Source organism: Nocardioides bruguierae, from assembly GCF_023656415.1.
GTDB classification, from domain to species: Bacteria; Actinomycetota; Actinomycetes; order Propionibacteriales; family Nocardioidaceae; genus Nocardioides; species Nocardioides bruguierae.
Genome location: NZ_JAMOIL010000003.1, coordinates 1 through 114,979 on the forward strand (window position 1 = coordinate 1; position 114,979 = coordinate 114,979).

General features: G+C 73.9%; 100 protein-coding genes, 1 tRNA gene, 1 rRNA gene and 1 other RNA gene. 61 read left to right on the top strand and 42 right to left on the bottom strand.

Annotated elements, in window-relative coordinates:
- Positions 1-258 precede the first annotated feature (258 nt).
- The 4 genes from rrf (at position 259) to M8330_RS03695 (ending at position 3,254) form a co-directional block, all read left to right on the top strand.
- A 5S ribosomal RNA gene (gene rrf / locus M8330_RS03680) occupies positions 259-375 on the top strand.
- A gap of 148 nt (positions 376-523) precedes the next feature.
- Entirely contained in the window at positions 524-1,594 is a 1,071-nt protein-coding gene (locus tag M8330_RS03685; RefSeq protein WP_250826236.1) for a tetratricopeptide repeat protein, read from the top strand.
- 143 nt (positions 1,595-1,737) lie between these two features.
- Positions 1,738-2,541 carry a PP2C family protein-serine/threonine phosphatase gene (locus tag M8330_RS03690; protein ID WP_250826237.1) on the top strand — a complete coding sequence of 268 codons (804 nt, stop codon included), beginning with the start codon at positions 1,738-1,740 and terminating at the stop codon, positions 2,539-2,541.
- A gap of 233 nt (positions 2,542-2,774) precedes the next feature.
- Positions 2,775-3,254, top strand: coding sequence for a DUF3145 domain-containing protein (locus M8330_RS03695; RefSeq protein ID WP_250055135.1), 480 nt, complete (start codon positions 2,775-2,777; stop codon positions 3,252-3,254).
- A gap of 72 nt (positions 3,255-3,326) precedes the next feature.
- Here the strand turns inward: M8330_RS03695 and M8330_RS03700 are convergent, their stop codons facing one another.
- From M8330_RS03700 to M8330_RS03730, 7 genes are all read right to left on the bottom strand, one after another.
- Complete coding sequence (locus M8330_RS03700) at positions 3,327-3,779, bottom strand: hypothetical protein (protein ID WP_250826238.1); 453 nt, start codon at positions 3,777-3,779, stop codon at positions 3,327-3,329.
- Between the two features lie 126 nt (positions 3,780-3,905).
- Positions 3,906-5,366 (bottom strand): acyl-CoA carboxylase subunit beta, encoded by a 1,461-nt coding sequence (locus M8330_RS03705; RefSeq protein WP_250826239.1) that lies wholly within the window; start codon positions 5,364-5,366, stop codon positions 3,906-3,908.
- A complete protein-coding gene (locus M8330_RS03710; RefSeq protein ID WP_250826240.1) occupies positions 5,366-6,616 on the bottom strand; it encodes a beta-ketoacyl-[acyl-carrier-protein] synthase family protein in 1,251 nt (416 codons plus the stop codon). The genes M8330_RS03705 and M8330_RS03710 overlap by 1 nt, the downstream gene beginning before the upstream one ends.
- 105 nt (positions 6,617-6,721) lie before the next feature.
- Positions 6,722-6,967, bottom strand: a complete 246-nt coding sequence (locus M8330_RS03715) for an acyl carrier protein (protein WP_250055143.1) — start codon at positions 6,965-6,967, stop codon at positions 6,722-6,724.
- Between the two features lie 122 nt (positions 6,968-7,089).
- Complete coding sequence (locus M8330_RS03720) at positions 7,090-8,088, bottom strand: beta-ketoacyl-ACP synthase III (protein WP_250826241.1); 999 nt, start codon at positions 8,086-8,088, stop codon at positions 7,090-7,092.
- Positions 8,088-9,272, bottom strand: a complete 1,185-nt coding sequence (locus tag M8330_RS03725; RefSeq protein WP_250826242.1) for an acyltransferase domain-containing protein — start codon at positions 9,270-9,272, stop codon at positions 8,088-8,090. The genes M8330_RS03720 and M8330_RS03725 overlap by 1 nt, the downstream gene beginning before the upstream one ends.
- A 126-nt stretch (positions 9,273-9,398) precedes the next feature.
- Positions 9,399-10,598, bottom strand: coding sequence for a PucR family transcriptional regulator (locus M8330_RS03730; protein WP_250826243.1), 1,200 nt, complete (start codon positions 10,596-10,598; stop codon positions 9,399-9,401).
- Between the two features lie 170 nt (positions 10,599-10,768).
- Here M8330_RS03730 and M8330_RS03735 point away from each other — a divergent pair, with 170 nt between their 5' ends.
- Positions 10,769-11,755, top strand: a complete 987-nt coding sequence (locus M8330_RS03735) for an alpha/beta fold hydrolase (RefSeq protein WP_250826244.1) — start codon at positions 10,769-10,771, stop codon at positions 11,753-11,755.
- 28 nt (positions 11,756-11,783) lie between these two features.
- Here the strand turns inward: M8330_RS03735 and M8330_RS03740 are convergent, their stop codons facing one another.
- Positions 11,784-12,167, bottom strand: a complete 384-nt coding sequence (locus M8330_RS03740; protein WP_250826245.1) for a VOC family protein — start codon at positions 12,165-12,167, stop codon at positions 11,784-11,786.
- 78 nt (positions 12,168-12,245) lie between these two features.
- On the opposite strand from M8330_RS03740, the gene M8330_RS03745 reads away from it, so the two are divergent.
- The gene (locus M8330_RS03745) at positions 12,246-13,103 is read left to right on the top strand and encodes a helix-turn-helix domain-containing protein (protein WP_250826246.1); all 858 of its coding nucleotides are present in this window, start codon (positions 12,246-12,248) and stop codon (positions 13,101-13,103) included.
- Between the two features lie 73 nt (positions 13,104-13,176).
- Here M8330_RS03745 and aceE read toward each other — a convergent pair whose 3' ends face one another.
- On the bottom strand, positions 13,177-15,969 hold the full coding sequence (gene aceE, locus M8330_RS03750; protein ID WP_250055157.1) for a pyruvate dehydrogenase (acetyl-transferring), homodimeric type: 2,793 nt from the start codon (positions 15,967-15,969) through the stop codon (positions 13,177-13,179).
- A gap of 386 nt (positions 15,970-16,355) precedes the next feature.
- Between aceE and M8330_RS03755 the strand changes: the two genes are divergently transcribed.
- The 8 genes from M8330_RS03755 (at position 16,356) to M8330_RS03790 (ending at position 22,943) form a co-directional block, all read left to right on the top strand.
- Positions 16,356-16,796, top strand: coding sequence for a DUF3052 domain-containing protein (locus M8330_RS03755; RefSeq protein ID WP_308196235.1), 441 nt, complete (start codon positions 16,356-16,358; stop codon positions 16,794-16,796).
- Between the two features lie 179 nt (positions 16,797-16,975).
- Positions 16,976-18,691: an AMP-binding protein gene (locus M8330_RS03760; protein ID WP_250826247.1), complete on the top strand. Its 1,716-nt coding sequence runs from the start codon at positions 16,976-16,978 to the stop codon at positions 18,689-18,691.
- 37 nt (positions 18,692-18,728) lie between these two features.
- A complete protein-coding gene (locus tag M8330_RS03765) occupies positions 18,729-19,229 on the top strand; it encodes a peroxiredoxin (protein ID WP_250826248.1) in 501 nt (166 codons plus the stop codon).
- Positions 19,230-19,388: 159 nt separating this feature from the next.
- Positions 19,389-19,463, top strand: a tRNA-Val gene (locus M8330_RS03770).
- A gap of 70 nt (positions 19,464-19,533) precedes the next feature.
- Positions 19,534-20,115, top strand: a complete 582-nt coding sequence (locus M8330_RS03775) for a dihydrofolate reductase family protein (protein WP_250826249.1) — start codon at positions 19,534-19,536, stop codon at positions 20,113-20,115.
- 152 nt (positions 20,116-20,267) lie between these two features.
- A complete protein-coding gene (locus tag M8330_RS03780; RefSeq protein WP_250826250.1) occupies positions 20,268-21,494 on the top strand; it encodes an MCP four helix bundle domain-containing protein in 1,227 nt (408 codons plus the stop codon).
- Positions 21,446-21,829: a methyl-accepting chemotaxis protein gene (locus M8330_RS03785; RefSeq protein ID WP_250826251.1), complete on the top strand. Its 384-nt coding sequence runs from the start codon at positions 21,446-21,448 to the stop codon at positions 21,827-21,829. The genes M8330_RS03780 and M8330_RS03785 overlap by 49 nt, the downstream gene beginning before the upstream one ends.
- A 64-nt stretch (positions 21,830-21,893) precedes the next feature.
- Complete coding sequence (locus M8330_RS03790) at positions 21,894-22,943, top strand: sugar ABC transporter substrate-binding protein (RefSeq protein ID WP_250826252.1); 1,050 nt, start codon at positions 21,894-21,896, stop codon at positions 22,941-22,943.
- Between the two features lie 6 nt (positions 22,944-22,949).
- Here the strand turns inward: M8330_RS03790 and M8330_RS03795 are convergent, their stop codons facing one another.
- Entirely contained in the window at positions 22,950-23,510 is a 561-nt protein-coding gene (locus M8330_RS03795; protein WP_250826253.1) for an RBBP9/YdeN family alpha/beta hydrolase, read from the bottom strand.
- A gap of 57 nt (positions 23,511-23,567) precedes the next feature.
- Between M8330_RS03795 and M8330_RS03800 the strand changes: the two genes are divergently transcribed.
- The 6 genes from M8330_RS03800 to M8330_RS03825 all read left to right on the top strand — a co-directional run bounded on the left by M8330_RS03800 (position 23,568) and on the right by M8330_RS03825 (position 31,700).
- Positions 23,568-24,386, top strand: a complete 819-nt coding sequence (locus M8330_RS03800) for a shikimate 5-dehydrogenase (RefSeq protein WP_250826254.1) — start codon at positions 23,568-23,570, stop codon at positions 24,384-24,386.
- Between the two features lie 297 nt (positions 24,387-24,683).
- Positions 24,684-25,265 carry a TMEM165/GDT1 family protein gene (locus M8330_RS03805; protein WP_250055260.1) on the top strand — a complete coding sequence of 194 codons (582 nt, stop codon included), beginning with the start codon at positions 24,684-24,686 and terminating at the stop codon, positions 25,263-25,265.
- Between the two features lie 148 nt (positions 25,266-25,413).
- On the top strand, positions 25,414-27,780 hold the full coding sequence (locus M8330_RS03810) for an HAD-IB family hydrolase (RefSeq protein ID WP_250826255.1): 2,367 nt from the start codon (positions 25,414-25,416) through the stop codon (positions 27,778-27,780).
- Entirely contained in the window at positions 27,777-29,003 is a 1,227-nt protein-coding gene (locus M8330_RS03815) for a zinc-dependent alcohol dehydrogenase (protein WP_250826256.1), read from the top strand. The genes M8330_RS03810 and M8330_RS03815 overlap by 4 nt, the downstream gene beginning before the upstream one ends.
- A 118-nt stretch (positions 29,004-29,121) precedes the next feature.
- A complete protein-coding gene (gene larAH / locus M8330_RS03820; RefSeq protein WP_250055266.1) occupies positions 29,122-30,705 on the top strand; it encodes an NPN-dependent hydroxyacid isomerase, LarAH14/15/16 family in 1,584 nt (527 codons plus the stop codon).
- A gap of 2 nt (positions 30,706-30,707) precedes the next feature.
- Positions 30,708-31,700: a lysophospholipid acyltransferase family protein gene (locus M8330_RS03825; RefSeq protein ID WP_250826257.1), complete on the top strand. Its 993-nt coding sequence runs from the start codon at positions 30,708-30,710 to the stop codon at positions 31,698-31,700.
- 64 nt (positions 31,701-31,764) lie between these two features.
- Here the strand turns inward: M8330_RS03825 and M8330_RS03830 are convergent, their stop codons facing one another.
- The 3 genes from M8330_RS03830 to M8330_RS03840 are packed head-to-tail and all read right to left on the bottom strand — an operon-like array spanning position 31,765 to position 34,363.
- Positions 31,765-32,439, bottom strand: a complete 675-nt coding sequence (locus tag M8330_RS03830) for a response regulator transcription factor (protein WP_250826258.1) — start codon at positions 32,437-32,439, stop codon at positions 31,765-31,767.
- Positions 32,424-33,935: a sensor histidine kinase gene (locus M8330_RS22305; protein WP_250826259.1), complete on the bottom strand. Its 1,512-nt coding sequence runs from the start codon at positions 33,933-33,935 to the stop codon at positions 32,424-32,426. Before M8330_RS22305 ends, M8330_RS03830 begins: the two co-directional genes overlap by 16 nt.
- A gap of 2 nt (positions 33,936-33,937) precedes the next feature.
- Positions 33,938-34,363 carry a hypothetical protein gene (locus tag M8330_RS03840; protein ID WP_250826260.1) on the bottom strand — a complete coding sequence of 142 codons (426 nt, stop codon included), beginning with the start codon at positions 34,361-34,363 and terminating at the stop codon, positions 33,938-33,940.
- A gap of 274 nt (positions 34,364-34,637) precedes the next feature.
- On the opposite strand from M8330_RS03840, the gene M8330_RS03845 reads away from it, so the two are divergent.
- The gene (locus tag M8330_RS03845; RefSeq protein WP_250826261.1) at positions 34,638-36,209 is read left to right on the top strand and encodes an AMP-binding protein; all 1,572 of its coding nucleotides are present in this window, start codon (positions 34,638-34,640) and stop codon (positions 36,207-36,209) included.
- A 126-nt stretch (positions 36,210-36,335) separates the two neighbouring features.
- On the opposite strand, the gene M8330_RS03850 is transcribed toward M8330_RS03845, so the two are convergent.
- On the bottom strand, positions 36,336-36,650 hold the full coding sequence (locus M8330_RS03850) for an antibiotic biosynthesis monooxygenase family protein (protein WP_250826262.1): 315 nt from the start codon (positions 36,648-36,650) through the stop codon (positions 36,336-36,338).
- A 41-nt stretch (positions 36,651-36,691) separates the two neighbouring features.
- On the opposite strand from M8330_RS03850, the gene M8330_RS03855 reads away from it, so the two are divergent.
- The 3 genes from M8330_RS03855 (at position 36,692) to M8330_RS03865 (ending at position 39,848) form a co-directional block, all read left to right on the top strand.
- Positions 36,692-37,870, top strand: coding sequence for a Nif3-like dinuclear metal center hexameric protein (locus M8330_RS03855; protein WP_250826263.1), 1,179 nt, complete (start codon positions 36,692-36,694; stop codon positions 37,868-37,870).
- A gap of 80 nt (positions 37,871-37,950) precedes the next feature.
- On the top strand, positions 37,951-38,655 hold the full coding sequence (locus tag M8330_RS03860) for a zinc ribbon domain-containing protein (RefSeq protein WP_250055283.1): 705 nt from the start codon (positions 37,951-37,953) through the stop codon (positions 38,653-38,655).
- Entirely contained in the window at positions 38,652-39,848 is a 1,197-nt protein-coding gene (locus tag M8330_RS03865; RefSeq protein ID WP_250826264.1) for a bifunctional RNase H/acid phosphatase, read from the top strand. The genes M8330_RS03860 and M8330_RS03865 overlap by 4 nt, the downstream gene beginning before the upstream one ends.
- 11 nt (positions 39,849-39,859) lie before the next feature.
- On the opposite strand, the gene yaaA is transcribed toward M8330_RS03865, so the two are convergent.
- The gene (gene yaaA / locus M8330_RS03870) at positions 39,860-40,654 is read right to left on the bottom strand and encodes a peroxide stress protein YaaA (RefSeq protein ID WP_250826265.1); all 795 of its coding nucleotides are present in this window, start codon (positions 40,652-40,654) and stop codon (positions 39,860-39,862) included.
- Between the two features lie 22 nt (positions 40,655-40,676).
- Here yaaA and M8330_RS03875 point away from each other — a divergent pair, with 22 nt between their 5' ends.
- The 3 genes from M8330_RS03875 (at position 40,677) to M8330_RS03885 (ending at position 45,357) form a co-directional block, all read left to right on the top strand.
- The gene (locus M8330_RS03875) at positions 40,677-42,128 is read left to right on the top strand and encodes an RNB domain-containing ribonuclease (protein ID WP_250826266.1); all 1,452 of its coding nucleotides are present in this window, start codon (positions 40,677-40,679) and stop codon (positions 42,126-42,128) included.
- Between the two features lie 429 nt (positions 42,129-42,557).
- Entirely contained in the window at positions 42,558-44,999 is a 2,442-nt protein-coding gene (locus tag M8330_RS03880) for an ATP-binding cassette domain-containing protein (RefSeq protein WP_372490170.1), read from the top strand.
- Between the two features lie 91 nt (positions 45,000-45,090).
- The gene (locus M8330_RS03885; RefSeq protein ID WP_250826268.1) at positions 45,091-45,357 is read left to right on the top strand and encodes a hypothetical protein; all 267 of its coding nucleotides are present in this window, start codon (positions 45,091-45,093) and stop codon (positions 45,355-45,357) included.
- On the opposite strand, the gene M8330_RS03890 is transcribed toward M8330_RS03885, so the two are convergent.
- Positions 45,330-46,742: a flavin monoamine oxidase family protein gene (locus tag M8330_RS03890; protein ID WP_284704229.1), complete on the bottom strand. Its 1,413-nt coding sequence runs from the start codon at positions 46,740-46,742 to the stop codon at positions 45,330-45,332. The two genes, M8330_RS03885 and M8330_RS03890, sit on opposite strands and share 28 nt — an antisense overlap.
- A 52-nt stretch (positions 46,743-46,794) precedes the next feature.
- Here M8330_RS03890 and M8330_RS03895 point away from each other — a divergent pair, with 52 nt between their 5' ends.
- Complete coding sequence (locus M8330_RS03895; protein WP_250826391.1) at positions 46,795-47,478, top strand: Type 1 glutamine amidotransferase-like domain-containing protein; 684 nt, start codon at positions 46,795-46,797, stop codon at positions 47,476-47,478.
- Between the two features lie 33 nt (positions 47,479-47,511).
- Here M8330_RS03895 and arr read toward each other — a convergent pair whose 3' ends face one another.
- From arr to rnpB, 6 genes are all read right to left on the bottom strand, one after another.
- Complete coding sequence (gene arr, locus M8330_RS03900) at positions 47,512-47,970, bottom strand: NAD(+)--rifampin ADP-ribosyltransferase (RefSeq protein ID WP_250826269.1); 459 nt, start codon at positions 47,968-47,970, stop codon at positions 47,512-47,514.
- 69 nt (positions 47,971-48,039) lie between these two features.
- On the bottom strand, positions 48,040-48,681 hold the full coding sequence (locus tag M8330_RS03905; RefSeq protein WP_250826270.1) for an endonuclease/exonuclease/phosphatase family protein: 642 nt from the start codon (positions 48,679-48,681) through the stop codon (positions 48,040-48,042).
- Positions 48,682-48,790: 109 nt separating this feature from the next.
- Positions 48,791-49,654, bottom strand: a complete 864-nt coding sequence (locus M8330_RS03910) for a nuclease-related domain-containing protein (RefSeq protein ID WP_250826271.1) — start codon at positions 49,652-49,654, stop codon at positions 48,791-48,793.
- Between the two features lie 284 nt (positions 49,655-49,938).
- Complete coding sequence (locus tag M8330_RS03915; protein ID WP_250826272.1) at positions 49,939-50,421, bottom strand: type II toxin-antitoxin system VapC family toxin; 483 nt, start codon at positions 50,419-50,421, stop codon at positions 49,939-49,941.
- Complete coding sequence (locus M8330_RS03920) at positions 50,408-51,205, bottom strand: hypothetical protein (protein WP_250826273.1); 798 nt, start codon at positions 51,203-51,205, stop codon at positions 50,408-50,410. The genes M8330_RS03915 and M8330_RS03920 overlap by 14 nt, the downstream gene beginning before the upstream one ends.
- A 273-nt stretch (positions 51,206-51,478) precedes the next feature.
- Positions 51,479-51,862: RNase P RNA component class A (gene rnpB, locus M8330_RS03925), an RNA gene on the bottom strand.
- 30 nt (positions 51,863-51,892) lie between these two features.
- On the opposite strand from rnpB, the gene M8330_RS03930 reads away from it, so the two are divergent.
- Positions 51,893-52,459, top strand: a complete 567-nt coding sequence (locus M8330_RS03930) for a GNAT family N-acetyltransferase (RefSeq protein WP_250826274.1) — start codon at positions 51,893-51,895, stop codon at positions 52,457-52,459.
- Between the two features lie 55 nt (positions 52,460-52,514).
- Here M8330_RS03930 and M8330_RS03935 read toward each other — a convergent pair whose 3' ends face one another.
- The 4 genes from M8330_RS03935 to map all read right to left on the bottom strand — a co-directional run bounded on the left by M8330_RS03935 (position 52,515) and on the right by map (position 57,030).
- Positions 52,515-53,354 (bottom strand): transglutaminase family protein, encoded by an 840-nt coding sequence (locus M8330_RS03935; protein ID WP_250826275.1) that lies wholly within the window; start codon positions 53,352-53,354, stop codon positions 52,515-52,517.
- Complete coding sequence (locus M8330_RS03940; RefSeq protein ID WP_250055301.1) at positions 53,354-54,289, bottom strand: alpha-E domain-containing protein; 936 nt, start codon at positions 54,287-54,289, stop codon at positions 53,354-53,356. Before M8330_RS03940 ends, M8330_RS03935 begins: the two co-directional genes overlap by 1 nt.
- The gene (locus M8330_RS03945; RefSeq protein WP_250055302.1) at positions 54,289-55,953 is read right to left on the bottom strand and encodes a circularly permuted type 2 ATP-grasp protein; all 1,665 of its coding nucleotides are present in this window, start codon (positions 55,951-55,953) and stop codon (positions 54,289-54,291) included. Before M8330_RS03945 ends, M8330_RS03940 begins: the two co-directional genes overlap by 1 nt.
- Positions 55,954-56,175: 222 nt before the next feature.
- Entirely contained in the window at positions 56,176-57,030 is an 855-nt protein-coding gene (gene map, locus M8330_RS03950) for a type I methionyl aminopeptidase (RefSeq protein ID WP_250826276.1), read from the bottom strand.
- A 59-nt stretch (positions 57,031-57,089) separates the two neighbouring features.
- On the opposite strand from map, the gene M8330_RS03955 reads away from it, so the two are divergent.
- Together M8330_RS03955 and M8330_RS03960 are read left to right on the top strand one after the other, a co-directional pair.
- Positions 57,090-57,275, top strand: coding sequence for a hypothetical protein (locus M8330_RS03955; RefSeq protein WP_250826277.1), 186 nt, complete (start codon positions 57,090-57,092; stop codon positions 57,273-57,275).
- 72 nt (positions 57,276-57,347) lie between these two features.
- Entirely contained in the window at positions 57,348-57,548 is a 201-nt protein-coding gene (locus M8330_RS03960; protein WP_250055306.1) for a hypothetical protein, read from the top strand.
- Here the strand turns inward: M8330_RS03960 and M8330_RS03965 are convergent.
- The 4 genes from M8330_RS03965 to M8330_RS03980 all read right to left on the bottom strand — a co-directional run bounded on the left by M8330_RS03965 (position 57,455) and on the right by M8330_RS03980 (position 61,983).
- Entirely contained in the window at positions 57,455-59,014 is a 1,560-nt protein-coding gene (locus M8330_RS03965) for a hemolysin family protein (protein ID WP_250826278.1), read from the bottom strand. The two genes, M8330_RS03960 and M8330_RS03965, sit on opposite strands and share 94 nt — an antisense overlap.
- Before the next feature lie 85 nt (positions 59,015-59,099).
- Positions 59,100-60,401 (bottom strand): PQQ-dependent sugar dehydrogenase, encoded by a 1,302-nt coding sequence (locus M8330_RS03970; protein ID WP_250826279.1) that lies wholly within the window; start codon positions 60,399-60,401, stop codon positions 59,100-59,102.
- Between the two features lie 59 nt (positions 60,402-60,460).
- On the bottom strand, positions 60,461-61,342 hold the full coding sequence (gene panB / locus M8330_RS03975) for a 3-methyl-2-oxobutanoate hydroxymethyltransferase (protein ID WP_284704230.1): 882 nt from the start codon (positions 61,340-61,342) through the stop codon (positions 60,461-60,463).
- 128 nt (positions 61,343-61,470) lie between these two features.
- Complete coding sequence (locus M8330_RS03980; RefSeq protein WP_250826280.1) at positions 61,471-61,983, bottom strand: VOC family protein; 513 nt, start codon at positions 61,981-61,983, stop codon at positions 61,471-61,473.
- Between the two features lie 70 nt (positions 61,984-62,053).
- Here M8330_RS03980 and galE point away from each other — a divergent pair, with 70 nt between their 5' ends.
- The 14 genes from galE (at position 62,054) to M8330_RS04050 (ending at position 80,724) form a co-directional block, all read left to right on the top strand.
- Entirely contained in the window at positions 62,054-63,091 is a 1,038-nt protein-coding gene (galE, locus tag M8330_RS03985) for a UDP-glucose 4-epimerase GalE (protein WP_250826281.1), read from the top strand.
- A 135-nt stretch (positions 63,092-63,226) separates the two neighbouring features.
- Entirely contained in the window at positions 63,227-65,305 is a 2,079-nt protein-coding gene (locus M8330_RS03990; protein ID WP_250826282.1) for an NAD(+) synthase, read from the top strand.
- Between the two features lie 110 nt (positions 65,306-65,415).
- Complete coding sequence (locus M8330_RS03995) at positions 65,416-66,090, top strand: hypothetical protein (protein WP_250826283.1); 675 nt, start codon at positions 65,416-65,418, stop codon at positions 66,088-66,090.
- A 118-nt stretch (positions 66,091-66,208) separates the two neighbouring features.
- Positions 66,209-66,841 carry a hypothetical protein gene (locus M8330_RS04000; RefSeq protein ID WP_250826284.1) on the top strand — a complete coding sequence of 211 codons (633 nt, stop codon included), beginning with the start codon at positions 66,209-66,211 and terminating at the stop codon, positions 66,839-66,841.
- 81 nt (positions 66,842-66,922) lie between these two features.
- Positions 66,923-68,263: a glutamine synthetase family protein gene (locus M8330_RS04005; RefSeq protein WP_250055325.1), complete on the top strand. Its 1,341-nt coding sequence runs from the start codon at positions 66,923-66,925 to the stop codon at positions 68,261-68,263.
- The gene (locus tag M8330_RS04010) at positions 68,263-69,051 is read left to right on the top strand and encodes a type 1 glutamine amidotransferase (protein ID WP_250826285.1); all 789 of its coding nucleotides are present in this window, start codon (positions 68,263-68,265) and stop codon (positions 69,049-69,051) included. The genes M8330_RS04005 and M8330_RS04010 overlap by 1 nt, the downstream gene beginning before the upstream one ends.
- A 2-nt stretch (positions 69,052-69,053) precedes the next feature.
- Positions 69,054-72,074 carry a bifunctional [glutamine synthetase] adenylyltransferase/[glutamine synthetase]-adenylyl-L-tyrosine phosphorylase gene (locus M8330_RS04015; RefSeq protein ID WP_250055329.1) on the top strand — a complete coding sequence of 1,007 codons (3,021 nt, stop codon included), beginning with the start codon at positions 69,054-69,056 and terminating at the stop codon, positions 72,072-72,074.
- A 4-nt stretch (positions 72,075-72,078) separates the two neighbouring features.
- On the top strand, positions 72,079-74,991 hold the full coding sequence (locus M8330_RS04020; RefSeq protein ID WP_250826286.1) for a DEAD/DEAH box helicase family protein: 2,913 nt from the start codon (positions 72,079-72,081) through the stop codon (positions 74,989-74,991).
- A gap of 41 nt (positions 74,992-75,032) precedes the next feature.
- Positions 75,033-76,148 carry a threonine aldolase family protein gene (locus M8330_RS04025; RefSeq protein ID WP_250826287.1) on the top strand — a complete coding sequence of 372 codons (1,116 nt, stop codon included), beginning with the start codon at positions 75,033-75,035 and terminating at the stop codon, positions 76,146-76,148.
- A gap of 548 nt (positions 76,149-76,696) precedes the next feature.
- Positions 76,697-77,347, top strand: coding sequence for a hypothetical protein (locus M8330_RS04030; protein WP_250055335.1), 651 nt, complete (start codon positions 76,697-76,699; stop codon positions 77,345-77,347).
- Positions 77,344-78,771, top strand: coding sequence for a ferredoxin reductase family protein (locus tag M8330_RS04035; protein ID WP_250826288.1), 1,428 nt, complete (start codon positions 77,344-77,346; stop codon positions 78,769-78,771). The genes M8330_RS04030 and M8330_RS04035 overlap by 4 nt, the downstream gene beginning before the upstream one ends.
- A 5-nt stretch (positions 78,772-78,776) precedes the next feature.
- Positions 78,777-79,340: an FMN-binding protein gene (locus M8330_RS04040; RefSeq protein ID WP_250826393.1), complete on the top strand. Its 564-nt coding sequence runs from the start codon at positions 78,777-78,779 to the stop codon at positions 79,338-79,340.
- Positions 79,337-80,146: an FAD:protein FMN transferase gene (locus M8330_RS04045; RefSeq protein WP_250826289.1), complete on the top strand. Its 810-nt coding sequence runs from the start codon at positions 79,337-79,339 to the stop codon at positions 80,144-80,146. The genes M8330_RS04040 and M8330_RS04045 overlap by 4 nt, the downstream gene beginning before the upstream one ends.
- A 176-nt stretch (positions 80,147-80,322) precedes the next feature.
- On the top strand, positions 80,323-80,724 hold the full coding sequence (locus tag M8330_RS04050) for a pyridoxamine 5'-phosphate oxidase family protein (RefSeq protein ID WP_250055337.1): 402 nt from the start codon (positions 80,323-80,325) through the stop codon (positions 80,722-80,724).
- 118 nt (positions 80,725-80,842) lie between these two features.
- Here M8330_RS04050 and ilvD read toward each other — a convergent pair whose 3' ends face one another.
- Entirely contained in the window at positions 80,843-82,693 is a 1,851-nt protein-coding gene (gene ilvD / locus M8330_RS04055; protein WP_250055339.1) for a dihydroxy-acid dehydratase, read from the bottom strand.
- Positions 82,694-82,893: 200 nt separating this feature from the next.
- On the opposite strand from ilvD, the gene M8330_RS04060 reads away from it, so the two are divergent.
- Positions 82,894-83,163, top strand: coding sequence for a metal-sensitive transcriptional regulator (locus tag M8330_RS04060; RefSeq protein WP_250055341.1), 270 nt, complete (start codon positions 82,894-82,896; stop codon positions 83,161-83,163).
- Positions 83,164-83,253: 90 nt separating this feature from the next.
- A complete protein-coding gene (locus M8330_RS04065) occupies positions 83,254-83,802 on the top strand; it encodes a type 1 glutamine amidotransferase domain-containing protein (RefSeq protein ID WP_250826290.1) in 549 nt (182 codons plus the stop codon).
- A gap of 60 nt (positions 83,803-83,862) precedes the next feature.
- Here the strand turns inward: M8330_RS04065 and M8330_RS04070 are convergent, their stop codons facing one another.
- The 4 genes from M8330_RS04070 to M8330_RS04085 all read right to left on the bottom strand — a co-directional run bounded on the left by M8330_RS04070 (position 83,863) and on the right by M8330_RS04085 (position 86,796).
- The gene (locus M8330_RS04070) at positions 83,863-84,555 is read right to left on the bottom strand and encodes a DUF4396 domain-containing protein (RefSeq protein WP_250826291.1); all 693 of its coding nucleotides are present in this window, start codon (positions 84,553-84,555) and stop codon (positions 83,863-83,865) included.
- Between the two features lies 1 nt (position 84,556).
- Positions 84,557-85,525 (bottom strand): aldo/keto reductase, encoded by a 969-nt coding sequence (locus M8330_RS04075; protein ID WP_250826292.1) that lies wholly within the window; start codon positions 85,523-85,525, stop codon positions 84,557-84,559.
- An 80-nt stretch (positions 85,526-85,605) separates the two neighbouring features.
- Positions 85,606-86,412 (bottom strand): SDR family NAD(P)-dependent oxidoreductase, encoded by an 807-nt coding sequence (locus M8330_RS04080; RefSeq protein WP_250826293.1) that lies wholly within the window; start codon positions 86,410-86,412, stop codon positions 85,606-85,608.
- 63 nt (positions 86,413-86,475) lie between these two features.
- Positions 86,476-86,796 (bottom strand): hypothetical protein, encoded by a 321-nt coding sequence (locus M8330_RS04085; protein WP_250826294.1) that lies wholly within the window; start codon positions 86,794-86,796, stop codon positions 86,476-86,478.
- 313 nt (positions 86,797-87,109) lie between these two features.
- Here M8330_RS04085 and M8330_RS04090 point away from each other — a divergent pair, with 313 nt between their 5' ends.
- The 5 genes from M8330_RS04090 (at position 87,110) to M8330_RS04110 (ending at position 96,486) form a co-directional block, all read left to right on the top strand.
- A complete protein-coding gene (locus M8330_RS04090) occupies positions 87,110-88,720 on the top strand; it encodes a DUF3375 domain-containing protein (protein WP_250826295.1) in 1,611 nt (536 codons plus the stop codon).
- The gene (locus tag M8330_RS04095) at positions 88,717-89,514 is read left to right on the top strand and encodes a DUF4194 domain-containing protein (RefSeq protein ID WP_250826296.1); all 798 of its coding nucleotides are present in this window, start codon (positions 88,717-88,719) and stop codon (positions 89,512-89,514) included. Before M8330_RS04090 ends, M8330_RS04095 begins: the two co-directional genes overlap by 4 nt.
- Complete coding sequence (locus M8330_RS04100; RefSeq protein WP_250826297.1) at positions 89,511-93,053, top strand: ATP-binding protein; 3,543 nt, start codon at positions 89,511-89,513, stop codon at positions 93,051-93,053. Before M8330_RS04095 ends, M8330_RS04100 begins: the two co-directional genes overlap by 4 nt.
- Positions 93,054-93,294: 241 nt before the next feature.
- Positions 93,295-95,994 (top strand): LuxR C-terminal-related transcriptional regulator, encoded by a 2,700-nt coding sequence (locus M8330_RS04105; RefSeq protein WP_250826298.1) that lies wholly within the window; start codon positions 93,295-93,297, stop codon positions 95,992-95,994.
- 111 nt (positions 95,995-96,105) lie between these two features.
- A complete protein-coding gene (locus tag M8330_RS04110; RefSeq protein ID WP_250826299.1) occupies positions 96,106-96,486 on the top strand; it encodes an SHOCT domain-containing protein in 381 nt (126 codons plus the stop codon).
- A gap of 184 nt (positions 96,487-96,670) precedes the next feature.
- Here M8330_RS04110 and M8330_RS04115 read toward each other — a convergent pair whose 3' ends face one another.
- From M8330_RS04115 to M8330_RS04130, 4 genes are all read right to left on the bottom strand, one after another.
- On the bottom strand, positions 96,671-98,293 hold the full coding sequence (locus M8330_RS04115) for a SulP family inorganic anion transporter (protein ID WP_250826300.1): 1,623 nt from the start codon (positions 98,291-98,293) through the stop codon (positions 96,671-96,673).
- A 53-nt stretch (positions 98,294-98,346) separates the two neighbouring features.
- Entirely contained in the window at positions 98,347-99,084 is a 738-nt protein-coding gene (locus tag M8330_RS04120; protein ID WP_250826301.1) for a GAP family protein, read from the bottom strand.
- Positions 99,081-101,453, bottom strand: a complete 2,373-nt coding sequence (locus tag M8330_RS04125; RefSeq protein ID WP_250826302.1) for an arylsulfatase — start codon at positions 101,451-101,453, stop codon at positions 99,081-99,083. Before M8330_RS04125 ends, M8330_RS04120 begins: the two co-directional genes overlap by 4 nt.
- A 174-nt stretch (positions 101,454-101,627) precedes the next feature.
- Positions 101,628-102,218 carry a DUF308 domain-containing protein gene (locus M8330_RS04130; RefSeq protein WP_250055359.1) on the bottom strand — a complete coding sequence of 197 codons (591 nt, stop codon included), beginning with the start codon at positions 102,216-102,218 and terminating at the stop codon, positions 101,628-101,630.
- A gap of 174 nt (positions 102,219-102,392) precedes the next feature.
- Between M8330_RS04130 and M8330_RS04135 the strand changes: the two genes are divergently transcribed.
- From M8330_RS04135 to M8330_RS04165, 7 genes are all read left to right on the top strand, one after another.
- Complete coding sequence (locus M8330_RS04135; protein WP_250826303.1) at positions 102,393-103,568, top strand: AI-2E family transporter; 1,176 nt, start codon at positions 102,393-102,395, stop codon at positions 103,566-103,568.
- 3 nt (positions 103,569-103,571) lie between these two features.
- Positions 103,572-104,573 carry a DUF389 domain-containing protein gene (locus M8330_RS04140; protein ID WP_250826304.1) on the top strand — a complete coding sequence of 334 codons (1,002 nt, stop codon included), beginning with the start codon at positions 103,572-103,574 and terminating at the stop codon, positions 104,571-104,573.
- A 145-nt stretch (positions 104,574-104,718) separates the two neighbouring features.
- Complete coding sequence (locus M8330_RS04145) at positions 104,719-105,117, top strand: DUF7144 family membrane protein (RefSeq protein WP_250826305.1); 399 nt, start codon at positions 104,719-104,721, stop codon at positions 105,115-105,117.
- A gap of 86 nt (positions 105,118-105,203) precedes the next feature.
- Positions 105,204-105,674, top strand: a complete 471-nt coding sequence (locus M8330_RS04150) for a hypothetical protein (RefSeq protein ID WP_250826306.1) — start codon at positions 105,204-105,206, stop codon at positions 105,672-105,674.
- Between the two features lie 130 nt (positions 105,675-105,804).
- Positions 105,805-106,728, top strand: a complete 924-nt coding sequence (locus M8330_RS04155) for an SUMF1/EgtB/PvdO family nonheme iron enzyme (RefSeq protein WP_308196236.1) — start codon at positions 105,805-105,807, stop codon at positions 106,726-106,728.
- A 69-nt stretch (positions 106,729-106,797) separates the two neighbouring features.
- The gene (locus tag M8330_RS04160) at positions 106,798-108,717 is read left to right on the top strand and encodes a helix-turn-helix domain-containing protein (RefSeq protein WP_250826308.1); all 1,920 of its coding nucleotides are present in this window, start codon (positions 106,798-106,800) and stop codon (positions 108,715-108,717) included.
- A gap of 156 nt (positions 108,718-108,873) precedes the next feature.
- A complete protein-coding gene (locus M8330_RS04165; RefSeq protein ID WP_250826309.1) occupies positions 108,874-110,241 on the top strand; it encodes an MFS transporter in 1,368 nt (455 codons plus the stop codon).
- 20 nt (positions 110,242-110,261) lie between these two features.
- Here M8330_RS04165 and M8330_RS22310 read toward each other — a convergent pair whose 3' ends face one another.
- Positions 110,262-111,236 (bottom strand): VOC family protein, encoded by a 975-nt coding sequence (locus M8330_RS22310; protein ID WP_250826310.1) that lies wholly within the window; start codon positions 111,234-111,236, stop codon positions 110,262-110,264.
- Positions 111,237-111,307: 71 nt separating this feature from the next.
- Between M8330_RS22310 and M8330_RS04175 the strand changes: the two genes are divergently transcribed.
- The gene (locus M8330_RS04175) at positions 111,308-111,604 is read left to right on the top strand and encodes a hypothetical protein (RefSeq protein WP_250826311.1); all 297 of its coding nucleotides are present in this window, start codon (positions 111,308-111,310) and stop codon (positions 111,602-111,604) included.
- A 13-nt stretch (positions 111,605-111,617) separates the two neighbouring features.
- Here M8330_RS04175 and M8330_RS04180 read toward each other — a convergent pair whose 3' ends face one another.
- Together M8330_RS04180 and M8330_RS22315 are read right to left on the bottom strand one after the other, a co-directional pair.
- Positions 111,618-111,824 carry a YgaP family membrane protein gene (locus tag M8330_RS04180; RefSeq protein WP_250826312.1) on the bottom strand — a complete coding sequence of 69 codons (207 nt, stop codon included), beginning with the start codon at positions 111,822-111,824 and terminating at the stop codon, positions 111,618-111,620.
- A 76-nt stretch (positions 111,825-111,900) separates the two neighbouring features.
- Positions 111,901-113,265, bottom strand: a complete 1,365-nt coding sequence (locus M8330_RS22315; RefSeq protein ID WP_250826313.1) for a rhodanese-like domain-containing protein — start codon at positions 113,263-113,265, stop codon at positions 111,901-111,903.
- 278 nt (positions 113,266-113,543) lie between these two features.
- On the opposite strand from M8330_RS22315, the gene M8330_RS04190 reads away from it, so the two are divergent.
- Positions 113,544-114,842, top strand: coding sequence for an SLC13 family permease (locus M8330_RS04190; protein ID WP_250826314.1), 1,299 nt, complete (start codon positions 113,544-113,546; stop codon positions 114,840-114,842).
- Positions 114,843-114,979: the final 137 nt, after the last annotated feature.

Consider the following 114,979-nt stretch of genomic DNA (forward strand, 5'->3'; position numbering starts at 1 on the left):
CCCAGCCGACCGGTACTAATAGGCCGAGGGCTTGTCACCACACTCCTACACTGCACACACAAACAAACACACAGATACAGCGTGTGATTGAGCGTGTCTCGCGTCCACTGATTGAACAACCAAACACTTGCCGGCGATTCGCCGGCGCGGGTGGTGATCCGCTAGGGTCGTCACCATCAATTGAATAGTGGCTTGGCCACGCTACTACGCCCTCCCGGTGCTACCGGCGACGCGGCGGAACGTGTGAGCCGATAGAGTTACGGCGGCCATAGCGAGAGGGAAACACCCGGTCCCATCCCGAACCCGGAAGTTAAGCCTCTCAGCGCCGATGGTACTGCAACCGCGAGGTTGTGGGAGAGTAGGACGCCGCCGGACAATTCTTCCAAGAAGGGGCCACCCAGCAGGGTGGCCCCTTCTTGTATTTTCAGCCGTGTCGGAGCCAGCACGCGTACCTGCATCGCATCCGTGCGGACGTGACCGCGTCCGCGACTGTCGCCGGCCCAGCCGGAGAAGGAGCCAGACCATGGCCGAGAACCGTCGACCCAGCAACGGAGACCGCCGGTCCGGTGGCCGTAGCGGCGGGCCCAGTAGCTCGCGCGGGGGCCAGGGCTCCCGAGGCGGCCAGGGGTCGAACCGGGGACAGGGTGGCCAGGGCGGCCGCAGCGGCGGCAAAGGCGACGGCCGCGGCTACGGCTCCTCCGACGGCCGCGGTCGGTCCGGCGATCGCCCCGAGGGCGGTCGCGGGGGCCAGGGTCGTTCCTGGGACAAGAACGACCGGCGCAAGGACGACCGTCGCCGCGACGACTCGCGTCCGCGGCGCGACGGCGACTACCGCGGGCGGGGTGCTGGGCGTGACGAGCGTCCCGAGGACGACCGGCCGAAGCGCACCCCGGAGGAGCAGGCCCGCTACGACGGACCCGACTTCCCCGAGGGCATCACCGGCCGCGAGCTGGACCGGGGCGTGGCGGCGCAGCTGAAGGGCCTGCCCGAGAAGGTCGCGGCCCGGGTGGCCCGGCACCTCGCGGCGGCCGGTGCGCTGATCGAGAGCGACCCCGAGACGGCCTACGGTCACGCGGTCGCGGCTCGGCTGCGTGCGCCTCGGCTCGCCGTGGTCCGCGAGGCGTCGGGCGAGGCCGCCTACGCCGCGGGTCACTACTCCGAGGCACTCTCGGACCTGCGGGCCGCCAAGCGGATGAACGGCGCCACCGACTACCTGCCGATCATGGCGGACTGCCACCGGGCCCTCGGCCAGGCCGACCAGGCGCTGAAGCTCGCGAAGAGCCCGTCCGTGGCGAACTTCTCCGCTCCGGCCAAGGCCGAGATGACGATCGTCGAGGCTGGTGCTCGCCGCGACCTCGGCCAGGTGGACGCCGCGCTGCGCACCCTGGAGCTGGCCCCGCTGCAGAGCAAGTCCCGCGAGCCGTGGGTCGTGCGTCTGCGCTACGCCTACGCCGACGCGCTCGTCGAGGCCGGTCGTCTCGAGGACGCCCTCGCCTGGTTCCACCGGACCTACGCCATCGACGCCGACGAGATCACCGACGCGGCCGCCCGTGCCGCGGACCTGGAGGCGAAGGGCGCCTCGTCCAACGAGTGACCTCCGCACCTGCTCGAGCCTGACCGTGGGCGCCGTCCGAGGACGGCGCCCACAGTGGTCTCCAGGGGCGAGCACAGGTTGCGGCCCGCTCGGGGGCCTAGCGTGGAGCGCGTCCACGGACGCGACGTCGTCAGGAGGCCGCCGTGCTGAGCTTCGAGGTGTTGTCCGCCGTGAGCAGCGCCGGCCCGGGGCGGACGGCCAACGAGGACGCTGCCTACGCCGACCCGCGGCTGGCCCTGGTGGCGGACGGGGTGGGCGGGGCGCCCGCCGGTCAGGTGGCGTCGGCGACGTCCGCCCACGTGATCTGCGCCGACCTGTCGTCCCCCTTCCCGCCGGGGGAGGCCGCTGCTCGCCTGAGGGCCTCGCTGCAGCGGGCTCGTGCGTCGCTCGCGGTGGGGCAGCGTGAGGACCCGGCCAGACGGGGCATGGCCTGCACGTTGTCCGCCGTGCGGCTGGACGGGTCCAGGTTGGTGATCCTGCACCTGGGCGACACCCGGGTCCACCTCGTCCGGGACGCGATGGCGCGCAGGTTGACCCAGGACCACACCTGGGTCACGGAGATGCTGGCTCGTGGGGTCCTGCGACCCGAGCAGGCGATCGGGCACCCCTACCGGCACGTGGTGACCCGGTCGGTCGCCGGGGCGGCCGGTAGCAGTGAGCCCGACGTCCTCGTGGTCGACGCCCGTCCCGGTGACCACCTGCTGCTCACCAGCGACGGTGTGGACCTCGGCGGCGACCACCTCGAGAGGGTGCTGCGCGGGCGGCCGGCGCAGGTGGCGCGGACGCTGGTCCGGGAGGCCCGGGTGCGGGGGAGCAGGGACGACGCCACGGCGGTGTGGCTCGAGGTCGTCGACGTGGCTCCGACGGGCGGAGCCGGTCGGCTTCTCGGCGCAGCAAGCGATCCTCGGAACGTCATCGGCGAGGTGGGCGCCGCGATGACCGGCTGAGGGCTCGGCACTGGACGCTGCCGGCGCGGTGGTCCGCACCAGGACGGGCTGTTCCGGTGCGTCTCACTGGTGCAGATGCGTCCCATGAGTCACAATGGGCGGCACAACCACATATCTGTCACACGGTTCATCCGACGACGACGGCTCGAGATCGCTGGGGAAGGCGTAGCTCGCGCTGAACGAAGGAGATTCCGGTGACCACTGCTGCTGCCACCCGTGCTGCCACGAGGGGCGTGCTTTTCGTGCACTCCGCCCCGTCCGCACTGTGCCCCCATCTCGAGTGGGCCGTGGGAGGCGTCCTCGGCGCGCCCGTGAGCCTGGACTGGACGCCCCAGCCCGCCCAGGCGGGCACCTACCGCGCCGAGCTGTCGTGGACGGGCCGCACCGGCACCGGTGCCGCCGTCGTCTCCGCCCTCAAGGGCTGGGACAAGCTGCGCTTCGAGATCACCGAGGAGCCGACCTCCGCCACGGAGGGCTCGCGCTACTCCTACACCCCCGAGCTCGGCGTCTTCCACGCCGTCACCGGGCTGCACGGCGACATCCTCATCCCCGAGGACCGGCTGCGCGCCGCTGTCGTGAAGTCGGCTGCCGGCGAGACCACGGTCGAGATCGAGGTCGACAAGCTCCTGGGCAAGCCCTGGGACGACGAACTGGAGACGTTCCGGCACGCAGGCGAGGGCGCCCCTGTCCGCTGGCTGCACCAGGTCGTCTGAGCGCACGGCACCGCGACCCGCCCTGCGCGCCGAGCTACCGCCCCTGCCGGGGCGGGGCCGCGCGGGGCGGGTTCAGCGCTTCCGGATGCGGAAGTGCGTGGGGGCGATCCACCCCTCGTACTTGGTCCAGCCGTCGTAGTAGGTCAGCTTCGCGCGGATCGTGAAGCGTCCGGCACGGGTCTGGGACCGGCAGAAGCGGAAGGAGCCCGTGCCGTGCCGGGGGTCGCCGCCGTAGAGGAAGGCGCCGGAGGCGACCTGCTCGCCGTCCGGGTCGATCAGGAAGGTCTCCAGGCCCCACGCGTCCTGCGTCGGCGGCCGCACGCGGTAGCGGTAGGAGTAGTTCTTGCACCCGCGCTTCATCGCCCTGTCCTTGGCGGCCGTCTTGCCGTACTCGGCCATGCGGGGCTGGGTGCCGGCCTCGGCGGACGCCGCCGGCAGGGCCAGCAGCGCCGCGAGGAGCGCGACGGCCAGCAGGGCAGCACCCGACCGGGGGCGTGCGCGGCGGGAGTGGGGGAGCGCGTCCATGAAGTACCTCCGGGGCCGGCCAGGGGAGCCGGCATGGTGTGACGTGCGTCATGCGACGGTGCCACGGCTGGTCCGGAATGGCAACAGGCCGCACCTCGAGAGGTGCGGCCTGTCGACGCTCGTGCGTCAGAGCGGGATGTTCCCGTGGGCCCCGCGGTGCACGCCTCCGGACTGGATGGCGTCGTGGATGGCCCCGGCCAGGGTCGAGCGCGTGGCCGACGGCTCCACGACCTCGTCCACGACCCCGATCTCGATGGCCTTCTCCACGCCACCGGCGATCCGCTCGTGCTCGGCGGCCAGCTCGGCCTCGACCTGCGGGCGGATCTCGGGGGCGACCTCGGCCAGCTTGCGCCGGTGCAGCACGCGCACCGCGGCCACGGCACCCATGACCGCGACCTCGGCGCCCGGCCAGGCGAAGACCTTGGTCGCACCCAGCGAGCGGGCGTTCATGGCGATGTAGGCGCCGCCGTAGGTCTTGCGGGTCACCAGGGTGACGCGCGGGACGACGCACTCGCCGAACGCGTGCAGCAGCTTCGCGCCGCGGCGGACGACGCCGTCCCACTCCTGGCCGACACCCGGCAGGTAGCCGGGGACGTCGACGAGGACGATCAGGGGCACGCCGAACGCGTCGCACATGCGGACGAAGCGGCTGGCCTTCTCCGCCGACAGCGAGTCCAGGCAGCCGCCCAGGCGCAGCGGGTTGTTGGCCACGACGCCGACCGTGCGCCCACCGAAGCGACCCAGCGCGGTCACGATGTTCGGGGCCCAGCGCGCGTGCTGCTCGAGCATGGTGCCCTCGTCCAGGACGCCCTCGACGAGCGGGTGCACGTCGTAGGCGCGCTTCTTCGACTCGGGGAGGAAGCCTGCGAGGTCGATGTCCTCGACCTCGGAGACCCGCAGGCTGCCCTGGGCGCCCAGCAGGTGCGCGGTGGTCCGGGCGCGCTCGAGCGCGTCGTCCTCGGAGTCGGCGACCTGGTGGACGACGCCGGAGCGACGACCGTGGGGCTCCGGGCCGCCGAGGCGGAGCATGTCGACGTCCTCGCCGGTGACCGAGCGGACGACGTCCGGGCCGGTGACGAAGATGCGGCCCTCGGGGCCGAGGATGACGATGTCGGTCAGCGCCGGACCGTAGGCGGCACCACCGGCGGCGGGGCCGAGCACGACCGAGATCTGGGGGACGACGCCCGAGGCCTGGGTCATGATCTGGAAGATCCGGCCCACGGCGTGCAGGCTCAGCACGCCCTCGGCGAGGCGGGCGCCGCCGGAGTGCCAGAGCCCGATGATCGGGATGCGGTCCGTGAGCGCGCGGTGGTAGGCGTCCACGACGACCTTGCAGCCGTCGTCGCCCATGGCGCCGCCCATGACGGTGGCGTCGGAGCAGAAGGCCACCACGGGGGCGCCCTTGACGGTGCCGATCGCGGCGAGCATGCCCGAGTCGTCGTCGGGGGAGATCAGCTCGAGGCTGCCCTCGTCCAGCAGCGCGGTGAGGCGCTTGACCGGGTTGCGGGGGTCCTGGTCGCGGGGGATCTTCACCTTCTTCGCCGGTGCGGCCGGCGCGGGGGTGGGGGTGTCAGCGGTGGTGGTCATCAGATGCTCCCGAAGGCGACTGCCACGTTGGCGCCGCCGAAGCCGAAGGAGTTGTTGAGGGCGACGATGTCGCCGGCCGGCAGGTCGCGCGGCTTGGTGGCGATGTCGAGGTCGACGGCCGGGTCCTGCTCGTCGAGGTTGATCGTCGGGGGCGAGACACGCTCGACGACGGCCTTGACGACGGCGACGGCCTCGAGGGCGCCGGCACCACCGAGGAGGTGGCCGGTCATCGACTTGGTGGAGGTGACGACGACCTCGCGGGCGTGCTTCGAGCCGAGGACGGCGTGCAGCATGAGGCCCTCGGCGATGTCGCCCTGCGGGGTCGACGTGGCGTGCGCGTTGACGTGCACGACCGAGGCCGGGTCGACGTCGCCCTCGGCGAGCGCCCGGCGGATGGCGCGGGTGCCGCCGCGACCCTCGGGGTCGGGCTGGGCGATGTCGTGGGCGTCCGCGGTGACCGCGGCGCCGAGGACGGTCGCGTAGATGCGGGCGCCGCGGGCCTTCGCGTGCTCCTCGGACTCGATGACGATGCAGCCTGCACCCTCGCCGAGGACGAAGCCGTCGCGAGCGGTGTCCCACGGCCGCGAGACGGCCGTCGGGTCCACGTCGTTGGCCGTGCCGGACTTCGACAGCGCCATCATGTTGGCGAACGCCGAGATGTTCAGCGGGTGGATCGCGGCCTCGGTGCCGCCGCAGACGACCACGTCGGCGCGGCCCAGGCGGATCTGGTCCAGCCCCAGGGCGATGGCCTCGTTGCCGGAGGCGCACGCGGAGACGGGGGTGCTGGCGAACGCGCGGGCGCCCAGGTGCAGCGACACGGTCGCGGCCGGGGCGTTCGGCATCAGCATGGGGACCGCCAGCGGGGAGACGCGGCGGGGGCCCTTCGCGAGGAGCTGGTCGTAGTTGCCGAGCAGCGTGTTGACGCCGCCGATGCCGGAGGCGAACGCGACGCCGAGACGCTCGGGGTCGACGTCGCCCTCACCGATGCCGGAGTCAGCCCAGGCCTCGGTCGCGGCGATCAGCGCGAACTGGGAGGAGCGGTCCAGCCGGCGGGCCTTGACCCGCTCGAGCACCTCGGACGGGTCGACCTTGGCGCGGCCGGCGATCTTGACGGGCAGGTCGGCGGCCCAGTCCTCGGTCAGCGGGGAGACGCCGGACTCGCCGGCCAGCATGGCCTCCCAGGTGGAGGCGACGTCCCCGCCGAGGGGATTGGTGGTGCCGAGTCCGGTGACGACGACTCGCTTCGACATGTGCAACAGGTCCTTGAGGTAGGTCGGACGGGTTGGTGCTGGCCACGGGGTGGCCGGGGGCGGGACGTCGCGGGGCGGTGGCCCCCCGACGTCCCGCCGGGGGCGTCAGCCCTGGGCCTTCTCGATGTAGGCGACGGCGTCGCCGACGGTCTTGAGGTTCTTCACCTCGTCGTCGGGGATGGAGACGCCGAACTTCTCCTCGCAGGCCACGACGACCTCGACCATGGACAGGGAGTCGACCTCGAGGTCGTCCACGAAGGACTTGTCGAGCTGGACATCGTCGACGTCGACACCGGCGACCTCGTTGACGATCTCGGCGAGGTCGGCGCGGATCTCTTCGGTGGTGGCCATGAGGCTTCCTCTTCTTCTCTTGGTCGTGCCGGTCGGCACGACGGGTTCCGGGTGGAAGGGGTGGAGCGGGTCCTGCTGACCGGGCCGTGCGGCCCGGTGGTGCGGGGTCTGGGCCCGGGGGCTCAGGGGACGACGACGACCTGGGCCGCGTAGGCCAGGCCGGCGCCGAAGGCGATGATCAGGGCCAGGTCGCCCGACTTCGCCTCGCCCTCGGCGAGCATCCGGTGCATCGCGAGGGGGATGGAGGCCGCGGACGTGTTGCCCTGCTGGGCGATGTCGCGGGCGATCTTGACGTGCTCGGGCAGCTTCATCGCCCGGGCCATGGCGTCGGTGATGCGGTTGTTGGCCTGGTGCGGGACGAACACGTCGAGCTCGTCGGCGGTGATGCCGGCCCGCTCGAGTGCCTGGAGGCCGACCTTGGCCATGGTGAAGGAGGCCCAGCGGAAGACCGGGTTGCCCTGCATCACCAGGTGCGGCACGCGCTTCTCGCCGGACTCGAGCACGTCGAGCCAGGTCTCGCGGTTGCGGATGAGGTCGTACTGCTCGCCGTCCGAGCCCCACACGACCGGGCCGATGCCCGGGGTGTCGCTCGGGCCGACCACGGCCGCGCCGGCGCCGTCCGCGAAGATGAACGCGGACGAGCGGTCGTCGGGGTCGGTGATGTCGGAGAGCCGCTCGACGCCGATCACCAGGACGTGGCCGGCGGACCCGCCGCGCACCATGTCGTTGGCCAGCGCGATGCCGTGGCAGAAGCCGGCGCAGGCGGCGGAGATGTCGAACGCCGCGGCCTGGTCGGTGCCCAGCTGGTGGGCGACCATCGTGGCCAGGCTGGGGGTCTGCAGGAAGTGCGTCACCGTGGCGACGACGACCGCGTCGATCTGACGGGCGTCCACGCCGGAGGCCTCCAGGGCCTCCCGGGCCGAGGAGATCGCCATCAGCTCGACGGTCTCCTCGGGCGTCGCCCAGCGGCGCTGCTCGATGCCCGAGCGGGTGCGGATCCACTCGTCGCTGGAGTCGAGGCGCTCGACGATCTCGCTGTTGGGGACGACGCGCGAGGGCCGGTACGCCCCGACCCCGAGGATCGTGGCGTACTCCGCGCCGGTGGGGGAGGACAGGGGCATCAGAGGGAGCCCTCCGGGTAGAGGCGCAGCAGCGGCTGGCCGGGCGAGACGAGGTCGCCGTCCTCCACCAGCCACTCGACGACCTGGCCGCCGTGCAGGGCCTCGACCGAGACCTTGTCGCGGGTGGAGGCCACCTCGCCGATGCTGGTGCCGGGGGCGACGACCTCCGCGTCGGCCACCTCGGCGCCGATGCGGAAGGTGCCCTTGGCCGGGGAGACCACGACGCGCCAGGTGGGGGTGAGGTCGAGGCCTGCGGGCTCGCCGTGCTTGTCGATGAACGCGCGGGCGTCGTCGATCTGGTCGGGGCCGTTGAAGGAGAAGGTCTCCACGCCCTTGAGGGCGCGCTTGGCGATGCCCGTCAGGGTGCCGGCCGGCGGCATCTCCAGGATGCCGGTGACGCCCAGGTCGCTCATGGTCTCCATGCACAGGTCCCAGCGGACCGGCGAGGAGATCTGGCCGACGATGCGGCGCAGGACGTCGCGGCCCTCGTGCACGACCTGGCCGTCCCGGTTGGAGATGACGCGGGTGCGGGCGTCGTGCGTGGTCACGGCGGCGGCCAGCTGCTGGAGGTGGCTCACGGCGGGGGCCATGTGCTGGGTGTGGAACGCGCCGGCGACGGACAGGGGACGCAGCCGCGCCTTGGCGGGCGGCGCGTCGGCGAACGCGGCGAGCTGCTCCATCGTGCCCGCGGCCACGATCTGGCCGGGGCCGTTGTCGTTGGCGGCGGTGAGCCCGTTCGCGGCGATCGCGGCGAGGACCTCCTCGCGGTCGCCACCGAGGACGGCGGTCATGCCGGTCGGGGTGACGGCGGCGGCCTGGGCCATGGCCTTGCCGCGCTCGCGGACGAGCACCATGGCCTGCTCGGCGGTGATGGCCCGGGCACCCGCGGCGGCGGCGATCTCGCCCACGCTGTGGCCCGCGACGGCGCCGATGCGCTGGAAGGCGTCACCGGGGTGCGGGAAGAGGTGGAGGGCCGAGACGAGCGCGGTCGCGACCAGCAGCGGCTGGGCGATCTGCGTGTCGCGGATCGTCTCCGCGTCGGCCTCCGTGCCGTAGTGGGCCAGGTCGAGGCCGGCGACGGTGGAGAGCCAGTGGAGCCGCGCGGCGAAGGCGGGGTCCTCCAGCCAGGGCTTGAGGAATCCGGGGGTCTGGGCTCCCTGTCCGGGAGCGACGATGACGAGCACGTAGGACACTCTGCCGTTGTCGGACCCCACGACTCATGGGCGGCGCGCACCATTTTCTGCCCGTGTCGTTTGTGGGAACCCCACAAATCAGTGCGTTCTGTCACGTGCTACCTGTCGCTGCACGCGTCAGGTGTCGGGCGTCTCCGTCGCGCGACCCGACTGGCGGCCCAGGATCAGGGCGATCGAGAGGGTGAGCGCGTCGCGCGGCCGGGTGGCCGACAGGCCGGTCACCTCGGCCACCGAGCGCAGCCGGTAGCGCACCGTGTTGGCGTGCACGAACAGCGCCCGCGCCGCAGCCTCCACCGAGCCGCCGGCGGCCAGGTAGGCCGACAGCGTCGCGGTGAGCGCGCCACGCGCGTGGACGAGGGGGACATAGACGTCCTCCACCAGGTGCCGCCGCGCGTGGCCGTCGCCGGCCAGGGCGCGCTCGGCCATGAGGTCGTCGGCCGGGACGGGGCGGGGCGCCTCGGGCCAGCCCGCGGCCGCACGCAGCCCCGACATGGCGGCACGGGCGGAGAGGTGCGCGTCGCCCAGGCTGTCTGCCACGGGGCCGACCACGACCGGCCCGTCGCCGAAGACCGGCAGCACGGCTGCTGCTGCCGCGCCCGGGTCCTCGGCGCCCCCGAGGAGGACGACGAGCCGGTCGCCCTGCACGGCGCACAGGGCGTCCATGCCGCCGCTGCGAGCGCGGCGCCGGGCCTCGGAGAACAGGTCCGTCTCGGTGCGCCGGTGGGGCGCCTGGCCCAGCACCACGGCGATGCCGTCCTGCGACGTCCAGCCCAGGGCGCTCGCGCGGGAGAGGATCGCCTCGTCCGTGTCCGAGCGCAGGACCGCGTCCACCACGAGGGCCTCGAGCCGGGCGTCCCACGCGCCACGCGCCTCCGCGGCGCGGGCGTAGACCTCCGCGGCGGCGAAGGCGACCTCGCGGGCGTAGCGCAGGATCGCGGCGTGCACCTGCGCGGCCTCCTCGGGCGGCAGCAGGGAGCCGACGTCCGCCTCGATGGCGTCGATGGAGAGGCGGACGAGGTCGACCGTCTGCTGGAGGCTGATCGCGCCGGCCAGGGCGCGGGGCGCGGCGCCGAAGACCGCGGCGGCGATCGCGGTGCCGCTGCGGTGGCCGCCCTGCTGGTCGTCGGCGTACCAGTCGACGAAGCTGCGCACGCCGTTCTGCACGATCTGCCCGACCCACGCGCGGTCCTCGGCGCGCATCTCGCGGAACCAGGGGAGCGCGGAGTCCATCCGTGCGGTGGCCGCGGTGCTCAGCGCACCCGTGGCCCGGAGCAGGGTCTCCGCCGCGGGGGACGCCGCGGGGGACTCGCCGGTCATGCCTGCGAGCCTAGTCCAGGCGAGGTCCGGTGCGCCGCCGGCGGTCACGCGCGTGCAACGTGGCCGCAACGGGGGTGTGATGCACTTCTCATGAAGATCTGCCCGTGAGCCCGCCGGGCGGTTACCGTGGACACGACGTCACAGGTTCGTGCGCCAGGTGAGGAGGAGCTGTGCCGACGAGCACCCAGGCCCGCCCCGCGCGCACGCGCGGCCGCGGCCGCGACGGCCACGAGCTGAGGTTCGTCACCATCCACGGCCACCGCCGGGCGTTCGTCACGGCCGGCCAGGGGCCGGCGCTGGTGCTGCTGCACGGCCTCGGCTGTGACCACACCACCTGGTCGCCCGTGATCGCGCGGCTCGCGGAGCACTTCACCGTCATTGCGCCGGACCTCCTCGGCCACGGGGCCTCCGACAAGCCCCGCGCCGACTACAGCGTCGGCGGCTACGCCAACGGCATGCGCGACCTGCTGACCGTGCTCGGCATCGACAAGGCCACCGTGGTCGGGCACAGCTTCGGCGGGGGCGTCGCGATGCAGTTCGCCTACCAGTTCCCCGAGCGCACCGAGCGGCTCGTCCTGGTCGCCTCCGGCGGTCTCGGCCCCGAGGTCACCCCTGTCATCCGGGCCGTGACCACCCCGGGGTTCCACCAGGTGATGGGCGCGCTGACGATGCCCGTGGTCCGCCAGGTCGGGACGACGGCGATGTCGGCGCTCTCCCTGCTGCCGGTGCCGGCCACCCGGGACCTCGACGAGGTCGCTGCCATCTACGACTCCTTCAAGGACCCGGCGGCCCGCGCCGCGATCCGGCACGTGGTGCGCGCCGTGGTCGACTGGCGGGGCCAGATCGTCACCATGGCCGACCGGGCCTACCTCACCGAGGCCATGCCGATGTGCGTGCTGTGGGGCACCGACGACCACGTCATCCCGGTCAGCCACGCCGCCAACGCGGCGGCCCTGGCGCCCAAGGCCAGGATCGAGATCATGGACGGGGCGGGGCACTTCCCGCACAAGGAGGACCCGGAGCGCTTCGCCGACCTGGTGCTCGACTTCTGCGCGAGCACCCGGCCCGCGGTCTACTCCCGGGCCCGCTGGCGCGCCCTGCTGCGCACCGGGCACGACACCGGGCTCACCTCGGTGGGCGGCGCGACCGGCGCCTGAGTCGCCTCGCCGCCGGAGGCCGGGCGTCTCAGCCCCAGGCCGCCGCGTCGGTGAGGCAGAAGGGGTGCCCGGCCGGGTCCAGCAGGACCCGCCAGGTCTCGCCGGGCTGCGGGTCGACCAGCGAGGCGCCGAGCGCGACGGCGCGCTGCGCCGCCTCGTCCAGGTCGTCGACGGCGAGGTCGAGGTGCACCTGCTTGCGCCCGCCCTCGTCGGGCCAGGACGGCGGCACGTGACCCTCGACGCGACCGAAGCCGAGCCGGGCGGGGCCGTGGGTGAGCATCGCGTAGTCGTCGGTCGCCACGGCCACCTCCCAGCCGAGCAGGGCGGCCCAGAAGGCCGCCTCGGGCGCCACCTCGGCGCAGTCGAGGGTGACCATGGCGAGGCGGGCGACGGGCGGGGTCTGTGCGCTCATGCCCCCAGGCTGGCCGCGTCGCCCCGGCCGGGATTGGAGGAACGCGACAGCCGGGCGCCGCGGGGCGAGGATGGAATGATGACCGAGGACCGCGGCGAGCGCCGCGCCCGCGCGCAGCTGCTGCGGCCGGACCTGGCCGAGGGGCGGTTCGCCACCGGCCGGACGGAGCCGCCGGCGGACCTGGCGCCGCTGGTCGACGACGGCTGGTGGGTGACCTGGTCGCTGCCGGAGCCGCATGTGCAGGCCGTCGTCCCGAGGCCCGTGGTGCACGTGGCGCTCGAGGACGCCGGCGGGCGGCCGCGGCTGCTCGTGCACGGGGTGCGGACGACCGGGTTCGAGCGGCGGCTGGAGGGGACCGGAGCCACGGTGGCACTGGCCTTCCGGCCGGCCGGCTTCGCCCCGGTGCTGGGTGCCGACGTGGCCCGGCTGCGCGACCGCGAGACGCCGGCGGCCGACGTGCTCGGCGTCGACGACGTGCCGGTGGCGGCCCGCGCGGCCGCCCTCGCGGGCGCCGGGGACCCGGCGGCCGGGGTGGAGGTGCTCGCGCAGTGGCTGCGCGGACTCGCGCCCGAGCCCGACCCGGTGACCGACGAGCTGGCGGCGCTGGTGGAACGCGTCGAGACGGACCGGTCGCTGCGACGGGTCGAGCAGCTGGCGGGGCTGGCCGGGGTCACCGTCCGCACGTTGCAGCGGCGGTTCACCACGCACGTCGGCGTCGGCCCGAAGTGGGTGCTGCGGCGGTTCCGGCTGCTCGACGTCGCGGCCGCCGCGCACGGGGGCGAGCCCGTCGACTGGGCCGGGCTTGCGGCCGACCTGGGTTTTGCCGACCAGTCCCACCTGGTGCGGGAGTTCACCGGGCTGACCGGACGCTCGCCGGCCGCGTACGTGCGGGACCTGGGCGGACGGGCGGGCAGCAGCCCGGGCGGGAACGGCTGAGCCGCCGCCGGCTCCCGGTCTCCCGGGGCCGACGACGGCTCGCTCGTGGTGCTGGTGCTGGGGGAGGGAAGCCTCAGGCGTCGCCACCCTCCTGCTTGACGCCGCGCGTGGCGGTGGCGTCGTCGATCTTGTACTGCGCGAAGGCCTTCTCCACCAGGCTCGGGTCGATGTCGCCGGCGTCCGCGAGGCCCTGGAGGGCCCGGACGACGACCGACTCGGCGTCGATGTTGAAGAACCGTCGGGCGGCCGGGCGGGTGTCGGCGAAGCCGTACCCGTCGGCGCCGAGGACGCAGTAGTCGCCGGGGACCCAGCGAGCGATCTGCATCGGCACGGCGGACATGTAGTCCGAGACCGCCACGAACGGGCCGAGGCCACCGGAGAGCTTGGTCGTCACCCACGGGGTGCGACGCGGCTCGCTCGGGTGCAGCAGGTTGTAGTCCTCGGAGGCCACGGCCTCGCGGGCCAGCTCGTTCCAGGAGGTGACCGACCAGATGTCGGCGTACACGCCCCAGTCCTTGGCCAGCATCTCGGCCGCCTCGGTCACCCACGGCATGCCGACGCCGGAGCCCATGAGCTGCACGCGCGGACCGTCGCCCTGGATCGACCCGACCTTGTGCACGCCCTTGAGGATGCCCTCGACGTCGACGTCCTCGGGCTCCTTCGGCTGGGAGACCGGCTCGTTGTAGACGGTCATGTAGAACACGACGTCCTCACCGTGCGGGTGCTCCTCGGTGGAGCCGTACATGCGCTCCAGGCCGCTCTGCATGACGTGCGCGACCTCGTAGGCGTACGCCGGGTCGTAGTGGACGACGGCGGGGTTGGTCGCCGCGAGGAGCGGCGAGTGCCCGTCGGCGTGCTGGAGGCCCTCGCCGGTCAGCGTGGTGCGACCGGCGGTGGCGCCGATGAGGAAGCCGCGGCCCATCTGGTCGGTCATCGCCCAGATGGAGTCGCCGGTGCGCTGGAACCCGAACATCGAGTAGAAGATGTAGAACGGGATCATCGGCTCGCCGTGGGTGGCGTAGGCCGTGCCGGCAGCCGTGGCCGAGGCCATCGCGCCGGCCTCGGAGATGCCCTCGTGCAGCAGCTGGCCGGAGGTGGACTCCGCGTACTTCAGCAGCAGCTTGCGGTCGACGGACTCGTACGACTGGCCGTGCGGGTTGTAGACCTTGGCGCTCGGGAACATGGCGTCCATGCCGAAGGTCCGGTACTCGTCCGGCGCGATCGGGACGATGCGCTTGCCGATCTCCTTGTCGCGCATCCAGTCCTTGAGCAGGCGGACGGCGGCCATGGTGGTGGCGATCTTGTTCTTGCCCGAGCCCTGCTTGATCTCGGAGTAGACCTTGTCGCCGGGCAGCGTGAGCGGCTTGGCGTTGGTGCGGCGCTCGGGGACGGAGCCGCCGAGCTGCTTGCGCCGCTCCATCATGTACTCGAACTCGGGGCTGTTCTTGCCGGGGTGGAAGAACGGCGCGGCACCGGTGGCCTCGTAGGAGCGCTCGAGGTCGGCGTCCGAGATCGGCAGGTAGAGGCGGTCGCGGAACTTCTTGACGTCGTCCTGCGTCAGCTTCTTCATCTGGTGCGTGGCGTTCTTGCCCTCGAGGGCGTCGATCGTCCAGCCCTTGATGGTGTGCGCCAGGATCACGGTCGGCTGGCCGACGTGCTTGGACGCCGCGTCGAAGGCCGCGTACACCTTGCGGTAGTCGTGACCGCCGCGCGGGAGCTTGCGGATCTGGTCGTCGCTCATGTGCTCGACCATCTTGCGCAGACGCGGGTCGTCACCGAAGAAGTGGTCGCGGACGTAGCCGCCGGACTCCACCGAGTAGGTCTGGAACGCACCGTCGGGGGTGGAGTTCATCTTGTTGACCAGGGCGCCGTCGACGTCGCGGGCGAGCAGGTCGTCCCACTCGCGGCCCCAGACGACCTTGATGACGTTCCAGCCGGCGCCGCGGAAGTTGGACTCCAGCTCCTGGATGATCTTGCCGTTGCCGGTGACCGGGCCGTCGAGCTGCTGGAGGTTGCAGTTGATGACCCAGGTGAGGTTGTCCAGCTCCTCGCGGGCGGCCACGCGGATCGCGCCGAGGCTCTCGGGCTCGGCCATCTCGCCGTCGCCGAGGAACGCCCACACGTTCTGGTCGCTGGTGTCCTTGATGCCGCGGTTGTGCAGGTAGCGGTTGAACCGGGCCTGGTAGATCGAGTTGATGCCGGTGAGGCCCATGGAGACCGTGGGGAACTCCCAGAACTCCGGCATGAGGCGCGGGTGCGGGTAGGACGAGAGGCCCTGGCCGACGCCGTGCTGGACCTCCTGGCGGAAGCGGTAGAGCTGCTCCTCGCTCAGCCGGCCCTCGAGGAAGGCGCGGGAGTAGACGCCGGGGGAGGCGTGGCCCTGGATGTAGACCTGGTCGCCACCGCCCGGGTGCTCCTTGCCCCGGAAGAAGTGGTTGAAGCCGACCTCGTAGAGGCTCGCGGAGGACTGGTAGGTGGCGATGTGGCCGCCGACCTCCAGGCCCTTGCGGTTGGCGCTGGAGACCATCATCGCCGCGTTCCAGCGGATGAACGCACGGATGCGTCGCTCGATGTCCTCGTCGCCGGGGAACCACGGCTCGCGCTCGGGCGGGATGGTGTTGATGTAGTCGGTGCTCCGCAGCGCGGGCACGCCGACCTGCTCCTGGCGCGCGCGCTCGAGCAGCCGCAGCATCACGTAGCGGGCGCGGTCGCGGCCCCGCTCGGACACCATGGCGTCGAAGGAGTCGATCCAGTCCTGGGTCTCGGACGGGTCGATGTCGGGCAGCTGGGTGGGCAGACCCTCGTGGATCACCGACGGGATACCGCCGGTGCGGGTGCCGGATGAGTTCGATGATGCCTCGGTCACCCTTGCATCGTCGCACGGCTTCGGACCGCACGAAACGCCCCGGCGCCGGTTCTCGCACTGACGACGCGACTGTTCGCTCAGCGGACGTTTTTGCGGGATGTTTGTCAGAACATGGGTGGCTACAGGAGTTCCCGCCCACGTCAGAGGCCGGTCTGGACCACGAGTGTCCGCGGTGCGCCTCGCCGGCGCGCCTCGTCCGTCGTGGCCCACGGAGGGCCGCTGTGCGGCACCTCCTGGGGGGCTCGGTGGCACGAAAAGGGCTGGTCGAGGGGCATCAGTTGCGTGTCAGAGGTTGCGCCGGATGGACGGTTCCGATGGACTACGCCTCACACACCGGTGCGCGAGCCCGGTGTCGCACACCACAATCGACGAAGACGGAGGCTCACGTGAGCTCGACCGCGGGTGGCGGGTCCACCCAGACAGACACCGCGTCCGGCGCCGGCGCGCGCCTCGGACTGGGCGCGGGCATGGTGGTCCAGGAGCTCGGGTGGGACAACGACACCGACGACGACCTCCGGGTCTCGATCGAGGACACCATCGACGCCGACATGGTGGACGGTGACTACGGCAACGTCGTCGACGCCGTCCTGCTCTGGTGGCGTGCCGAGGACGGAGACCTGGTGGACGGGCTCGTCGACGCCCTGACGGACCTGGTCGGCGGCGGCTCGATCTGGCTGCTCACGCCGAAGGTCGGGCGTCCCGGTTCCGTGGACCCCTCCGACGTCGCCGAGGCCGCGCCGATCGCCGGCCTCTCGCAGACGACCACCGCGACCGTCTCCAAGGACTGGTCCGCGACCCGCCTGGTCGCCCCCAAGACGCCCGTCTGACGCGCGCCCGCCGGCCGACACCCGCTGGGGTGTCGGCCGTCACTCCGGGCGTGCTCGGTCGTTGAGCCGTCGTCCGCACCGCCGCGGACGACGTCGACCGCTCGGAGGCCCGCGTGCCAGGTACCACCGTCCACCCGCCCGCCGACCCGACACGCGCGGAGCGAGGTGGAGGGCCCAGCGTGCTCGGCGGCCTCCCGGCCTCCCGTGCCGCGAAGGCGCTCTCGACCGCCTCCGCCGGCGCCCGGGTGCTCACGCGGGCCGGCGTCGTCCGACCCTACGGCCCCGGTGTCCTGGCCGGTCTCGCCGTGACCCTGCGCCGGTGGGGCACGGGTGCCGCCGGCGGGTTCTCCTCGCTGGCCACGCGGGCGCCCCACCAGGTCGGGCTCGTCGACGAGCTGGGTGAGCTGACCTGGGCCGACCTGGTCGGCCGTGCCCAGTCCCTGGCCCGGGCCCTGGCCGGCCTGGGGGTGGGCGAGGGGGACCGGGTGGCGCTCCTGTGCCGCAACCACCGCGGCTTCGTGGAGACGACGATCGCGGTCTCGATGCTGGGGGCCGACGTCCTCTACCTGAACACCGCGTTCGCCGGCCCGCAGCTGCGCGACGTGCTGGCCCGTGACGCGCCGGCGGTCGTCGTCCACGACGAGGAGTTCACCCCCGCCCTCCTCGGGATCGAGGACGGTGTCGAGGATGGTGGGGACGGGGGCGGCGCGGGCACCGAGCCCGCCGCGGTCCGCGTGGTCGCCTGGACCGACACGGACGCGCCCGGCGCCGTCACCACCGAGCAGCTCATCGCCTCCCACGAGCGGGGCCCGCTCACCCCGCCCGGCCGCAACGGGCGCACCGTCATCCTCACCTCCGGCACCACCGGCACCCCCAAGGGCGCCCCGCGGGCCGAGGCCGGCATCGACGCCGGCGTCTCGCTGCTCTCCGCGCTGCCGCTGCGGGCCGGGTGGCGCACGCACGTGGCTGCCCCGCTGTTCCACACCTGGGGCTACGGGCACCTCGCCCTGTCCATGCTCCTGGGCTCCACCCTCGTGCTCGCGCGCCGGTTCGAGCCGCAGGCCTGCCTCGACCTGCTCCGGCGCGAGCGCTGCGACTCCTTCGTCGTCGTGCCCGTCATGCTCCAGCGCATCCTGGCCCTGCCCGAGGAGCAGCTCGCCGCCGCGGACCTCTCGCGGGTGCAGGTGGTGGCCTCCTCGGGCTCGGCCCTGCCGGGCGACCTCCCGCTGACCTGGATGGACCGCTTCGGCGACCGGCTGTGGTCCACCTACGGCTCCACCGAGGTCGCCTACGCCTCGGTCGCCTCCCCCCAGGACCTGCGCGCCGCCCCCGGCACGGCCGGGCGGCCGCCGTGGAACACCGAGGTCCGGGTGCTCGGCGACGACCTCGCGCCCGTGCCGCGCGGCACGACCGGCCGGATCTTCGTCGGCAACGGACTCCTCTTCGAGGGCTACACCGGCGGCGGGTCGAAGGAGGTCGTCGACGGGCTGATGGCCACCGGCGACGTGGGCCGCGTGGACGAGGCGGGGCGGCTGGTCGTCGAGGGCCGCGACGACGACATGATCGTCTCGGGCGGGGAGAACGTCTTCCCGCAGGAGGTCGAGGACTGCATCGCCCGGATGCCGGGCGTCGCGGAGGTCGCCGTCGTGGGCGTGGCCGACCCCGACTTCGGCCAGCGGCTGCGCGCCTTCGTCGTGGCTGCCGGGGCACCGCACGCCGGGGCCGCGGGCGGCGGGGGACCCACCGCTGAGGAGGTCCAGCAGCACGTGCGCGACAATCTGGCGCGGTACAAGGTTCCGCGCGACGTCGTCCGGCTGGACGCGCTGCCGCGGAACGCCACCGGCAAGGTGCTCAAGCGGGAGCTGCCGCACCCCGAGACCTCGCCGGAACCGTAGGACGCACCCACCACCGACGCCGGAGCCAGGAGGAGCGATGACGCCCCAGACCCCGACCGACCCCGATGCCACCACCCCGGGGCTCACGCTCGGTGGCCCGGCCCCGGACTTCTGCCTGCGCGACCAGTTCGGCCAGGACGTGCGGCTCTCGGACTTCCGAGGGCGCAAGGCGGTCGCCGTGCTGTTCTTCCCCTACGCCTTCTCCGGGGTCTGCACCGGCGAGCTCACCGGCGTGCGGCGCCGCCTCGACGAGTTCCTCACCTTCGACACCGAGGTCGTGGCGATCAGCTGCGACCCCGTCTACTCGCTGCGGGCCTTCGCCGACGGCGACGGGCTCAACTTCCCGCTGCTCTCCGACTTCTGGCCGCACGGCGAGGTGGCCCGCGCCTACGACGTCTTCGACGAGACCAAGGGGTGCGCCCGTCGCTCCTCCTACGTCGTCGACAAGGAGGGCCGGGTCCGCTGGTCGGTGCACAACGCCATGGCCGAGGGGCGCGACCTGGACGAGCACCTACGCCAGCTGGCGGCGGTGCTCTGAGGCGACGACAGGCGTCGTCCAGTCCCGCCTGGCGAGCAGTGCGCCCGTTCCCCCGGACGGGTGCCCGCGCTCGGGCTACACTGGACTCGTCGAACCGCCGGTGACCCGAGACGCCGGCGGTTCGACCCTGTCCGGGGCCTTCCGCGCCGCCGGCAGCCGGGGCGTATAGCTCAGCGGTAGAGCTCCTCGCTTACAACGAGGCGGTCGGGGGTTCGATCCCCTCTGCGCCCACCACCGTCGTGCCCGGCCGACGCGTGCCGCGGGACGGCGGCACGCTGTCCGCGGCGGCTGGTAGAAGAGTGCGATGACCACGCTCAGTCCGCAGCGCCGCGCCTGGCGCGCCCGCGCCTTCGTCGGCGCCAGCCTCGACGGCTACCTGGCCAGGCCCGACGGCGACCTCGACTGGCTCACCTCGTTGCCCGAGGACGTGGGCCACGCCGCCACTCGGGGCGAGCACCCCGGCCTGGAGTGGGAGACCTTCTTCCCCGAGATCGACACCCTGCTGATGGGCCGCGAGACCTACGAGACCGTCGCCGGCTTCGAGGAGTGGCCCTTCACCGGGCTGCGGGTGCTGGTGCTGAGCGCCTCGGACGCCGCCCCCACGGAGGACGGACGCGTCCGGGTGGTCGCCGGTCTCGTGCAGGCCTGCGACCTGCTGGACGAGGTGGGCGCCCGCGAGGTCTACGTCGACGGCGGACGCACGGTGCAGTCCTTCCTGGCCGCCGGCGTCCTCGACGAGATCACCGTCTCCACCGCGCCCGTGCTGCTCGGCGCCGGCCGCCGCCTGTTCGGCGGTCTCGGTGCCGACGTCCAGCTGCGGGTGCTCGGCAGCCACGTCACCGCCGACGGCCTGGTCCGGACCACGTGGGAGGTCCGCCGGGGCTGACCCGGCTCGGCATCGCGGTCGGCCGCTCCTGCGGGGACGGCCGTGAAGATCGTGTGTGGACGCCGGTGGCTTCAGCCCCGCCCGGTCGGGCCGTTGCCCAGCGCAGCAGTGCCGGTGACGTGCCGGCGCCAGAGCACCGAGCGGGGACGGGCATGACGCTGCGGCGATGGATCGGCGACCTGCCACTGGGCCGGCGACTGGGAGGCGGGATCGGCCTGATCCTGCTGCTCAGCGTGGCCATCGGCCTGATCAGCAGCCTGGGTCTGCGCGACCTGGAGGACACGCTGGCGCGGACCAGCTCCGCCAGCCTGGAGGCGACCCGGGCCGCCGGGGACGTGCGTTCCAGCTTCAACGCCCTGGCCAAGACCGACCAGGACCTGCTGGTCAACCGCGACGAGGACACTCGTGCTGCCCTGACCGAACGACGCAGCGACCTCGAGGCCGAGCTCGACGAGGCCTGGGCCGCCTACCTGGCCGCCGACCCGGCGAGCCCTGCGTCGCTGCGGGACGACTTCGCCGCCGCGCTGGCCACCTGGCGCTTCATCCGGGGCCAGTGCCTGGAGCCGCTGGTGCAGGCCGGTGCCGTGGAGGACTGGGTGGCCACCTACAACGCCTCGGTCGCGCGCTCCTCCGCGGCGACCATCAACGAGGCCTTGAGCGAGATCGCCGGCACCGAGCAGGCTGCTGCCGGGGAGCGGCTCGTCGAGGCGACGACCGTCGCCGAGCGAGCCATCCTGCTCGTCTGGGTGGGCGTGGCCGTGGCCCTGCTCCTCGGCGTCCTGCTCACCGTCGGGCTCAGCCGCAGCATCACCGGCCCCGTCGGGCACGTGCTGCGAGTCGCCGAGGCGATGGCACGCGGCGACCTCACCGCCCGCACCGGCATCCGCCGCGGCGACGAGATCGGCCGCGTGGCCGCGGCCCAGGACCAGGCCGCCGACGGTCTGCGCACCATCCTCAGCGACGTGGCCGCCGGCTCCCAGCAGGTGGCCGGGGCGGTCGAGCAGCTCACCGGGTTCGCCGGGCGGATCGAGACCGAGGTCGGTCTCACCACCCAGGAGTCCGCCGCGGCTGCGGACGCCACCCACAAGGTCACGACCAACGTCAACGCCGTGGCGCTGGGCGCCGAGGAGCTGCGCGAGTCGATCACCGAGATCTCCCGCGGCGCCCAGGACGCGCTCAAGGTGGCCCACGACGCCACGCTGGCCGCCGAGGAGGCCACCGGCCTGGTCGGCACCCTCGGCACCAGCTCCAGCCAGATCGACGAGGCCGTCCGACTCATCGCCGGTATCGCCGAGCCGCGCGGGCCGGCGAGGCTGGCAAGGGCTTCGCCGTGGTCGCCTCCGAGGTCCAGGAGCTGGCCCGGGAGACCGCGCAGGTGACCGAGGAGATCTCCCGCCGCGTCGACACCATCCAGGGTGACACCGCCGCGGCCGTCAGCACCATCGAGCGCTTCGGCGGGATCATCGCCGAGATCAACGACTACCAGGCCCGCATCGCCGCCGCCGTGGAGGAGCAGACCGCCACGACCGCCACGATGTCGGGCTCGGCCTCCGGCGCGGCCGCCGACACCCAGGCCATCAGCGGCAGCATCGCCCGCGTGGCCGACGCCGCGGACAGCACCTCCGCGTCCGTGCGGGCCAACCGGGACGTCGTCCACACCCTCCCCGGCACCGCGGACCGCCTGGCCGACCAGGTCCGTCGCTTCACCTTCTGACGCACCGCTCGACGCACCGCTCGACGCACCGCGCCCGCCGACCCCACCAGCCCGGGAGATCCCCATGTCACGCACCGCCGCCCGCCGCCCGTCCCACGCCCGGTCCCGCACGGCCGGACGCCGCCTCGCGGCGTCCGCCCTCGTCGCCCTCACCCTCGGTGCCGCACTGACCTGCTGCGGGGAGGACCAGGGCGACGCCGCGTCCGCCGAGACCGGCCGCCCCACGGTCGCGATCGTCCTGCCCGCGACCGAGGAGGTGTTCTGGGGTGCGTGGACGACCTCCGCGCGGACCCAGGCCGACGCGCTCGACCTCGACCTCGTGCTCGTCGACACCGGCAACGACGTCGCCACCATGGACGCGGCGATCGCCGACCTCGTGGACCAGGGCGTCGACGCGCTCGCCGTCGCGCCCGTCGACCCCGAGGCCAACCTGGCGGCCGCGCAGGCCGCGATCGACGCCGGCATCCCGGTCATCACCGCCAACCGCACCTTGGCGACCGACTACGGCGACGGCGGCCCCCTGCTGCACACCGGCTTCGACGACGTGGCGATCGGCACGGCCCAGGCAGCGCTGGTGGCCCAGGTCTGCGCCGACGTCCCGGCGCCGTGCCGCGTCCTCCTGGAGGAGGGGGTGCAGGGGTCCTCGCCGCAGCTGGCCCGCACCCGCGGCTTCGAGGACGGTCTGGCGACGACCACCGGCATCCGGCTCGTCGGTCGCGCCTACAACGACTTCGACGCCGCCCGCGCGGTGCCCGTGACCGAGCAGCTGCTCGCCGCGCACGACCGGGTGGACGTGCTGGTCTGCCAGGGCGACCCCGAGTGCGTGGCAGCGGCCCGCGTGGTGACCCGTGCCGGGCGCGCCGCGGAGATCGCCGTCGTCGGCCTCGGCGGCAGCATCGACGGCGTCCGGGCCGTGCAGGAGGGCCGCATGTACGGCACCGTCCACGTGTCCGCGGGCGAGGACGGCGCCACCGCCCTCCGTGCCCTCGCCGCCGTCGTGCGCGGCACGACCGACGACCTCGGCCTGGAGACCACCGGGGCCCGCCCGACCCTCCAGGTGCCGGCCACCTCGCTCACCGTCGCCGACGTGGACGAGCACCTCGGCGACTGGTGAGCCGGCTCAGCCGAGCAGCAGGGCGGTGGCCTCCGGCAGGTCGGTGACGCCGTCGGAGGCCAGGAAGTGCCCGGCCCCGGGCACCTCGTGCACGTGGGCCTCCAGCCCGGTGGCCAGGTCGCGGCTCAGCGCGGCCGGCACCAGCGGGTCGTCGGGGGCCAGCAGGACGTGGCGGCGCACCGTGCGCGCCGCCGTCCGCGCGACATCGGGGGCGCCGGCCGTGAAGGCGTCCAGCTCCGGGAGCAGCGGCAGCGGGGCGGTGAATCCCGCCACCAGGACCAGGCCGCCGAGGCGCCACTCGCCGGGCACCCGGTCGAGGGCGTGCAGGGCGGTCACGCACCCCAGGCTGTGGCCCACGACCGCGGTGTGCTCGTCCGGGGAGCCGAGGGCCGCGCCGGCCGCGGCCACCCACGCCTCGACGTCGGGAGCGTCCGGGGACGGGAGTGCGGGCACCTGCACCTCGACGGGAGCCAGGGAACGGGCCAGGGAACGGAACCAGTGGTCGTCGGGCGTCGCGCCGTAGCCGTGCAGGACGACGACGCGCTCGATCGGGGAGCGGGGAGTCACACCAGGCGGGAACCGGCCGGGTGACGCGGCTCTTCCCACGTCGGGCAGAGTGTGACCATGCCGATCCTCCACCGCGACATGACGCTCTGCATCTCCCTCTCGGGCCGGCCCTCGAACATCGGCACGCGCTTCCACAACCACCTCTACGACGAGTTGGGGCTCCCGTTCGTCTACAAGGCCTTCAGCACCGACGACCTCGAGGGTGCGATCCGCGGCGTGCGGGCGCTGGGCATCCGCGGCGCGTCGATCTCGATGCCGTTCAAGACCGACGTCATGGCCTTCGTCGACGAGGTGGAGGAGTCGGCGGCCGCCATCGACGCGGTCAACACCATCGTCAACACCGACGGTCACCTCGTCGCCTCCAACACCGACTACGAGGCCGTGCAGCTGCTGGTCGAGCGGCACGGGCTCGACACCTCCGCGCCGGTGCTGCTCCGCGGCTCCGGCGGCATGGCGAAGGCCGTGGTGGCCGCGCTGCGGGGGAGCGGCTACGAGGACGTCACCGTGGTGGCCCGCAACGCCGAGGCCGGCCCGGCCCTGGCGCAGCGCTACGGGTACCGCTGGGTGCCCGACGTGCCGGAGACGCCCGTGGGCGGGGCGCTGCTGGTGAATGTGACGCCCCTGGGCATGGACGGCCCGCAGGCCGACGAGCTGGCCTACCCGCACCGGCACCTGGCCGCGTCCTCGGGCGTCCTCGACGTGGTGGCGTTCCCGTCCGAGACGCCCCTGGTCCGTGCCGCCCGGGAGGCGGGGCTGCCGGTCGTGACGGGCGCCGAGGTCATCGCGCTGCAGGCCGCGCGCCAGTTCGAGCGCTACACCGGCGTGCTGCCCACCGACGAGCAGGTGGCCAGGGCCTCGGCGTTCTCGCGCGAGTGAGACCGCCCGGCGCCGGCGCGCGTGGCCGGGGTCGCAGTGCGCGCGAGAGTGCACGCCTGGTAGCGTTGCGGTCTGTTCGAGGGGGAGTAGTCCCCAACGCCTCGTGTCGACACACTGATCGGGCTCTCCACCAGGAGCGCCGGGTCCGGTACGAGGGGCCGCCTGCGGCGGACGAGACCTTCGGCCGGCACTGCCAGTACGTCCGCGCGAGCCTGCGCGGACGCCCACGACACGTGCCCGGCCGAGGCGCGCGTCCCCCGCGGTGAGCGCCAGGTCGGGCCCGGGAAGGACCCCCTGATGGAAGCATTCCTCATCTCCACGGCCGTGATCTTCGTGGCCGAGCTCGGCGACAAGTCGCAGCTCATGGCCATGACCTTCGCCTCGCGCTACCGCGCCCGCGACGTCATCCTCGGCATCACCGTCGCCACCGCGATCGTCCACCTCGCCTCGGTGGCGATCGGCTTCTTCATCGGCGACGCGTTCGGCGAGTACCAGGGCGTGATCGCGATCGTCGCCGGTGTCGCCTTCCTCGCCTTCGCGGTGTGGACGCTGCGCGGCGACGAGCTCACCGACGAGGAGGCCGACAAGGCCCGCAAGTCCAAGGGCATGGCCCTGCTCGCGGTCGGTACCGCCTTCTTCCTCGCCGAGCTGGGCGACAAGACCATGCTCGCCACGATCACGCTGGCCACGCAGCACGGCTGGCTCGGCACCTGGATCGGCTCGACGGTCGGCATGGTCGCCGCGGACGCGCTCGCGATCGTCGTGGGTGCCGTGCTCGGCCGGAAGCTGCCCGAGAAGGTCATCCAGATCGGTGCTGCGGTGCTCTTCGCGCTCTTCGGCGTGTGGCTGATCCTCGAGGGCGCCGGCGTCATCGGCTGAACCCTGGGCCCACCGATCGGGTGAGGGGGCGTGGGTTCGGTCGCACCGGCGGGCAGGGTTGTCCGCCACCTGTGACGGGTCCGTCGCTCCCACCCGGTACGGTGCGCAGGCACCGGGACCACACCCCGGTGGCACGACAGGAGGACGCATGGCGCAGGCAGAGGCGCAGGCACGGGCGCAGGCCGGCGGGGTCGCGGCGAGGTTGGCGGGTCAGCACGTGCTGCTCACCGGTGTCACCGGGTTCGTCGGCGAGGCACTGCTGCACCTTTTCCTCACCGAGGTGCCCGACGTCCGCACCACCGTGCTCGTCCGCCCCAAGGGCGCGATCACCGGTGCGCAGCGCACCGCCAAGCTGCTCGGCAAGCCGATCTTCAGGCAGGTGGTCGAGGCCGCCGGCGGGGTCGAGGCACTGATGGCGGCCAAGGTGGGCGTCCTGGACGGCGACCTGGCCGACGTCCCCGCCCTGCCCACCGGCATCGACGCGGTCGTGCACTGTGCCGGCGACGTCAGCTTCGACCCGCCCGTGCACGAGGCCTTCACCACCAACGTCGTCGGCACGCGCGACCTGCTCGCGCGGGTCGCCGAGGTCGAGACCGCCCAGGGCAGCCCCGTCCACTACGTGCACGTCTCCACCGCCTACGTGGCGGGTCGTCGCCGCGGCCACGTGCCCGAGGCGAGCGTCGAGCACGACGTGGACGTGGCGGCCGAGCTGGCCTGGGGCCTGGCGCAGAAGGGCGAGGTCGAGCACCGCTCGCGCACCAGCGACAAGCTCGCCGAGCTGAGCGAGGCTGCCGAGCGCACCCACGGCCGCGCCGGCATGCTCACCGCATCCCGTGCGGCCGAGGAGGCCCGCAAGCAGTGGGTGAAGGACGAGCTGGTCCGGGTCGGCACCGAGCGTGCCCGCAGCCTCGGCTGGACCGACTGCTACACCTTCACCAAGGCGCTGGGCGAGCGGGTCGTCGAGGCCCACGCCGCCGGCGGCCGAGTCGTCTCGATCGTCCGCCCGAGCATCATCGAGTCCGCGCTCGAGCGGCCCTACCCGGGCTGGATCGAGGGCTTCAAGATGGCCGAGCCGCTCATCCTCGCCTACGGCCGCGGTGAGCTGCCGGAGTTCCCGGCCGCGTCCGACACCACCATCGACATCGTGCCGGTGGACCACGTGGTCTCCGCCATCGTCGCGGTGCTGGCCCACCCGCCGGCCCCCGCCGAGGTGGCCTACTTCCACGTCTCCTCGGGCGACCGCAACCCGCTGACCTTCCGCGTGCTCTACGAGCAGGTGCGCGACTACTTCCAGGCCCACCCGTTCGCGGGCGGACCGCGCGGCACCGTCGCGCTGCCGGCCTGGAAGTTCCCGGGGGCGGCCAGCGTCGAGCGGCTGCTGTCCACCAGCGAGCGTGCCCTCAAGGTCGCCGACTACCTCGTCGACCGGGCACCCCGCTCGGCCCGCTCGCGGTCGATCGCGACCGGCATCGACAAGCAGAACGCGCGGGTGGAGTTCCTGCGCCGCTACCTGACGCTCTACCAGGAGTACGCGAAGGCCGACCTGCGCTACTCCGACCGTCGCACGCTGGCGCTGCAGCACTCGCTGTCGCCGGCCGACCAGGCGATCTTCACGTTCGACACCGCCGTGGTCGAGTGGGCCGTCTACCTGGGCGACATCCACTTCCCGTCGGTGACCAAGCCGGTGCGCCGTCTCGACGAGCTGCGCCTGCGCCGCGAGAAGGGCCGCACCGCCGGAGGATCCGAGCTGCGCACGGTCGTCGAGGGCCCCGCCGCCGGCGCGACGCCGGAGCAGGGCCCGGGGGAGTCGGACGTCGTCGCCGTCTTCGACATGGACGGCACCCTGCTGTCGTCCAACGTGGTCGAGACCTACCTGTGGATGCGCCTGGCCGAGCTCGAGGGCACGGGACGTCTGGCCGAGCTCGCCCGCACCGCGGCCCGCGTGCCGGGGCTGGTGCGCGCCGAGCGCAAGGAGCGCGGCGCCCTGCTGCGCGCCGTCTACCGGGAGTACGCCGGCGCCGACCTGGCCGAGCTGGACGCGGTGGCCGACGAGCTGCTCACCGCCCACGTGCTCTCCCGCCTGGCGCCGGAGGCGGTGCGCCGCATCCGCGAGCACCGCCGGGCCGGGCACCGGACCGTGCTGGTGACCGGGGCCGTTCGCCCGCTGACCCGCCCGCTGGCGCCGCTGTTCGACCACGTCGAGGCCGTCGACCTGGTGACCGACGCGCGCGGCCGCGCGACGGGGCACCTGGTCTCCTCGCCGCTGGTGGGGGAGTCCCGCGCAGCGTTCCTGCGCGGCTACGCCAGCGAGCACGGGCTGGACCTGTCGCGCTCGTTCGCCTACGCCGACTCGCACTCCGACCTGCCGCTGCTGGCCGAGGTCGGCAACCCCGTGGCCGTGAGCCCCGACGTGGCGCTCATGCGGCACGCCCGCCGCCACCACTGGACGATCGTCGACTGGGCCAGCCCCGAGACCGGACGCCGCACCCTCGACCCCGCCGGGAGCGCCCGATGACCGTCGCCCTGGAGATGTTCCGGTCCGTGCCGCGGACCCTGGCCGGCAAGGCCATGGGCAGCCGCATGCCCGGCATCCTGTCCGGCTTCGCCGCGCCGCTGCGGGTGGCGAGCCCCGAGGCCCCCAAGGCCACCGGCAAACCCGGCTGGGCCCGGCTGCGCACCCGGCTGTCGGGCATCTGCGGCTCCGACCTCGGGATGCTCTCGGGTCGCACGTCGCTGTACTTCTCGGCCGTCGTGTCGCTGCCGTTCACGCCCGGTCACGAGGTGGTCGCCGACCTGGTGGACGACTGCGAGGACCTGCCCGCCGGCACCCGCGTCGTCGTCGACCCGGTGCTGACCTGCGCCGCGCGTGGCGTGGAGTCCTGCGAGGCCTGTGCGGTCGGCGCGACGAACCGCTGCTCGCGGATCACGGTCGGGCACCTCTCGCCCGGCCTGCAGACCGGCTTCTGCGCCGACACCGGCGGTGGGTGGGGCCAGCAGCTGGTCGCGCACCGCAGCCAGCTGCACCCGGTGCCCGACGCGCTCACCGACGAGCAGGCCGTGCTGGTCGAGCCGATCGCGTGCGCCGTCCACACCGCCCTGCGCGCGGGCGTGCAGCCCGGTGACCGGGTGCTCGTCTCCGGCGCCGGCGCGGTCGGCCTGCTGGCCACGCTCGCCCTGCGCGAGCTGACGCCGGCCGCCGAGGTCCTCGTGGTCGCCAAGCACCCGCTGCAGAAGGAGATCGCCCGGCTCGCCGGCGCGACCGACGTGGTGGCACCGTCCGAGGTGCTGCGCCGGGTGCGCCGCTCCACCGGCGCCTTCCAGCTGCGCCCGGAGTTCTCGCGTCCCTACCTGCTGGGTGGCGTGGACGTGGCGATCGACGCCGTCGGGTCCGCCGCCTCCCTCGAGACCGCCATGGGCGCCACCCGCGCCGGCGGACGCGTGGTCGTCTCCGGGATGCCGGCCCCGGCCAACCTCTCGGCGCTGTGGTTCCGCGAGCTCGAGCTGGTCGGCACCTACGCCTCGGCCCGCACCGAGGCGTCCCTGACCGGCCCGGACGGCGCCGAGCGGGGCTCGTTCGACGCCGCCGTCGACCTGGCCGCCCACGAGGCCGTCGCCGCGATGGCCGACTCGGTGGCCCGCTACCCGCTGCACCGCTGGCGCGAGGCGATCGACCACGCGCACTCCGCCGGTCGCCTCGGCACCGTCAAGGTCGCCTTCTCACCGGGCAGCCGCTCGTGAGGGACGAACGAGTGGCGTGGGCCCGGGGAGGTCGAGCAAGCGGCGCGACCGAGGCACGAGGGCGCGGCGGCGCGTCGAGACCCAGTACTACTGCACGAGAGATCAAGGTGGAGCACCCGTGAGCAGACCCGGATTCGTCCTGGAGGTCGACGACCGCACCCCGCCGCTGGTCGTCCACGAGGGCCTCGGCTTCCGCATGGAGGAGTTCCCGCTGGGGACCCGCGTCGTCTACCCGCCGGAGTCGCTGCCGGCCATCGACGACGTGGACGGCGCCATCCGCGACGCCCTGCTGAACCCCGTCGACTCCGAGCCGCTGCCCGAGCTGCTGTTCTCCGGCATGCGACTGACGATCGCCTTCGACGACCTCTCGCTGCCGCTGCCCACGATGCAGCGACCCGACGTCCGCCAGCGGGTGATCGAGGCAGTGCTGACCCTGGCCGCCGCCGCGGGCGTGGACGACGTCGAGATCATTGCCGCCAACGCGCTGCACCGCCGGATGAACGCCGCCGAGCTCGAGCACATCGTCGGCGAGCGCGTCTTCCGGTCGTTCTACCCCCAGGGCAAGCTCTACAACTTCGACGCCGAGGACCGCGACGCGCTCGCGCACCTGGGCACCACCGACGAGGGCGAGGACGTCGAGATCAGCAAGCGGGCCGCCGAGTCCGACCTGCTGGTCTACGTGAACCTCAACCTGGTGGCGATGGACGGCGGGCACAAGTCCGTCGGCGTGGGGCTGTCGTCCTACACCTCGCTCAAGCACCACCACACGGCCAAGACGATGGTGCACAGCCGGTCGTTCATGGACCACAAGGCCTCGAAGATGCACCACTCCGCGTGGCGCATGGGTCGGCTCATCAAGGACCACGTGAAGGTCTTCCAGATCGAGACGACCGTCAACAACGACGTCTTCCCCAAGCCCTTCGACTTCCTGATGAAGCGCGAGTGGGAGTGGAACCTCAAGGACCAGGCGTCCATGCTCGCCGCCCGTCGCGGCCTGGCGGTGGCCCCGCAGAAGCTGCGGCACAAGATCTTCCACGACATGCGCGCCCCCTACGGCCTGACCGGCGTCAACGCCGGCGAGGTCGAGGCCGTGCACGAGCGGACGATCGCCAAGGTCCACCAGCAGCAGCTGGTCGAGGTCGACGGCTACTCCGACGTCCTCGTGCTGGGAGTGCCCTACCTGGGCCCCTACAACGTCAACAGCTCCATGAACCCGATCCTCGCGACCTGCATGGGCCTGGGCTACTACTTCAACTCCTACCGCGGCCACCCGATGGTCAAGCGCGGGGGAGCGGTGATCCTCTACCACCCGCTCAACGAGGGCTTCAACCAGCTGCACCACCCCTCCTACGTGGACTTCTACGAGGAGGTGCTCGCCGAGACCACCGACCCGCAGGTGATCGGGGAGAAGTACGAGAAGCAGTTCGCCGAGGACCCCTGGTACCGGCACCTGTACCGCACCTCGAACGCCTACCACGGCGTCCACCCGTTCTACATGTGGTACTGGGCGGCGCACGCCATGGACCACGTCGGCGACGTCGTCTGGGTGGGCGGCGACCGCAAGGTCGCCAAGCGGCTCGGCTTCCGCGCGGCGTCCTCGCTCAACGACGCCCTGGAGATGGTCTCGGGGTCCGTGGGCACCAGCCCCTCGATCACCTACCTGCACAACCCGCCGCACATCCTCGCGGACGTGAAGGTCTGAGCATGGGCGTCGGTGAGTTCCTCTCCGGCGGCGTCGCGGACGTCCGCCGGACCGCGCGCGGGTTCCGCTGGGGCCGGCGCGGCCAGGTGCCGCGCTCGGCCGAGCCGTACGTGCTGCCGCAGCACAGCACCGTCTTCGACACGGGCTGGGCGCGGCGTCCTGCCGTGATGGCGGCCCGCGAGATCGCGCAGAAGGTGGGCCTGGAGCCGCTGTTCCGCTCCCAGGTGCACACCCGCGTCGAGGGTCTCGACGTGCTCGAGCGCCTCGACGGCCCGGTCATCTTCGTGGCCAACCACGCGAGTCACCTCGACACGCCCCTGCTGCTGCTGTCGCTGCCCGACGCCTGGCGGCGGAAGACGGCCGTCGCGGCGGCCGCGGACTACTTCTTCGACACCTGGTGGAAGGCCGTCGGCTCCTCGCTGGTGTTCAACACCTTCCCGATCGACCGGCGCGGCGGCTCCATGGCCGCCACCCCGGGCGAGGTGCTCGCGGACGGCTGGTCGCTCGTCGTCTACCCCGAGGGCACCCGGTCGCGCGACGGGTGGCTCCAGGGCTTCCGGATGGGCGCGGCGTTCCTCGCGCAGACCCACGACGTGCCCGTCGTGCCGGTGGCCCACCGCGGCACCTTCGCGGCCATGCCGCGCGGCGCCGGGTGGCCGTCGAGGACGGATGGTCGTCGACGCGAGGTCACCGTGCGCTTCGGGGAGCCCCTGCGGGCCGCCGAGGGCGAGTCGGTGCGCGAGTTCGCGCCCCGGATCAAGGACGCCGTCGCGGCGCTGCTCGACGAGGAGCGGACGTCCTGGTACGAGGCCCAGCTGCGGCGCTCGGCCGGCACCACGCCGGACCCGTCGGGCCCCGACGTGGCCGCCTGGCGGCGCGTGTGGGAGCAGACCGAGCCGGTCGCCGGTGACGCCGTCGGCCGTGGGCGGCCGACCCCGTGGGACCGCGTCCGCACCGAGGCCCGCGTCCGGGCCAAGGCGGCCCTCAAGCGCTGACGCCTGCCGGGACGTCATACGGGGCGGACGCAGTGTCCCTCAGACGTATGACGTCCTCGGCGGCTCAGAGCACGAAGCGGTAGCCCATGCCGCGGACGGTGCTGATCGCCTCGGCGCCGAGCTTCTTGCGCAGGTAGCCCACGTAGACGTCCACGACGTTGGAGCCAGGGTCGAAGTCGAAGCCCCAGACCCGGTCGAGCAGCTGCTCGCGGGAGAGCACCTGGCCGGCGTGGCTCATGAACAGCTCGGCCATGGCGAACTCCCGCGCGGAGAGGTCGACCTCGGTGCCGTCGACGCGGGCGCGGCGGGTGCGCAGGTCCAGGCTGATCCCGCCGGCCTCGAGCACGTCGCGGCCGCGCGCCTCGTCCGCGACCGCCTGGGCCTGCCGCAGCCGCAGCCGCACCCGCGCCTGGAGCTCGGCGAACCGGAACGGCTTGGAGAGGTAGTCATCGGCCCCGCCCTCGAGGGCCGAGACGGTGTCGGTGACGGAGTCCCGGGCGGTCAGCACCACCACGGGCACGCGGCTGCCCTGCGAGCGCAGCTGCTCGAGCACCTCGAACCCGTCGATGTCGGGCAGGCCGATGTCGAGGACGACGAGGTCGGCGTCGCCGGCCAGCGCGTGGTCGAGCGCCGACAGGCCGTCGCCGACGACGGTCGTCTGGTGACCGTCGGCCCGCAGCCCCTTGGCCACGAAGGACGCGATCCGCTCCTCGTCCTCGACGATCAGGATGCGGGCCACGGGACCTCCTGGGTGGTGGGAGCCGGGTGCTGCTCGACGGAGATCGCGGGCGCCGCGACCTCGAGGGTGAACAGGGCGCCCCGGGGGCGGGCGTCCGGGTGGGCGTCCGGGTGCTCCTCGTCCAGCGTGACCTGGCCGTCGTGCGCCTCGGCGATGGCCGAGACGATGGACAGGCCCAGGCCGAAGCCCTCGTGCTCGGCGGACTGGCCGGGGGCACGTGCGAAGCGCTCGAAGATCCGCTCCCGCTCGGCCTCCGGCACCCCGGGGCCGGTGTCGCGCACCCACAGCCGCAGCCGCCCGCCGTCGTCCGGGCGCCAGGCCGTGCCCAGGCAGATCTCGCCGCCGGGGTCGGTGTGCCGCACGGCGTTGGACGCCAGCTGGAGCACGGCCTGGGTCAGGCGCTGCTCGTCGGCCTCGACGGTCCCGACGGCGCCGGCCTCCAGGCGCCAGGCCCGGTCCCCGAGGCCGGTGGCCTTGGCGAGCAGGTCCTCGCTGAGCCGGGCGAGGTCGACGGGGCCGGGGCGGAGGAAGTCGGGCCGGTCGCTCTTGGCGAGGAGGATGAGGTCCCCGACCAGGCGGGACATGCGGTCCACCTCGTCCAGCAGCAACGCCCGGGTCTCCGCCACGTCGGCCGGGTCGGAGCCGTCCAGCAGCTCGAGGTGGCCGCGCAGCACCGTGAGCGGCGTGCGGAGCTCGTGGCCCGCGTCGTCGAGGAACCGCCGCTGCTCGGCGAAGGCGTCCTCGAGCCGGGCCAGCATCTGGTTCACCGTGCGCGTCAGCGCGGTGACGTCGTCGTTGCCCCGCTCGGGCAGCCGGGTGGAGAGGTCCGCGGACGAGGCGACCTCCTCGGCCGTGCGGCGCAGCGACGTCAGTGGCGCGAGCAGCCTGCCCGTGAGCGCGAACGCGGCCGCCGTGACCAGCAGGAGCGCCACCAGGGAGACCAGCGTGTAGGTGCGCATCGTCTCCGCCAGACCGGAGAAGGTGACGTCGAGACGGGTCACCACGACCAGCGCCCCGGTCTGCTCGCCGCCGTCGACGGTGACGGGCTGCGCCACGAGCAGCAGGTCGCCCGCCCCGGGCAGGCTGAGTCGGCTGGTGTCGCCCGTGGCCACCACGTCGGCGACCGCCGAGACGAACGCGGGGTCGGTGACCAGCGTGTCGGCGTCCTGGCCGGAGTAGTAGCGCACGTCGCGGCCCTCGACCCACCCGACCAGCAGCTCGTCGGTGTCGGGGACGTTGCGCTCGAAGAACTCGCGCAGCAGCGCGGCCACGCCCGGGTACGGCTCGCCCGTCGCGGGGTCGACGCCGTCGGCGGCCAGCGTGGCGAACTCGCCCAGCTCCTGCTCGACGGCCTCCTGGGTGTGCTCCTCCAGCCGCTGGTTCTCGATGGCCCAGACGAGCAGGCCGGCCACCGTCAGGCTGGCAGCCACCAGCGCCGCCACGGCCGCGGTGATGCGGGTGCGGACGCTGACGGAGCGGTGGGGGAGGCGCGGCACGGTCAGTCGTCGTCGCGGTCGTCACGGTCGTCGTCGGAGGAGTCGTCGTCGGAGTCGTCCGCGCCGTCGTCGTCATCATCGTCGTCGTAGTCCGGGACGACGAGGTCGGGGTCGTCGCGGTCGTCGTCGCGGTCGTCGTCACGGTCATCGTCACGGTCGTCGGAGTCGTCGCGACCGGAGCGGTCGTCCCTGTCGTCCTTGCCGTCGTCAGACCGGTCGTCGCGGGTGCCGCGGCCGGTGGCGTCGTCGGAGGGACCGGTGCCGGGCGAGGCGGTGTCCGAGGGTGTGGCGGTGCCGGGGGAGCGCAGCACGATCGGGGCGCGGCGCTCCTCCTCGTCCTCGCCGGAGGAGGCCCAGGCGACGGAGCCGGCGAGGCCGAGGGCGAGGAGCAGGGCCAGGCCGAGCCCGGCGGTCATCCAACGGTTCATGACGAGGACGATCCTGCCCGAGGATGACGCCTGCGTGAGCCGTTCATGAGAGCCATCTCATCCGCGTCGGGGATCGGGGACCGCGGCGCGGCCGGGCGCCGCCAGGGTCGACCGGCCCGGGACCTTCGCGGCGGAGCGTGCCGCTGAGCGTGCTCAGCCGTCCGCTCAGCGACGTCCGCCGCGTGACGCCGGGGCAGTCTCGGACGTCCGGCCTACAGTGGCGGCGGTCACATCTGCGACCGCCGCCCGAGCTCCGCCACCGCCAGGAGGGCCCATGATCGTCCCGTTCAGCGTGAACGACTTCCTCGACCGCGCACTCACCGTCTACGGCCAGCGCACCGGCGTCGTCGACGAGCCGGAGCAGCCCGCGGAGGCGCTGGGGGAGAAGGGCGCGCTCACGTACGCGCAGATGCACGCCCTGGCCCGGCGGCAGGCGGCGAAGCTGGACGAGCTGGGGATCGAGGTCGGCGAGCGGGTGGCGGTCGTGAGCCACAACGCGGCGCGACTGCTGACGTCCTTCTACGGCGTCGCCGGCTTCGGCCGCGTCCTGGTGCCCGTGAACTTCCGGCTGCGCCCCGACGAGGTCCGCTACATCCTCGAGCACTCCGGCGCCCGGGTGCTCTACCTGGACCCGGAGCTCGTCGACACCCACGGCGACATGCCGGTGGAGCACACCTTCGTGCTCGGGCAGGACGAGCACCTCTACGCGGCGGCGCCGGAGGACGGCGGGGCCGAGCCGCGGGCCTGGGAGCCCGACGAGAACGCCACCGCCTACATCAACTACACCTCGGGCACGACCGCGCGGCCCAAGGGCGTGCAGATCACCCACCGCAACGTGTGGACCAACGCCGTCACGTTCGCGATGCACGCGGGCCTGAGCGACCGGGACGTGTACCTGCACACGCTGCCGATGTTCCACGCCAACGGTTGGGGCATGCCGTTCGCGACCACGGGGCTGGGCATCCCGCAGATCGTGCTCCGCAAGGTGGACGGGGCGGAGATCCTGCGCCGCGTCGAGGAGCACGGCGTCACGTTCATGTGTGCCGCGCCCGCGGTCGCCAACGCCGTGCTCGAGGCCGCCAAGGACTGGGAGGGGCCGATCCCGGGGCGCGACAAGGTCCGCATCATCATGGCCGGCGCCCCGCCCCCGACGAAGACGGTCGTGCGCGTGGAGGAGGAGCTGGGCTGGGAGTTCATCCAGATCTACGGCCTCACCGAGACCAGCCCGCTGCTCACGTTCAACCGTGGCCGCGCCGAGTGGGACCACCTGCCGGCCGAGGAGCGCGCGGGCCTGCTCACGCGGGCGGGCGCGCCGGCCCTCGGCGTCCGCCTGGCCCTCTCGGAGCCGACCGAGCACAGCGAGGGCGGCGAGGTGCTCGCCCGTGCGAACCAGGTGCTCGAGGGCTACTGGGAGCAGCCGGAGGAGTCCGCCCGCTGCCTCGAGGGCGGCTGGTTCCACACCGGCGACGGCGGCACCATCGGCCCCGACGGCTACCTCACCATCAGCGACCGCAAGAAGGACGTGATCATCACCGGCGGCGAGAACGTCTCCTCGATCGAGGTCGAGGACGCCCTGTTCAGCCACCCGGCCGTGGCCGAGGTGGCGGTGATCGGCGTGCCCAGCGAGAAGTGGGGCGAGACGATCAAGGCGCTCGTGGTGCTCGCCCCCGGCGAGGAGGCCACCGAGGGAGACCTCATCGCGTGGTGCAAGGACCGGCTCGCCGGCTACAAGTCGCCGACCAGCATCGAGTTCCGCCCCGAGCTGGCGCGCACCGCGACCGGCAAGCTGCAGAAGTTCAAGCTGCGCGCCCCCTACTGGGAGGGGCGCACCCGCCAGGTCAACTGACCCTGCTCCGCCGACACTGCTCGACTGCCCCCGCCGCCGAGTCGGCAGCAACGTGCTGCCGACTCGGCACCGAGTCGTCAGAAGCGTGGTGAGAGTTGCTGCCGACTCGGCGCGAGGACGGGTGGGTCAGGGGCGGACGTCGAGCACGACTTCGAACTCGAGGAGCTCGGCGCCGGAGGAGACCGGCTTGCGCGGGGCCTCGCCCTCGGGGGCGGCGTGCGCGGCGCGGGCGTCGCCGTCGCGCCACGCGGCGAAGGACTCCTCGTCCTCCCAGTGGGTCACCACGAAGTAGCGGGTCTCCCCGCCGGTGGGGCGCAGCAGCTGGAAGCCGAGGAACCCGGGGGAGCCGTCGACGGAGTGGGCACGGGCGGCGAACCGCTTCTCGAGCTCCTCACCGGCGCCGGGCGGGACGGAGATGGCGTTGATCTTCACGACGGGCACGCCCTGAGCGTAGGCCCGTGGCGGTGGCTAGGGTCGGGCGCATGGCGGACAGCACACCGGCCCCCACGCTCCAGCAGGTCCAGTCCCTCGTGGACGGCTGGTACCCGCCGTCCACGGCGGAGTCGTGGGACAGGGTGGGCCGCACCTGGGGCGAGGACGACCAGCCGGTCCGCCGGGTCCTGCTCGCCGTCGACCCCGCTCCGGCAGTCGCGGCCGAGGCGGAGGCCTGGGACGCCGACCTGCTCCTCACCCACCACCCGCTGTTCCTCAAGGGCGTGCACGGGTTCACGCCGGCCACGCCCAAGGGGCGGACCCTGACCACGCTGGTGCGCACCGGTTGCGCGCTGCTCACCGCGCACACCAACGCCGACCTGGCCCTCGGGGGTGTCTCGGAGTCGATGGCGCTCGCGCTCGGGCTCGCCGACGTCCGCCCCCTCGTCCCGGACGAGGCACGCGGCCCGGCGCTCGACAAGCTCAGCGTGTTCGTGCCGGTGGCGGAGGCCGACGGGATGCGGGCCGCGCTGGCCGAGGCCGGCGCCGGCCGGCTGGGCGACTACGAGCAGGCCTCGTTCACGACGGCCGGGGAGGGGCGGTTCCGGCCCGTCGCCGGCGCGCACCCGACGATCGGCACGGTCGGGGTGCCGGAGGTGGTCGAGGAGGTGCGGATCGAGGTCGTGCTCCCGCGGACGCGGCGGGCGGCCGTCGTCCGAGCGATGCTCGCCGCGCACCCCTACGAGGAGCCCGCCTACGACGTGCTCGAGATGGCCGACCCCGGCCTCGTCGAGCCGACCACCGGCACCGGACGCCTCGGCGTGCTGCCCGCGCCGATGACCCTGGCCGCGTTCACCCGGCACGTGGCCGCGAGCCTGCCCGGCACCACCGCCGGGGTGCGCGCCGGTGGGGACCCCGACCGCCTGGTGCGGTCGGTGGCGCTGTGCGGCGGCGCGGGCGACTTCCTGCTGGACACCGTGCGCGGGCTGGCCGCGCGGGGCGAGGCCGACGTGTACGTCACCTCGGACCTGCGCCACCACCCCGCCTCGGAGCTGCTGGAGCACGGCGCGCCGGCCCTCGTCGACGTCCCGCACTGGGCCGCGGAGTGGACCTGGCTGCCCGTGCTGGCCGATCGGCTGACCGCGACGCTGCCCATGCTGCCCGGGGGCGATACCGTGGAGGTCCGCGTCAGCACGACGTGCACGGACCCCTGGTCGCTGCGGGCCTGAACAGCAGGCACGCGCCCGGGTAGAGGAACAAGGAGACGACGCTGAAAGCCGACCCCGCCGCCCAGCTCCAGCTGCTGAAGGTGCAGGACCTCGACTCCCGCGCCGACCGCATCACCCACCAGCGGCGCACGCTGCCGGAGATCGCGCAGGTCGCCGAGCTGGAGAAGGAGCGCTCCGGCCTGGTCGACCAGGTGCGTGACGCCCAGATCCTGGTCGACGACCTGACCGTCGAGCAGAAGAAGGTCGACGCCGACGTGGAGGCCGTGAAGACGCGTCGCACCCGCGACCGCGACCGGATGGACTCCGGCGCCATCTCCAACCCCAAGGACCTCGAGCGGATGAGCGCGGAGCTCGTCTCCCTCGAGCGTCGCATCGGGACCCTGGAGGACGAGGAGCTCGAGGTCATGGAGCGGCTGGAGGCCGCGACCGCGATGCTCCAGCAGCTCTCCGACCAGGTCGCGGTCATCGAGGAGAAGCGCGACGAGCTCGAGAGCACCCGCGCGGCCAAGGACGCCGGCCTGGCCACCGAGCTCGCCGAGGTCCAGGGCGCCCGCGGGCCGGCGGCCGAGGGCCTGCCCGAGCCGCTGGTGAAGCTCTACGACCGGCTCCGTGCCGCCAAGGGCGGGGTCGCGGCGGCACCGCTGGTGCAGCGCCGCTGCACCGGCTGCCAGCTGGCGCTCGACCCGGGCGTGCTCGCCGAGTTCCGCGCCGCCACCACCGACGAGGTGCTGCGCTGCGAGGAGTGCGACCGGATCATCGTGCGCACGGCCGAATCCGGGCTGTGAGCCGGCCCCGGTCGACCACGGTCGTCGTCGAGGCCGACGGCGGCTCCCGCGGCAACCCCGGCCCGGCCGCCTACGGCGCCCTGGTGCGCGACGCCGCCTCCGGCGAGGTGCTCGCCGAGGACGGCACCACGATCGGTCGCGCCACGCACAACGTGGCCGAGTACTCCGGCCTGGTCGCCGGGCTGCGGCTGGCCGCCGAGGTGGCCCCGGGCGCCGCGATCGAGGTGCGGATGGACTCCAAGCTCGTCGTGGAGCAGATGAAGGGTGCCTGGAAGGTCAAGCACCCGGCGATGAGGCCGCTGCACGCGGAGGCGTCCGCGCTCGCCCCGGCCGGCACCACCTACACGTGGGTGCCGCGCGCCGAGAACGCCCACGCCGACCGCCTCGCCAACGAGGCCCTGGACGGCATTCGCGACGGGGTCTCCTACGCCCCCGAGGTGGAGAACGCCCCCACCGCGGCTGCGACCGAGCAGAAGCCCGCGCCCGCGCGCGGCTGGGCCGCGTCGGGCGGGCCCGCCACCACCCTGGTGCTGGTGCGGCACGGCGTCACCGTGCACACAGCATCGAAGAAGTTCTCCGGAGGCCTGGGCGGCGACAACCCGCCGCTGTCGGCCGAGGGCCTGGCGCAGGTGCGGGCGACCGCCGACTGGCTGGCGCCGCTGGCCGAGACCGTCGGCGCCCTGGTCACCTCGCCGGTGCGGCGCACCGTCGAGACGGCGGCCGTGCTGGGCGACCGCCTGGGACGTGCCGCCGCCCCCGAGCCCGGCTTCGCCGAGATGGAGTTCGGTGACTGGGAGGGGCTGACCTTCCCCGAGGTGATGGAGCGCGACCCCGAGCACCTGATGAGCTGGATCGCCGACCCCCAGGTCTCGCCCCCGGGCGGGGAGTCGTTCGGGTCGGTGCGCGACCGGGTGCACGCAGGGTTGCGGCGAGTGGTCGAGGAGCACGCCGGGTCGACCGTGGTGGTGGCCTCGCACGTGACGCCGATCAAGACCCTGACGGCGGCGGCGCTCGGCGTCGACATCGCCGTCGTCCACCGGATGGAGCTGGCCCCGGCGTCCGTCACCGTCGTCTCCTTCTACCCCGACGACCGGGTCACCGACGGTCCGCTGCCGGGGCACCGCGGGTCCATGCGGCTGTTCAACGCCCGACCCCCGGGGGACGGCGGCAGCTTCGACGCCTCCCGTTGGTGAGGTGAAGCTCCTCAGAGCTCGGTGACGACCACGTCGAGCCGGGTGCCCTGGGCGCCCGGCTCGCCGACCTCCACGGCCCACCCCAGGTCGCGGAGCGCCTCGGCCAGCCGGGCCGGGGTGGTCGGGTCCGCGCCGTCCTCGAGCAGTGCCCGCACGATGCGGCCCTTCGTGGCCTTGTTGAAGTGGCTGACGACCTTCCGCTTGCCGCCCTGCTCGTGCAGCACCCGCACGGTCGCCACCCGGGTGCGCGGGTCCACGTCGCCGGCGTCCTTGCCGGGGCGCCAGAAGCCGGCGTAGACGCTGGAGCGCAGGTCGACCACCAGGCCGCGACCGACCTGCGCCGCGACGGCCTCGCCCAGCACGGGCCGCCAGGCCGACGCCACGGGCCCGAGGCCAGGCAGGCTCGTCTGGCCGGAGAGCCGGTAGGCGGGCACCCGGTCGCCGGGGCGGACCAGCCCGAACACGCTCGAGACCACCGCCAGCCGCGAGGACGCCCGCCGCTTGGCGGCCGCGCTGAGCCCGCCGGCGTCCAGGTGGTCGTAGAGGACGCCGGTGTAGATGGCGTCCGCGCGCCCGGTCGGCGCCTCGCGCAACCGGGCGTTGGCCGTCACCAGGTCGAGCTGGGTGGAGCCGACCTCCAGCACGGAGGCGGCGTGCTCGGCGTCCCCGGAGCAGAGCGTGACCAGGGTGTCGAGCACGCGCTCGCGGGTCGGGTTGAGCGCGGGGTGGGAGAGCGAGTCGAGGGCCAGCGGGGCACCGCGTCGGGGCGCGGTCTTGCCCTCGCTGGGGGGCAGCAGGATCAGCATGGTGCTGGTTATCGTGCCTGGTATGAGCTCCCACCCCGTGGTCAGGGTCCGTGCCTACGACGAGGGGGTGTCGGCGCGCACGCTGGCGGCGGGGGTCCGTGAGGTGCAGGTCGAGCTCGGGGTCGACCCGGAGTTCCCCGCCGCGGTGCTGGCCGCGGCGCGCGCCGCGGCGGCGGCCCCGCGCATGCCCGAGGTCGACCGCACCGACCTGCCGCTGATCACCATCGACCCCGCGGGATCGCGCGACCTCGACCAGGCGATGCACCTGGAACGGACGGAGGACGGCGGCTTCCTCGTCCACTACGCGATCGCGGACGTGGCGGCCTTCGTCACCGCCGGCGACCCGCTGGACGCGGAGGCGCACCGCCGCGGCCAGACCCTGTACGGCGCCGAGGCCACGGTGCCGCTCTACCCGCCGGTGCTCAGCGAGGGCGCTGCGTCGCTGCTGCCGGGGGAGGAGCGGCCGGCGCTGCTGTGGACGATCCGGATGACCGCCGACGGCGAGCGCGTCGACGCCGACCTCGAGCGGGTCCGGGTGCGGTCGCGCCAGCAGCTGTCCTACGAGGAGGCCCAGGCCCTGGTGGACGCCGGCGCCGGACCGGCCACCCTGGCGGTGCTGGCCGACCTCGGGCCGCTGCGACTGGCGCGCGAGGCCGCCCGCGGTGGGATCAGCCTGCCCGTGCCGGAGCAGGAGGTGGACGTGGTGGGGGACCGGTGGCGGCTCGAGCACCGCACCCGCCTGCCGGTGGAGGAGTGGAACGCGCAGGTCTCCCTGCTGACCGGCTTCGCGGCCGCCGCGATGATGCTCTACGGCGAGGTGGGGATGCTGCGGACCCTGCCGGCGCGCGACCCGGGCGAGGAGCAGCGGCTGCGCCGCGGTGCCCGTGCGCTGGGCCTGGACTGGCCCGCCGAGATGCTCTTCGCCGACTTCGTGCGGACGCTCGACCCGGACGAGCCGCGGCACGTGGCGATGCTGCTGGACGTGACCCGGGTGCTGCGGGGTGCCGGGTACGTGACGTTCGACGGTGACGTGCCGCCCTACGCCCGGCACGCCGGTCTGGCCACCGAGTACGCCCACGTCACGGCGCCGCTGCGGCGCCTGGGCGACCGGTACGCGCTGGAGGTGTGCCTGGCGCTCTGCTCGGGCGGGGACGTGCCGACCTGGGTGCGCACGGCGCTGCCCGGTCTGCCGGCCACGCTGGCGGCCTCCGGGCGGCGCGCGGTCGCCTACGAGCGTGCGGTGCTCGACCTCGTCGAGGCCGGGGTGCTGGCCGGCGCCGTGGGCGAGCAGTTCGACGCCTTCGTGGTGGACCGCGACGACGACGACCACACGCGCGGGCAGGTCGTGATCAGCAGCCCGGCGGTCGAGGCCCCGCTGGTGGCCGACCGGGAGCTGCCCCTGGGTGGGCAGGTCAGGCTCCGCCTCGAGGAGGTCGACGTCGCCGAGCGGCGGGTGCGGTTCTCGCTGGTGTGAGGTGCCCGGCTCACCGGGGGCGCACAGTTTCTTTACCTTTGCCGTTTGCTGGTGGGTCTCCGTGGGTACACACCCGGTGACCGGGTCGCTCGCGCACCCCCCTCGCGGGCGGCCCGGCCACATGCTCCTCGAGCCGTCCGCAGAACGAGCGAGGACCCCGCCCGAGTGGGATGGACGGGGCCCTCGGTGCGTCATCGGTGACCACTGAGGGAAATCACCGCCGCACTCGACAGGCGGCGAGCCTCCCCCCGGAGTTCGCCGCGTCGACGCCGCCACTCTAGGGGGCGCCGCGCGCGGAAAGCGAGACCCGGTACGGGGTTGATTGCCTGCTCGCGCCAGTCTTTGCCCGGGGCCGCTCGCCGCCGTCCGGTCACGGCTCCCGGCAGCCCGCGGGCCGTGCAAGGTCTGTGTCGGGACGGTGCGGTAGACATGGCTGTCCGTCCCTCGCCCGGCAGGAGCCAGCCCGTGCCCGACCCCTCGTCCGACACCGCGCCCGGGTCGGCCCATCCTGCCGACTCCCACGACACCATCCGGGTCGTCGGGGCCCGCGAGAACAACCTGCGCGACGTCGCGGTGGAGCTGCCCAAGCGACGGCTCACGGTGTTCACCGGAGTCTCCGGCTCGGGCAAGTCCTCGCTCGTCTTCGCCACCATCGCTGCCGAGTCGCAGCGGATGATCAACGAGACCTACTCCTCGTTCGTGCAGGGCTTCATGCCGTCCATGGCACGCCCCGACGTGGACGTGCTCGAGGGCCTGACCACCGCGATCATCGTGGACCAGGAGCGGCTGGGCGCCGACCCCCGGTCGACGGTGGGGACCGCGACGGACGCCAACGCGCTCCTGCGCATCCTGTTCTCCCGGCTCGGGGACCCCCACGTGGGCCCGCCTCAGGCCTACTCCTTCAACGTCGCCTCGGTCTCGGGGGCCGGCGCGGTGACGACCACCAAGGCGGGCCGCGAGGTCAAGGAACGCCGCGCCTTCTCGGTGACCGGCGGCCAGTGCCCCCGGTGCGAGGGACGCGGCAGCGTCTCCGACTTCGACCTGACCGCCCTGTACGACGAGAACCTCTCCATCAACGACGGCGCGCTCACCATCCCCGGGTACTCGATGGAGGGCTGGCAGGGCCGCATCCTGCGCGGCTGCGGCTACTTCGACTGCGACACCCCGATCAAGGACTTCACGAAGAAGCAGCTCGACGACCTGCTCCACCGCGAGGCCACCAAGCTGAAGATCGACGGCATCAACCTGACGTACGCAGGCCTGCTGCCGACGATCCGCAAGTCGATGCTCGCCAAGGACCGGGAGGCGATGCAGCCGCACATCCGTGCGTTCGTCGACCGCGCGATCGCCTTCACCACCTGCCCCGAGTGCGAGGGCACCCGGCTCACCGAGGCGGCCCGGGCCTCGAAGGTCGCCGGTCTCTCCATCGCCGAGGCGTGCGCCATGCAGATCACCGACCTCGCCGGCTGGGTCGCCGACCTGCGCGCCTCGGGCGAGGCGGCCGGGGCGGCCCCGCTGCTGGGGTCGCTGGCGCACCTCCTGGACAGCTTCGTGGCGATCGGCCTGGGCTATCTCTCCCTGGACCGGCCCTCAGGCACGCTGTCCGGCGGCGAGGCGCAGCGGACCAGGATGATCAGGCACCTGGGCAGCGCGCTCACCGACGTCACCTACGTCTTCGACGAGCCCAGCACGGGCCTGCACCCGCACGACATCGACCGGATGAACGACCTGCTCCAGCGGCTGCGCGACCTCGGCAACACCGTGCTCGTCGTCGAGCACAAGCCCGAGGTGATCGCCATCGCCGACCACGTCGTCGACCTCGGCCCGGGTGCGGGCTCGGCAGGTGGCGAGATCGTGTTCGAGGGCACGGTGGAGGCGCTGCGCGACGCCGACACCCTCACGGGTCGCCACCTCGACGACCGCGCCGCGCTGAAGAGCACGGTGCGCACGCCGTCGTCCTGGCTCGAGGTGCGGGGCGCGAGCGCGAACAACCTGCGCGAGGTGGACGTGGACGTGCCGCTCGGCGTGCTCTGCGTGGTGACCGGCGTGGCGGGCTCGGGCAAGTCCTCGCTGATCCACGGCTCCGTGGCCAAGGCGCCCGGTCAGGACGTCGTCGTGGTCGACCAGTCGGCGATCAAGGGGTCGCGGCGCTCCAACCCCGCCACGTACACGGGCCTGCTGGAGCCGATCCGCAAGGCGTTCGCGAAGGCCAACGGCGTGAAGCCGGCCCTGTTCAGCGCCAACTCCGAGGGCGCCTGCCCCACCTGCAACGGTGCCGGGGTGATCGACAACGGGCTGCCGCTCGCGCAGGCCTCCTCGGTCACGTGCGAGACCTGCGAGGGGCGCCGGTTCTCCGAGGACGTGCTGCAGTACACCCTCGGCGGCCGCACCATCGTGGACGTGCTGGCCATGCCCGTGGCGGAGGCCGCGGACTTCTTCTCGGCGGGCGAGGGCAAGGTGCCCGCCGCCGCCAAGATCCTGGCGCGCCTCGTGGACGTCGGCCTGCCCTACCTGACCCTGGGCCAGCCGCTGTCGACGCTGTCCGGCGGTGAGCGCCAGCGGGTGAAGCTGGCCGTGCAGATGGCGGACGACGGCGGCGTCTACGTCCTGGACGAGCCGACGGCCGGGCTGCACCTGGCGGACGTCGAGACCCTGCTGGGCCTGCTGGACCGGCTGGTGGACGCGGGCAAGTCCGTCGTCGTCATCGAGCACCACCAGGCGGTGATGGCGCACGCGGACTGGGTGATCGACCTGGGGCCCGGGGCCGGGCACGACGGCGGCCAGGTCGTCTTCACCGGCACCCCGGCGGACCTCGTCGCCGACGGCTCGACGCTGACCGGACGGCACCTGGCGGCCTACGTGGGGGCCTGAGCAGGGCCGCTGGGGTTCCGCTGGGGTTCCGCTGCGTCAGGTGCTGCTGTACGGTCGCTGACCTCGTCAACCACTCGGGAGGTGGACGCCGGTGACCAGCCGTGGCTGGGGTGCGCTGCTGCACGCCCGTCGGGAGCGCCGACGTCGTCGGGAGGCGGCGCTGGCCGCCCTGCAGGAGGACTACCTGACCGGACTGGAGGAGGGCGACCCGCACGTGCTGGAGTCGGCGCGCACCTACGGCGACGGCGACCACCGGAGCTGGGACGCGGAGGTCCGTGGCGCGCGCCTGATCCTGGTCGCCTGGGGCCTCCTCGCCCTCGCCGCGCTGGTCTACCTGGTGGTCGGGCTGCTGGTCTGAGCGGCGGTCAGGGCCACGGCCGGGCGCTGGAGCAGCCGCTTGGCCTCCCGCAGCCCGCTGAGCATCGCGCCGTCGGCGTAACCGGCCCGCTCGGACTGGGTGGACTCGCCCGCGAAGCAGACTCGACCCACCGGCTCGCCGAGGCGGTCGAAGTCGCTGTCGTCCTGGCCCGGGTGGACGTGCCCGTAGGCGCCGCGGGCGTACGGGTCGTCGGCCCAGGTGGTGCTGGCGACGTCGGTGGGCTCGGCCGGCAGGTCGCCGCCCAGGAGCGCCGCGAGCTGGGCGGTGGCGAAGCCGCGGGGATCGGCTTGCATCGAGGCCACCGCGCTGTCGGCCACGAGGAACATGAGGGTGGGGGAGAGCCCGAAGTCCCACGTCCAGGTGGCGGCCTCGCGGCGGTCGTCGGGATAGATCACCGAGTGCATGAGGCCGGGGTCGAGGTCGCGCCAGAAGGGCTCGGCGAAGGCGAGCACGACCTTCTCCATCGTGCCGAAGCCGGTGCGGTCGACCACGGCCTGCCGGTGCGCGGGCAGGGGCGGGGCGAAGGCGATCGAGCCGGCCTTGAGCACGCCCAGGGGCACGGTGACCACCACGTGGGTGCCGGTCTCGGCCCATGCGCGGCCCTCGGTCGTGGTGCCCTCGACCCGGACCCCCTCCGGCGAGGTGACCACGCGCTCCACGGGCCGCCCCAGGCGCAGGACGCCGGCGTCGAGCAGCGGCTGGGCCAGCGGGGCGAGCACCGCCCGGTAGCCGCCCACGGGCACGTGGTCGACGACGTCGCCCACGAACATCCCGCCGGTCAGCGCCCACCGGGCGGAGATGGCGGACAGCGGCCCCGCCCCGTCCTGCTCGACCATGGCGGCCATGAGCTGGCGGAGCCTGTCGCGCTCGGGGCCCGGGGCGTGGGTGGCCGCGAGGTGGGCGTCGATCGCCGCGGCGGCCGACACGTCGGGCTCGTCGGCGGCGATCGCGGCGCGGACCTCCGCCTCCAGCGGCTCGAACACGGCGTAGCCGGTGCCCTCCAGCTCGGCGGGGGTCAGGGTGCGGCCCTCTCCGAGGTCGGCGCCGGTGAAGCGCGTGCCGGTGGGGTCCACGATGCTCGGGACGCCGGCCAGCGCCAGCCAGTCGGTGAGCGGGTTGTCCTCGGGGTGGTGCACCCACGAGCCGCCCAGGTCGGCCGGGTGCCCGTCCACGTCGACGGTCCGCAGTCGGCCGCCGACCCGGTCGCGTGCCTCGACGAGGACGACGTCGACGCCGGCGGTCAGGAGGGCGTTGGCGCACGTGAGCCCGGCGATGCCGGCGCCGATGACGACGACCCGTCCCACGTCCCCGGCCACGGTCTCGGGGACGCTGTCGGTGCCGTCGTCGAACATCTGGGTGGGCATGGACGAAGATTGCCACGCCCGCCGTCCACGTTCCTCGGGAGACCTCGTGAAGATGCTGCTCACCTCCGGTGGCCTGACCACCGACGACATCACCGCTGCCCTGGAGGAGCTGCTCGACAAGCCGGTGTCCGAGGCCTCCGCGGTGCTGGTGCCGACCGCGCTCTACGCGATGGGCATCGGGGTCGACATGGCGGGCACGGTGATCCGTGCTCGCGGTGGCAACAGCCTGGCGGGCGCCGGCTGGGGCTCGCTCGGGGTGCTCGAGCTGACCGCGCTGCCCTCGCTGGAGCAGTCGGTGTGGCTCCCGGCCCTCGAGCGGGCGGACGCCGTGCTCGTGGAGGGCGGTGACCCGTTGTTCCTGCACCACTGGATGGTGGCCTCCGGCCTGGCGGACCTGCTGCCCGACCTGGACCTCGTCTACGTCGGGCTGAGCGCCGGGTCGATGGTCGTGACGCCGCGGATCGGTACCGAGTTCGTCGGGTGGACCCCGCCGGAGCACCCGGCCGCGGGGGAGCCCGGCCACGACACGACGCTCGGCCTGGTCGACTTCTCGATCTTCCCGCACCTGGACAACCCGGACCTGCCCGGGAACACGTTGGCCGCGGCCGAGGAGTGGGCCGGCGGCGTCGGCGGACCGTCGTACCTGCTCGACGACCTCAGCGCCCTCGTCGTCACCGGGGAGCGGGGCGCGCAGGACGTGCGAGTCCTCTCCCAGGGACAGTGGCACCAGCGTTGACGCCCTGAGGGGGGAGGGGGCGGCGGGTGCCGCTCAGTCCTCGATGACGTCCCTGCCCTCGCTGCGCAGCTGCTCCAGACCCGCGAGCATCCCGGCGACGACGTCGGGGTCGTGCGCGGGCCAGCCGGGCACCTCCTCCAGCACGCGCAGCGGGTGCCGGGAGCGGAAGGAGCGGGTGGGGTTGCCGGGGAACTTCTTGTCCGTCACGTTGGGGTCGTCCTCGAAGGGACCGGTCGGCTCGACCAGGTAGACGTGGCCGCGGCCGCCGCTGGTGAGCGCGGTCGCCAGCTCTGCGCCCCAGACCGCCGCCTCGATGTCGCCCGCGAAGTAGACGTGGTTCATCACTCGTGAGGACTGGTAGTTCGAGCGGTGGCCGGGCACGAGCTCGGCACCGGGTTCCAGGGCGGCGGCGGTGCCGTGCCAGAAGGGCCCGCCGAGGGTGCCGCAGCTCTCGAGGGTGACGGGGACGAGGCTGGCCTCGGAGAAGTCCATGCTCGGATCGTCGCGGTCCGGCCGCTCCCGCGTCCACCGGGCGTAGCCGTCGGACGGGCTCAGCGGGGCTCAGCGGGGCTCAGCCTCCACCACGTAGGCGTCGTGGTCGGAGAGCCGTCCGACCTCTCGCAACGTCGAGTGGTGCTCCACGGTGGTCGTCCAGGACGCCGGCACGGCGACGTGGTCGATGGAGAACAGCCCCTCGATCTGGTGCGGGGCCTGGGCGGTGGGCACCTGGAGCCCCAGACCCTCGATCGCGGAGAGGAGGTGCCGACGGCCCGCCAGGGAACCGGAGTACTCCCGGCCCAGGAAGGCGTGGTTGAGGTCCCCGCCCCAGACCGCGGGAGCGGCGTCGACGATCGCGTCGACGGCCTCGACCGTCCGCTCGTGCGTGCTGACGCCGATCCACGGCGCACGCCCGCCGCTGGCGCGCCACGGCAGGACGGTGGAGGCGACCCGCAGCCCGTCCACCTGCGCCAGGGCGGTCGCTCCGTGCGGGTCGGCCAAGGGGCTCAGCCTGTCGCGCGAGTAGACACCCGCCCATCGCCGCCGGCGCGCCATCGTGGCGGCCGTGGTGTGGGCGAAGAGCCCCGGGAGCCGGACCCGCTCGGAGACCTCGGTGAGGAGGAGGACGTCGCAGTCCAGGGACACGACGAAGGCGCGGTGGGCCTCCGACCACCGCCCCGCCAGGTTCCACGTGCCGATCCGCACCCGGGACATCGTGGCGGTGCCGGGGTGCGCGCGGAGCAGATCTCGCCAGCTTCCCCAGGGTGGGGGATCGGGGTGTCCGCCGACCGCGAGTGGGCCCGTGGGCTCAGCGTCACGCCGGTGGCAGTGCCTCGGCCAGGCGGCGGTGCAGGTCGTCCAGACGAGCGGCCAGCGGCCCGGACGAGGGGAGCCGGTCGCACAGTCGTCGTGGCCACACCACGTCCACGCCGCGGACGGTGAACGAACCGCCGATGAGTGGCCACTCGGCGTCGACGAAGCAGAGGACCCCGGTCACCGGGACGTCCTCGCCCACGACGCCGCGCACCACCTCGACCTGACGCTGGACGCCGGAGACCAGTGGCGTCCGGTCGCGGTTCCCGACGAGGAGGGTCTCCACGCGGGGGCGCAGGAGGCCGCCCTCCACCCGCAGCGACGGGCGCCGGCCCTGGTAGCGCTTGGCGTCGATCACCACGACCCCGGTCGGGGTCACGGCGACGTGGTCGATGTTCGCCCGGGTGCGGGGGATGCGCCGGTCGTGCAGCACCCGGACGACGTCGGGGTCCAGGGCATCGAGGCGAGCCCCCAACCGCTCCTCACCGGCAGCCCCGATGCTCCAGGCCCGGGTGGACCCGGGCTCGACGGCGACGGCGAGCAGGAAGCCCCCGATCCGTGGGTGCCGCTCTCGGACGCGCCGTTCGCGGTCGTCTCTACGACGCTCGTACTCGCGCCGCGCAGAGGCACCGGCCGTCCCGGGACGGACGGGCTCGGGAAGGGTCCCCTCCGTGGTGGTCGGTGCGCCCGGAGTCGCTGCCCCCGCCTCCGGGCAGGTCACGCACCGCACCGTCCGCCGTGCTCGCTCGTAGACGGCGTCGGCACCGGCGGCCAGCGGGTGGCCGCACAGCCGGCAGGAGCCGGCGTAGCGCAGCCGCATGCGCTTGTCGTCGTCGGCCGGTGCTCCTGGAGACGTGTCAGTCACGGCTGGACGGTAGCCGTCGGCGAGGTCGTGCGTCCGCCGGTCACGGAGACCGGTGAGCGTCTCGCCGGCTGCCAGGGGGCCGGGGCCGGTGAGGTGCGGACGGGTGGGTCTGCAGTCCGCGTTTCGGAACCGCTTCGTCGGCCACAGTCGATGAACGTTGAGCGATGCTGCTGACCTGCGAATTGGCAGCTGGACGATGCTGGGTGCTGTTACTCGGCGTCGAGTGCGGCCTGGGTGCGGCCTGGCCTGTCTTCGCCGTTCCCAGCCCAGTCCGCCACGAGTGGTCAGTCGTCGTCAGGCTCTTCTGTGAAGAGGTCCGCGCCGCCGGGAACATACGGCTTGCTGATGTACACACCCTCGATCTCGACCCCGACCGGGAAGTCCTTGGTGTTGAGGGTCATCAAGACCTCGGCTTCGCCAACGATTGCCGAGGCCAGGTGGACCGCATCTGCATTAGAAAAGTTCCATTCCAGGGCCAGCTCTCGTGACTTGAGCGCTGTCAACCGATCGAGCTCGACGTAGGTCCAATGCGGCGAAGACAGTTCCGCTAACAACTTTTCCTCAAGCAGGGGGTCGAAGGAACACTGCTTGCGGCCGCGGCCCCTCGCCTCCACTAGCAGCATCGTCGACGCGATCAGCGTTACCCCGCCGGTCGTGGCTGACTCGAGGACTCTTTCTACGATCGCGGCGCTCGGCTCGTCCTTGACCAGGGAGATGAGGCAGCAAGCATCAAGGTAGACGCGCGTCGGCGACTCAGGACGATTCACGGATGCTCCTGAGATACTCCACAGTGCCCAACTCGCCTGTGATGTCGGGGCCCGCCCCGCGCAGCAGGGTCTGAGTTCCGGTCGTGCTGAGCACCTGGATTTGGCGCATCGATACGCGTATCAACTGCCCGTGGTCGTTCCGCCTTAGGCGTCCGCTCACGAGGACTCGCTTGTGGCCCACGGCAGCTCGGACCTCATCGAGCTGATCCGCTGTGAATCTCACCTCGACGCGTCCGCCGCCACGCTCTGGCCACACCCCGGCGGCGCGCCGCTTTCCTCGGACAGAGATGGAGCCGAGGTGACCGAGAACCGAGCCGATGGACTCGTGATTCGGCTGCATGGCTCGGCCGAGGTTGATTCCCGCTCTTCTCGAGATCGAAGCGCTTGCCACAACCTCGTTGGTGTCGATCAACTCGAGGTGCACCCCGGACCGGCTGGTTGGCGGGATGTGATCTGCGATCGTCTTGGCGCGCCTCGCCGCCAGCACCGACCACGTTTCGGGAATTGCGCTCATGCTTTCAGCGGCGGCGAAGCCACGAACTAGGCGGAGGCTGGCTTGAGCTGCGCCTTCGGCATCTGCGGCCTCGGGCTCAAAGATCGCGTCGAGTGATCCGATGTTGATCGCTGCGAACCGCCACTGCGTGTGGGCGGGGTCGTCGCGCCGGCTGACGGAGGCATCCATGTCTTTGAGCATGGAGAGGACGGCTCGAAGGTCGGCCAAGGCGACCGAGGGGTCCAGGTCGCCGGTCGGGGTATCGAGCTTGATCCTGAGTTTCAGGCCCATGGTTGCGCTCCGGCACCGGGCGCGCTGCTCACCGGAAAGTCCATGTCCGCAGCATGCCCTGTCAGGCGTGTTGGCGCAGTGGTTAGTTTGATGGGGCCGCTAACGGATCAGCGGCCCATCAACGACGGGCAGCGGCGTAGAGCGCGTCGGCGATCGCCGACGAACTTGCCAAGATCACAGAGCGCGCGACCGTCGGTTCTCGGCCTTGCTGCGGCCCATAGGCGGCCTGGTGCGACCTGCTGACCGCGTTTCCGCAGTTCAGCCAGGGTGGTGCGGACGGGCTGGTCTGTAGGCCGGGTTCTGTCCCTGGTGACCAGGGGGCGACCATCCATCTACGAGTGCCGTTGCCGACACCCTCCAGCGGTCTACCCGCACGCTCGGGCGGGCCGCCCTCGAACGCGTGCGCGCCACCCTGAGGTGGCTTCTTGACCTTGCTCCGGGTGGGGTTTGCCGAGCCGACCGAGTCACCTCGGCCGCTGGTGGGCTCTTACCCCACCGTTTCACCCTGACCGTGCCCGTGTGGGCCCGGCGGTCTGTTCTCTGTGGCACTTTCCCGCGGGTTGCCCCGGGTGGCTGTTAGCCACCACCCTGCCCTTCGGAGCCCGGACCTTCCTCGGTGCTCCCTCACGAGAGCAACGCGGTCGCCCGACCAGCCCGTCCGCAGCACGAGAGCGTACCGTCACGGCCGTGCAGAGCAGCATCGCGCCAGGAACCACCGTCCACGTGCAGGGCCTCCTCCTGCGGCCCACCACCCTCGAGGACGCCGGCAGGCTCGCCGAGGCCTACACCCACAACCGCGACCACCTCGCGCCGTGGGACCCGGTACGTCCCGAGGCCTTCTACACCGAGGCCGGGCAGGCCGAGAACCTTGCCGGTGCCGCTCGCCAGTGGGAGCTGGGACTCGTCGACCCCTGGCTGCTGCTGGACGGCGACCGGGTCGTCGGGCGGATGAACCTCAACAACATCGTCCGCGGGGTCTTCGCCTCCTCCAGCGTCGGCTACTGGGTCGACCGCGACCACCTGCGGCGCGGGCTCGCCGCCACGCTCGTCGAGCACGCCGTCGTACGGGCGCGAGAGATCGGCCTGCACCGCCTCGAGGCCGGAACCATGACCGCCAATACCGGGTCACAGGCCGTGCTGCGCGCCGCCGGGTTCAGCCAGTTCGGCACGGCCGAGAAGTACCTGTTCATCGCCGGGGCGTGGCAGGACCACCACCTGTTCCAGCGCATCCTGCACGACCAGCCGGTGGGGTAGAGGTCTCGCGGCGGTTCCTGCGCAACCTCCTCGACCTCCGTTAGGCGCGCAGACCTCAGGACAGGCGGGTGATCTGCACGTCCACGGTCATGGTGGAGGAGCCGGAGCCCGAGTAGATGCCGGAGAGCGGCTTCACGTCCGTGTAGTCGCGGCCGACGGCCACGGTCACGTACCGCTCGTCCATCGCGGCGTCCTGGCTCGGGTCGACCGCGCGCCAGGCGCCGTCCCACCACTCGATCCACGCGTGGGACTGACCGGTGACCTGGAGCCCCACGACCGGGTCGGGAGCGGGGTGCAGGTAGCCGGAGACGTAGCGCGCCGGGATGCCGAGCGAGCGCAGGCCACCGATGGTCAGGTGCGCCATGTCCTGGCAGACGCCGGCCCGCTGGGCCCAGACCTCGGCGGCGGTGGAGTGCACGCCGGTGGAGCCCGGCAGGTACTCGACCTCGCCGCGCACCAGCGCGGCCACCGCGGCCACGGCGTCCGCGGGGGACGCAGCGGCGTCGCCGGCGTCCTTGACCCGGGTGGCGAAGTCCTCCGACGGCGCCACGAGGTCCGGCAGGAACAGGAACTCGGCCCACCGGTCGGAGACGTCCCAGGCGGCCATGTCGGCCCACGAGAGGTGGTGGTCGAGGTGGTGGTGCGGCTCGGTCTGCACGGTCGAGGTCGCCGTCACCGTGAGCTGGTCGTGCGGCTCCATGATCTCGAACGAGGTCACCGCGTTGCCGTAGTAGTCGCGGTACTCGTAGGTGTACGGCGCCGGGTGCACCTCGATGCGGGAGTGCACCAGGATCTGCTCGGGCGAGGTGACGGGGGTCAGGCGCGCCTGGTTGACCGAGGCGCTGGCCTTGCCGTCGTACTCGAACGTCGTCGTGTGGACGATCCTCAGCTGCATCAGACGCTCACCCCGGTCCAGCTCGTCGCTTCCGCGCCGGCGAAGTAGCGGCGCGTCACCGCCTCGGTGGCGGCGGCGCAGGTGCGCTGGAGCCGCTCCATCTCGGTCGGCAGGTCGGTCATCAGCTCCGTGGGGGAGCGGTACTCGAGCTCGGCGCGCATCCGGCCGAGGAGGCGCTGGGCCTCGTTCTGGAAGCCGGCGCGCGGGTCGGCGGACTCGAGGTTCTGCAGGCACTGCTCGGCGCGCTGGAGGGAGTACACCACGGAACGGGGGAAGAGCCGGTCGAGCAGCAGGAACTCGGCGGCCGCGCGCTCGGTCTCCACGCCCCGGTACGTCCGTAGGAAGGCGTCGTAGGACCCGGACGCCCGCAGCGTCGTCGTCCACGGGGTCTCCGAGCCGGACGCCAACGACGCGCTGGCCACCAGGCGGCTCGTCATGTCGGCCCGCTCGACGCTGCGGCCGAGCACCATGAACTGCCAGGACTCGTCGCGCGTCATCGTGCCGTCGGCGATGCCGTTGACCAGGGAGACACGGTCGCGCACCCAGGAGAAGACGCCGGGTGCACGCATGCGGCCGAAGTGCCCCGACGGGATCGCGCGGTACGTGGTGTTGATGGCCTCCCACATCGCGACCGAGAGGGTCTCCCTGGCCCGACGGGCTGACTCGCGGGCAGCCTCGAGGCTGGCCGCGATCGAGCTGGGGTTGCCGGAGTCGTAGCAGAGCATGTGGAGGGCAGCTCCCAGGCCGAGTGGGCCCTCGTGCTCGCCCAGCTCCGCCCCCATGATGTTGAGCAGGTCGCGGCAGGTGGCGTTCTCGTCGAGCGTCGCGTCCTCCAGCAGCAGCTGGCTCTGCACGTCCAGGAGCTGGGCGGTGTCCTCGGCCCGCTCGACGTAGCGGCCGATCCAGAACATCGACTCGGCGATGCGGCTGAGCATCAGGCGTCCCCACCCTTCTCGGTCGCAGCGCCCGTCTGCGACTGCGACTGCTGGTGCCTCTGCTGCGCGAAGGCCGCGGCCATCTCGGCCTCGACCTCCGGGGTGATCGCGGGCATCACGCCGGTGACCGGGGCCGGGGGCGACGTGGGCTGGGTGTCCAGCTCGTCCGCCGGGTCGACCTCGTGGGAGAGGTCGAGGTCGTCGTCCTCCTCGTAGCCGTCCGGCGCCGTGGACGGGCCCGCCAGCACCCAGGTGTCCTTGGAGCCGCCGCCGCGGGAGGAGTTCACGATGAGCTCGCCCTTGGCCAGCGCGACGCGGGTGAGGCCGCCGGGCAGCACCCACACGCGGTGGCCGTCGTTGACGGCGAACGGGCGCAGGTCCACGTGGCGCGGGCCGAGCTCGCCGTCGACGAACGTCGGCACCGTCGAGAGCTGGACGACGGGCTGCGCGATCCAGTCGCGCGGGGAGTCGATGACCTTCTGCCGCAGCTCGTCGAGCTCCGCCTTCGACGCGCGCGGGCCGATCACGATGCCCTTGCCGCCGGAGCCGTCGACCGGCTTGAGCACGAGCTCGTCGAGCCGGTCCAGCACCTCCTCGCGGGCCTCGGCGTCGCCGCAGCGCCACGTGTCGACGTTGCGGATCGCCGGCTCCTCGTCGAGGTAGTACCGGATGATGTCGGGCATGTAGGTGTAGACGAGCTTGTCGTCGGCGACGCCGTTGCCCACCGCGTTGGCCAGCGTCACGTTGCCGGCCCGCGAGGCGTCGATGAGCCCGGGGGCGCCGAGCACGGAGTCCTTGCGGAAGTGCGCCGGGTCGAGGAACTCGTCGTCGATGCGGCGGTAGATGACGTGCACGGGTGCCAGGCCCTTGGTGGTGCGCATGAAGACGCGGCCACGCTGCACGACCAGGTCGCGACCCTCGACCAGCTCCACGCCCATCGTGCGGGCCAGCAGCGCGTGCTCGAAGTACGCGCCGTTGTAGACGCCCGGGGTGAGGACGACGACGGTCGGGTCGCTCACACCCGCCGGTGCGGCGGCGCGCAGCGCGGCCAGGAGCCGCTGCGGGTAGCCGGCCACCGGCCGGATGCGGTGCTGCGCGACCGTCTCGGGCAGGGCGGCGGTGATCGCGCGCCGGTTGGTCATCACGTAGGAGACGCCGGACGGGACGCGGCAGTTGTCCTCGAGCACCCGGAACTCGCCAGCGTTGTCGCGGATGAGGTCGATGCCCGAGACGTGCACGCGGACGCCGTTGGGCGGCCGGACGCTCGCCGCCTCCCGGTGGAAGTGCGAGGAGGTCATGATGACGCGGCGGGGGATGACGCCGTCGTCGAAGACCTGGCCGGTGTCGTAGACGTCCGCGAGGAAGGCCTCCAGGGCCTTCACCCGCTGCTGCACGCCCTTCTCGATCGTGGACCAGGTGTCCATCTCGATCACCCGCGGCAGGATGTCGAGCGGGAACGCCCGCTCCTCGCCGCCGATGTCGAAGGTCACCCCCTGGTCCAGGTACCCGGCCTGGAGCGCCTCGACGCGCTGCACCAGCTCCGGCGTCGTCAGGGCCCGCAGCGAGTGGCGGAGCCGTCGGTACGGCGGCCGCAGCCGCTGCCCGTCGAACATCTCGTCATAGGCCGGGCCGCTCGACCCGTAGCCCTCGAACATGGCCGTCATGAGCCGGACCCTACCCACGTGAGTGTTTCTGGAACGTAAGAACGCGCGGTGTCCCGGCCTGTGACCTGTGCAGCGCTCTCGACGCCTGACGCGGGGCACGAAACGCAACCCCCAGGGGGATGAAGCGGGTGGGGTTCGCCGAGGACTCCGCCCGGTTCAGGCCGGAGTCAGGCCCGGGTCAGGCCCGGGTCAGGCCCGAGTCAGGCCAGGGTCAAGCCCGGCTCAGGGCTGGGTGAGGATCTCGGCGCCGTCCGGCGTCACGAGGAGGGTGTGCTCGAACTGGGCGGAGGGTCGGCGGTCCGCGGTCACGGCGGTCCACCCGTCGTCCCACATCTCCCACTCGTGGGTGCCCAGGTTGAGCATCGGCTCGATCGTGAACGTCATGCCGACCTCGATCAGGTCGTCGTGCTCGGGGTCGTCGTAGTGGGGGACGATCAGCCCGGAGTGGAACGACGTGCCGATGCCGTGGCCGGTGAACTCGCGCACGACCCCGTAGCCGAAGCGCGCCGCGTAGGCCTCGATCACGCGACCGACGACGTTGATCCGGCGCCCGGGCTTGACCGCGCGGATGCCACGCAGGGTCGCCTCGTGTGTCCGCTCCACCAGCAGGCGGGTCTCCTCGGCGACGTCCCCGACCAGGAACGTGGCGTTGGTGTCACCGTGCACGCCGTCGAGGTAGCCGGTGATGTCGATGTTGACGATGTCGCCGTCCTCGAGCCGGCGCGCGTCGGGGATGCCGTGGCACACGACCTCGTTGACGCTGCTGCACAGAGACTTGGGGAACCCGCGGTAGCCGAGCGTGGACGGGTAGGCGCCGTGGTCGCAGAGGAACTCGTGGCCGACCCGGTCCAGCTCGTCGGTGGTGACGCCGGGCGCGACGTGCCGGCCGACCTCCTCGCGGGCCTGGGCGGCCACACGGCACGCCACGCGCATCTTCTCGATCGTCTCGGCGTCCTTCACCTCGCTGCCGTGGAACGGCAGCGGCGCGGCCTGGCCGACGTACTCGGGCCGCTCGATGGCAGCGGGGACGGGGCGGCGCGCCGAGATCGGCGCCGGGGCGACGGGGGTCGGGGACACGGCTCGAGGCTAGTCGTGGGTGGTGCAGGCCGAGGCATCCGCGCGCTAGCGTCGGGCCCATGGACGGCGGCAACCCCGACGAGTACTGGTTCTGCGTGAAGCACCGCCGGGTGGAGACGCCCGAGGACATGTGCCCCGCCCGTCACCGCCTCGGCCCCTACTCGACGAGGGCAGAGGCCGAGCACGCCCTCGAGCGCGCCGAGGAGCGCAACGAGGAGTGGGACGCCGCCGACGGGGAGGACTGAGCCATCTCGCTGTTCACCCGCCCGCCCGGGCAGCGCCGCACCGACGTCTCGCCGTGGCCGTTCGTCGGCTTCGTGCTGCACGCGGCCATGCTGTTCCTCCTGCTGGCCAGCACCCCCTTCCTCTCCTGGTGGGCGCTGGTGCCGTTGCTCCTGCTGTGGGCGATCGGCCTGGAGCGTGGCTACCGGTGGTGGACGACGCACCCGCTGCGGGTGCTCGCCGTGCCGCTGGTGCTCGCCGCCCTGTGGGCCGGCGCGGTCGCCGTCGGGGCCTGAGGACCGAGCGGGGCCCGCAGGTCGTCCGACAGACCGGCCGGCGTGCGCAGGCCCCGCCCGTCGACCCCCTGGCGGCGGACGTGCTGCTGGTGCCGCGCTAGTCGGACCCCGGTGTCGCGGCTCCGGGCGCCGGCTCCTCGGGCTCTGCGTCCCCCGGTGCCGGCGCCGCGTGGACCAGCCGCAGCCGAGTGATCCGCCGGCCGTCCACCTCGCTCACCAGCCAGCTCGCCGACCTGGACGCCCACGCCGTCGGTGTCCGCCCCCTCGGGCAGCACCTCGGGCACGGGCACGCGGTCGCCCACCTCGGCGAGCCGACCGAGGCGGTGCAGCACGTACCCGGCGGCGGTCTCGTAGGGGCCGTCCGGCAGCGGCACACCGGTGCGGGTCGCGAAGTCCTCGATCGACAGCCCGGCCTCGACCTCGTCGCTGGTGCCGGGCACGGGCAGCGGGTGGTCGTGCTCGTCCACGATCTCGCCGACGAGCTCCTCCACGAGGTCCTCGAGGGTCACGATGCCGTCGGTGCCGCCGTACTCGTCGACGACCACGGCGATGTGCGGGCCGGTCTGGCGCATCCGGGTCAGCGTCGGCAGCACCCGGTTGGTGCCCGGCAGGAACGCGATCTCGCGCAGCACGTCCGAGACGGGGGCGTCCGGCGAGACCCCCAGCAGGTCGCGCACGTGCACGAAGCCGCGGACGTCGTCGGCGTTCTCCCCGTGCACCGGGTAGCGCGACCAGGGATGCTCGGCGACGGTCCTCAGCACGTCGGACACCGACGCGCCCAGCGGCACCATGACCACGTCCCCGCGCGGCTGCATGACCTCGCGCAGGCTGCGGTCGGCCGCGTCGAAGACGTCGACCAGGATGCGTCGCTCGCCGTCGTCCAGGCCCTCGTGCTCGGCGACGAGGTAGCGCAGCTCCGCGTCCGTCATCTCCTCGCCGGTGGCCTCGGGGTCACCGCCGAAGACGCGGACGACGGCGTTGGTGCTGCGCGACAGCAGCCACACGACCGGCCGGACGGCGGTGGCGAACCGGTCCAGCGGGGGGCCGACGACCAGGGCGACGCCGGCCGCGCGCTGGAGCGCGATGCGCTTCGGCACCAGCTCGCCGAGCACCAGCGAGAGGTAGGCGATCAGCAGCGTGAGCAGCACGAGCGCGACCGTGTCCGCCGCCGCGTCCGGGAGGCCGATGCCCGTCAGCAGGGGAGCGAGGTCCGGCGCGAGGGTCGAGGCGCCGTAGGCGGCGGAGAAGAAGCCGGCCACGGTGACGCCGATCTGGACGGCGGCCAGGAACCGGTTCGGGTCACGCGCGACCTTTGCGACCCGGGCGCCGCGCGAGCCGCGACGCTCGAGGGCGTCCAGCTGGCCCTCGCGCAGCGAGACGAGGGCGATCTCGGTGCCGGCGAACACACCCCCGACGAGGACGAAGAGAAGGACGAGAGCGAGGTTGAGCAGCGTCTGGCTGTCCACGGGGGCGTTCGGGCTCCTGAGGTAGGTGGAGCATCATCCTGCCGGAAGCGTCCAAGGGGCGGCCGGAGGTCTCGACGGGTGCTCCTCAGGCGCCGGGGCGGATGCGCAGCATCTCGTCGTCGCCGTCACCGTTGCTGGTGAGGGCGACGAGGCTGCCGCCGGGCAGCTGCACGACGGTGCGCAGGCGGCCGTGCTGCTTCAACGCTCGCGGTGCCCGGACGCGGGTGAGGCGGTTGTCGGAGTCGAAGCGCAGGAACAGCATCTGCGAGCCCTTCAACGCCGCCACCGCCATGGTGCCCTTCAACGGCCCCCACTCCCGTCCCCCGACGAAGGTGCCGCCGCTGGGCGCGATGGTCGGCTCGCCGGAGCGCCAGCGGGCCGAGCGTTGCCGGCCAGGGAGGGAGTGGTCGGTCATCGGCACCGACTCGTCGTAGCCGGGGCCCGGGTCCCAGCCGTAGTTGCCGCCCTTGCGCAGCAGGTTGACCTCGTCGTCGCGGTAGGAGCCGTGCTCGATCGACCACAGCGTGCCGTTGCGCCGCTGCATCACGCCCTGCACGTTGCGGTGGCCGTAGGTGAGCACGTAGCGGCGCTTCTTGCTGCGGGCGTCCGGCCAGGGATTGGTGGGCCAGGGGCGTCCGGTGGCCCGGTTCAGCCGCAGCGTCTTGCCGCCCAGGGAGGTCGTGTCCTGCGGGTTCGAGGAGGTCGCGGCGTCCCCGGTGCCGACCAGCAGCGCCCCGTTGCTGGTGACGGTGAGGCGGCAGCCCCCGTGCCGGCCGCTGGTGGCGGGGATGCCCTTGAGCAGGACCTCGGGTCGGCCGGCCCGCGTGGCGTCCTTGCTGAGCCGCCACGCGATCACGCGCACGTCGTGGGCGCCCCCGGAGCGGGTGGCGCCCTGGCAGGTGTAGAAGCGGCGGTTGCGCTGGAAGCGCGGGTCGACCTCGAGGCCCATGAGGCCGGTCTCCCCGGAGACCCAGACCTGCCGGGACGGGAAGCGGACCCGGCGCACGACGCCCCGGCGCCACGTGTGCAGCGTGGCCGTGTCGCGCTGGGTGAGGAGCAGGGTGCGGCCGCCGATCGGTCGGACGTCCCAGGGCACGTCCAGGCCCGAGGCCATCACCGAGACGCGGACGAGGCGACCGCGGGCCGAGGCCTGGCGGGACGAGGCGGACGTGACCGTCTCCTCCGCCGACCCTGACGACTCCACCGACGCTGGCGACTCCGACGACTCCGACGACTCCGACGACTCCGCCGACTCCGCCGCTGTCGGGGCCGGCGCGCCGAGCACGGCGGCGGCCAGCAGGCCGGCGGTCAGGGCGCGCAGCCGGGGCCGAGACCGGTGGGAGGGGGAGACGTCCAGCGGGGCGGGGGGAGGTGTGAGGGGGGTCACGCGCCCACCGTAGAGGGGTGTCCGCGTCCGGGACACCCCTCGCGGCGGTCGTCCGGGGCTCAGCCCTCGAAGGTGTGCTCGGGTCCGGGGAAGGTGCCGCCCCTGACGTCGTCGCTGTAGGAGCGGGCGCCCTCGAGCAGCACCGAGCGCAGGTCGGCGTACTGCTTGACGAAGCGCGGCATCCGTCCGGTGCGCAGGCCGAAGGCGTCCTGCCAGACGAGCACCTGGCCGTCGCAGCCGACGCCGGCGCCGATGCCGACCGTGGGGATGGTCAGCTCCGCGGAGATCTCGGCCGCGAGGTCGCCGGGCACCATCTCCATGACGACGGCGAACGCACCGGCGTCCTGCACCGCCTTCGCGTCGCGCCGCAGCCGCTCGGCCGTCTCCCCGCGCCCCTGGACGCGGTAGCCGCCGAGGGCGTGCTCGGACTGCGGGGTGAAGCCGATGTGCGCGCACACGGGGATGCCGCCGGCGGTCAGCTTCTCGATCACGGGCACCATCTCGACGCCGCCCTCGAGCTTGACCGCGTGCGCGCCGCCCTCCTTCAGGAACCGGACCGCGGTCAGGTAGGCCTGCTCGGGGGAGGCCTGGTAGCTGCCGAACGGCAGGTCGCCCAGGACCATCGCGCGGCGCGCGGAGCGGGCCACGGCGCGGGTCAGCGGCAGCAGCTCGTCCACCGTGACGGGGATCGAGGTCTCGTTGCCGAGGACGTTGTTGGAGGCCGAGTCGCCGACCAGCAGGATGTCGATGCCTGCCTCGTCGAAGACCTCGGCGGTGAACATGTCGTAGGCGGTGAGCATGGTGATCTTCTCGCCGCGCTGCTTCATGGAGGCCAGGTGGTGGGTGCGGATCCGGCGCACGGGTGCTGCCGGTGCCTGCCCGGCCGGGGTGGCCTGGTTCCCGGGGCCGCTGCCGTACGGAGCGGTCTCCTCGTTGCTCATCGTCGAGCTCCTTCACGTGACATCTCGCGGCTCCCCGATGGAGTCCACGGACTGCTCGCCAGGCTAACCAGTCACGGCGTGCGCCCGCGTCCCGCCGCCCGGTCAGCCCACCCGGTCAGCCCACCCGGTCAGCCCGCACCTCCGGCCGCACCGCCGGCCGCGGCGTCCGCCGCGGCCTCCAGGTCGGCGACGACGATCCGCCGCATGCCGAGCATCGCCCGGGTCGCCGCCTGGGCGCGGGCCGGGTCCGGGTCCCCGAGCAGCTCCCCGAGACGGGTGGGCGTGACCTGCCACGAGAGCCCGAAGCGGTCCTTGAGCCAGCCGCACTGCGACTCCTCGCCGCCGTCGGCCAGCAGGCCGAACCAGTAGTGGTCGACCTCGGCCTGGTCGGCGCACTCGACCACGAAGGACACGGCCTCGGTGAAGTGGAACATCGGGCCGCCGTTGATGGCGCGGAAGCGGAGGCCGTCCAGCACGAACTCACCGGCCATGACCGTGCCGGCCTCGCCCGGCCCGGCCTCGCCGTAGCGGGCCGTCCACGTGACCTCGCTGCGGGGGAACAGCGCGCAGTAGAACGCGGCCGCCTCCTCGAGCTGGTCGTCGAACCACAGGGACGGGATCAGGGAGGTGTGCACGCTCATGTGCCGCATCTTCGGGTCGTGGCCACGGTAAAGCCAGGGGCCGGCCCGAACTCCGCTACCGTCTGGCGCCATGCGCGTGCTTGTCTCCGGCGGTGCCGGCTACATCGGGTCCCACACGGTCGTCTCGCTGGTCGAGGCCGGCCACGACGTCGTCGTCGTCGACGACTTCTCCAACGCCAAGCCCACGGTGGTGGGACGCCTGGAGTCGCTGACCGGCACCCACGTGCCCGTCCACGCCTTCGATCTCAAGGACGCGGACAAGACCGCGCAGCTGTTCTCCATGGAGGAGATCGACGCCGTCATCCACTTCGCCGGGTACAAGGCCGTCGGCGAGAGCGTCGAGAAGCCGCTGGAGTACTACCGCAACAACCTCGACTCCACGATGTCGCTGCTGGAGGCCATGCGCCGCCACGACGTGAAGAAGCTCGTCTTCTCCTCCTCGGCGACCGTCTACGGCGAGGAGGCGCCCGTGCCCTACGAGGAGGGCTGGCGCCACCTGGAGTCCACCAACCCCTACGGCCGCACCAAGGCGATGATCGAGACGATCCTCACCGACGTCGCCGCCGCCACCGACGGCATGAAGGTCGCCCTCCTGCGCTACTTCAACCCGGTCGGCGCGCACCCGTCGGGCACGATCGGCGAGGACCCCCAGGGCATCCCCAACAACCTGATGCCGTTCATCGCGCAGGTCGCGGTCGGCCGCCGCAGCCACCTCAACGTCTTCGGCGACGACTACCCGACCGCCGACGGCACCTGCGAGCGCGACTACCTGCACGTGATGGACCTGGCCGAGGGCCACGTCGCCGCCCTCGAGCACCTCGAGAAGATGGACGAGGCGTGCCGGCCGTTCAACCTCGGCACCGGCACCGGCACCTCCGTGCTGGCCATGCTCAAGGCGTTCGAGAAGGCCGTGGGCCGCGAGCTGCCCTACGAGATCGCCCCGCGCCGCGCCGGCGACCTCACTGCCTTCTGGGCCGACCCGACCCGCGCCGAGGCCGAGCTCGGCTGGCGCGCCACCCGCACCATCGAGGACATGTGCGCCGACACCTGGCGCTGGCAGTCGGAGAACCCCCACGGCTACCCGGACGGGTCCGCCCCCGTCGCCTGAGACGCCCCTGCGCCGATAGTGCGCGACGAAAAGCACCCGATTCGCTTCGCGGATGGTGCTTTTCGTCGCGCACTATCGGCTTCCGGCGGGTGGCCGGAGGGCCGGGGGAACCGGCGGCGTCCCTAGACTCGCGACGTGGACTTCTACAACGCCTACGACCAGGGCTTTGCCCGCGTCGCGGCGTGCACGGTGCCGGTGACCCTCGCCGACCCGGCCGCCAACGTCGCTGCCGTCCTCGACCAGGCCCGCGCCTGCCACGAGGACGGCGTGGCGGTGGCCGTGTTCGGTGAGCTCTGCCTCTCCGGCTACTCCGTGGAGGACCTGTTCCTCGCCGACGTCCTGCTCGACGCGTTGGACGAGGCGGTCGCGACGCTGCTGGAGGGCACCCGGGCGCTGACCCCCGTGCTGGTCGTCGGGGCGCCGCTGCGGGTCGGCCACCGGCTGCTGAACTGCGCGCTCGTCGTGCACCGCGGTCGCGTGCTCGGCGTCTCGCCGAAGTCCTACCTGCCGAACTACCGCGAGTTCTACGAGAAGCGGCACTTCGCCGCAGGGGACGACAGGCGGGGGCAGTCCGGTGCGGACGGCGGCCCGGCGACCGTCACGGTGGCCGGCCGCGAGGTGCCGTTCGGGGTCGACCTGCTGTTCGAGGTCACCGACGTGCCCGGCCTCGTGCTGCACGCCGAGATCTGCGAGGACATGTGGGTCCCGGTCCCGCCGCACGCCGAGGCCGCGCTCGCCGGCGCCACCGTGCTGGCCAACCTCTCCGGCAGCCCGATCACCGTGGCGCGCGCCGAGGACCGGCGCCTGCTGGTCCGCTCGGCCAGCGCCCGCTGCCTGGCGGCGTCGGTCTACGCGGCGGCCGGGCCGGGGGAGTCGTCCACCGACCTCTCCTGGGACGGGCAGACGATGATCTACGAGTGCGGTGACCTGCTGGCCGACGGCGAGCGGTTCCCCGACGCCGTCGTGCGCACGGTGGCCGACGTCGACCTCGACCGGCTGCGCCAGGAGCGACAGCGCCAGGGCAGCTTCGACGACAACCGGCGCGCCCTGGGCGAGCGGGTCGAGGGCTGGCGCACCGTCCGGTTCGAGCTGGGGGCGCCGACTGGCGACCTCGGTCTGCAGCGCGAGGTCGCGCGCTTCCCCTTCGTGCCCGCGGACGCCGAGCGGCTCGCGCTGGACTGCTACGAGGCCTACAACATCCAGGTCTTCGGGCTGGAGCAGCGGATGGCCGCGATGAGCACCGACACCTGGCAGCCTGCCGCGGTCATCGGCGTCTCCGGTGGCCTCGACTCCACCCACGCCCTCATCGTCGCGGCCCGCGCCATGGACCGCCTCGGGCGTCCCCGCAGCGACATCCTCGCCTTCACCATGCCCGGGTTCGCGACCGGCGAGACGTCGCGCTCGCTGGCGCACCGCCTCGGCGCCGCCCTCGGCGTGACGTTCGAGGAGCTCGACATCCGCCCCGCCGCCACGCAGATGCTCGCCGACCTGGGCCACCCGTTCGCCGGTGGCGAGCCGGTCTACGACGTCACCTTCGAGAACGTGCAGGCCGGGCTGCGCTACGACTACCTGTTCCGCCTCGCCAACCAGCGCGGTGGGCTGGTGGTCGGCACCGGCGACCTCTCCGAGCTGGCGCTCGGCTGGTGCACCTACGGCGTCGGCGACCAGATGTCGCACTACAACGTCAACGCAGGCGTGCCGAAGACCCTCATCCAGCACCTCATCCGCTGGGTCGCCGACTCCGGCCAGTTCGACGAGACCACCGGCGAGATCCTGCGCGAGATCCTCGACCAGGAGATCAGCCCCGAGCTGGTGCCGGCCGACGAGGGCGGACGACCGCAGGCGACCGAGGACTTCGTCGGGCCCTACGCGCTCCAGGACTTCACGCTTCACCACGTGCTGCGCCTGGGCTACAAGCCGTCCAAGATCGCCTTCCTCGCCTGGCACGCCTGGCGCGACGCGGCCGAGGGGGCCTGGCCGCCGGGCTTCCCGGAGGCCTCGCGCCAGGCCTACGACCTGGCCACGATCAGGCACTGGCTCACCGTCTTCCACCGCCGCTTCTTCACCAGCCAGTTCAAGCGCTCGGCGCTGCCCAACGGCCCCAAGGTCTCCGCCGGCGGAACGATGAGTCCCCGCGGTGACTGGCGGATGCCCTCGGACGCGGCACCCACCGCGTGGCTCGCCGAGCTCGAGGCGCACGTGCCGCAGGACTGAGCAGCGCAGGACGGCGCCGCCCCAGACTTTCTCGGCGGACGGCCGAACCATCGGGGCGGCCGACCTCGTCAGTAGGTGTGCAAGGCAACCAACTGACGTGGAGGAATCCCGTGCACACCCGCAAGACCACCCGCCCCTTCACCCTCTCCCGCACCCTGGGCCGAACTCTGGGCCGCGCAGGGGTGGCCGGCGCCGCCCTGCTGGCGCTGGCCGCGCCCCTGAGCCCGGCCGGCGCCGCCGGCACCACCGACACCCGCGCCTCCGACCAGTCGCACACGCGCGTCGTCGTCCACCTGCCCGGCTGCGAGGGGTGCGCGGTCGCCCTGGCCAGCGACACCGACGAGGCCGCGCACGCCTGGAGCAAGCCCGCCAAGACGGTCGCCGACGGCACGGTCGCCTTCTGGGCCCCGACGTGGCGCACCCGCGGCCTCAGCGTCAGCGTCACCGAGCCCGACGCCTCGGACGCGTCGGGCGCCGACACCGACGACGCCGCACCCGGCACCACCCTCGTGGCGATGCGCTACGGCCAGGAGCGGGTCGGTGGCCTCGTCGGCCGCCGCGCCGCTGCCGGCAAGCACCGTGCGACGGCCTGCTTCGCCGGGACGGCGGCGGGCCGGCTGGACCTGCGCGTCCGCTCGTCCCACCTCCGGGTGCCGTCGGCCGACGGTGACGGTCGGGTGCGGGTCCTGCGGGCGTGGTCGGCCCGGACCCAGCCCTGGACCGGAGCGATGCAGCACGCCCGTCGGGGCTACCTCGCGAGCCAGGCCGTGCCGGAGTGCGGCTGACCCTCGCGCCGCCGCCCCACCCCGGTGAGGGTGTGGGCGGCGTCCCAGCGGGTACCAGGACGATGCCGGGCCCTGCTGGTCCGGTAGCCGCACCCCATCCCCGACCACGGAGCCACTCGTGACCTCCCTGCTCGCCCGCCGCCCCGTCCGCACCGCCTTCCTCGTGGTCGCGCTGGCCTCCCTCCTGGGCGCCCTCCTCGCGACCCAGGGTCGTGAGGGTGCGGCCGCCAGCCAGACCTCGTCGCTCGACCGCAGGAGCACCACCACGCTGACGATCGCCACCGGCTGCGGCAGCTGCCGCCTGGCCCTGGCCTCGGACACCGACCGCAGCGACACCACGTGGAGCACCCGGTACCGCGCGGTCGAGGACGGCGAGGTGCAGTTCTCCGTGCCCACCTGGCGCACGGTCGGGCTGACGATCATGGTGCGGGCACCGTGGGTCGACCAGACCTCGTTCCAGACCGTCACCGCCGTCCGCTACGCCCACGAGGCGGTCGGCAGCCGCGTCGACGCGTCGCAGGCGCGGCAGAAGAAGCGGGCCAGCGGGTGCTGGGCGGGCACCGGCCAGGACACCGCCCGGCTGCGGGTGGTCGTGCGCAAGCAGGAGGTCGAGACGCCGGACGGCACCGCCACCGCTGCGCTGGCGTGGACGCGTCGGACCCAGGCCTGGCTGGACCCGCGCTACGGCACCACGCACGGCGTCCTGGGCACCCAGTCGGTGATGGAGTGCGAGGCGCCCGTCGCCACCTGAGCGAACGGTCCGCGTGACGCGGTGTCCGGCGCAGCGGCCCGGCTGACGTCCAGCGGCACGCGGAGCACTAGGCTCACCACCATGGGCAAGCAGGAAGACTTCGTGCTCCGGGCGCTCGAGGAGCGCGACGTCCGCTTCGTGCGGCTGTGGTTCACCGACGTGCTGGGGGCGTTGAAGTCCGTGGCCGTCGCGCCGGCCGAGCTGGAGGGCGCGTTCGAGGAGGGCATCGGCTTCGACGGCTCGGCGATCGAGGGCTTCGCCCGCGTCTTCGAGTCCGACATGCTGCTGAAGCCGGACGCCTCGACGTTCCAGATCCTGCCGTGGCGCAGCGGCGAGGGCCCGGCCACCGGTCGCATGTTCTGCGACATCGAGATGCCGGACAACAGCCCGTCCTACGCGGACCCCCGCCACGTCCTCAAGCGGACGCTCTCGCGCGCCGCCGACCAGGGCTACACCTTCTACACCCACCCCGAGATCGAGTTCTACCTGTTCAAGGAGCTGCCGAGCCCCGGCCGCAAGCCCGTGCCGGTCGACCGCAGCGGGTTCTTCGACCACACCGCCCAGTCCCAGGGCGCCGACTTCCGCCGCGAGGCGATCGGCATGCTCGAGGCGATGGGCATCTCGGTGGAGTTCAGCCACCACGAGGGCGGCCCCGGCCAGCAGGAGATCGACCTGCGCTACGCCGACGCGCTCTCCACGGCCGACAACATCATGACCTTCCGCACCGTCATCCGTGAGGTGGCGCTGAGCCAGGGCATCTGGGCCTCGTTCATGCCCAAGCCGTTCACCGACCAGCCCGGCTCCGGCATGCACACCCACGTCAGCCTCTTCGACGGCGACGAGAACGCCTTCTTCGAGGCCGGCTCCGAGTACTCGCTCAGCCCGGCGGCGCGGCACTTCATCGCCGGCGTCCTGGCGCACGCCCCCGAGATCTCCGTGGTCACCAACCAGTGGGTGAACTCCTACAAGCGGATGATGGTCGGCTCCGAGGCGCCGTCCTACGTCTGCTGGGGCCACAACAACCGCTCCGCGATGATCCGCGTGCCCATGTACAAGCCGAACAAGGGCCAGTCGACTCGCGTCGAGCTGCGGTCCCTGGACGCGGCGTGCAACCCCTACCTCGCCTACGCCGCCGTGCTCGCGGCCGGCCTCAAGGGCATCGAGGGCGAGTACAGGCTGCCCCGCGAGGCCGAGGACGACGTGTGGGCGCTCTCCGAGCGCGAGCGCACCGCCCTGGGCATCAAGCCGCTGCCGAAGAGCCTCAACGAGGCCATCGCCGTCGCCGAGGAGTCCGAGCTGCTGGCCGAGACCCTCGGCGAGCAGGTCTTCGAGTTCCTGCTCAAGAACAAGCGCGCCGAGTGGGACGAGTACCGCGGCCAGGTCTCGGCGTTCGAGCGCGACCGGATGCTCCCGGTCATCTGATGACGCCCGACCCAGCGGTCGACCCCGCCGCCGATCCGGGGGCAGACCGGCCCCTCGTCCTCCTCGTCCGCCCGGACGAGGACGACCCGCCGGGCCTGCTCGGGGCCTGGCTGCTGGCCGGCGGCTGCGTGCTCGACGAGCGACGCATGTTCGCCGGCGACCCGCTGCCCGCCGACCTCGACGGCCACGACGCCCTCGTGGTGCTGGGCGGCGAGATGGGCGCGGGGGACGAGGCGGAGCACCCCTGGCTGGTCGGGCTCAAGGCCCTCGTGCGGACCGCCGTGGCCGACGGGGTGCCCACGCTCGGCGTCTGCCTGGGGCACCAGGTGATCGCCGCCGCGCTGGGCGGCGAGGTCGGGGTCAACCCCCGCGGCCGCACGCTCGGCCTGACCCCGGTCGGCTGGACCGACGCGGCCGAGGGCGACGCGCTGCTGGGCGGGCTCGGCACCGCGCGGGCGATGCACTGGAACAACGACGTGGTCCTCGCGCTGCCCGACGCGGCCGTGCGGCTGGCCAGCTCGCCGCTGGGCGACGTCCAGGCCGCCCGCTACGCGCCGGCGGCGTGGGGCGTGCAGTGCCACCCCGAGGTCGACGACGCGATCGTGGCCGGCTGGCCGGACACCGAGGAGGCCGTGCCGCAGGTCCGTGCCGCCGCAGACGAGCTCGCCGCCACGTGGGGCCCGGCCGGGGCCCGGTTCGCTGCGCTGGCGACCGCGCGTCACCGGGCGCGCGCCGCCCTGCGCGACACCGAGCCCCAGCGGACCGGGGCGCCCCTGTCGGAGGTGTGAGCATGTCGCGACCGCTCTCCTCCCGCACGGCCCTGCTGGGGCACGGCTTCACCGACGTCGACGTGGCCGAGGCGAACCTCGCGCTGCTCGGCGAGGGCGCCGACCCGTTGTTGTGGATCCTCGCGGGCACGGCCGACCCCGACCTCGCGCTGGCGGGCCTCGTCCGCCTGCTCGAGGCGATCGACGAGGACCCCGCCGGCCCCGGGCGCGCCCGCCTGCTCGCCACCCTCGTCGACGAGGACGGCACCGCCATGCGGCTGCTCTCGGTGCTCGGCACCAGCCTGGCGCTCACGGACCACCTGGTGCGTCATCCCGAGCAGTGGGAGGACCTGCGCCACCCGCTCCTGGGCTCCACCCGGCCGCCGGCGTTCTGGCTGCGGGCCTGCCTGCTCGGTGCCGTCGGCGCGGACCCGAGCGACCCCGCGCCCGTGGCGACGCTGCCCGACGCCCAGGCGATGCTCGCCATGCGGGTGGAGTACCGACGGCACCTGCTGCTCCTCACCTCCCGCGACCTGGCGCACGGCGTCGGGGTCGACGACGTCGCCGCGGAGCTCTCCGACCTGGCGGCCGCCACGCTGGAGGCCGGCCTGGCCGTGGCCCGGCAGCGGGTCGGCGCCGCCGCCGCCGACGTCCGCCTGGCCGTCATCGCGATGGGCAAGTGCGGCGCCCGCGAGCTCAACTACGTCTCCGACGTGGACGTCGTCTTCGTGCACGAGCCGGTGGTGCCCGAGGACCCCGACACCCCGGCACCGGACCCCGAGCGGGTGCGGCGCACCGCCACCCAGCTGGCCAGCCACCTCATCCGGGTGTGCTCGGACCCCACGCGCGAGGGAGAGATCTGGGAGGTCGACGCGGCGCTGCGGCCCGAGGGCAAGGCGGGGCCGCTGACCCGGACGCTGGACGGCTTCCTCGGCTACTACGAGCGCTGGGCCAGCACCTGGGAGTTCCAGGCGCTGCTCAAGCGCCGCCCGGTCGCGGGCGACCTGGCCCTGGGCCGGGAGTGGTCGGAGATGCTCGACCCCCTGGTGTGGACGGCGGCGGAGCGAGACGGCTTCGTGGAGCAGACCCAGGCGATGCGACGCCGCGTCGTGGAGCACCTCAGCGGCAAGGACGCTGACCGCCAGCTGAAGCTCGGCGAGGGCGGCCTGCGCGACGTCGAGTTCGCCGTCCAGATGCTCCAGCTGGTGCACGGGCGGGCCGACGAGACGATCCGCTGCACCGCCACCCTCTCGGCGCTGCACCACCTCACCGAGGGCGGCTACCTGGGCCGCGAGGACGGCGAGGACCTCAGCCGCGCCTACGAGTTCCTGCGCCGCCTCGAGCACCGCATCCAGCTCTTCCGGCTGCGGCGCACGCACGTGGTGCCCGACGACGAGGCGTCGCTGCGGCGCCTGGGCCGGTCGCTGGGCCTGATGAAGGAGCCGGCGGCCGCGCTGGAGGCCGAGTGGGGGCGGGTGCGCCGCGAGGTCAGCCGCCTGCACCAGAAGGTGTTCTACCGACCGCTGCTCACCGCCGTCGCCGCCATCCCCGGGCCGGACGCCCGCCTGACGCCCGCGGCGGCCGCCACCCGTCTGGCGGCCCTGGGCTACCGCGAGCCGACCGCCGCCCTGCGGCACCTGGAGGCGCTCACCGCCGGCGTGGGCCGGGCGGCCGCCATCCAACGCACGCTGCTGCCCGCGATGCTCCAGTGGTTCGCCGACTGCGGCGACCCCGACGGCGGGCTCTTCGGCTTCCGCCGCATCAGCGAGTCGCTCGGGCAGACGCCCTGGTACCTGGCTCTGCTGCGGGACGAGGGGCAGGTGGCCGAGCGGCTGGCCCGGGTGCTGGCGACCTCGAAGTACGCCACCTCGCTGCTCGAGCACGAGCCCCAGGGCCTGCGCGTCCTGGCCGACACCGACCTGGGCCCGCGCCCCCTGGAGCCGATGCTCGAGGAGATGCGGGCGGCCGCGGCGCGCCGCGAGGAGCCCGAGGCCGCGGTGCGGGCGCTGCGCGCGGTGCGTCGCCGCGAGCTGTTCCGGCTGGCGGCCGCGGACAGCCTGGGCCTGGTCGACGTCGAGCAGGTCGGGGCCGCGCTGTCGCGGCTCACCGACGCCACGCTCGAGACGGCGCTGACGGTGGTCGAGCGGGCCGTGCTCGCCGCGCGGGGCCTCGAGACGGCACCCACCCGGTTCGCCGTGATCGCCATGGGTCGCTACGGCGGGTTCGAGCTGTCCTACGGCAGCGACGCCGACGTCCTCTTCGTGCACGAGCCCGTGGAGGGCGCGGACCACCAGGAGGCGGCGGCCTACGCGCAGGCGCTGGCCCACGAGCTGCGCCGGCTGCTCGGCCTGCCCGGGGGCGACCCGCCCCTCGTGATCGACGCCGACCTGCGCCCCGAGGGACGCAGCGGGCCGCTCGTGCGCACGCTGGAGTCCTACGCGGCCTACTACGAGCGCTGGTCGATGGTGTGGGAGGCGCAGGCGCTGCTGCGCGCCGACGCCGTCGTCGGCGACCCCGACCTGCGTGCAGCCTTCACCGCGCTCGTGGACCCCCTGCGCTTCCCCGAGGCCGGTCTCACCGAGGACGACGTCCTGGAGGTGCGCCGGATCAAGGGCCGGGTCGACAAGGAGCGACTGCCCCGCGGGGCCGACCCCGCCACCCACCTCAAGCTCGGACGCGGCGGCCTGGCGGACGTGGAGTGGACGGTCCAGCTGATCCAGATGCGCCACGGCCACGAGGTCGAGGGCCTGCGGCGGTGCCGCACCCTGCCGGCCCTGGCCGCCGCTGCCGAGGCCGGCCTGGTGGACGGGCACGACGCCGAGGTGCTGGCCGACACGTGGCGCTGGGTCAGCCGGGTGCGCAACGCGGTGACCCTGGTGCGCGGCAAGCCCAGCGACCAGCTGCCCAAGGACGCCCACGACCGGCACGCCGTGGCCGCGCTGCTCGGCTACGAGGACGGCTCCTCCGAGGAGCTGATCGAGGACCACCTGCGGCGCACGCGCACCGCCCGGCAGGTCGTCGACCGGGTGTTCTGGGAGGACTGAGCCGGTGACCGCCGAGCCCGTCCCCGCGCCGATCCCGGTCCCACCGCCGCTGCGGCGCCACCAGCGGCTCGCGCTGGACGCGCTGGCGGTGCGGTGGGCGGCCGGGGCGACCCGGGCCTGGGTGGTGCTGCCGCCGGGCGCCGGCAAGACGCGCGTCGGGCTGGAGACGGCGCTGGCGGCCGTGGCGGAGGGGCACCGCGCCGTCGTCCTGGGGCCGAACACGGCGATCCAGGCGCAGTGGCTGGCCCAGGCGCGGGCGATGGGCCTGGACGCCTCCGACGACCGGGACCTGGGCGCTGCGCTGACGGCGCTGACGTACCAGTCGCTCGCGGTCTTCGACGCCGACGCGGAGCCCGTCGAGGGGGTGGACGAGCCCGAGCCCGAGAGCCGCGACGAGGCCCTGCTCGAGCGGCTGCACCCGCACGGCCGCGCGCTGGTCGAGGCGCTGCGCGAGGCGGGCCCGCTGCTGCTGGTCCTCGACGAGTGCCACCACCTGCTGGAGGTGTGGGGCCGGCTGCTCGCCGAGCTGCTGGCGCTGCTGCCCCGGGCGCGCGTGCTGGGGCTGACGGCGACGCCGCCGGAGACCTTGACCCGCGACCAGGCGAACCTCGTGGCCGACCTGTTCGGGGACATCGCCTACGCCACCTCGATCCCGGCCGTGGTGCGCGAGGGCGACCTGGCGCCGTTCGCCGAGCTCGTGCAGCTCGTGCAGCCCACCGCGGCGGAGCGGGACTGGCTGGCCGGGGACGCGCTGCGCTTCACCGAGCTGACCACCGCCCTGGTCGATCCCACGCTCGGCACGGTGCCCTTCCTGACGTGGCTTGACCGGCGCCTGGTCACGCGCGAGGGCGTCGACGGACGTCCCGGCCCGGCGTGGCCGGCGCTGGCCCGCCGCGAGCCCGACCTCGCCCGTGCCGGGCTGCGCCTGCACCACGCCGGGCTGCTGGCGCTGCCAGAGGGCGCCCGGCCGGGGGAGGAGCACCGCCGCGAGCCGGCGGCCGAGGACTGGGTGGTGCTGCTCGACGACTGGGTGCGCGGCCACCTGCGCCGCAGCGACGCCGCGGAGGACGCCGCCCTGCTGGACCGCATCCGCGCCGCCCTGCCCGCGGTCGGCCACACCCTCACCCGGCACGGCGTGCGCCGCGGCCGCACCCCGGTGGACCGCGTCCTGGCCCGCTCGGAGGCCAAGACCACCGCCTGCGTCACCATCGCCCGGCACGAGAGGGCGAACCTCGGCGACGACGCCCGGGTGCTGGTGCTGTGCGACCACGAGCGCGCCAGCGCGACGCTGCCGGCCGACCTCGAGGGCGTGCTCGACCAGCAGTCCGGCTCGGCGTGGGCGGTGCTCGAGGCACTGCTGGCCGACCCGGCGACCGAGGACGTGCTGCTGGTCTCCGGGTCCGCGGTGGCCGGGGCCCCGGCGACGCTCACCGCGTTGGCGGAGCACGCGGCCGCGCAGGACCTCCGTCTGGCCGGCGCCCTCGAGGTCGTGCCGGCCGTGGCGGGCGGGGGCCGTGCCGCGAGCCTGGAGGGTCGCTGGAGCAGCCGCCGCTGGGTCCGGCACGTCACCACCTTCCTGGAGGCCGGCGGCACCCACGTCCTCGTCGGCACGCGCGGCCTGCTGGGAGAGGGCTGGGACGCCCGCTGCCTCACGACGCTGGTCGACCTCACCGCCGTCACGACCACGACGGCCGTGGTGCAGACGCGCGGCCGGGCGCTGCGCACCGACCCGCAGCGTCCCGAGAAGGTGGCGCTGACCTGGACGGTCGTCTGCGTCGACCCCGAGCACCCCCGCGGCGACGCGGACTGGCAGCGCCTCGTGCGCAAGCACACCGGCTTCTTCGGCGTCGACGCGGAGGGCGAGGTCGTGGACGGCGTCGCGCACCTCGACCCCGTCTTCAGCCCGTTCGCGCCGCCACCGGTCGCCGAGCACGAGGCCGTCAACGCGCGGATGCTCGTGGCCGCGGAGGGTCGGGCCGACGTCCGGGAGCGCTGGCGGGTCGGGGAGCCCTACGCCGACCGGGTCGGCAGGACGCTGCGCGTGCTGCCCGGCCGCACCGTCGTCCGGTCGGCGGAGCAGGACGACCTCGACCGCCACGGGCGGCCCCAGCCGGCCGCGGTGGCGGTGCGTGCGGGGCGGCTGGAGCCGAGGTCCGCGCGCGTGCAGGCCGAGGCCAGACGGGCCACGACGAGGTTCGGGCAGGCGCTCGGCGGCGGGCTGTCGGCCGGCACGGCCGCGACGGTGGGGCTCACCGCGGCCGCGTCGGCCGCCGGTGCTCCCAGTGGGCTCGCTCCCGTGATCGTGTCGCTGGCGGCGGCTGCAGGAGTCACGGGCGCCGGTGTCGGTCTCCGCACCCACCGCCGTCGGCGGGGTGCCGCGCTCCTCGGTGCCGTCGACGGCACCGCCTCCACCGTGCCCCGGGTGGCCGCCGCCGTGGCGGACGCCCTGGGGAGCACGGGGCTCGTGCCCGGTGCTTCGGCCGAGCGGGTGAGCGCCGACGTGGACCCGGACGGCACCTACCGGTGCGTGCTCGGCGGGGCCGACGAGGCCGGGAGCGAGGTGTTCACACGCGCGCTCGCCGACGCTCTCGGCCCGGTCTCCGGGCACCGCTACGCGCTGCGGCGCCACGTGCTCGCGCCGGGCTCGCCGGACGCGGACGAGGCGGTCGCGGAGCGCTCGGCCGGACGACGCGGGCACCCCGTCCCCACCGGGACGGTGTGGCACCCGGTGCCCACCGACCTCGGCGTCCACGGAGAGCTCGCCCGCGCCTACGGGGACGCCCTCGAGCGCTGGGTCGGCTGCGAGCCGCCCGTCTTCCTCGCCCGCGCCGACCCGGCCGTGCACGGCGAGCTGGCCGCCCAGGGCAGCGCCGACCCGTTCGACGTGACCACCGTCGTCCGCCGCCGCTGGGAGTGACCCGGCCCAGGGAAGGTCGACCAGGGTGCTTGACTGCCGCCATGGACGAGAAGCCGCAGACCCCTGATCCCGTCGCCGAGGCCATGGCCGCGTGCGAGGTGGTCGGCGGTCGTCGCCGGGTCACCCCGGCGGAGCACCTCGCGGGGCTCGCGCGTGCCGCCGACGAGCTGGGCCTGGACGCGTGGGACTCCTGGGACACCTACGGCGCGAAGGGCGCCGTGCAGCGCGCGGAGGAGGAGGTCGCCGGGCTGCTGGGCACCGAGGGCGCCGTCCTGCTGCCCTCGGGGACGATGGGGCAGCAGGCCGCCCTGCGGACCTGGTGCGACCGGGCAGGCTCCCAGCGGGTCGCCATGCCCGACCTCTCCCACCTGCTCACGCACGAGGACGACGCCCTGCGGGTGCTGCACGGCGTCCGTGTGGAGCACCTGACCGTGGGCCGGCGCACGCCGACGGCCGCCGACCTGCGGGCGCTGCCGGACCCCGCGAGCCTGGGCGCGGTGCTGGTCGAGCTGCCGCTGCGCGACGCGGGCTGCACCCTGCCGTCCTGGGAGGACCTGGAGGGGCTCTCGGCGGCGGCGCGGGACCTCGGCGTCGCCCTGCACGCCGACGGCGCGCGGCTCTGGGAGAGCCAGCCGTTCTACGACCGGCCGCTGCCCGAGGTGGTGGGTCTCGTGGACTCCGTCTACGTCTCCTTCTACAAGGCCCTCGGCGCGACCTCCGGCGCCGCGGTCGCGGCCTCCGAGAACGTGGCGGAGGAGCTGCGGGTCTGGCGGCACCGGCTCGGCGGCACCCTCTACCGGCTGACCCCGGTCGCGCTCGAGGCCCTCGTGGGCCTGCGCGACCGGCTGCCCCTGGTGCCGCAGTGCGTCGCGTGGGCCCGCGCGGTCGGCGAGGAGCTGGAGGCACGGGGCCTGCGGGTCGCCCCACGACCGGTGCAGACCGCGGCCTTCCAGGTCTTCGCCCCCGCCGAGGACGTCGAGGTCGCCCGGGCCGGCTGGGCCCGGGTCGCGGCCCGCGAGCGGGTCGCGCTGTGCTGGCCCTGGGGCCCGGCGGACGTGCCTGGCTGGGTCGTCTCGGAGGTGACGGCGGGAGAGGCGCTGCTGGAGGTGGAGCCGGCGCGGGCCGCCGGGTGGCTCGCGGAGAGCGTGGGCCTCTGAGGCACGCCCCGACGGGCCGGCACGCCCCCGGGACGCGGACCGGCCCGACCCCGCGAGGCGGACGTGTCCTACCTCTCATCTCCCGCACCGCGGCGGCGTAAACCAGGATCGGGCTCCGCTCCCGCGCGTCGCTGACCTGCGGTGACAGGAGCGACAGGGCACGATGCCGGAGGGGCTGACCTGCGTCGACGTGCCGTGGTGGTGCTCGCCGGGGCGGAGGCTGAAACCATCGTCCGGCCGTGAAACATGGCTGACATACGAGCCACCTAAGGTCGCACCGCTGACCCACCCCTGCGGGGGTCGACGCGATCCTGTCCTCCTGCCCTGGCGCGCCCTGCGGAGTGGTTGATGGGCGCTGTCGGACGGCGCCCTGCCCGGCCAGGTCACGAAGAGTGACCTGGCCGTGATCGTTTCGTGACCTTCGTGATCGTTCCGATATCTGGCGTGTGGGGCGGCACCGGGATCGCACAGGTCCGGCACAGGCCTCCTGGTCGCAGCGCTCAGGTGGGCGCACGACAGTGGGCGCGTCCCCGATCAAGGAGAGCGCCGTGACCAACCCTGCCGACCCCGACGAGACCCGCCCGCTGTCCAGCGGCTCCCGCTGGGAGCCTGCGGCCCCGGCCGGCGCCTCGCACGAGCCGGAGCAGCCGGCTGTGGAGCCCACCGTGGACGAGCCGGTCGCCGAGCAGGACCAGCCCGTGGCGGCTGCCCCCGCCACCGAGCAGCCCACCACCGTCCAGCCCGTCACCTGGGCCGGCCCCGTGACCGGCACCGCGGCGGGTGCGGCCGCCGGCGCTGCGGCGTCCGAGGCGTCGACCGAGGAGCACGCGTCCCGCTCGGCGGGCCTGCGCGGGCGCCTCGGTGCCGGCCGAGCACGCCTCGGGGCGGGGCGCGACCGCGTCCGCACGGGCTGGTCGAACCGTGGCCCCCGCACCCGTAGGGCGGCCCTGGCCGGCGGCGCAGCGGCGGTCGTCCTCGCCTCCGGTGGCGTCGGCTTCGCGATCGGTCACGAGACCGCCGAGGACTCCGGCGTCGTCCCGAGCAGCGACTGGGGCCAGCGCCCGACGGGTGAGCGTGGTGACCGCGGCGAGCCCGGCGAGCGGCCGGACTTCTCCGACGGCGAGGGCTACCCCGGCGGCGACGCCGGCGGCTCCTTCGGTGGCTCCGACGGCAGCACCGAGGACGGCTCGGACACGTGAGCCTCGCCCCCGCCCCCCAGCGACCAGTCGAGGAGACCCCTCGGCTGGTCGTCCCTCCCGGCAGCCGCGCCCGCCTCGACGAGGCGGTGCGGCTCGCCGGCGTGGCCGCCCTGTGGCTGAGCCTGCTGCTCGTCACCTACTGGTGGGTGGCGGGGGGCGGGGTCTCCGACCTGGCCGAGCCGACGCAGGCCCTGGTCTCGCTCGGCCGGGAGACCGGTCTCGTGGCCAGCGTCCTCCTGCTCGCCCAGGTCGTGCTCATGGCCCGCGTGCCGTGGCTCGAGCACGCCTACGGGCAGGACCGGCTGGCGCGCATCCACCGCGTCGTCGGGTTCACGTCCTTCACGCTGATGCTCGCCCACGTCGTCCTCATCACCTGGGGCTACGCGCTGGGCGACCTGCTGGCCACCCCGCTGATGCTGTGGGACCTCACGGTCGACTACCCAGGCATCCTGCTGGCCGACGCCGGCACGCTCGCGCTGGTCATGGTCGTGGTCACGAGCATGCGGTTCGCCCGTCGGCGCCTGCGCTACGAGTCGTGGCACCTGCTGCACCTCTACGCCTACCTCGGCGCGGGCCTCGCGCTGCCGCACCAGCTGTGGACCGGGCAGGAGCTGCTCGCGTCGACCGGTCGCCAGGTCTTCTTCTGGGGCTGGTGGATCGCCGGCGCCGCCGCCGTCCTGGTGTGGCGCCTCGGGCTGCCCGCCTACCGCACCCTGCGGCACCGGCTGGTGGTCACCTCGGTGGTCCGCGAGCCCGCAGGGGCGGGGGAGTGGCTGGTCTCGCTCTACCTGACCGGGCGCCGGATGGACCGGCTGCCCGTCGAGGCCGGCCAGTTCCTGAGCCTGCGTCTGCTCACCGGCCGCGGCTGGAGCCGCACCCACCCCTACTCCCTCTCGGCCGCCCCCGACGGCCGCAGCCTGCGCTTCACCGTGAAGGTCGAGGGGGACGGCGGCCGGGCGATCGCCTCTGCCCGCCCCGGGACCCGCGTCATGGTCGAGGGGCCCTACGGCCGGCTCACCGCTCGCCCGCGGACGAGGCGCAAGGTGCTGCTGATGGGTGCAGGCGTCGGCATCACGCCGCTGCGGGCGCTCGCCGAGGGGCTGTCGTACGCCCCCGGCGAGGCGATGCTCGTGCAGCGCTGCACCCAGGCACCGCTGTTCGCCGCCGAGCTGGACGTGCTCTCCCGCGAGCGCGGGCTCCAGGTGCTGACGCTCGCCGGGCGTCGCCGCGACGACGACTCCTGGCTGCCCGTCGGGGTCGGCGCGGTGGACGACGTCACCGCGCTGCTCTCGTGGGTGCCCGACCTGCTGGAGCGAGACCTGTACCTCTGCGGCCCCGACGCCTGGGTGGGCCGCGTCCGGGAGGTGGCCGAGCAGGCCGGCCTCCCGGCGTCCCAGATCCATCTCGAGACCTTCCGGTGGTGACCTCGATGCGCTGCATCGTCCTGACCCTGCTGTCCACGCTGACCGTGGTGGTGCTGCTCTTCGGCTACCGCACCTCCACCGCCGGCTCGCTGAGCGCGTCCTCCGACGCCGCGACCATCAGCGGTGGCACCTCCAGCACCGACCCGGGGGTCTCATCCGACTCCTCCGGCGCCCCGCCCTCGAACGACTCCACCGACGTCCCCAGCGCCGAGCCCTCGGAGTCCACCGGCTCCGACACCGGCTCCGACACCGGCTCCGACACCGGCTCCGACACCGGCTCAGGCTCGTCCGTCTCCGGCACCTTCACCGGCGAGGCGACCATGACCCGCTACGGCTACGTCCAGGTCGAGATCACCGTGGAGAGCGGCGAGATCACCGAGGTGTCGGTGCCGCAGTACCCGGCCGGCGACCACCACGACGTCGAGATCAACAGCTACGCACTGCCCATCCTCATCCAGGAGACCGTCGACGCGCAGAGCGCCGACATCGACATGGTCTCCGGAGCCACCGTGACCTCCCAGGGCTACATCGGCTCCCTCCAGTCCGCGATCGACGAGGCCAACCTGTGACCACCACCCCCGCTCCCCAGCACTCCCACCAGCCCTTCTCCCAGCCCGCCCCGGTCACCCCCGCCGGCCCGCCCACCTGGCGCGCCAGCGAGCAGGTGATGGGCATGCCGATCTCACTGGCACTGCGCGGCCGCGAGGCCGGCACCGAGGCCGGCCACCAGGCCTGGCGCGAGGCCGTCCACGAGCTGCGCTGGGCCGACCAGGTCTTCTCCACGTGGAAGGCGGACTCCTGGATCAGCAGGCTCGACCGACGCGAGGTCACCCTCGCGGAGTGCCCGGCCGAGGTCGCCGACGTGCTCGACCTCGGCGAGCGGGCGCGCGTCTCCACCGGGGGACGCTTCGACGTCCAGCGCTTCGGCCGGCTCGACCCGACCGGTGTCGTGAAGGGCTGGGCGGTGGAGCGGGCCGTGCGGCCCCTGCTCGAGCTCGCCGACACCGACCTGTGCCTGTCGGCCGGCGGGGACATGGTCTGCCGGGTCCGCGACCCCCAGCGCCCCGGCTGGCGCATCGGCATCGAGGACCCGGCGGACCCGAGCCGCGTGAAGGTCGTGCTCACGCTGCGCGACGGCGCCCTGGCCACGTCGGGGCTCTCCCGGCGCGGTGCCCACCTCGTCGACCCCCGCACCGGCGCGGTACCGGCCTCGCTCGGCTCCGTGACCGTGGTGGCCGAGAGCCTCACCTGGGCCGACATCGACGCCACGGCGGGCTTCGTCGCCGACGCCGCCGCTCCCGCCTGGCTCACCGAACGTGACCGCCGGGGCGTCGTGATCTGGCGCGACGGCACCGTGGAGCCCTACGGCTGCTGACCCCACCGGCCCGACCAGCAGGGGCCGCGACCAGCAGGGTGGGGAGGGGCGAAGGTCCCGAGGCCGACCGTCCTGGGCCGGGTCCTCCGGCGACCTGCGACCCCGTGCCGCAGGACCCGTCGAGGAGCAGACTGGCCGTGGACGAGCAGACGCAGCGACCACGGAGGAGCAGGCGCATGGGCAAGCACGTGCTGGTGGAGATGGACGCCGAGGAGTGCTGGAGGCTGATCGAGGGCACACAGGTCGGACGCCTGGCCTGGAACGCCCCGGACGGCCCGACCGTGCTGCCGGTCAACATCGCCGTCGACGGCACCTCGATCACCTTCCGCACGGCCTCCACCTCCTCGCTGACCGCCCAGGTGGACGACAGCCCGGTGGCCCTCGAGGTCGACGCGATCGACGAGGGCTACCGGACGGGGTGGAGCGTGCTGGTGCGCGGCACGGCCAGCGCGTCCTTCGACGCCGGCGCCGTCACGTCCGCCGAGCCGTGGCTGGAGGGGGCGCGCCCCGTCACCGTGACGGTGCGTCCGCGCTCGATCACCGGACGGTTCCTCGGCGTCACCGACCAGCCCGGCTGAGCCGGACGACGCCCACCGGACGCTCCACGAACGGCGGACGCCCCACGAACGGCGGACGCCGGGCCGGCCTGGGCGTCAGGCCGACCCGGCGTCCGGGTGCTGCGGGCGGTGCTGTCGATCAGAGCGGCACGTTGCGGTACGCGCCGTCCGAGGCCGCGGTGGTCATCGACGCGTAGGCGCGCAGCGCGGCGGAGACGTAGCGCTCGCGGTTCTCCGGCGTGAACGGCCGGTCGCGCTTCTCCTGGGCGATGCGGCGCTCGTCGAGCACGTCGTCGTCGACAGCCAGGTTGATCGTCCGCTCGGGGATGTTGATCTCGATCGGGTCGCCGGTCTCCACCAGCGCGATGAGCCCGCCGCCGGCCGCCTCGGGCGAGACGTGCCCGATCGACAGGCCGCTGGTACCGCCGGAGAAGCGTCCGTCGGTGATCAGCGCGCACTTCTGGCCGAGGCCGCGGCCCTTGAGGAAGGACGTCGGGTACAGCATCTCCTGCATGCCCGGGCCGCCCTTGGGGCCCTCGTAGCGGATGACGACGACGTCGCCCTCGACGACCTCCTTGGCGAGGATGCCCGCCACGGCGTCGTCCTGGGACTCGTAGACGCGCGCGGTGCCGTGGAAGACGAGGCAGTTGTCGGGCACGCCGGCGGTCTTGACGACGCAGCCGTCCACGGCGAGGTTGCCGTGCAGGACGGCCAGGCCGCCGTCGGCGGAGTAGGCGTGCTCCATGTCGCGGATGCAGCCCTCGGCGGCGTCGGTGTCGAGGCTCGCCCAGACGTTCTCGGTGGAGAACGCCTCGGTGGTGCGGACCCCGCCCGGCGCGGCGTGGAAGAGCTTCTCGGCCTTCTCCGAGGCCTTGCCGCCGCGCACGTCCCACGCGTCCAGCCACGACTCGAGGTCGGGGGAGTGGACCGAGCGGACGTCGGTCTTGAGCACGCCGCCGCGGTTCAGCTCGCCCAGCAGCGCGGGGATGCCGCCGGCGCGGTGGACGTCCTCCATGTGGAACTTCGGGCTGTTGGGCGCCACCTTGGACAGGCACGGCACCCGGCGGGAGATCGCGTCGATGTCGGAGACGGTGAAGTCCAGCTCGGCCTCGCGGGCGGCGGCCAGCAGGTGCAGCACCGTGTTGGTCGAGCCGCCCATCGCCACGTCGAGGGCCACGGCGTTCTCGAACGCGGGGCGCGAGGCGATGGCGCGGGGCAGGACGCTCTCGTCGTCGTCCTCGTAGTAGCTCTTGGCCAGGTCGACCACGAGTCGGCCGGCCTCCAGGAACAGGTCGCGGCGGGCGGCGTGGGTGGCCAGCGTGGAGCCGTTGCCGGGCAGCGAGAGGCCGATGGCCTCGGTCAGGCAGTTCATCGAGTTGGCGGTGAACATGCCCGAGCAGGAGCCGCAGGTCGGGCAGGCCGACCGCTCGATGGTGTCCAGGGTCTTGTCGTCGACGGCGTCGTTCGCCGAGGCGACCATCGCGTCGACGAGGTCCAGCTTCTCGTGGACGACGCCCTCGATCGCGGTCGTCTTGCCGGCCTCCATGGGGCCGCCGGAGACGAAGACGGTCGGGATGTTCAGGCGCAGGGCCGCCAGCAGCATGCCGGGGGTGATCTTGTCGCAGTTGGAGATGCACACCAGGGCGTCGGCGCAGTGCGCCTGCACCATGTACTCGACCGCGTCGGCGATGAGCTCGCGGCTCGGCAGGCTGTAGAGCATGCCGCCGTGGCCCATCGCGATGCCGTCGTCCACGGCGATGGTGTTGAACTCCTTGGCGACGCCACCGGCCTCCTCGACCGCACCGGCGACGAGGGCGCCCATGTTGCGGAGGTGGACGTGCCCGGGCACGAACTCGGTGAACGAGTTGGCTACCGCGACGATCGGCTTGCCGAAGTCGCCGTCGGTCATGCCGGTCGCGCGCCAGAGGGCGCGGGCACCGGCCATGTTGCGGCCCATGGTGGACGTGGCGGAGCGCAGGGGACGTGCCATGAGACCCAGTCTCCGCCTCCGGTCAAGGTCTGGCCACCCGTGGTCGCATCGCGGACGTGCGGGGCGCCGCCGTGACACGCCTCGTGCGGCCCGGCGAGTGGTGTGCGCGGCTTGACGTGGTGGCGCACAATGGGACCTGATGGGGGGATGGGCATGACCTGCCCTGGCCCGAGGAAACGCCAGATCGAAGAGGAACCGCCATGCAGCTCGACCCGGTGGAGATCGTCCCGGTGCTGAACCGGGTCAAGCGAGCCCACGGTCACCTGGCCAAGGTCGTCTCCATGATGGAGGAGGGCCGCGACTGCGAGGACATCGTCACGCAGTACGCCGCGGTGCTGAAGGCGCTGGAGCGAGCGGGCTTCGCCCTGGTCGCCACGGGCATGCGCCAGTGCATGGCCGCCGAGGCCAACGGCGAGGAGCCGGAGATGGACGCGGCGAAGATGGAGAAGCTCTTCCTCTCGCTCACCTGAGGCCCCGGCCCGTCCGAGGAGCCCTCACCCGCGCGAGGACACCCGCGCGGACCTGCGGCGTGCCCCGACGTCGTGCCTAGCGTCGCGGTCATGACCACCCGTATCGCGTTCCTGACCGCCAATGAGGGCATCGAGTCCGTCGAGCTGACCGACCCGTGGAAGGCCGCCGCCGACGCCGGCCACGCCCCCGAGCTGCTGGCGCCCGAGGCCGGCACCGTCTCCTTGTTCGAGCACCTCGACCGATCGAGCGAGCAGACCGTCGACCGCACCGTCTCGCAGGCGTCCGTCGACGACTACGCGGCCCTCGTCCTGCCTGGCGGCGTCGCCAACCCCGACGCCCTGCGCCTCGACACCGCGGCAGTCGAATTCATCCGCGACTTCGTCGCCTCGGGCAAGCCCGTCGCCGCCATCTGCCACGCCCCCTGGACCCTCGTGGAGGCCGGCGTCCTGGAGGGTCGGACCCTCACGTCCTTCCCCAGCCTGGCCACCGACGTCCGCAACGCCGGCGGCACCTGGACCGACGAGAAGGTCGTCACCGACGGCAACCTCATCACCAGCCGCAACCCCGATGACCTGCCGGCGTTCATCAACGCCCTGCTCGAGGCCGTCGCGCACGGGGCCGGCAGCACGGGCGCCTGATCCCCGATCCTCGGACGCCCCCGGCACTCACGTGGTGCCGGGGGCGTCGTCGCGAGAGGCCTACATGGCCTCCTTGATCCCGCGCCGGATCAGCAGGACGTTGGCCGGCCAGGCGGTGGCGAAGCCGATGAGCATGGCGACCTGCATGCTCGCCCAGTAGACCGGGGAGTCGGGGCGCAGGTCCCAGCCCGGCACGAGCACGAAGTGGACGAGGGCCATCCAGGCGATCATCCCCACCTCGAACGCGGTCAGGCTGAGCACGTCCGCCTTGGCCGCGGCCACGAGGCCGTCCTTCACGCCCAACCCCTGCATGGGCGCGATGGCCCGGTACTGGAACCAGATACCGGCGGCGAGCGCCAGGACGAAGCTGGCGATCCACTCGGCGAAGATCTCCTGCCCGGCGACGCTGAGGCCCAGGGCGAAGACGGCGACGATGGCCACCCCGTCACCCAGGGTGCACCCGGCGCCGCAGTGGCTCACCCCGGTCAGGACGCTCGCCCAGAAGGGTTTCTCCGGTGGGCCGTCGACGCCGTGCTCGTGCTGCCAGCGCATCGACTTCGGTCGGCCCCAGCGTGCGTAGGCGAGCACGGCGAGCGGACCGGCGTACAGGCCGGTGATCGGCCAGACCAGCTCCATGATCGCCATGTGCTGCCGATAGCCCCGCGCGACGTCGGCCCCGATCGCCGCCGCCGAGACGACACCGCCGGCCAGCAGGACCCAGGCGACGGCCTCGAGCCAGGTGGGGGCGCCCACCTCAGAAGCCGGTGGGGAGGCGCGGGGTGTAGTGCTCCTCGAGCAGGGCGACCTCGTCGTCGGTGAGGTCGATGTCCAGGGCGGCCGCGGCGTCGGCGAGGTGGTGGGGCTTGGTGGCGCCCACGATCGGGGCGTCCACGACGGGGTTGCGCAGCACCCAGGCGAGGGCGACCTGCGCCATCGGCACGCCGCGACCCTCGGCGACCTTCTCGACGGCACCGACGATGCGGGCGTCGTCCTCGGCGTAGAGGGTCTTGCCGAACGTGTCGCTCTCCGACCGGGAGGTCTGCTCGCCCCAGGGGCGGGTCAGGTGTCCGCGGGCCAGGGGTGACCAGGGGAGCGAGCCCATGCCGGTGTCGGCGAGGTAGCCGAACATCTCGCGCTCCTCCTCGCGCATGAGCAGGGAGTACTGGTCCTGCATGGTGACGAAGGGCGTCCAGCCGCCGAGCAGGGCGGCGGTCTGGAGCTTGGCGAGCTGCCACGTCCACATGGACGAGGCGCCGAGGTAGCGGACCTTGCCCGCCTTCACGACGTCGTGCAGGGCCTCCATCGTCTCTTCGACCGGCGTGAGGGGGTCGAAGCGGTGGATCTGGTACAGGTCGACGTAGTCGGTGCCGAGCCGGGTCAGCGAGGCGTCCACCTGCTCCATCACGGCCTTGCGGGAGAGGCCGGAGCCGCCGGGGCCCTCGTGCATCCTGCCGTGCAGCTTCGTGGCCAGGACGACGTCCTCGCGCCGCGAGTACTCGCGGATCGCGCGACCCACGAACTCCTCCGACGAGCCGGCCGAGTAGACGTTCGCGGTGTCCCAGAAGGTGATGCCGAGCTCGACGGCCTGGCGGAAGTACTCGCCGGCCGCGACCTCGTCGAGCACCCACGGATGCCCGCCGCGCGAGCTGTCGCCGAAGCTCATGCAGCCGAGCGCCAGCCGGCTGATCCGCAGGCCGGTGCTGCCGAGGTGGGTGGTCTCCACGATGTCTCCTCACAGGTGACGAACGGTTGTCCTCGTCATCCTGCTACGCGGGAGAGGCGACCGTTCACCCGGCCGGAGGGTCACTTCAGCATCGAGCGCATGAGCCTCGCCACGAGACCGACCGCGGTGGCCGGTGCCACCCGACCGAGCAGGTCGACCAGCGCGGCGTCCTTGCCGATCGTCACGCGGGGCCGCTCGTGGGTGATCGCCCCGACGATCTTCGCCGCGGCCGCCTCGGGGGAGGTCAGGTAGCGCGCTGCGCGGCTGTCGGCCGCGTCCGCCGTCGGGCCGCTGGTGACCCCCGAGTTCGTGGTGATGTCGGTGGCCGTGCCGCCGGGGAGCACGACGGCCACGTGGAGGCCGGTGCCCTGGTGCTCGGCACGCACGCCCTCCGTGAACAGCCGCACGGCCGCCTTGCTCGCGCCGTACGCGGTCTGCCCGGGGAAGGGCACCAGCCCACCGAGGGAGGCCACGTTGACCAGGGCGGCGGCCGGCCGCGACTCCAGCACCGGCAGGAAGGCCTTGGTGGTGTTCACGGTGCCCCAGTAGTTCACGTCCATCACCCGTTCCATCGCCTCGAAGGAGAGGTCGGCGACGGGGGTGAAGTCGTGCACGACACCGGCGACGTTGACCAGGGCGTCCGCGGGGCCGAGCGCGTCGGCCACCTGCTCCGGCAGGGCGAGGACGGCGGCGCGGTCGGTCACGTCCACGACGTGCGTGCTGAGCCGGTCACCGACCCCGAGGTCCGTCTCCAGCCGCGCGAGGCCGTCGGCGCCGCGGTCCACCGCGGCCACCCGTGCCCCGCCCTCCAGCAGCGCCTCGACGACGCGGCGGCCGATGCCGTCCGCGCCGCCGGTCACCACGACGGTCGCTCCCACGATGTCCATGACGTTGCTCCTCACCGGTGCCGGACCGACGGCTCCTCGCAGGCGAGCGTGCCCCCTGCGGGCTCAGACCGGCTGCAGCTCTTCCACGGTGGGCGTGGCGGTGGGCGTGGCGGTGGGCGTGCCGGTGGGCGTGCCGGTGGGCGTGCCGGTGGGGGTGGCGGTGGGCAGCGCGGCCTTCTCCGCGGCCGGGGCGACGGCGGTCGCGTCGGCGGCGGGCGCGTCGGTGCGGGGCGTCTGGCTCGTGTAGACGCGGGTCGCGACGGCAAGGTACGCGCCCATCAGCCCGAAGGTCCCCAGGGCGACGACCAGGAGGTAGACGGCCCACCAGGTCGAGGAGTGGGCGAGGACGTGGTCGTACATGCCGAGGGCTCCGGCGCTCTCCATGGTGTGCTCCTGCTCGTCGAGGGTGGTCCGTCGGCCGCCTCCTGGCGGCCGGCTCACTGCAGCCACCCTCGCGCCGGGTCGGCCCCTGCGGGGAGGGCCGGCGGGCCCCGCCGCGTCCGCCGCGAGTCCCGTCCGTGCAGGTCACGCGACCCTGGTCGATGGTCCAGGACCCCCACCCCGGTTCACGCGGGCCAGGTGACGGCCAGGCGGGTTTCGCCCGGGACGAGGGGTGCTGGGATGCTGGGCCGCTGATCGGCCGGGCGCAGGGCCCGGCGGCGGCTCGACAGGGCGGCCCGGCAGGGGAGGAGCGCGGATGAGCGACGTGGCGTCGGAGCTGGCACGGGTCCAGCACGCGTTCGCGCAGCCCACGTTGACGCTCCTGCACCAGCGGCAGGCCCCGGTCGTGATCACGCTCTTCCGTGAGGCGTTCGGACGCCAGAACCGGCCGGTCGAGACCGCGCGGCTGCACACGCAGGTCGAGGAGCACCTGGCCGCGGTCCGCACCGCCCTCGGCGACGACCTCGCCGCCGAGCTGCTGCCGCCGGGCTCGGGCCGAGAGCTGTGCCAGCGCTGGATGCGCGGCCGCTGGCTGGTGCGTGCCCTCGACGAGCGGGGCCGCGAGGTCTACACGCTCACCAGCCACGCCCAGCAGGCCCTCGAGCTGGTCACCACCCTGACCCGCGACCGGGCCACGCTCAGCGAGCACCGGATCGCCACCATCCTGTCGACCACGCGCCGCTTCAACTCCGAGGCGAACCCCGACCGGGGCGCCCGCGTGGGGCTGCTCAACGAGGAGATCGCGCGGCTCACCGCCGAGCGCGACCGGCTCGTGGACGGCGGCGACCTGGCCGGCGCCGACGGCGACTACATGTCGGAGGGGTTCACCGAGCTCCTGAGCCTGGTCTCGGCGCTGCCGTCCGACTTCGCCCGGGTCGAGGAGCGCTTCGCCACGATCCGCACCGAGATCCTGGCCGCCTTCCGCGCCGAGGAGCGCCCCGCGGGCGAGGTGATCGACGACTACCTGGCCCGGGCCGACGCCCTCATGACCGCCACCCACGAGGGGCGTGCGTTCGAGGGCGCCTTCGCGCTGCTGCGCGACGACCAGACCGTCTCCCAGCTGCGCGAGGACATCGCCGCGCTGCTCGAGCACCCGCTGGCCCACGGCATCCTCGGCGACGCCGAGCGCGCGGAGCTGCGCGGCACCGTCCGCCTCGTGCGCGACGGCCTCGACCGGGTGCTGGCCCAGCGCTCGCGGGTCACCGCGACGCTGAAGGAGTACATCGTCAGCCACGACGCCGAGCGCGACCGCGAGCTCGAGCAGACGCTGCGGCACCTCGAGGCCGAGCTGACGACCTGGATGGGCGCCACCGGCCCCCGGGCCACCCACGAGGTGCCGCTCCTGCCCTCCCGGGTCGGCGTCGAGCACCTGCGCGAGCGGTTCTTCGACCCCGCCGACGACGTGGCTCCCGAGCGCCTGGTCGCGCAGGACGCCGACACCGAGCCGGTGACCATGGCCGAGCTCGTCGCCCAGGGCGGCCCCCGCATCGCCGGCCTGCGCGAGCGCCTCGACGCCGTGATGAGCGGCCTGACCCCGGCCGGCACGCTCGGCGAGGTCTTCGCCGGCCTCGAGGAGGACCTGCGTCGTCCGGTGGAGATCTTCGGCCTGCTGCACCTGGCCGCCGAGCACGACTGGGAGCCCGAGCGGCCCCCGTCGCTGCCGCCGGGCGCAGGAAGCGACGGCGGCGTCGACGAGCCGCCGGTGCCGGTACCGGTGCAGGTCGAGCGCTACGCCGCCGTCCGGCCGGACGGGACGGCCCGCACCTTCGAGGTGCCGCTGCTGGACCTGCCCGACCCCGACCTGGGCCACCACCACGACGCACCCGACCAGCCCGACCAGCCCGACCAGCCCGAGGAGGCCCGATGACCAGCACGGAGACCGACGTGGTCGGCGCGGAGGCCTGGGACGACGCCGAGCCGGAGGCCGAGCGGGACACGGCGTCGGTGTCGCTGTGGGAGGGCGACGAGGGCGGGCTGGAGTACGCCCAGCGGCACTGCCTGGTGGCGCTGCTGAAGAACCGCTTCGTCTCGGCGCGCACCCACGCCCGCGACTGGCCGGTGCTGGTGGAGAACGAGCAGGTCATCCGCGGTCGTCTGGCCGACCTCTTCCTGGAGCTGGCCGTCGACCGCGACCGCGAGGTCGCCTGGAAGCGGCAGGCGGTCTCCGAGACCGGCAGCCGGTTCCCCACGCTGCTGCACGACGCCGCCTGGACGCGGGAGGAGACCCTCGTCCTCGTCCACCTGCGGGACCGGCTGCGCGCCGGCACCACCGGCGGCGAGGCCCGCGTGTACGTCGACCGCGAGGACCTGCTGCGCTACGTGGCGGGCTTCCGGCCCGCCCACGCCACCGACGTGGCCGGCGACGAGCGCCGTGCCCGCAACGCGGTGCTGGCCGTGGCCAAGGCCGGGCTCTTGATCCCCACGGGCTCGGACGAGCGTTTCGAGGTCAGCGAGGCCGTCGAGCCGTTGCTCCCGCTCGACCTGCTGCGGGACCTGCTCGACGCGCTGCGTGAGGCCAACGGCACCCAGCTCGAGACGCCGGAGGACGTCGACCTCTTCGAGGAGCCGGCCGCCGAGGAGCAGTCCGACGAGGTCCCGGCGGACGCCGGGGAGATCCGGGAGACCGGCGAGACCACCCAGGACGGGGAGGAGCAGGCGTGACCCGCGAGACCATCGAGGAGCGCACGGCCGAGGAGTCGCTCGACGACACCGCGCCGGGCGCGGCCCCCGCCGAGCCCGCGCTGAGCGAGCCCCTGGACGCCGGGGAGGGCGACCCGCCGCCCACCGACGGCCTCTTCGACTCCCAGGTGGTGCTGGCGCCCAGCGACGACACCGCCCAGTGGCGCGCCGAGGAGCTCCAGCTGGTCAACTGGGGCGGCTTCACCGGCCTGACCCGGGTGCCGCTGGGCGCGGCGGCCACGATGATCTCCGGTGCCTCCGGCGTCGGCAAAAGCACCATCCTCGACGCCTACACGGCGCTGATGATGCCCTCGGACACGAAGTTCAACGGGGCCTCCAACGACGCGGTCTCCGGCCGCGCCCGCGGCGTCGGCCAGCGCAACCTGCTCTCCTACCTGCGCGGTGCCGTCGACGTGGTCGACGACCCGCGCACGGGCAAGCCGGTCGAGCGGCTGCTGCGCGGCCAGGGCGTGGACACCTGGGGCGCGGTGGCGATGACGTTCCGCAACGACTCCGGCGGCCGCTTCACCGTGGCCCGCACCTACTACGTCGGTCGCCGCGCGACCCGCTCGGCCGACGTGTCCATGCAGCTGCTGACCCTCGAGGCGCCGCTCTCGCTGGCCACGCTCGAGCACGCGGTGGGCGACCGCTTCCACGCCAACAGCCTCAAGAAGCTCTACCCCGGCGTCCGGGTGCACCGCACCTACGCGGAGTTCTCCGCTGTCCTGCACGCCCGCCTCGGTATCGGCGCGAGCGGGGACGGCGCCAAGGCGCTGCGGCTGCTCGCCCGCATCCAGGCCGGCAACCAGGTGCGCAGCGTCGACGAGCTGTACAAGGACATGGTCCTGGAGCGGCCCGCGACCTACGCGGCCGCCGACCGGGCCGTCGCCCACTTCGACGACCTCGACGCCGCCTACGACGCGATGCGCACCGAGGAGGCCAAGCTCGAGCTGCTGGGCCCCATCACCGAGCTGGAGTCGCGCCGCAAGGCAGCCACCAGCCGCCGCGCCGACCTCGACGCCTACGGCGTCACCGCCACCGGCGACAGCCCGCTGCGGCTGTGGCTCCTGCGCACCCACGCCCGTCTGCTGGACGCCGGCGTGGCGGCCAACCGCGAGGCCCGCACCCGGGTCGCCGACGAGCTCGCCACGGCGGGCTCGGCCGAGGCCACGCTGGCCGCCGACCTCGAGGCCGCCAAGGAGGCCCACACCGGGGCAGGCGGCGGGACGCTGCAGCAGCTGGCCGGCGCGCTCGAGCAGGAGCAGGCCGTGCTCGCCACCCGCGAGACCCGGCGCGACGCCCTGGCCGAGCGGCTGCGCCCGCTGGCCACCGAGGCGCTGGAGACCGGCTCCGGGGAGGACCCCCTGGCCGCCCTGGACGACGCCGCGGCCTTCGCCCGGCTCCAGTCCGACGCCCGCGCCCGCCTCGCCGGCGCCGAGCAGGAGTCCGAGGCGCTGCGCGCCGAGCGCGACGCCGTCCGCGACCGCCGCTACCCCCTCCAGGCGCGGCAGTCCGAGCTGCGCGCCGAGCGTGCCTCGCTGGAGGTGCGCGGCGGACGCGTGCCCGCCCGCATGCACGAGATGCGTGACGAGGTGGCGGCCGCCTGCGGGCTCGACCCGAGCGACCTGCCCTACGTCGCGGAGCTGCTCGACGTGGCCCCCGAGCACAGCCGCTGGCGCACCGCCGTGGAGACGGTGCTCGGCGGCACGGCCCGGATGATGCTCGTCCCGCTGGACCGGCTCTCGGACTTCTCCCGCGCCATCGACGGGCTGCACCTGCGCGGCCGCCTGGTCTTCGAGGGCGCCGAGCTCGACCTGCCCGTGCCGGGCGAGGCCGACCCCGACCGCGTGGCCGGCAAGGTCGTGCTCGCCGACACCCCGTTCGCGGGCTGGGTGGCACGGCACGTGCGCGAGCCGAGCCGCAACGCCCTGTGCGTCGAGCAGGCCTCCGGCCTCGCCGGCTCCGGCCTGCGGGTGACGCTGGCGGGGCAGACCCGCAGCGGTCGCCGCGGCACCCACGGGCGCAGCGACCCGCGCCCGATCATCGGCTTCTCCAACGGTGACGCCCTCGGTGACCTCGACGCCGAGCTGACCTCGCTGGAGGCGCAGCTGCGCGACGTCGACGCCGACGTCGAGCTCATCGACCGCCGGGCCGCCCGCACCGAGCAGCGCCGGGCCGCGTCCGACGCCCTCGTGGCCGCCCGCTTCGACGACCTGGACGTGGCGGCGTCGGCGCGCCGCATCGCCGAGCTGGAGCAGCGCCGCGCCGACATCCTCGGCTCCGACGACGACCTCCAGGTGCGCCAGGCACAGGTGGGCGAGCTCGAGCAGCGGCTCGACGAGGCCCGCCAGCACCGCTTCGCGCTCGAGCAGCGCCGCCGCACGCTGGCCGAGGAGCACGCCGAGCTGGTCGACGCGCAGGACCTGGTGGCCGACCGGCTGGAGGCGACCGAGCGCTCGGGCCGGATCGTGCTCACCGGGGAGCAGGACGCGGCGCTGCGGGAGGAGATGACCGCGGCGGTGGCCCCGGCCGACCCCGACGACCTCGCGCGCTTCACCGAGAACAGCCAGCGCCTGGCCGCCCGGTTGCGCGACGCCGTGGCCGAGGCGGAGACGGAGATGTCGCGGGCCGAGGACGAGCTCGCGGCGGTGTTCCGCCTCTACCAGGCCCGCTGGCCCAGCCCGAACCTCGGCTCCGGCGCCGCCTCGTACGCCGACTACGCCCGCATCCTCGAGCAGGTGCGTGGCACCGGTCTCGCCGAGCGCCGCGCCGAGTGGCGTCGTCGCCTCACCGAGTGGTCCGGCCAGGACCTCGTGCCGCTCCTGGGGGCCATGAGCTCCTCGGTCGAGGACATCGAGGACCGGCTCGAGCCGATCAACACGATCCTGCGGCGGCTGGAGTTCGGCGGCGCGGGCGACCGCCTGCGCATCCGTCTGCGCCGGCTCTCCCCGGCCCACGTGGGGGCCTTCCTCAAGGACCTGCGGGCCCTGGCCGCCGGAGACCCCGGCCAGCTGGACGAGGCGGGCCTGGAGAAGCGGTTCACCGACCTCGCGCGGTTCATGACCCAGCTGCGGCCCTCCGCGGTGCCGGGGGAGACCAGCGACCGCGACCGGCTGCTCGACGTGCGTCGGCACGTGGAGATCTCCGCGGAGCGGTTCGACGCGGCCACCGGCGAGCTGCGCGCGACGTACCGGACGCTGGGGGAGAAGTCCGGCGGCGAGAGCCAGGAGCTGGTGGCGTTCATCGTCGGCTCGGCCCTGCGCTTCCGGCTGGGCGACGAGCTGCGCTCGCGGCCCCGCTTCGCCCCGGTGTTCCTCGACGAGGGCTTCGTCAAGGCCGACTCGGAGTTCGCCGGCCGCGCCGTGCGGGCCTGGAAGGGTCTCGGCTTCCAGCTCGTCATCGGCGTCCCGCTGGACAAGGTGACGGGCCTGGAGCCGCACATGGACGAGCTCCTGGCGATCACCAAGAACCCCACCACGCACCGCTCCTGGATCACCCCGGTCTCGCCCGGCACGGACTGAGGCGGACCGAGGCCCGGCCGGCCGCGGCCGAGAGCAGGCAGCCCCGGCCCAACGACAGGGTCCAGCGGCAGGGCCCAGCGGCAGGGCCCAGCGGCAGGGCCCAGCGGCAGGGTCTTCCCGCGGACCGCCGGTGGCTGAAATGGGGGCCGGGGTATGCGCCCGCGTCCTTTACCTTCCTGCCCAGGAGGGGTCCGTGGTGCCATCGCCCCCGCGGTGCACCGGCCCCGGAACGGGGGCCTGCATGACGTCGGTGGCGGAGCGGACGGTGACCGGGGCCGTCGACCTGGGCTGGACGGTGCCGCGCCCGCGGCTGGAGGCGCGCGTCGACGTGCTGCTGGCCGGTGGGGCGTCCTGGGCCACCCGGTGCCGCGCGCTGCACGTCACCGCGCCCCAGGGCAGCGGCAAGTCGGTGCTGGCCCGCGCGTGGGCCGCCCGCGCCCGTCGCGCTGGGTGGAGCGTCGCGCTGCTCGACCTGGGTGCCGCCCAGGGGGAGACCTCGCTGCTGGCCAGACGGCTCCTCGTCGCGGTCGCCGAGGCCGGGCCCGCCTACCGGGCCGCCGTCACCGACCTCGGCCTGCCCACCGGCGAGGACGACACCGCCTGGGTGGTGGGGCTCGTCGGGGCCCTGGAGCGGGCGCACGCCGTGACCATCGGCAGCGTCACCGGTACCGATCTGGGCGAGGCCGACGGCGCGGAGGACCCCCTCACCGCCCCCGGGCTGCTCCTCGTCCTCGACGGCCTGCACCGGCTGGCCTGCGACGGGGCGACCCGGCAGGTCGACCTCCTGCTGCGACTGGCACCCCGCTCGGTGCGCTTCGTGCTGCTGGGCCGCCGCCCGGCCGACCTGCCCGCGGTGCTCGACCTGGCGGTCGCCGGTCGGTTGCAGCAGCTCTCGGCGCACGACCTGGCGTTCACGCCCGAGGAGCTCGCGGCCGTGTGCCCGACGCTGGGGCCCGAGCAGGTCGACGAGGTCCTCGCGGAGACCCAGGGCTGGCCGGTGCTCGCGCGCACCGAGGCGGCCGCCCGCAGCCTGCCTGAGCCGACGGGCGACGCCTGGCGGCTGCTCGGACGCGACGTGGTGACCGCGTCGCTGGCGGACTGGCTCGGGCCCGAGCCGCTGGCGGAGCCGGTGCGCGACGTCCTGCGCGCCGCGGCCGTGGACGAGGAGGTGCCGCTCGCGCTGCTCGTCGCGGTCTCGGGCCGGGCCGACGCCGGCGCGCTGCTCGACCGGCTGAGCGCGCACTGCTGCCTGGTCTCCCGTGGCGTGGGCTCGATGCCGCGGTACCGCCTGCACGCCGCGGTCCGGTCGCACGTGGAGGCCGAGCACGCCTGCGCCGACCTCGCGGACCTGCGCCGTCGGCACGCGGTCGCGGCCCGGTGGTTCGCCGACGGCCCCGATGGCGCGGACGGTGTCGCGGGCCCCGCCGACCCCGGTGCCGGCCTCGCGGCGCTGCGGCACGCGGTCCGCTCCGGCGAGCACGACCTGGTGGGCGAGGTGCTGCGGGAGATCGGCCCGCGGCTGGTCAACGAGGGGCGCTCCGAGGACCTGCTGACCGTGCTGCCGGCGGAGACGCCGGGGCCGCTGGCCCACTGCGTGCGGGCGCGTGCCCTGCTCGAGGAGGGGCACGCGGCCGAGGCCCGGGTGCTGCTCGACGGCCTCGACCTCGCGGACATCGGTGACGACCACGACCTCGCGGTGCTCACCGAGGCGCTGCGCACCGACCTCGAGCGCGTCGTCGGCGTTCGCGTGAGCGCGCCGGCGGTGGCGCCGCTGGGCTCGCGACCCGACGTCCGGCTCCAGCACGACCTGGCCCGCGTCAACGCGCTGCTGCGCGCCGGGCGGCTCGACGAGGCGGAGCGGGCGCTGGTGGGCGTGCGCCGTCAGGCCCTGGGCCTCGACCGGGCCGGGGCCCGGGTGGCGGCCGAGGAGACCACCGCGCTGCTGGCCGCGGCCCGCTCGGATGCGCGGGGCGCCGCCGCGGCGGCGCGGGAGGGGCTGACCGTGGCGTCCCGGCACGGCTGGTCGCGGCACCGGCGCACCGCCCACCTGCACCTGCTGGCCGGGTGGGCTGCCCGCTCGCGCCTCGACGAGGACGCGGCGCGGGTGCACGCCGGGCTGGCCGTGGAGATGCTGGACGACGGGCACGACGCCACCGTGCGGCTCTGCGTCGCGGCGCTGGCGGCCGTCGCGGGCCTGGACGGCGACGCCGGGGGGCCCGTGGACGCCGAGCGGCTGCACCGCGTGTGGGAGTCGCTGCTCGACGAGGTGGTCGCCCCCGAGGCGGTGGTCTACGTCGCCATGGCGTCGGTCTACGTCTCGCTGGCCACCAACCGCCCCGAGCGCGTCCGCGAGGCGATCGGCGTGCTGCGCGACCGCCTGGGCGACGTGGGGGAGGTGGACGTCGCGGTGGCGGCCGCCGACCTGCTGCGCGGCCAGCGTCGCCGCGCCCACGCGGCGCTGGGCCCGGTGGCCGGCGGCACCCGGGCGTGCGCGGTGCCCGGCACCCAGGTCGAGGCCGCCGCGCTGCTGGTCCGGCTGGAGCTCGAGGACGACAACCACGCCCGAGCCCGGGAACGCTGCCGGGCGCTGCTCGAGGTCGCCGACCGCCTCGGCCTGCCGCGTCCGCTGCTCGACCTCGGGGGCCCGCTGCTCCTGGGGCTGCTCCGCGAGGGGCGTGGCGGCTGGGGTGCCCGCGAGGGCTTCGTCGGGAGCCTGCTCGCCCGCTCCGGCCCGCTGGTGGGGCCGGTGGTGCCCCTCACCGAGCGCGAGCTGGACGTCCTGCGCGAGCTGCCCACCCTCGCCACCGTGGAGGAGATGGCCGACGCGCTGGTGGTCTCGGTCAACACCGTGAAGACCCACCTGCGCGGCGTCTATCGCAAGCTGGGGGTGTCCTCGCGGCGCGACGCGGTGCAGGAGGCGCGTCGCGCCGGTCTGCTCTGAGCACGCGGGCACGGTTCACCCGCGGCGGGTGAGTCCACCCGCGGGCGCCGCTCACGAAGGTGAGTCGTGTCGGACGAGCCACCGTGGCCACCGACAGGAGGAGTAGAGACCATGTCGTTCCTGGACGTCCTCTGGGCCATGTTCATCGCATTCGCCCTCGTCGCATACCTGATGGTGATGTTCTCGATCATCACCGACCTGTTCCGCGACCGGCAGACCAAGGGCTGGGTGAAGGCGGTGTGGGTCGTCTGCCTGATCCTGTTCCCGCTGATCACCTCGCTGGTCTACCTCATCTCCCGCGGGTCGGGGATGGCGGAGCGCACCGTCACCGCCTCCCGCGCGGCCCAGGAGGAGGCCGAGACCTACATCCGCAGCGTCGCGGGCACGGGCGGCGCCGCCGACGAGATCGCGCAGGCCCACCGCCTGCTGGAGTCGGGCGCCATCGACCAGTCGGAGTTCGACGCGCTCAAGGCGCGCGTGCTGGCAGCCTGACCGCGCCGCCGACGGGCACGCCACCGACCGGCACACCACCGACCGGCACACCACCGACCGGCCCGGGGACCGACCCCCTCCGTCCCCCTTCGGATACCGATCCCCGGGCCACCTGCCCCACCGCCCCCGGAGCCGAGCAACGACGCTCGCGCCCGGGGGCGGTGTCGTGTCCCGCCCGGCGCGGTCAGCGCAGGGCCGCGTCGGGGTCGGGGTAGCGGCCGAGCAGGCCGTGACCGTGCCCGGCGCCCAGCGCGGTGTCGCGGACCTGCCCGAGGTCGCCGGCGACTCGGAGCCCGACGCCGGCCCGCGCCAGGTCCTCCGCCAGCCGGTCGAGCATGGCGGCGGCGGTGACGTCGATCGTGGCCACGGACCGGGCGTCGAGCACCACGAGGGGTGGGTCTCCGCGCTGCTCGCTGAGCCCGCGCACGCCGTCCCGCACGTGCGCGGCGTTGGCGAAGGAGAGCGGGCCCTCCACCCGGAGCACCAGGGCCCCGGCCGGTTCCTCGAGCGAGGGGTGGCGTCCCGCGTCCGCCCAGGTGCCGCCCGGCAGACGCACGAGGGGGACCAGATGAGGCCGGGAGGCGCGGGAGAGGAGCAGGACCAGCGAGACCCCGACGCCGACGAGCAGCCCCGGGAGGGTGTCCAGCAGCAGCACGCCCACCAGCGCGGCGACGGCACCCGCGAAGTCGGCACGTGCCGCGGTGGCCGTGCTGGCTGCGCCGGCGGCCCACAGCCGCCTCAGGGCAGCGACGTCGACGAGGTCGACGACGGCAGTGATCACCACGGCGGCGAGCACCGCCTCCGGCAGCGGCTCGAACAGCGGGGTCAGTGCCAGCAGCGTCACGACGGTCAGCCCGGCCGCCGTCACGCCGGAGCGCTGGCTCCGGGCGCCCGCCGCCGCGTTCACCGCCGTCTTGGACAGGCTGCCGTTGACGACCATCCCGCCCAGCAGCCCCGCACCGAGGTTGGCGCCGCCGAGCGCGGTCAGCTCCCGGTCCGGGTCGACCCGGTAGCCGTCCCTGGCGGCGTAGGTCGAGCCTGCGGCCAGACCCTCGACGAAGCCGACGAGCAGGACGCCGGCGGCGGGGCCGAGCAGGTCCAGGTAGTCGCGGGGGTCCGTGCTCGGCAGCGCCGGCCCGGGCAGTCCTGGCTCGATCGCCCCGACCACGGCCACGCCGTGGTCCTCCAGCGCGAGCAGCAGGGCGGCGGCGACGCCCAGCACCACCACGACCAGCGAGCTCGGGACCCGCGGCGCCGTGCGGCGCAGCACCAGGACCACCGCGAGGGCGCTGAGCCCCACCACCGCGGTGGCGGCGTCCAGGTCACCGAGCGAGCGTGCCAGGCCGGCGACGCGGGCGAGGAACCCACCGTCCGCCTTCTCCACGCCCACCAGGGCCGGCACCTGGCCCACGAGGATGGTCAGCGCGAGGCCGACGACGAACCCCTTGAGCACGGGCTCGGAGATGAACGCCGCCAGGAAGCCCAGCCGGCACGCCCCCGCCACGAAGCCCAGGGCGCCCATCACGAGCGCCAGCGTGAGGGCCACCGCGAGGGTGCCGGCCGCGGTGCCGTCGCCGTGCGTCAGCGCGATGCCGGCGCTGAGCGCGGCGGTGGCGGACATGGGGCCCACGACCAGGTGCCGGGACGTGCCCAGCAGGGCGTAGACCAGCAGCGCCGGGACGGCGGCGTAGAGGCCCACCACCGGGGGGAGACCGGCGACCGTGGCGTAGGCCAGCGACTCGGGCACGAGCACCGCCCACACGGTCAGGCCGGCCAGGAGGTCGGGGCGCCAGGCACCGCCCGCCATGCCGGGCGCACGGAGGCGCCGAGTCGGTGTGCGGCCGGCGCCGGCTGTCCGGCTCACCAGGCGACCGCCAGCGCGCGGAGGCCGTCACCCACGAGCTGGGCGCCGAGCACGAGGAACAGCACCAGCATGACCACCCAACCGTGCGCGTCCAGCCACGCCTGCAGCGCGCGGAGGGCGGGCTGCGCGGCCTCACCGGTCACCACCAGCGCGGTGACCGGCACGAGGACGGTCAGGGACCCCACCAGCACGAACACGCCGGTCCCGAGGACCGCACCCGCCCCACCGGGCCCGGCGGGGGGAGCGAGCACGTCGGCCAGGCCGAGGCCGGCCGAGATCGTCAGCCCCAGGTTCTTCGGGTTCACGGTCCCGAGGACCGCCGCCACCAGCGCCACCCGTGGCGGGGGCAGGGAGGCCAGGCCGCGCAGGGCCGCGGGCAGCTCCGCCGGGTGCCCCGGCCGGGGGCGGTGCTGCACCTGCCGGGCGGCCAGGACCCAGAAGAGCACGCCGACCACGGTCGTGACCAGGCCCACGGCCACCCCGGGCTCGCTGCCGTCCACGCCGGCAACAGCACCGGAACCAGGACCGGGATCGAACCAGCCGCTCCCGGCGACCACGACGAGACTCATCAGCGCCGCCAGGCCCGCGGCCCAGCCGACGGCGAAGGCCACCCCACCCGCGCGGGCGCCGGGCGAGCCGAGCACCAGCAGCAGCCCCAGCAGCGGCAGCGGGCTCAGCGCGACCCCCGTGGCCGGGGCGAGCACCGCGCCGAGGACCTCCAGGGCGGTGCTCACTGTCGGCGGTACCGCGCGCGCACGACCATCTCCTCGTCGTGCTCGGCGCCGGGGTCGATGTCGAGCACGACCTGGTGGACGGTCCCCGAGAACCGTCCCTGGGGCGTGGGGTAGCCCGCCACGACCGGGTCGAGGCTGTCGAGGCCGACGTCCAGGCCCTCGTCGAAGGAGAACAGGGCAGGGACGGTCCGCTCGACCCGGCCGCTGCCCAGCACCGTGGCGTCCTCGCCGCGCCCGAGCCGGAACGTGGCGGTGCCGCCGCGGCCCGCCCCTCCGCCGTCGTAGACGAAGTCGAGGACGAGGGTCTGCTCGCCCGCCGGGAGGGCGGACGTGCCACGGACGGTGAAGAGCTCCAGGCCCACGAAGTTGTGGACGTAGACCGGGACCCCGGCGTCCAGGTAGATCACCCAGCCGCCGAACCCGCCGCCCTGGGCGAGGACGACGCCCGAGGCCGGGGCGTCCTCGGGCAGGGTGAGCGAGGCCGTGGCCCGGAAGCTGGTGTTCTTGACGTTGAGCACCGTGTTCTCGTTCAGGCGGGTCATCCCGGGCCGCAGCACCATGCGGGTGCGGTCTCCCACCAGGTCCTGGCGGCCGGCGACCCGGGGGTCGAACCGCTCGCGCTGACGGTCGTCGAGCGGGAGGACGTGGTAGCGGGCCGCCTCGACCAGGAACCGGTCCTGCAGCTCGCGCAGCTTCTCGGGCATCTCGGCCGCGACGTCGTGGGCCTGGGTCCAGTCGCCCGGGGCGTACAGCTCCCAGGTGTCACCGTCGAACGCCGGGACCGGGTAGGTGCGGTCCGGCCAGGGCAGCAGGTGCTGGGTCACCGCGGTCCAGCCGTCGTGGTAGATCCCTCGGTTGCCGGCGATCTCGAAGTACTGGGTGCGGTGCCGCTCGGCCGCGTCCGCGTCGTCCAGCGCGTACAGGAACGAGGTGCCCTCCAGCGGGGCCTGGTCGATGCCGTTGACCGAGGTGGGCACCGGCAGCCCGGCGAGCTCCAGGATGGTGGGCACCACGTCGATGACGTGCGTGAACTGGTGGCGCACCTCGCCGGCCGGGACACGGCCGGGCAGCCGGGCGATCATGCCGGTGCGGGTGCCGCCCCAGTGCGAGGCGACGATCTTGCTCCACTGGTAGGGGGTGTTCATCGCGTGCGCCCAGCCCGCCGGGACGTGGTTGAAGGCCGTGGGGCCGCCCACCTCGTCCAGGCGTTCCTGGATCTGGGCGGTGGTCATGGCCACGTCGTTCTGGTACGCCATCTCGTTGAAGGTGCCGAAGGCGCCGGCCTCCGCGGAGGCGCCGTTGTCGCCGAGGACGTAGAGCACGAGCGTGTCGTCGAGGACGCCCTGCTCCTCCAACGCCCGCAGGAGCCGGTCGACCTGGTCGTCGGCGTGGGTGGCCATGGCGGCGTAGGCCTCGAAGAGCCGGTTGCCGACGCGCCTGCTGTCCTCGTCGAGGTCGGCGTAGAGGGGGATGTGGGGGTTGGGTGCGGTGAGCTCGGCGTCCGGCCCGACCACCCCCAGCTCCTGCTGCCGGGCGAAGGTCCGTGCCCGCTGCTCGTCGTAGCCGTGGTCGAACGCGCCGCGGTAGGAGTCGAGGTAGGACTGCGGAGCGTGGTGCGGGGCGTGCGTGGCGCCGAAGGCGAGGTAGGCGAACCACGGCTTGTCCGGGGTGAGCGCGCCCAGCGTCGAGGTCCACCCGATCACCTGGTCCACCAGGTCCTCGCTGAGGTGGTAGCCCTCCTCCGGCGTCCTCGGCGGCTCGATCGGCGTCGTGCCGTCGACCAGCGCCGGGGTGAACTGGTGCGTGTCGCCACCGAGGAACCCGTAGAACCGGTCGAAGCCCTCGCCGGTCGGCCAGCGGTCGAACGGGCCGGCGGGGCTGGTCTCCCAGGGCGGGGTCTGGTGCATCTTCCCGAACGCGCCGGTGCTGTACCCGTTCATGCGCAGCACCTGCGCCAGCGTCGCGCAGTCGTCGGGCCGGACCCCGGTGTAGCCACGGGCCGCGGTCGCCACCTCGGCGATGACGCCCATGTTCACCGTGTGGTGGTTGCGACCGGTCAGCAGCGCCTGGCGGGTGGGCGAGCAGAGGGCGGTGGTGTGGAAGCGGGTGAACCGGACCCCCTGCGCCGCCATCCGCTCGGCCGTCGGCATCTCGCAGGGACCACCGAAGGCGCTGCTGGCGCCGAACCCCATGTCGTCGATGAGCACGACGAGCACGTTCGGCGCCCCTGCTGGCGGACGCAGCGGGGCCTCCGGCCGGGGCGGCGTGCTGTGCCGGACGTCCACCGGCAGGTCCGCGGGGGACGCGTCGACCCGGCGGGCCCGGCGGAGGGGCAGGTGCGTGCGGTCGGCGTCGGACGGCTGGTTCATCTCGTCTCCCGAGGTGCGAGGACGCCGGGTGGCGGACCTCGTCCACGCGCGAGCCCGGCGCTCCCGGTGCATGCTCGTGCGCCCGCGGGAGCAGGGCGTCACCCGGTGCGGGTGAGGCCGTTCGCGCCCGACGCGTGTCCAGGTGTCTGCCCAGGTGTCTGCCCAGGTGTCTGCCTAGGTCTCCAGCAGGCTCACCGAGGCGCGGCGGGCCAGCAGCCCCACGACCACGAACAGGGCACCCCAGGCGACGAGCGCCAGGCCGATCAGCATGGTCAGACCGGTGGTCGCGCGCCCCGGGTCGAGGATCAGCAGGAAGCCGGCGGCGGCCACCGCTGCCGCGGTGAGCAGACCGAGCAGGCTGGGTCGCAGGGCGGTCAGCACGAGCTGGAGCAGCCCGAGGACCAGCAGCCACGCACCCAGCATCCACGCCAGCGCCGCCGCGGTCTCGAACGGGCGGACGACGGCGATGGCGCCGATCACCACGGCCAGCAGCCCGCCCAGGGCCAGCACGGCCCGCTCGCCGCGTCCGCTGCCCTCGTGCCGTGCGCCCGCGATCGTCAGCACGCCGTCCACCGCGGTCCACAGGCCCACGAGGACCAGCACCACCGAGATCGAGGCTCGCGGCCAGGCCAGCAGCAGGACGCCCGCGACGACGCCGACCGCGCCGCGCGCGGCCAGCAGGCCCCACGGCAGGGGGAACGTCCGGGTGCCGACGACCTCGCCGATGATGATGTCGGGGCTGTCCCCGTGCTGCGGGTGGCTCATGGCGGCGACGCTAGGGAGGCCGCCGGGGGAGCGGGATCGCCCGCTACGGGTGAGGCGCCCGTCCGGCCCGACGGAGGTCACCCCGACGCGCTCGGGATCGCCCACCCGCGACGTGCCGGTGGCCCTAGGCTCGCCGCGAGCCGGGGCGGACCCGGCCGGACGCAGGAGGCACCCATGGACGGCTCACCGGCACCCGCGACCAGTCAGCGGACGGGCTCGGGCGGCCTGCCCCGTGGGGTCCTCATCCTCGTGGGGGCGGCTGCCGCCGTGATCACGATCGCCGGCGTCCGCAGCATCAGCGGGATCGCCGGCCCGGCCTTCCTCGCCGTCGTCCTGGCCATCGCCGCCAGCCCCGTGCGCACGGGGCTCGCCAAGATCGGCGTCCCGCGGTGGCTCGGCACGCTGCTCTCGATCCTCGCGGTCTACGTGCTCATCGTGGTGCTGGCCGGGTCGATGCTCCTGGCCGCCGCCGAGTTCGCCCAGCTGGTGCCCGGCTACCAGGCGCAGTTCGCCGAGCTGGTCGGGCAGGGCGCGGACCTGCTGCGGCGCTTCGGCGTCGACAACCTCCAGGTCAGCGCGATCGTCTCCTCCTTCGACCTGGGCCGCGTGGTCGACATCGTCACCGTGGTGCTCTCGGGCACCGTCTCCCTGGCCACGAACCTGGTCTTCGTCGTGACGCTGGTGCTCTTCGTCTGTCTCGACGCAGGCTCGTTCGGCGAGCAGCTCCAGCGGCTGCACGGGGACCGCCCCGAGTTCGTCGAGGCGCTGGACTCCTTCGCCCGACTGACCCGCACCTACCTGGTGGTCTCCACGATCTTCGGCCTGGTGGTCGCGGTCATCGACATCGGCGTCCTCTACGCCTTCGGCATCCCCGGCGCGCTGCTGTGGGGCCTGCTGGCCTTCATCACCAACTACATCCCGAACATCGGCTTCGTGCTCGGCCTGGTGCCGCCGGCGATCCTCGGCCTGCTCGAGGGCGGCCCCGGCCTGATGCTGGGCGTGATCGTGGCCTACTCGGTGATCAACGTCGTGATCCAGTCGGTCATCCAGCCCAAGCTCGTCGGCGACGCCGTCGGTCTCTCCGCCAGCATCACCTTCCTCTCCCTCGTCGTGTGGGCGTGGATCCTCGGGCCGGTGGGCGCCGTGCTCGCCGTGCCGCTCACGCTGCTGGTCCGCTGCCTGTTCGTCGACGTCGACCCCGGGGCGCGCTGGTTCGGCGGTCTCATCGGCGTGCCGGCGTCCGTGCCCTCGGCGGGGGCGGCCGTCGCCGACTCCGCGCGGGCCCTGGTCGACCCGGACGAGGAGACGGGCCCGGCCGCCGGGGCGGCCCGTCGCGACGAGCAGGCCTGAGCCGTGCGGGTCCCGGGGATCACGCCGCTCACCGACGCCGACGTCCACCGGATCACCGGGTCGTTCTTCCTGGAGGGCCCCGACCGCGGGCGCGTCCTCTCCGCCTTCTGGGTGCTGCTGGTCCTCTCCGCGGTGATCGCGGCCGCCGGCGTCATCGCGGACTCCGTGGCGACCGTCATCGGTGCCATGATCGTGGCGCCCCTGATGCGGCCGATCCTCGGGACCGCCTGCGCCGTGGTGCTGGCGCGGCACCGGCAGATCGTGCTCAACGTGCTGCTCGTGGTGGCCGGTGCGGCCAGCGTGGTGCTGGTGGGCTACCTCCTGGGCGCCCTCGTGCAGCTGCCCGTCACCGCCGACACCAACAGCCAGGTCGCGGGCCGGGTGAGCCCCCGGCTGATCGACCTGGTCGCGGCCCTGGCCACCGGCGTGGTCGGTGCGTACGCGCTGACGAGGGCCGACGTCGCCGACAGCCTGCCCGGCGTGGCGATCGCGATCTCGCTGGTGCCGCCGCTGGCCGTCGTGGGGCTCACGCTGGAGTCCGGCGAGCCCGGGCAGGCGGCGGGTGCCCTGCTGCTCTTCGGCACCAACGTCGCCGCGATCATCGCGACCGGCACCCTCGTGCTGCTGGTGGCCAGGTTCCGGCACGCGGCCCAGGAGGCCGGGGTGCCCGTCCGACGACTGGCCGGGCGCTCGCTGGTCATCGTGATCGCCTCCGTGCTGGTGGTCTCCGTGCCGCTGGCGGTGGGCAGCCGCACGGTGCTGCGCGAGCAGCTGGTCGTGGCCGACGCCGAGCCCGTCGCGCGTGCGTGGGCCGACGGCCAGGGCTGGGAGCTCACCGACGTGGAGCTGCGCAACGGCACGCTCGTCGTCGTCGTGATCGGCCCGGAGGCCCGGCCCGACCTCGCGGGGCTCCGCCCCCTGCTGGACGAGGCGGGGCTGGCCGACGTCGACCTCGACGTCACCTTCCTCGCCGGCGACTCGGTGCTCCAGCCGGCCACGGCCTGACCGCCACGTCCTGCCCCCCACGCCCTGACCGCCACGCCCTGACCGCCACGCCCTGACCGCCACGCCCTGACCGCCACGCCCTGACCGCCACGCCCTGACCGCCACGCCCTGACCGCCACGTCCCACCCCGCCACCAGGAGGAACCGTGCCCCGCAAGCCCCGCCCGACCCTGTGGGTCGGCCCCATCGCCTTCGCCGCCGTGATGATCGCCGTGGCCGGCCTGTTCAACGTGCTCACCGGGCTCACCGCGATCGCCACCGACGACGTGTACGTCACGGGCTCGCGGACCCTCCTCGTCCTGGACGTCACCGCGTGGGGCTGGGTGCACCTGGTCACCGGGGTCCTCCTCCTGGCGACCGGCGTGATGACGCTGGCGGGGCGGCTCTGGGCGCGGCTGGCCGCGCTGGCGCTGGTGGTGCTGAACCTGCTCACGCAGCTGGTGCTGCTCCCGGCGACCCCGTACGCCTCGATGGTGACCATCGCGCTCGAGGTGGTCGTCGTGTGGGCGATCCTGGTCCACGGCGAGGAGCTGGAGAACCTCTGAGCGAGGCGCCCCGGGACCCGGGAACATCCGGGGCCGCCGGCGCGGTTGTGCCGGAGACCCACGTTCCCGCGACCCCCGGTGTGCCCATGCCTCTCTCCCGACTCCGCGCCGCGCTCGGCCTCCCGTCCGAGGCCAGGGCCGTCACCGACGGGTGCCGGGACGCCGCGGGCGAGCGGGAGCAGGACGAGCCGGCGTGCGTGGCGCTGGTGCGTGCTCACCGGGCGTGCGCCCAGGACGCCCTCGCCGAGGCGTTGGGCGGGCAGTCGCTGTGCCACCTGGCGCGCTCCGGCCACCCGCTGCCCGCGGCGAAGTTCCACGAGGGCGCGGTGACCGCGCTCGGCCTCGTGCTGCGCGAGCAGCGTCGTCGTCTCGCGGCACCGGCCGAGGACACGACGCTGCTGGTCGTCGTCGAGCAGGTGCGGGACGCCTGGTGGGCGGAGCAGGCGCCGCTGGCGGCCCGTGGCCCGGCGTGGGACGCCTACGCCACCGGCGGCGACGAGGCCCTCAAGGACCTCCTCGAGGAGCTGGCGGCCGGCACCGGCGAGCCGTCTCGCTGACTCTGCGGCACCGGCCGGTAGGTTGCCCGCAGGACGCGTCCGGCGTCCCTCGGAGGTGAGCGGAGTGTCCTGCTGCTCCCCGGGTGCGCGCGGTGCCGGTGGGACCCCCGTCCCCGGTGCGTCGTCGCCGGTGGCACCGGAGGCTCCTCCCGCGCCGCTGTCCTCGGCACCGGCGGGCGCCTGGTGCCCGGTCGAGGAGGGCTCGTTCCGCATGGGCACCGACGACCCCGGCTACCCCGCGGACGGCGAGTCGCCGGCCCACGAGGTGGTGCTCGGTGCGTACCGCATCGCGGCGCACACGGTCACCAACCGGCAGTTCGCCGCCTTCGTCGCCGCCACCGGGCACGTGACCACCGCCGAGGAGGTCGGCACCTCGTTCGTGTTCGCGGGCCTCCTGCCCGACGACTTCCGGCCCACCCGCGGCGTGGCCGCCGCACCCTGGTGGCGCGAGGTCCCCGGCGCCTCCTGGCAGCAGCCCGAGGGCCGGGGGAGCCACGTGCGCGACCGCGGCCGCCACCCCGTCGTCCACGTGAGCTGGTTCGACGCCGTGGCCTTCGCCGCGTGGAGCGGTACCCGGCTCCCGACCGAGGCGGAGTGGGAGCGCGCGGCCCGCGGTGGGCGCGACGGCGACCACTTCCCGTGGGGGCAGGAGCGGGAACCCGCAGGCGAGCACCGGATGAACGTCTTCCAGGGCAGCTTCCCGCAGCAGGACACGGGCGCGGACGGGTGGGTGGGCACCTGCCCGGTCGGCTCCTACCCGGCCAACGGGCTGGGGCTGCACGAGGTCACGGGCAACGTCTGGGAGTGGTGCGCGGACTGGTTCGCCGACGACACCTACCGACGTCGGGCCGCCGCAGCCGTGCGCGACCCGCGCGGGCCCTCCAGCGGGCAGGCGCGGGTGCTGCGGGGCGGCTCCTACCTGTGCCACGACAGCTACTGCCGCCGGTACCGCGTCGACGCCCGCAGCTCGAGCACCCCGGACTCCAGCGCGGGCAACGTCGGCTTCCGGGTCGTCGCCCTCGAGCCGGGTTCCTCGGTGGCACCGCTCGTGTGACCCCGATGAGTCGCGTGAACCGGGTGTGACGCAGGTGTGACGCAGGGCACGGACGGGCATGCTCCACCGGTGCTCGTGACGCCCGCCCCCACCTTCCTCGACCTCCTGGTCGACGGAGCGCCCCTGTCCCGCTTCGACGAGCTGCTGGGGGCCGACCCCGACCCCGAGACCCGCCGCCGACGCGACCTCGCCCTCACCCTGCGCGACCTCATGGCCCGTCGCGGCGCGCGCGAGGCGGAGCTCCTGGCGCTGTACGAGACGGCCGGCGACCTCACCGCCATCCGCGACGTCGACACCATCCTGGCCGCGATCGTGCGTCGGGCCCGCCAGCTGCTGCACGCCGACATGACCTACCTGTCCCTCAACGAGGCCGACGAGGGTGGCGGGGCCTCCTACATGAAGGTCACCGACGGAGCGCTGACCGCCGAGTTCAGGCGGCTGCGTCTCCCGCTCGGCACCGGGCTGCTGGGCCTCGTCGCGCAGACGGGCCAGCCGTACTTCACCAGCGACTACCAGCACGACGAGCGGTTCGTGCACCGCCGCGAGATCGACGACGCGGTCGGCGGGGAGCTGATCCGCGCCATCCTCGGCGTCCCGCTGCTCGTCGACGGCCGCGTCATCGGCACCCTGCTCGCGACCCACCGCACGGTGCGGCGCTTCCCGCCCGAGGAGGTCTCGCTGCTGACCTCCTTCGCCGCGCACGCGGCGGTGGCGCTGGAGAACGCGCGGCTCTTCGTCGAGCTGGACGAGGCCCACCACCGTCTCCGCGAGCACGCCCGCGGGGTCGAGCAGGCGGCCCGCGCCCACGACCGGCTCACGCGCGTGCTGCTGCACGGCGGCGACCTGGCCGACGTGGTCACCACGCTCGCCGAGGCGCTCGACGGCCGCCTCACCATCCTGGACGACGGCGGGGCACTGCTCGCCGGGTCCGGCCCCGTCCCGGCGGACTGGCCCTCGGCCGACCTCGTCGCCCGCGCCGGCCAGGCCGGCCGTGCCGTCGTCGTGCCCGCGCCGGCCGTCGTGGTGGCGCCCGCGATGGCGGGCCCCGACCACCTGGCCACCCTCGTGCTGGAGGTCTCGGAGCAGCTCACCGAGGCCGGCACACGCACGCTCGAGCGCGGCGCGATGGCCGCGGCGCTCGTGCTGCTCGGCGACCGGGCGGCCGAGGCCGCCGAGGAACGCCTGGGCTGGGCGCTGCTGGCCGACGTGCTCGCCGGCCCCGGTCTGGACCCTCTCGCCACCGGTGGGTCCGGTGCTGCCGCGCCCGAGGAACACGACGGTGACCGGGCCCGCCGCCGTCAGCGGGCCCGACGGCACCGGGTCCTGCTGGACCAGGGCTGCGTGGTCGCGGTGGCCGAGGTCGAGGGTCTGGACCGTGCCGCGACGGCCCGGGTCGCCGGCCGGGTCGCCCGCGACCTGCACGGCCTGGTCGGCGAGCAGCACGGCCGCCTCGTCCTGCTCGCCACCGGGCCCGGGCTGGAGCCGCTGCGGGTGGGGGAGCGGCTGCGCGAGGCGCTGGCCTCGGCCCTCACCGACCCGGAGGGCAGCGTCACCGTGGGGGTCGTCGAGGGGCCTGCCGACCCGGTCGGGCCCGGGGTCGCCGAGGCGGTCGCCGAGGCGGACGGCTGCCTGCGCGCCCAGCTGGCCCTGGGACGCACCGGGACGGTGGTCGACCCGGCGGGCCTCGGCGTGGCGCGGCTCCTGCTGGGGCGCAGCGGCCCCGAGGAGCTCGACGCGTTCGTGAGCCGGGTGCTGGGCCCCGTCCTCGAGCACGACGAGGCCCGCGGCAGCGACCTGCGCACGACCCTCGAGGCGTGGTTCGCGGCCGGCGGCCGGGCACCCGCCGCAGCCCGCAGCCTGCACGTGCACGCCAACACCGTGGCCCAGCGGCTGGCCCGGGTCGATGCGCTCCTGGGGGAGCGGTGGCGCGAGCCGGAGCACGCCCTGGACCTGCAGCTCGCCCTGCGGGTGCGGCGGCTGCGCACCTGACCGACGCCCTCCCGGGCGCGGTGTGTCGTCGACACACCGCGCGGTGCGAACGGTGTGTCGGCCACACCTCGCGCCGGGAGCGACGGCGTTCCTACCGTGGCTGGCTGTGACCGACGCCACGTGTGCCGGTCGAGACGGAGCGATGAGAGGAACCCCATGAGCAGCGACGTGACCACGGCGCAGACCGGCACCCGACCCCCAGGCGGCGAGGGCGGCTCCCGCACCCCGATCGTCAAGGTGGTGTTCGCGTCCCTCGTCGGCACCGCGGTGGAGTGGTACGACTTCTTCCTCTACGGCTCGGCGGCCGCCCTGGTCTTCGGCACCCTGTTCTTCCCCTCCTCCGACCCGGTCACCGGCACCCTGCTCGCGTTCGGCACCTACGCGCTGGGCTTCGTGGCCCGGCCCCTGGGCGGCGTCGTGTTCGGGCACTTCGGTGACCGCGTCGGCCGCAAGAAGATGCTCGTGGTCGCCCTGCTGATGATGGGCGCCTCGACCTTCGCGATCGGCCTGCTGCCGACCTACGCCTCGATCGGCCTGGGGGCGCCGATCCTGCTGCTGGCCTGCCGGCTGCTCCAGGGCTTCGCCGTCGGCGGCGAGTGGGGCGGTGCGGTGCTGATGGCCGCCGAGCACGGCGACCCCGCGCGTCGCGGGTTCTGGTCCTCGTGGCCGCAGGCCGGCGTGCCGCTGGGCAACCTGCTGGCCACGGCGGTGCTGTTCATCCTCGCGGCCGTGCAGAGCGACGAGACCTTCGAGGCGTGGGGCTGGCGTGTGCCGTTCCTGCTCTCGGCCGTGCTGGTCATCATCGGCCTGTGGGTGCGCCTGCAGCTGGAGGAGTCGAAGGTCTACAGCGACGCGAAGGCCGAGATGGCCGCCCGTACGCAGGAGGCGCCCTCCCTGCCCATCGTCCAGGTGCTGCGTCAGTACCCCCGTGAGGTCCTGGTCGCCATGGGCATGCGGATGGCGGAGAACATCTCCTACTACATCTTCACCGTCGTGGTCCTGACCTACGCCAAGGACTTCGCGGACGTCGGCACCGACCTCATCCTCCAGATGCTCCTCATCGGTGCTGCCGGGCAGTTCTTCCTGATCCCCGCGGTCGGTGCCCTCTCCGACCGCGTCGGCCGGCGCCCGCTCTACCTGATCGGGGCCGTGGGCGTCGCGGTGTGGGCCTTCCCGTTCCTGCACCTGGCGACCTCCGGCGAGCCCGGCAAGGTGCTGCTGGCCGTGGCGGTCGGCCTGTTCTTCCACTCGCTGATGTACTCGCCGCAGGCGGCGTTCTTCTCCGAGCTGTTCGGCACCACCGTGCGCTACACCGGCGCCTCCGTCGGCTACCAGCTGGCCTCGATCGTGGCCGGCGCCCTCGCGCCGATCATCGCGGTGCAGCTGCTCACCACCGGCGACGGGGACAACACCACCGCGGTGGCCCTCTACGTGGTCGCCGCCTCCGTCATCACCGTGGTCGCGGTGCTCGCGGCCAAGGAGACGGCGAAGACGTCACTGGCGCACGACCGCGCGCTGGACTGACCCCTGTCGCGCCGGGTCGGTCAGGCCTGCACCGTCACCACCACCGTCGTCCTCCAGGGATCGGTGGTGGTGACGGTGTCGCCGTCGCGCTCGGCGGCCACGCCGGCCTCCTCCAGCCGCGTCGCGAGGGCGTCGAGCTCGCCTACGTCCGGCACCGCGAGGCGGACGACGCGCAGCCCGAGGCTGTCGGGTCGTTGCCCGGCCCCGGCGGCCGTCCAGGTGTTCACGCCGAGGTGGTGGTGGTACCCGCCGGCCGACAGGAAGATCGCGCCGTCGGTCCGGGCAGTGAGGGCGAGCCCGAGCGCGTCCTGGTAGAAGGCGCGGGCCTCCTCGAGGTCGCCGGCCCGCAGGTGCAGGTGGCCCAGTGTCACGCCGTCGGGGGTCGCGGTGAGGTCGGCCTCGTCGAGGTTCTCGCCGATGAACGCGTTCGGGTCCAGTGGCGCGCTGCCCATCGTCACGCCCTCCTCGGTCCACTCCCAGCCCTCGACCGGGCGGTCCAGGTACAGCTCCACGCCGTTGCCGTCGGGGTCGCCGAGGTAGAACGCCAGGCTCACGGTGTGGTCGGCCGAGCCCTGGTAGGCCGCCCCGGCGATCTGGGAGGAGCGCAGCAGCGCCGGCGCCAGCTCCGAGGCCTCGTCGTAGAGGAAGGCCGAGTGGTAGAGCCCGGCCTCCGACGGGTCGTCGGCGGGGGCGTCGTCGACCACCAGTCGCAGCAGCCCGGTGCCGTCGCTGCCGAGCAGCGTCGCCTCGTCCGTGCGCTCGAGGACCTCCAGGCCGACCCCGCGCGTGTAGAAGCGCCGCAGCCCCGGCTCGTCGGCGGTGGTGATCTCCACCGCGCCCAGGTGGGTCCCGGCGGCCAGGGCGGACGTCGGCGGGGTGCCGTCGGCCGAGACGGCCCGGTCGCCGGTGCCATCCTCGCCGCACGCGGCGAGCAGGGCGAGGGTGGCCGCGGCGGCGGTCGTGGTGGCGGCGCGGCGAAGCTGGCGGGTGGTCACGCCCCGACGATACAAGATTCAACTAACGCGCGGGCGGGGTGCGCCAGGGCCTGGCGCGCCAGGCTGCTCCCGTGGCAGGCAGAGCGGCGGAACCGACCGACGACGGGCGCTGGATCGTGGTCGACGGGCGTCGCTGGCGCGCGACCGACCCCGACGTCCCCGGGGCTCGTCGTGACGAGCTGACCAAGATCCTCATGGCCTGGCGCCGCGAGGTCCGGCGGACGCGCGGGACGGACGAGGAGCGAGCCGCGCGCGACGGCGTCCGGGCCGCCAAGGTGGCGCTGGGGGAGCGCGGCACGCCCTGGTGGGAGCAGAGCCCGGCCGAGCGGGAGGCGCGGTGGTCCGCCCACGTCCCCGACCCTCGCTGAGGGTGCTGCTGCGTCAGTGCTTGCCGGCGCCCGTGCTCAGGCGGAACGGGGCGTAGAGCGGGCAGACGCCCACTGCGGAGGTCGCCGCCATCACGGCGGCGAGGACGTACAGGATGATCGACGCGACGCCCACCGGACCGACGAGCACGCCGATCACGAGCAGGAGCGGTGCGATCACGAAGCCGCGGACGCGGCGGTCGAGCAGACCCATGTTGCGCATGTGGAGGACCTTTCGCTGGTGCCGGCGGGGTGCCGGCGGGGTGCCGGCGGGGTGCTGACGGGGTGCTGGTGACGGATCAGGCTGACGCGGTGAGCCCGAGCTCGCCGGCGCGGTCGTAGTCGTCGTCGACCAGGACGACGTCTCGGCCGGCGCGGTCGAGCAGGCTGGCCGCGATCGAGGCGCGGAAGCCGGACTGGCAGTGGACCCAGACCTGGCCGGCGGGCACGTCGTCGAGGCGGTCGAGCAGCTCGTGCAGCGGCACGTGCACCGAGCCGGGGATCTCGGAGGCCAGGTGCTCGGAGTCCATCCGCACGTCGAGCACGAGCGGGGCCTCGCCGTCCTTGATCCGGGTGGCCAGGGCCTCGAAGTCGACCGTCTCGTAGGAGGCGGCATCGCCCGCGGTCAGGTCGGCAATGGCGCCGACGGCCGCACCGGCCGGACGCTCGATGCCGATGCGCACGAGCTGGCGCTGGGCGGCGGCCACGTCCTCGGCCGTCCCGGCGATCAGGGTCAGCGGGGTGCCCCAGGGGAGGATCCAGCCGAGGTAGGTGGAGAAGGCGCCGGAGATGTCGACCGAGATCGACCCGGGCACGTGCGCGGCGGGGTAGAGCTTCCGGTCCCGCAGGTCGACGACCCAGTGGCCGGCCTCGACGGCGGCGCGCAGGCCGGCGGCGTCCACGCTCTCGGGGGCGCTGAGGTCCGGCTCGGCCGGGCCCTCCAGGTTTCGCGGGGCCATGTGGGCGTAGTAGGCGGGGTAGGCCGCCAGTGCCGCGACGAGGCCGTCGACGAAGCTCTGCTCGTCGGGTGTGGTCAGGGCGTCGTTGCGCGCCTTCTCGGTGCCGATCGTCGAGCCGTCGCCGCCGGTCGCGGAGCCGGCCGAGCAGAAGCTGCCGAAGCCGTGCGTGGGGTAGAGCGGGGCCTCGTCGGGCAGCATCTCGGCCAGCTTGTGCGCGGTGCGGTACTGGGCGCGGGCGAGGGTGTCGGTGTGGTCGGGGCCGAGCAGGTCCGGGCGGCCCACCGAGCCGTAGAGCAGCGAGCCGCCGGTGAACACCGCCGGGTTCTCCGTGCCCGGGGTGGCGATCACGAAGCCCAGGTGGGTGTGGGTGTGGCCGGGCGTGGACACGACCTTCACCTCGAGGTCGCCGTAGGTGCGGACGTCCCCGTCGCTGACGCCGACGCGCTCGAAGGCGACCGGGTCCTCGGCGTTGACCAGGTAGTCGGCACCGGTCTCCTGCGCCAGGTGGTAGCCGCCGGTGACGTAGTCGTTGTGGATGTGCGTCTCGGCCACCGCGACGACGCGGACGCCGATCTCGGCGGCGCGGGCGGTGACCCGGTCGGTGTCGCGCTGGGGGTCGATCACGACGGCGACGGCGCCGTCGTGGGCGAGGTAGCTGCGGTCTCCGAGCTCGCTGGTCTCGATGATCTCGACGGTGAGGGGCACCGGGTCCTCCTGTGGTGGGACGGGGGCGGGCCAGCCGTGCGGCTGGTCTGTCGATGGTCCGAACATAACCCCCCATGGGGTTGTTCCCACAATGTACGGACCTTTTCTCGGATTGTCGACGGCGTGACCGCCGCGGCGCCTCTCAGCACAGCCATCGGTGGCCGTCGAGGCGGTCTCACGCCCGGGTCGGGGGTCGGACGTCACTGTCCGACTGATGTAGGGAAGGGGGTGCACGTCCGCACACCCACCGGCCTCCGGGCCGGGCCTGAAGGAGCCCCGTGAACCTCGAGCTGGTCACCGTCCTGGTGCTCGCCCTGATCTTCGTGCTCGCGACCGCGCGCTCGGTCAACCTGGGCGTCCTCGCCCTCGTCGCGGCGTTCGGCGTCGGCGCCGCGGCGGGCCTGAGCACCGACGAGGTCTTCGCCGGGTTCCCGGTCGACCTGTTCGTGGCTCTGACCGGGCTGACGTTCCTGTTCGGCTTCGCCCAGCGCAACGGCACCATCGACCTGCTGCTGCGCGCGGGGCTCCGCCTCGTCCGGGGGCGGGTGGCGCTGGCCCCCTGGATCTTCTTCGCCCTCACCGGCGCGCTGATGTCCGTCGGCGCGATCTTCGCGATCGCCGTCGTCGCGCCGCTCGCGGTGCCCTTCGCTCGGCGGTACCGGATCGACCAGCTGATGATGGGCATGATGGTCGTGCACGGCGGCATGGCCGGCGCGTTCTCGCCGCTGAGCGTCTACGGGCTCTTCGTCAACAGCTTCCTCGCCGGCGACGACCTGGGCGGCAGCCGCCTCGGCCTGTTCCTGGCCAGCTTCGTGTTCAACACCGCCATCGCCCTGGTCGTATTCCTCACCATGGGCGGTCGTTTCCTGCTCGGCCGCACCGAGGACCTCGCGGGCGCCCCCGCGTCTGAGGCAGAGGCCCCAGGTCAGACCTCCGGGCAGGCCTCCGCGCAGACCTCCGCGCAGACCTCCGCGCAGACCTCCGGGATCGACCTCTACCAGGGCGTCACCCTGCTCGGCCTGGCCGTGATGGCGGTCGGGACGGCGGCCTTCGGGCTCGACATCGGCGTGCTGTCCCTCAGTGCGGCGGCCGTGCTCGCGCTCATGCGCCCCGACGACGCCCGCGTCTGCCTGGCGAACGTCTCGTGGAGCACCGTCGTGCTCGTGGGCGGCGTGCTCACCTACATCGCGGTGCTCGAGGCCGCCGGCACCGTCGAGTGGGCCAGCGGCGGCATCGCCGCGCTCGGCGTCCCGCTCGTCGCGGCCCTGCTGCTGTGCTACCTCGCCGGCATCGTCTCGGCGTTGGCCTCCTCGATCGGCACGATCGGCGTGGCGCTGGCGATCGCCGCGCCGATGCTGGAGTCCGGCGAGCTGGGGGCGGTCGGGTTCGTGGCGGCGCTCTCGATCTCGGCCACCGTGGTCGACGTCAGCCCGTTCTCCACCAACGGCGCCCTGGTGCTGGCCAACGTCGACGCCGAGCACCGCGACGACTTCTACCGCCGCATGCTCGTCTACGCCGGCCTCGTCGTCGGCCTGGCTCCGCTCGCGGCCTGGACGTTCTCGCTGCTGCCCGTCTGAGACGGGCGCCTGCGGTGGGTGCGGCGGTCTCGAGGCTCGTCGCCGGGGCTCCTCGCACCTCGACCACCGGTGGGGTCGCCGGGGCTCCTCGCACCTCGACCACCGGCCTCGGTGGTCGAGGTGCGACGAGCGCCAGC

Excerpts from the sequence above, each read along its gene's own strand:
- M8330_RS04125 (WP_250826302.1), bottom strand. The coding sequence starts at position 101,453 with ATGAACCAGCCGTCCGACGCCGACCGCACGCACCTGCCCCTCCGCCGG.
- M8330_RS04130 (WP_250055359.1), bottom strand. The coding sequence starts at position 102,218 with ATGAGCCACCCGCAGCACGGGGACAGCCCCGACATCATCATCGGCGAG.
- M8330_RS03800 (WP_250826254.1), top strand. The coding sequence starts at position 23,568 with ATGCCGATCCTCCACCGCGACATGACGCTCTGCATCTCCCTCTCGGGC.
- M8330_RS03700 (WP_250826238.1), bottom strand. The coding sequence starts at position 3,779 with ATGGACGCGCTCCCCCACTCCCGCCGCGCACGCCCCCGGTCGGGTGCT.
- M8330_RS03920 (WP_250826273.1), bottom strand. The coding sequence starts at position 51,205 with ATGGGCCTGAAACTCAGGATCAAGCTCGATACCCCGACCGGCGACCTG.
- M8330_RS03710 (WP_250826240.1), bottom strand. The coding sequence starts at position 6,616 with ATGTCGAAGCGAGTCGTCGTCACCGGACTCGGCACCACCAATCCCCTC.
- galE (WP_250826281.1), top strand. The coding sequence starts at position 62,054 with ATGCGCGTGCTTGTCTCCGGCGGTGCCGGCTACATCGGGTCCCACACG.
- M8330_RS03720 (WP_250826241.1), bottom strand. The coding sequence starts at position 8,088 with ATGCCCCTGTCCTCCCCCACCGGCGCGGAGTACGCCACGATCCTCGGG.
- M8330_RS04085 (WP_250826294.1), bottom strand. The coding sequence starts at position 86,796 with ATGGAGAGCGCCGGAGCCCTCGGCATGTACGACCACGTCCTCGCCCAC.
- M8330_RS03855 (WP_250826263.1), top strand. The coding sequence starts at position 36,692 with ATGGCGGACAGCACACCGGCCCCCACGCTCCAGCAGGTCCAGTCCCTC.
- M8330_RS04105 (WP_250826298.1), top strand. The coding sequence starts at position 93,295 with ATGACGTCGGTGGCGGAGCGGACGGTGACCGGGGCCGTCGACCTGGGC.
- M8330_RS03730 (WP_250826243.1), bottom strand. The coding sequence starts at position 10,598 with ATGACCGGCGAGTCCCCCGCGGCGTCCCCCGCGGCGGAGACCCTGCTC.
- M8330_RS03685 (WP_250826236.1), top strand. The coding sequence starts at position 524 with ATGGCCGAGAACCGTCGACCCAGCAACGGAGACCGCCGGTCCGGTGGC.
- M8330_RS03980 (WP_250826280.1), bottom strand. The coding sequence starts at position 61,983 with ATGAGCGTGCACACCTCCCTGATCCCGTCCCTGTGGTTCGACGACCAG.
- M8330_RS04005 (WP_250055325.1), top strand. The coding sequence starts at position 66,923 with ATGGGCAAGCAGGAAGACTTCGTGCTCCGGGCGCTCGAGGAGCGCGAC.
- M8330_RS03935 (WP_250826275.1), bottom strand. The coding sequence starts at position 53,354 with ATGCAGCTGAGGATCGTCCACACGACGACGTTCGAGTACGACGGCAAG.
- M8330_RS03840 (WP_250826260.1), bottom strand. The coding sequence starts at position 34,363 with ATGAACCGTTGGATGACCGCCGGGCTCGGCCTGGCCCTGCTCCTCGCC.
- M8330_RS04060 (WP_250055341.1), top strand. The coding sequence starts at position 82,894 with ATGCAGCTCGACCCGGTGGAGATCGTCCCGGTGCTGAACCGGGTCAAG.
- M8330_RS03955 (WP_250826277.1), top strand. The coding sequence starts at position 57,090 with ATGGACGGCGGCAACCCCGACGAGTACTGGTTCTGCGTGAAGCACCGC.
- M8330_RS04050 (WP_250055337.1), top strand. The coding sequence starts at position 80,323 with ATGGGCAAGCACGTGCTGGTGGAGATGGACGCCGAGGAGTGCTGGAGG.
- M8330_RS04040 (WP_250826393.1), top strand. The coding sequence starts at position 78,777 with ATGCGCTGCATCGTCCTGACCCTGCTGTCCACGCTGACCGTGGTGGTG.
- M8330_RS03890 (WP_284704229.1), bottom strand. The coding sequence starts at position 46,742 with ATGCCCACCCAGATGTTCGACGACGGCACCGACAGCGTCCCCGAGACC.
- M8330_RS04015 (WP_250055329.1), top strand. The coding sequence starts at position 69,054 with ATGTCGCGACCGCTCTCCTCCCGCACGGCCCTGCTGGGGCACGGCTTC.
- M8330_RS04150 (WP_250826306.1), top strand. The coding sequence starts at position 105,204 with ATGCCTCTCTCCCGACTCCGCGCCGCGCTCGGCCTCCCGTCCGAGGCC.
- M8330_RS04135 (WP_250826303.1), top strand. The coding sequence starts at position 102,393 with ATGGACGGCTCACCGGCACCCGCGACCAGTCAGCGGACGGGCTCGGGC.
- M8330_RS03940 (WP_250055301.1), bottom strand. The coding sequence starts at position 54,289 with ATGCTCAGCCGCATCGCCGAGTCGATGTTCTGGATCGGCCGCTACGTC.
- M8330_RS03880 (WP_372490170.1), top strand. The coding sequence starts at position 42,558 with ATGGCTGTCCGTCCCTCGCCCGGCAGGAGCCAGCCCGTGCCCGACCCC.
- M8330_RS03790 (WP_250826252.1), top strand. The coding sequence starts at position 21,894 with ATGTCACGCACCGCCGCCCGCCGCCCGTCCCACGCCCGGTCCCGCACG.
- arr (WP_250826269.1), bottom strand. The coding sequence starts at position 47,970 with ATGGACTTCTCCGAGGCCAGCCTCGTCCCCGTCACCCTCGAGAGCTGC.
- M8330_RS04010 (WP_250826285.1), top strand. The coding sequence starts at position 68,263 with ATGACGCCCGACCCAGCGGTCGACCCCGCCGCCGATCCGGGGGCAGAC.
- M8330_RS04180 (WP_250826312.1), bottom strand. The coding sequence starts at position 111,824 with ATGCGCAACATGGGTCTGCTCGACCGCCGCGTCCGCGGCTTCGTGATC.
- ilvD (WP_250055339.1), bottom strand. The coding sequence starts at position 82,693 with ATGGCACGTCCCCTGCGCTCCGCCACGTCCACCATGGGCCGCAACATG.
- M8330_RS03945 (WP_250055302.1), bottom strand. The coding sequence starts at position 55,953 with ATGACGGCCATGTTCGAGGGCTACGGGTCGAGCGGCCCGGCCTATGAC.
- panB (WP_284704230.1), bottom strand. The coding sequence starts at position 61,342 with ATGAGCAACGAGGAGACCGCTCCGTACGGCAGCGGCCCCGGGAACCAG.
- M8330_RS04110 (WP_250826299.1), top strand. The coding sequence starts at position 96,106 with ATGTCGTTCCTGGACGTCCTCTGGGCCATGTTCATCGCATTCGCCCTC.
- M8330_RS03715 (WP_250055143.1), bottom strand. The coding sequence starts at position 6,967 with ATGGCCACCACCGAAGAGATCCGCGCCGACCTCGCCGAGATCGTCAAC.
- M8330_RS03815 (WP_250826256.1), top strand. The coding sequence starts at position 27,777 with ATGACCGTCGCCCTGGAGATGTTCCGGTCCGTGCCGCGGACCCTGGCC.
- M8330_RS04115 (WP_250826300.1), bottom strand. The coding sequence starts at position 98,293 with ATGGCGGGCGGTGCCTGGCGCCCCGACCTCCTGGCCGGCCTGACCGTG.
- M8330_RS03895 (WP_250826391.1), top strand. The coding sequence starts at position 46,795 with ATGCTGCTCACCTCCGGTGGCCTGACCACCGACGACATCACCGCTGCC.
- M8330_RS04090 (WP_250826295.1), top strand. The coding sequence starts at position 87,110 with ATGAGCGACGTGGCGTCGGAGCTGGCACGGGTCCAGCACGCGTTCGCG.
- M8330_RS04165 (WP_250826309.1), top strand. The coding sequence starts at position 108,874 with ATGAGCAGCGACGTGACCACGGCGCAGACCGGCACCCGACCCCCAGGC.
- M8330_RS03825 (WP_250826257.1), top strand. The coding sequence starts at position 30,708 with ATGGGCGTCGGTGAGTTCCTCTCCGGCGGCGTCGCGGACGTCCGCCGG.
- M8330_RS03845 (WP_250826261.1), top strand. The coding sequence starts at position 34,638 with ATGATCGTCCCGTTCAGCGTGAACGACTTCCTCGACCGCGCACTCACC.
- M8330_RS04080 (WP_250826293.1), bottom strand. The coding sequence starts at position 86,412 with ATGGACATCGTGGGAGCGACCGTCGTGGTGACCGGCGGCGCGGACGGC.
- M8330_RS03775 (WP_250826249.1), top strand. The coding sequence starts at position 19,534 with ATGACCACGCTCAGTCCGCAGCGCCGCGCCTGGCGCGCCCGCGCCTTC.
- M8330_RS04065 (WP_250826290.1), top strand. The coding sequence starts at position 83,254 with ATGACCACCCGTATCGCGTTCCTGACCGCCAATGAGGGCATCGAGTCC.
- M8330_RS03740 (WP_250826245.1), bottom strand. The coding sequence starts at position 12,167 with ATGAGCGCACAGACCCCGCCCGTCGCCCGCCTCGCCATGGTCACCCTC.
- M8330_RS03765 (WP_250826248.1), top strand. The coding sequence starts at position 18,729 with ATGACGCCCCAGACCCCGACCGACCCCGATGCCACCACCCCGGGGCTC.
- M8330_RS03805 (WP_250055260.1), top strand. The coding sequence starts at position 24,684 with ATGGAAGCATTCCTCATCTCCACGGCCGTGATCTTCGTGGCCGAGCTC.
- M8330_RS04025 (WP_250826287.1), top strand. The coding sequence starts at position 75,033 with ATGGACGAGAAGCCGCAGACCCCTGATCCCGTCGCCGAGGCCATGGCC.
- M8330_RS03875 (WP_250826266.1), top strand. The coding sequence starts at position 40,677 with ATGAGCTCCCACCCCGTGGTCAGGGTCCGTGCCTACGACGAGGGGGTG.
- M8330_RS04095 (WP_250826296.1), top strand. The coding sequence starts at position 88,717 with ATGACCAGCACGGAGACCGACGTGGTCGGCGCGGAGGCCTGGGACGAC.
- yaaA (WP_250826265.1), bottom strand. The coding sequence starts at position 40,654 with ATGCTGATCCTGCTGCCCCCCAGCGAGGGCAAGACCGCGCCCCGACGC.
- M8330_RS03705 (WP_250826239.1), bottom strand. The coding sequence starts at position 5,366 with ATGACCACCACCGCTGACACCCCCACCCCCGCGCCGGCCGCACCGGCG.
- M8330_RS03810 (WP_250826255.1), top strand. The coding sequence starts at position 25,414 with ATGGCGCAGGCAGAGGCGCAGGCACGGGCGCAGGCCGGCGGGGTCGCG.
- M8330_RS03745 (WP_250826246.1), top strand. The coding sequence starts at position 12,246 with ATGACCGAGGACCGCGGCGAGCGCCGCGCCCGCGCGCAGCTGCTGCGG.
- M8330_RS03780 (WP_250826250.1), top strand. The coding sequence starts at position 20,268 with ATGACGCTGCGGCGATGGATCGGCGACCTGCCACTGGGCCGGCGACTG.